At 64.5% G+C, this 113,893-nt stretch carries 104 protein-coding genes and 4 pseudogenes (2 of these 108 cut by a window edge); 63 read left to right on the top strand and 45 right to left on the bottom strand.

The window, feature by feature from the left end; translation table 11 throughout:
• The 6 genes from P73_RS14415 to P73_RS14390 all read left to right on the top strand — a co-directional run.
• On the top strand, nucleotides 1-514 hold the 3' portion of the coding sequence (locus P73_RS14415; RefSeq protein ID WP_043870107.1) for an aspartate/glutamate racemase family protein. It extends 128 nt beyond the left edge of the window; the window shows 514 of its 642 coding nt (coding positions 129-642); its start codon lies beyond the left edge, outside the window; its stop codon occupies nucleotides 512-514.
• A 284-nt stretch (nucleotides 515-798) separates the two neighbouring features.
• On the top strand, nucleotides 799-2,592 hold the full coding sequence (locus P73_RS14410) for a sigma-54-dependent Fis family transcriptional regulator (RefSeq protein ID WP_043871756.1): 1,794 nt from the start codon (nucleotides 799-801) through the stop codon (nucleotides 2,590-2,592).
• 231 nt (nucleotides 2,593-2,823) lie between these two features.
• Entirely contained in the window at nucleotides 2,824-4,977 is a 2,154-nt protein-coding gene (locus P73_RS14405) for a hydantoinase/oxoprolinase family protein (RefSeq protein ID WP_043870106.1), read from the top strand.
• 22 nt (nucleotides 4,978-4,999) lie between these two features.
• Entirely contained in the window at nucleotides 5,000-7,309 is a 2,310-nt protein-coding gene (locus tag P73_RS14400; protein ID WP_043870105.1) for a hydantoinase B/oxoprolinase family protein, read from the top strand.
• Nucleotides 7,310-7,371: 62 nt separating this feature from the next.
• Entirely contained in the window at nucleotides 7,372-7,875 is a 504-nt protein-coding gene (locus P73_RS14395; protein WP_043870104.1) for an acetone carboxylase subunit gamma, read from the top strand.
• Between the two features lie 174 nt (nucleotides 7,876-8,049).
• Nucleotides 8,050-9,087 carry a zinc-dependent alcohol dehydrogenase family protein gene (locus P73_RS14390; RefSeq protein ID WP_043870103.1) on the top strand — a complete coding sequence of 346 codons (1,038 nt, stop codon included), beginning with the start codon at nucleotides 8,050-8,052 and terminating at the stop codon, nucleotides 9,085-9,087.
• A gap of 66 nt (nucleotides 9,088-9,153) precedes the next feature.
• Here P73_RS14390 and P73_RS14385 read toward each other — a convergent pair whose 3' ends face one another.
• Nucleotides 9,154-9,930, bottom strand: a complete 777-nt coding sequence (locus tag P73_RS14385; RefSeq protein WP_043870102.1) for a DeoR/GlpR family DNA-binding transcription regulator — start codon at nucleotides 9,928-9,930, stop codon at nucleotides 9,154-9,156.
• A gap of 266 nt (nucleotides 9,931-10,196) precedes the next feature.
• On the opposite strand from P73_RS14385, the gene hisN reads away from it, so the two are divergent.
• The 13 genes from hisN (at nucleotide 10,197) to P73_RS14320 (ending at nucleotide 24,525) form a co-directional block, all read left to right on the top strand.
• On the top strand, nucleotides 10,197-10,991 hold the full coding sequence (gene hisN, locus P73_RS14380; RefSeq protein ID WP_043870101.1) for a histidinol-phosphatase: 795 nt from the start codon (nucleotides 10,197-10,199) through the stop codon (nucleotides 10,989-10,991).
• Between the two features lie 63 nt (nucleotides 10,992-11,054).
• Nucleotides 11,055-12,629 carry an ABC transporter substrate-binding protein gene (locus P73_RS14375; protein ID WP_043870100.1) on the top strand — a complete coding sequence of 525 codons (1,575 nt, stop codon included), beginning with the start codon at nucleotides 11,055-11,057 and terminating at the stop codon, nucleotides 12,627-12,629.
• 69 nt (nucleotides 12,630-12,698) lie between these two features.
• Nucleotides 12,699-13,679 carry an ABC transporter permease gene (locus P73_RS14370; RefSeq protein WP_043870099.1) on the top strand — a complete coding sequence of 327 codons (981 nt, stop codon included), beginning with the start codon at nucleotides 12,699-12,701 and terminating at the stop codon, nucleotides 13,677-13,679.
• Nucleotides 13,679-14,590, top strand: coding sequence for an ABC transporter permease (locus P73_RS14365; RefSeq protein WP_043870098.1), 912 nt, complete (start codon nucleotides 13,679-13,681; stop codon nucleotides 14,588-14,590). Before P73_RS14370 ends, P73_RS14365 begins: the two co-directional genes overlap by 1 nt.
• Nucleotide 14,591: 1 nt before the next feature.
• The gene (locus P73_RS14360; RefSeq protein WP_043870097.1) at nucleotides 14,592-16,433 is read left to right on the top strand and encodes an ABC transporter ATP-binding protein; all 1,842 of its coding nucleotides are present in this window, start codon (nucleotides 14,592-14,594) and stop codon (nucleotides 16,431-16,433) included.
• Complete coding sequence (locus P73_RS14355) at nucleotides 16,426-17,709, top strand: Zn-dependent hydrolase (RefSeq protein WP_043870096.1); 1,284 nt, start codon at nucleotides 16,426-16,428, stop codon at nucleotides 17,707-17,709. Before P73_RS14360 ends, P73_RS14355 begins: the two co-directional genes overlap by 8 nt.
• Nucleotides 17,706-18,635, top strand: a complete 930-nt coding sequence (locus P73_RS14350; RefSeq protein WP_043870095.1) for a phosphotransferase family protein — start codon at nucleotides 17,706-17,708, stop codon at nucleotides 18,633-18,635. Before P73_RS14355 ends, P73_RS14350 begins: the two co-directional genes overlap by 4 nt.
• Complete coding sequence (locus tag P73_RS14345) at nucleotides 18,632-19,576, top strand: phosphotransferase (RefSeq protein WP_082033253.1); 945 nt, start codon at nucleotides 18,632-18,634, stop codon at nucleotides 19,574-19,576. Before P73_RS14350 ends, P73_RS14345 begins: the two co-directional genes overlap by 4 nt.
• A complete protein-coding gene (locus P73_RS14340; protein WP_043870094.1) occupies nucleotides 19,576-20,955 on the top strand; it encodes an ethanolamine ammonia-lyase subunit EutB in 1,380 nt (459 codons plus the stop codon). The genes P73_RS14345 and P73_RS14340 overlap by 1 nt, the downstream gene beginning before the upstream one ends.
• The gene (gene eutC / locus P73_RS14335; RefSeq protein WP_043870093.1) at nucleotides 20,952-21,698 is read left to right on the top strand and encodes an ethanolamine ammonia-lyase subunit EutC; all 747 of its coding nucleotides are present in this window, start codon (nucleotides 20,952-20,954) and stop codon (nucleotides 21,696-21,698) included. The genes P73_RS14340 and eutC overlap by 4 nt, the downstream gene beginning before the upstream one ends.
• A 294-nt stretch (nucleotides 21,699-21,992) precedes the next feature.
• Nucleotides 21,993-23,054 carry a methionine ABC transporter ATP-binding protein gene (locus tag P73_RS14330; protein ID WP_043870092.1) on the top strand — a complete coding sequence of 354 codons (1,062 nt, stop codon included), beginning with the start codon at nucleotides 21,993-21,995 and terminating at the stop codon, nucleotides 23,052-23,054.
• Nucleotides 23,044-23,718 (top strand): methionine ABC transporter permease, encoded by a 675-nt coding sequence (locus P73_RS14325; RefSeq protein WP_043870091.1) that lies wholly within the window; start codon nucleotides 23,044-23,046, stop codon nucleotides 23,716-23,718. The genes P73_RS14330 and P73_RS14325 overlap by 11 nt, the downstream gene beginning before the upstream one ends.
• 30 nt (nucleotides 23,719-23,748) lie before the next feature.
• Nucleotides 23,749-24,525, top strand: coding sequence for a MetQ/NlpA family ABC transporter substrate-binding protein (locus P73_RS14320; RefSeq protein ID WP_043870090.1), 777 nt, complete (start codon nucleotides 23,749-23,751; stop codon nucleotides 24,523-24,525).
• 85 nt (nucleotides 24,526-24,610) lie between these two features.
• On the opposite strand, the gene P73_RS14315 is transcribed toward P73_RS14320, so the two are convergent.
• Nucleotides 24,611-25,495, bottom strand: coding sequence for a LysR family transcriptional regulator (locus P73_RS14315; RefSeq protein WP_043870089.1), 885 nt, complete (start codon nucleotides 25,493-25,495; stop codon nucleotides 24,611-24,613).
• A gap of 328 nt (nucleotides 25,496-25,823) precedes the next feature.
• On the opposite strand from P73_RS14315, the gene P73_RS14310 reads away from it, so the two are divergent.
• Nucleotides 25,824-27,938: a hydantoinase/oxoprolinase family protein gene (locus P73_RS14310; protein ID WP_052453292.1), complete on the top strand. Its 2,115-nt coding sequence runs from the start codon at nucleotides 25,824-25,826 to the stop codon at nucleotides 27,936-27,938.
• Nucleotides 27,939-27,962: 24 nt separating this feature from the next.
• A complete protein-coding gene (locus tag P73_RS14305) occupies nucleotides 27,963-29,594 on the top strand; it encodes a hydantoinase B/oxoprolinase family protein (RefSeq protein ID WP_052453291.1) in 1,632 nt (543 codons plus the stop codon).
• A 102-nt stretch (nucleotides 29,595-29,696) separates the two neighbouring features.
• Here P73_RS14305 and P73_RS14300 read toward each other — a convergent pair whose 3' ends face one another.
• The 9 genes from P73_RS14300 to P73_RS14260 form a co-directional block, all read right to left on the bottom strand.
• Nucleotides 29,697-30,455 (bottom strand): maleate cis-trans isomerase family protein, encoded by a 759-nt coding sequence (locus P73_RS14300; RefSeq protein WP_158401945.1) that lies wholly within the window; start codon nucleotides 30,453-30,455, stop codon nucleotides 29,697-29,699.
• 11 nt (nucleotides 30,456-30,466) lie between these two features.
• Entirely contained in the window at nucleotides 30,467-31,750 is a 1,284-nt protein-coding gene (locus P73_RS14295) for a TRAP transporter large permease (RefSeq protein ID WP_043870088.1), read from the bottom strand.
• A 2-nt stretch (nucleotides 31,751-31,752) separates the two neighbouring features.
• Entirely contained in the window at nucleotides 31,753-32,274 is a 522-nt protein-coding gene (locus tag P73_RS24465) for a TRAP transporter small permease (RefSeq protein ID WP_052453289.1), read from the bottom strand.
• Nucleotides 32,275-32,373: 99 nt separating this feature from the next.
• Entirely contained in the window at nucleotides 32,374-33,354 is a 981-nt protein-coding gene (locus P73_RS14285) for a TRAP transporter substrate-binding protein (RefSeq protein ID WP_158401944.1), read from the bottom strand.
• A gap of 573 nt (nucleotides 33,355-33,927) precedes the next feature.
• Nucleotides 33,928-35,073, bottom strand: coding sequence for a glutamate cyclase domain-containing protein (locus P73_RS14280; protein WP_043870087.1), 1,146 nt, complete (start codon nucleotides 35,071-35,073; stop codon nucleotides 33,928-33,930).
• A complete protein-coding gene (locus P73_RS14275) occupies nucleotides 35,070-35,810 on the bottom strand; it encodes a maleate cis-trans isomerase family protein (RefSeq protein ID WP_043870086.1) in 741 nt (246 codons plus the stop codon). Before P73_RS14275 ends, P73_RS14280 begins: the two co-directional genes overlap by 4 nt.
• A 36-nt stretch (nucleotides 35,811-35,846) precedes the next feature.
• Nucleotides 35,847-37,118 (bottom strand): TRAP transporter large permease, encoded by a 1,272-nt coding sequence (locus P73_RS14270; protein ID WP_043870085.1) that lies wholly within the window; start codon nucleotides 37,116-37,118, stop codon nucleotides 35,847-35,849.
• Nucleotides 37,115-37,729, bottom strand: coding sequence for a TRAP transporter small permease subunit (locus P73_RS24460; protein WP_052453287.1), 615 nt, complete (start codon nucleotides 37,727-37,729; stop codon nucleotides 37,115-37,117). The genes P73_RS14270 and P73_RS24460 overlap by 4 nt, the downstream gene beginning before the upstream one ends.
• A gap of 4 nt (nucleotides 37,730-37,733) precedes the next feature.
• Nucleotides 37,734-38,786, bottom strand: a complete 1,053-nt coding sequence (locus P73_RS14260; RefSeq protein WP_043870084.1) for a TRAP transporter substrate-binding protein — start codon at nucleotides 38,784-38,786, stop codon at nucleotides 37,734-37,736.
• 93 nt (nucleotides 38,787-38,879) lie between these two features.
• Here P73_RS14260 and P73_RS24455 point away from each other — a divergent pair, with 93 nt between their 5' ends.
• Both P73_RS24455 and P73_RS14250 read left to right on the top strand, forming a co-directional pair.
• A complete protein-coding gene (locus tag P73_RS24455) occupies nucleotides 38,880-39,707 on the top strand; it encodes an IclR family transcriptional regulator (protein WP_052453286.1) in 828 nt (275 codons plus the stop codon).
• Between the two features lie 13 nt (nucleotides 39,708-39,720).
• A complete protein-coding gene (locus tag P73_RS14250) occupies nucleotides 39,721-40,335 on the top strand; it encodes an isochorismatase family protein (RefSeq protein WP_043870083.1) in 615 nt (204 codons plus the stop codon).
• A 273-nt stretch (nucleotides 40,336-40,608) separates the two neighbouring features.
• On the opposite strand, the gene pdxY is transcribed toward P73_RS14250, so the two are convergent.
• From pdxY to P73_RS14225, 5 genes are all read right to left on the bottom strand, one after another.
• A complete protein-coding gene (pdxY, locus tag P73_RS14245) occupies nucleotides 40,609-41,457 on the bottom strand; it encodes a pyridoxal kinase (protein ID WP_043870082.1) in 849 nt (282 codons plus the stop codon).
• Nucleotides 41,454-42,149, bottom strand: coding sequence for an MOSC domain-containing protein (locus P73_RS14240; RefSeq protein ID WP_043870081.1), 696 nt, complete (start codon nucleotides 42,147-42,149; stop codon nucleotides 41,454-41,456). The genes pdxY and P73_RS14240 overlap by 4 nt, the downstream gene beginning before the upstream one ends.
• 103 nt (nucleotides 42,150-42,252) lie before the next feature.
• Nucleotides 42,253-43,251, bottom strand: a complete 999-nt coding sequence (gene bioB / locus P73_RS14235; protein ID WP_043870080.1) for a biotin synthase BioB — start codon at nucleotides 43,249-43,251, stop codon at nucleotides 42,253-42,255.
• Nucleotides 43,248-43,805, bottom strand: a complete 558-nt coding sequence (locus P73_RS14230; protein ID WP_043870079.1) for a biotin transporter BioY — start codon at nucleotides 43,803-43,805, stop codon at nucleotides 43,248-43,250. Before P73_RS14230 ends, bioB begins: the two co-directional genes overlap by 4 nt.
• 84 nt (nucleotides 43,806-43,889) lie before the next feature.
• Nucleotides 43,890-44,558 carry a GntR family transcriptional regulator gene (locus P73_RS14225; protein WP_043870078.1) on the bottom strand — a complete coding sequence of 223 codons (669 nt, stop codon included), beginning with the start codon at nucleotides 44,556-44,558 and terminating at the stop codon, nucleotides 43,890-43,892.
• Between the two features lie 168 nt (nucleotides 44,559-44,726).
• On the opposite strand from P73_RS14225, the gene ftsH reads away from it, so the two are divergent.
• The 6 genes from ftsH to P73_RS14195 all read left to right on the top strand — a co-directional run bounded on the left by ftsH (nucleotide 44,727) and on the right by P73_RS14195 (nucleotide 52,239).
• Nucleotides 44,727-46,559, top strand: a complete 1,833-nt coding sequence (gene ftsH, locus P73_RS14220; protein ID WP_043870077.1) for an ATP-dependent zinc metalloprotease FtsH — start codon at nucleotides 44,727-44,729, stop codon at nucleotides 46,557-46,559.
• Between the two features lie 530 nt (nucleotides 46,560-47,089).
• Complete coding sequence (locus P73_RS14215; protein ID WP_338032835.1) at nucleotides 47,090-47,440, top strand: (2Fe-2S)-binding protein; 351 nt, start codon at nucleotides 47,090-47,092, stop codon at nucleotides 47,438-47,440.
• Entirely contained in the window at nucleotides 47,440-48,834 is a 1,395-nt protein-coding gene (locus P73_RS14210) for an FAD-dependent oxidoreductase (RefSeq protein WP_043870076.1), read from the top strand. Before P73_RS14215 ends, P73_RS14210 begins: the two co-directional genes overlap by 1 nt.
• Nucleotides 48,831-49,961, top strand: coding sequence for an NAD(P)/FAD-dependent oxidoreductase (locus P73_RS14205; protein WP_043870075.1), 1,131 nt, complete (start codon nucleotides 48,831-48,833; stop codon nucleotides 49,959-49,961). Before P73_RS14210 ends, P73_RS14205 begins: the two co-directional genes overlap by 4 nt.
• 133 nt (nucleotides 49,962-50,094) lie before the next feature.
• The gene (locus P73_RS14200) at nucleotides 50,095-51,234 is read left to right on the top strand and encodes a mandelate racemase/muconate lactonizing enzyme family protein (RefSeq protein ID WP_202966909.1); all 1,140 of its coding nucleotides are present in this window, start codon (nucleotides 50,095-50,097) and stop codon (nucleotides 51,232-51,234) included.
• 3 nt (nucleotides 51,235-51,237) lie between these two features.
• The gene (locus tag P73_RS14195) at nucleotides 51,238-52,239 is read left to right on the top strand and encodes an NAD(P)-dependent oxidoreductase (protein WP_043870073.1); all 1,002 of its coding nucleotides are present in this window, start codon (nucleotides 51,238-51,240) and stop codon (nucleotides 52,237-52,239) included.
• An 11-nt stretch (nucleotides 52,240-52,250) separates the two neighbouring features.
• Here P73_RS14195 and P73_RS14190 read toward each other — a convergent pair whose 3' ends face one another.
• The gene (locus P73_RS14190) at nucleotides 52,251-53,243 is read right to left on the bottom strand and encodes a LysR substrate-binding domain-containing protein (RefSeq protein WP_052453284.1); all 993 of its coding nucleotides are present in this window, start codon (nucleotides 53,241-53,243) and stop codon (nucleotides 52,251-52,253) included.
• 211 nt (nucleotides 53,244-53,454) lie between these two features.
• On the opposite strand from P73_RS14190, the gene P73_RS14185 reads away from it, so the two are divergent.
• The 4 genes from P73_RS14185 (at nucleotide 53,455) to P73_RS14170 (ending at nucleotide 58,918) form a co-directional block, all read left to right on the top strand.
• The gene (locus P73_RS14185; protein ID WP_043870072.1) at nucleotides 53,455-54,993 is read left to right on the top strand and encodes an ABC transporter substrate-binding protein; all 1,539 of its coding nucleotides are present in this window, start codon (nucleotides 53,455-53,457) and stop codon (nucleotides 54,991-54,993) included.
• A gap of 68 nt (nucleotides 54,994-55,061) precedes the next feature.
• Nucleotides 55,062-56,012: an ABC transporter permease gene (locus P73_RS14180; RefSeq protein ID WP_043870071.1), complete on the top strand. Its 951-nt coding sequence runs from the start codon at nucleotides 55,062-55,064 to the stop codon at nucleotides 56,010-56,012.
• 12 nt (nucleotides 56,013-56,024) lie between these two features.
• Entirely contained in the window at nucleotides 56,025-57,920 is a 1,896-nt protein-coding gene (locus P73_RS14175; RefSeq protein ID WP_043870070.1) for a dipeptide/oligopeptide/nickel ABC transporter permease/ATP-binding protein, read from the top strand.
• Complete coding sequence (locus P73_RS14170; protein WP_043870069.1) at nucleotides 57,917-58,918, top strand: ABC transporter ATP-binding protein; 1,002 nt, start codon at nucleotides 57,917-57,919, stop codon at nucleotides 58,916-58,918. Before P73_RS14175 ends, P73_RS14170 begins: the two co-directional genes overlap by 4 nt.
• 49 nt (nucleotides 58,919-58,967) lie before the next feature.
• On the opposite strand, the gene P73_RS14165 is transcribed toward P73_RS14170, so the two are convergent.
• Nucleotides 58,968-59,564: a substrate-binding domain-containing protein gene (locus tag P73_RS14165; RefSeq protein WP_245629174.1), complete on the bottom strand. Its 597-nt coding sequence runs from the start codon at nucleotides 59,562-59,564 to the stop codon at nucleotides 58,968-58,970.
• 165 nt (nucleotides 59,565-59,729) lie between these two features.
• Nucleotides 59,730-59,855 (bottom strand): annotated as a pseudogene (locus tag P73_RS26770) (LysR family transcriptional regulator); the annotation flags it as partial.
• Here P73_RS26770 and P73_RS14160 point away from each other — a divergent pair.
• Genes P73_RS14160 through P73_RS14150 form a run of 3 tightly spaced genes read left to right on the top strand, consistent with a single transcriptional unit; the run spans nucleotide 59,814 to nucleotide 65,235 of the window.
• Entirely contained in the window at nucleotides 59,814-62,042 is a 2,229-nt protein-coding gene (locus P73_RS14160; protein WP_367888758.1) for a hydantoinase/oxoprolinase family protein, read from the top strand. The pseudogene P73_RS26770 and the gene P73_RS14160 sit on opposite strands and share 42 nt — an antisense overlap.
• The gene (locus tag P73_RS14155; protein ID WP_043870066.1) at nucleotides 62,039-63,760 is read left to right on the top strand and encodes a hydantoinase B/oxoprolinase family protein; all 1,722 of its coding nucleotides are present in this window, start codon (nucleotides 62,039-62,041) and stop codon (nucleotides 63,758-63,760) included. Before P73_RS14160 ends, P73_RS14155 begins: the two co-directional genes overlap by 4 nt.
• Nucleotides 63,757-65,235 (top strand): NAD(P)/FAD-dependent oxidoreductase, encoded by a 1,479-nt coding sequence (locus tag P73_RS14150; protein ID WP_052453283.1) that lies wholly within the window; start codon nucleotides 63,757-63,759, stop codon nucleotides 65,233-65,235. The genes P73_RS14155 and P73_RS14150 overlap by 4 nt, the downstream gene beginning before the upstream one ends.
• 639 nt (nucleotides 65,236-65,874) lie before the next feature.
• Here P73_RS14150 and P73_RS14145 read toward each other — a convergent pair.
• Nucleotides 65,875-66,288: a hypothetical protein gene (locus tag P73_RS14145; protein ID WP_244906132.1), complete on the bottom strand. Its 414-nt coding sequence runs from the start codon at nucleotides 66,286-66,288 to the stop codon at nucleotides 65,875-65,877.
• The gene (locus tag P73_RS14140) at nucleotides 66,285-66,704 is read right to left on the bottom strand and encodes a hypothetical protein (protein WP_043870065.1); all 420 of its coding nucleotides are present in this window, start codon (nucleotides 66,702-66,704) and stop codon (nucleotides 66,285-66,287) included. The genes P73_RS14145 and P73_RS14140 overlap by 4 nt, the downstream gene beginning before the upstream one ends.
• A 355-nt stretch (nucleotides 66,705-67,059) precedes the next feature.
• Between P73_RS14140 and P73_RS14135 the strand changes: the two genes are divergently transcribed.
• From P73_RS14135 to P73_RS25680, 7 genes and pseudogenes are all read left to right on the top strand, one after another.
• On the top strand, nucleotides 67,060-67,368 hold the full coding sequence (locus P73_RS14135) for a hypothetical protein (protein ID WP_043870064.1): 309 nt from the start codon (nucleotides 67,060-67,062) through the stop codon (nucleotides 67,366-67,368).
• Entirely contained in the window at nucleotides 67,365-67,709 is a 345-nt protein-coding gene (locus P73_RS14130; protein WP_043870063.1) for a hypothetical protein, read from the top strand. The genes P73_RS14135 and P73_RS14130 overlap by 4 nt, the downstream gene beginning before the upstream one ends.
• Nucleotides 67,710-67,718: 9 nt before the next feature.
• Nucleotides 67,719-68,225 (top strand): hypothetical protein, encoded by a 507-nt coding sequence (locus P73_RS14125; protein ID WP_245629172.1) that lies wholly within the window; start codon nucleotides 67,719-67,721, stop codon nucleotides 68,223-68,225.
• Between the two features lie 196 nt (nucleotides 68,226-68,421).
• A complete protein-coding gene (locus P73_RS25685; protein ID WP_139267037.1) occupies nucleotides 68,422-69,225 on the top strand; it encodes a hypothetical protein in 804 nt (267 codons plus the stop codon).
• 34 nt (nucleotides 69,226-69,259) lie between these two features.
• The gene (locus P73_RS14120) at nucleotides 69,260-70,066 is read left to right on the top strand and encodes a transglutaminase-like domain-containing protein (protein WP_043870062.1); all 807 of its coding nucleotides are present in this window, start codon (nucleotides 69,260-69,262) and stop codon (nucleotides 70,064-70,066) included.
• Nucleotides 70,067-70,389: 323 nt separating this feature from the next.
• Nucleotides 70,390-70,881 (top strand): hypothetical protein, encoded by a 492-nt coding sequence (locus tag P73_RS14115; RefSeq protein ID WP_043870061.1) that lies wholly within the window; start codon nucleotides 70,390-70,392, stop codon nucleotides 70,879-70,881.
• 82 nt (nucleotides 70,882-70,963) lie between these two features.
• Nucleotides 70,964-71,398: pseudogene (locus tag P73_RS25680) on the top strand (protease modulator HflK N-terminal domain-containing protein); the annotation flags it as partial.
• Here P73_RS25680 and P73_RS26525 read toward each other — a convergent pair.
• Nucleotides 71,316-72,626, bottom strand: a complete 1,311-nt coding sequence (locus tag P73_RS26525; protein ID WP_082033245.1) for a fatty acid desaturase — start codon at nucleotides 72,624-72,626, stop codon at nucleotides 71,316-71,318. The pseudogene P73_RS25680 and the gene P73_RS26525 sit on opposite strands and share 83 nt — an antisense overlap.
• A 31-nt stretch (nucleotides 72,627-72,657) precedes the next feature.
• Nucleotides 72,658-72,900 carry a hypothetical protein gene (locus tag P73_RS14105; protein ID WP_043870060.1) on the bottom strand — a complete coding sequence of 81 codons (243 nt, stop codon included), beginning with the start codon at nucleotides 72,898-72,900 and terminating at the stop codon, nucleotides 72,658-72,660.
• A gap of 150 nt (nucleotides 72,901-73,050) precedes the next feature.
• Between P73_RS14105 and P73_RS14100 the strand changes: the two genes are divergently transcribed.
• Nucleotides 73,051-73,785, top strand: coding sequence for a Crp/Fnr family transcriptional regulator (locus tag P73_RS14100; protein ID WP_043870059.1), 735 nt, complete (start codon nucleotides 73,051-73,053; stop codon nucleotides 73,783-73,785).
• A gap of 156 nt (nucleotides 73,786-73,941) precedes the next feature.
• On the opposite strand, the gene P73_RS14095 is transcribed toward P73_RS14100, so the two are convergent.
• From P73_RS14095 to P73_RS14070, 7 genes are all read right to left on the bottom strand, one after another.
• Nucleotides 73,942-75,723, bottom strand: coding sequence for an SLC13 family permease (locus P73_RS14095; RefSeq protein ID WP_043870058.1), 1,782 nt, complete (start codon nucleotides 75,721-75,723; stop codon nucleotides 73,942-73,944).
• A gap of 133 nt (nucleotides 75,724-75,856) precedes the next feature.
• Nucleotides 75,857-76,729, bottom strand: coding sequence for a transglutaminase family protein (locus P73_RS14090; RefSeq protein ID WP_043870057.1), 873 nt, complete (start codon nucleotides 76,727-76,729; stop codon nucleotides 75,857-75,859).
• A 72-nt stretch (nucleotides 76,730-76,801) separates the two neighbouring features.
• Nucleotides 76,802-85,426: a glycoside hydrolase family 94 protein gene (locus tag P73_RS14085; RefSeq protein ID WP_052453281.1), complete on the bottom strand. Its 8,625-nt coding sequence runs from the start codon at nucleotides 85,424-85,426 to the stop codon at nucleotides 76,802-76,804.
• 96 nt (nucleotides 85,427-85,522) lie between these two features.
• Nucleotides 85,523-85,654 carry a hypothetical protein gene (locus P73_RS26670; protein ID WP_096804700.1) on the bottom strand — a complete coding sequence of 44 codons (132 nt, stop codon included), beginning with the start codon at nucleotides 85,652-85,654 and terminating at the stop codon, nucleotides 85,523-85,525.
• A 260-nt stretch (nucleotides 85,655-85,914) separates the two neighbouring features.
• Entirely contained in the window at nucleotides 85,915-86,499 is a 585-nt protein-coding gene (locus P73_RS14080) for a hypothetical protein (protein WP_043870055.1), read from the bottom strand.
• Nucleotides 86,474-87,559: a fatty acid desaturase gene (locus P73_RS14075; protein ID WP_082033244.1), complete on the bottom strand. Its 1,086-nt coding sequence runs from the start codon at nucleotides 87,557-87,559 to the stop codon at nucleotides 86,474-86,476. The genes P73_RS14080 and P73_RS14075 overlap by 26 nt, the downstream gene beginning before the upstream one ends.
• Nucleotides 87,560-87,743: 184 nt before the next feature.
• On the bottom strand, nucleotides 87,744-87,950 hold the full coding sequence (locus P73_RS14070; RefSeq protein WP_043870054.1) for a cold-shock protein: 207 nt from the start codon (nucleotides 87,948-87,950) through the stop codon (nucleotides 87,744-87,746).
• Between the two features lie 344 nt (nucleotides 87,951-88,294).
• Between P73_RS14070 and P73_RS14065 the strand changes: the two genes are divergently transcribed.
• The 5 genes from P73_RS14065 (at nucleotide 88,295) to P73_RS14045 (ending at nucleotide 92,504) form a co-directional block, all read left to right on the top strand.
• Nucleotides 88,295-89,614, top strand: coding sequence for a DEAD/DEAH box helicase (locus P73_RS14065; protein WP_420836117.1), 1,320 nt, complete (start codon nucleotides 88,295-88,297; stop codon nucleotides 89,612-89,614).
• 122 nt (nucleotides 89,615-89,736) lie between these two features.
• Entirely contained in the window at nucleotides 89,737-90,123 is a 387-nt protein-coding gene (locus tag P73_RS14060) for a hypothetical protein (RefSeq protein WP_043870052.1), read from the top strand.
• Nucleotides 90,124-90,170: 47 nt separating this feature from the next.
• On the top strand, nucleotides 90,171-90,929 hold the full coding sequence (locus P73_RS14055; protein WP_052453280.1) for a hypothetical protein: 759 nt from the start codon (nucleotides 90,171-90,173) through the stop codon (nucleotides 90,927-90,929).
• Between the two features lie 34 nt (nucleotides 90,930-90,963).
• Entirely contained in the window at nucleotides 90,964-91,806 is an 843-nt protein-coding gene (locus P73_RS14050; protein WP_052453576.1) for a transglutaminase-like domain-containing protein, read from the top strand.
• A gap of 191 nt (nucleotides 91,807-91,997) precedes the next feature.
• Nucleotides 91,998-92,504, top strand: coding sequence for a hypothetical protein (locus tag P73_RS14045; protein ID WP_074743013.1), 507 nt, complete (start codon nucleotides 91,998-92,000; stop codon nucleotides 92,502-92,504).
• Nucleotides 92,505-92,626: 122 nt separating this feature from the next.
• Here the strand turns inward: P73_RS14045 and P73_RS26665 are convergent.
• The 4 genes and pseudogenes from P73_RS26665 to P73_RS14035 all read right to left on the bottom strand — a co-directional run.
• Nucleotides 92,627-92,782: pseudogene (locus P73_RS26665) on the bottom strand (nucleotidyl transferase AbiEii/AbiGii toxin family protein); the annotation flags it as partial.
• 8 nt (nucleotides 92,783-92,790) lie between these two features.
• Nucleotides 92,791-93,237 (bottom strand): nucleotidyl transferase AbiEii/AbiGii toxin family protein, encoded by a 447-nt coding sequence (locus P73_RS26520; protein ID WP_254792173.1) that lies wholly within the window; start codon nucleotides 93,235-93,237, stop codon nucleotides 92,791-92,793.
• Nucleotides 93,238-93,342: 105 nt separating this feature from the next.
• Entirely contained in the window at nucleotides 93,343-93,936 is a 594-nt protein-coding gene (locus tag P73_RS14040; RefSeq protein ID WP_043870051.1) for a DUF6088 family protein, read from the bottom strand.
• Between the two features lie 135 nt (nucleotides 93,937-94,071).
• Complete coding sequence (locus P73_RS14035; protein ID WP_020043354.1) at nucleotides 94,072-94,335, bottom strand: pyocin activator PrtN family protein; 264 nt, start codon at nucleotides 94,333-94,335, stop codon at nucleotides 94,072-94,074.
• Between the two features lie 309 nt (nucleotides 94,336-94,644).
• Here P73_RS14035 and P73_RS14030 point away from each other — a divergent pair, with 309 nt between their 5' ends.
• From P73_RS14030 to P73_RS13995, 8 genes are all read left to right on the top strand, one after another.
• Nucleotides 94,645-95,607 carry an ArdC family protein gene (locus P73_RS14030; protein ID WP_043870050.1) on the top strand — a complete coding sequence of 321 codons (963 nt, stop codon included), beginning with the start codon at nucleotides 94,645-94,647 and terminating at the stop codon, nucleotides 95,605-95,607.
• Complete coding sequence (locus P73_RS14025; RefSeq protein WP_043870049.1) at nucleotides 95,604-95,999, top strand: DUF2958 domain-containing protein; 396 nt, start codon at nucleotides 95,604-95,606, stop codon at nucleotides 95,997-95,999. The genes P73_RS14030 and P73_RS14025 overlap by 4 nt, the downstream gene beginning before the upstream one ends.
• 110 nt (nucleotides 96,000-96,109) lie before the next feature.
• On the top strand, nucleotides 96,110-96,598 hold the full coding sequence (gene radC / locus P73_RS14020; protein WP_052453279.1) for a RadC family protein: 489 nt from the start codon (nucleotides 96,110-96,112) through the stop codon (nucleotides 96,596-96,598).
• 116 nt (nucleotides 96,599-96,714) lie between these two features.
• Complete coding sequence (locus tag P73_RS14015) at nucleotides 96,715-98,841, top strand: ParB/RepB/Spo0J family partition protein (protein WP_043870048.1); 2,127 nt, start codon at nucleotides 96,715-96,717, stop codon at nucleotides 98,839-98,841.
• A gap of 97 nt (nucleotides 98,842-98,938) precedes the next feature.
• Nucleotides 98,939-99,244, top strand: coding sequence for a hypothetical protein (locus P73_RS14010; RefSeq protein WP_043871736.1), 306 nt, complete (start codon nucleotides 98,939-98,941; stop codon nucleotides 99,242-99,244).
• Between the two features lie 197 nt (nucleotides 99,245-99,441).
• Entirely contained in the window at nucleotides 99,442-99,765 is a 324-nt protein-coding gene (locus P73_RS14005; RefSeq protein ID WP_043870047.1) for a YnfA family protein, read from the top strand.
• Nucleotides 99,766-99,907: 142 nt separating this feature from the next.
• On the top strand, nucleotides 99,908-100,882 hold the full coding sequence (locus tag P73_RS14000; protein ID WP_043871735.1) for a calcium/sodium antiporter: 975 nt from the start codon (nucleotides 99,908-99,910) through the stop codon (nucleotides 100,880-100,882).
• Nucleotides 100,883-101,370: 488 nt separating this feature from the next.
• Nucleotides 101,371-101,628, top strand: a complete 258-nt coding sequence (locus P73_RS13995) for a hypothetical protein (protein ID WP_043870046.1) — start codon at nucleotides 101,371-101,373, stop codon at nucleotides 101,626-101,628.
• Nucleotides 101,629-101,725: 97 nt separating this feature from the next.
• Here the strand turns inward: P73_RS13995 and P73_RS25055 are convergent.
• The 6 genes and pseudogenes from P73_RS25055 to P73_RS13975 form a co-directional block, all read right to left on the bottom strand.
• Nucleotides 101,726-101,872 (bottom strand): annotated as a pseudogene (locus tag P73_RS25055) (IS481 family transposase); the annotation flags it as partial.
• A 173-nt stretch (nucleotides 101,873-102,045) separates the two neighbouring features.
• Nucleotides 102,046-102,207, bottom strand: coding sequence for a hypothetical protein (locus tag P73_RS26000; RefSeq protein WP_158401943.1), 162 nt, complete (start codon nucleotides 102,205-102,207; stop codon nucleotides 102,046-102,048).
• Nucleotides 102,208-102,270: 63 nt separating this feature from the next.
• Nucleotides 102,271-102,489: a hypothetical protein gene (locus P73_RS13990; RefSeq protein WP_043870045.1), complete on the bottom strand. Its 219-nt coding sequence runs from the start codon at nucleotides 102,487-102,489 to the stop codon at nucleotides 102,271-102,273.
• Nucleotides 102,490-102,545: 56 nt separating this feature from the next.
• Entirely contained in the window at nucleotides 102,546-102,752 is a 207-nt protein-coding gene (locus tag P73_RS13985) for a cold-shock protein (RefSeq protein WP_043870044.1), read from the bottom strand.
• A 222-nt stretch (nucleotides 102,753-102,974) separates the two neighbouring features.
• Nucleotides 102,975-103,796, bottom strand: a complete 822-nt coding sequence (locus P73_RS13980; RefSeq protein WP_043870043.1) for a transglutaminase-like domain-containing protein — start codon at nucleotides 103,794-103,796, stop codon at nucleotides 102,975-102,977.
• Between the two features lie 57 nt (nucleotides 103,797-103,853).
• Nucleotides 103,854-104,048, bottom strand: coding sequence for a hypothetical protein (locus P73_RS13975; RefSeq protein ID WP_043870042.1), 195 nt, complete (start codon nucleotides 104,046-104,048; stop codon nucleotides 103,854-103,856).
• A 747-nt stretch (nucleotides 104,049-104,795) separates the two neighbouring features.
• Here P73_RS13975 and P73_RS13970 point away from each other — a divergent pair.
• A complete protein-coding gene (locus tag P73_RS13970) occupies nucleotides 104,796-105,059 on the top strand; it encodes a DUF982 domain-containing protein (RefSeq protein ID WP_043870041.1) in 264 nt (87 codons plus the stop codon).
• A gap of 617 nt (nucleotides 105,060-105,676) precedes the next feature.
• Here P73_RS13970 and P73_RS13965 read toward each other — a convergent pair.
• On the bottom strand, nucleotides 105,677-108,178 hold the full coding sequence (locus P73_RS13965) for a S8 family peptidase (protein ID WP_043870040.1): 2,502 nt from the start codon (nucleotides 108,176-108,178) through the stop codon (nucleotides 105,677-105,679).
• Nucleotides 108,171-109,268: an AAA family ATPase gene (locus P73_RS13960; protein WP_082033241.1), complete on the bottom strand. Its 1,098-nt coding sequence runs from the start codon at nucleotides 109,266-109,268 to the stop codon at nucleotides 108,171-108,173. Before P73_RS13960 ends, P73_RS13965 begins: the two co-directional genes overlap by 8 nt.
• Nucleotides 109,269-109,821: 553 nt before the next feature.
• Here P73_RS13960 and P73_RS26190 point away from each other — a divergent pair.
• Both P73_RS26190 and P73_RS25670 read left to right on the top strand, forming a co-directional pair.
• Complete coding sequence (locus tag P73_RS26190) at nucleotides 109,822-109,986, top strand: hypothetical protein (protein WP_139267035.1); 165 nt, start codon at nucleotides 109,822-109,824, stop codon at nucleotides 109,984-109,986.
• A gap of 349 nt (nucleotides 109,987-110,335) precedes the next feature.
• Nucleotides 110,336-110,674 carry a hypothetical protein gene (locus P73_RS25670; RefSeq protein ID WP_139267034.1) on the top strand — a complete coding sequence of 113 codons (339 nt, stop codon included), beginning with the start codon at nucleotides 110,336-110,338 and terminating at the stop codon, nucleotides 110,672-110,674.
• Here P73_RS25670 and P73_RS13955 read toward each other — a convergent pair.
• The 3 genes from P73_RS13955 to P73_RS25050 are packed head-to-tail and all read right to left on the bottom strand — an operon-like array spanning nucleotide 110,656 to nucleotide 112,496.
• On the bottom strand, nucleotides 110,656-111,696 hold the full coding sequence (locus P73_RS13955) for a hypothetical protein (protein WP_139267033.1): 1,041 nt from the start codon (nucleotides 111,694-111,696) through the stop codon (nucleotides 110,656-110,658). The two genes, P73_RS25670 and P73_RS13955, sit on opposite strands and share 19 nt — an antisense overlap.
• 18 nt (nucleotides 111,697-111,714) lie before the next feature.
• The gene (locus tag P73_RS13950) at nucleotides 111,715-112,167 is read right to left on the bottom strand and encodes a hypothetical protein (RefSeq protein ID WP_043870037.1); all 453 of its coding nucleotides are present in this window, start codon (nucleotides 112,165-112,167) and stop codon (nucleotides 111,715-111,717) included.
• Nucleotides 112,168-112,175: 8 nt separating this feature from the next.
• Nucleotides 112,176-112,496: a hypothetical protein gene (locus P73_RS25050; protein ID WP_174446927.1), complete on the bottom strand. Its 321-nt coding sequence runs from the start codon at nucleotides 112,494-112,496 to the stop codon at nucleotides 112,176-112,178.
• 224 nt (nucleotides 112,497-112,720) lie between these two features.
• On the opposite strand from P73_RS25050, the gene P73_RS13945 reads away from it, so the two are divergent.
• From P73_RS13945 to P73_RS13935, 3 genes are all read left to right on the top strand, one after another.
• On the top strand, nucleotides 112,721-113,242 hold the full coding sequence (locus P73_RS13945) for a hypothetical protein (protein WP_043870036.1): 522 nt from the start codon (nucleotides 112,721-112,723) through the stop codon (nucleotides 113,240-113,242).
• Nucleotides 113,243-113,310: 68 nt separating this feature from the next.
• Nucleotides 113,311-113,727 carry a hypothetical protein gene (locus tag P73_RS13940; protein WP_043870035.1) on the top strand — a complete coding sequence of 139 codons (417 nt, stop codon included), beginning with the start codon at nucleotides 113,311-113,313 and terminating at the stop codon, nucleotides 113,725-113,727.
• On the top strand, nucleotides 113,720-113,893 hold the beginning of the coding sequence (locus P73_RS13935) for a hypothetical protein (protein WP_043870034.1). 471 nt of this gene lie beyond the right edge of the window; the window shows 174 of its 645 coding nt (coding positions 1-174); it begins with the start codon at nucleotides 113,720-113,722; the stop codon falls past the right edge of the window. Before P73_RS13940 ends, P73_RS13935 begins: the two co-directional genes overlap by 8 nt.

The following is a 113,893-nucleotide window of genomic DNA, read 5'->3' as shown; positions in this document are numbered from 1 at the left end:
CTCGGCGGCGGATGTGGCGCGGGCCGGGCTGGCCTTCGCGCATGGCGTGGCGGCGCATCCGGAGGCCGACGCCTATGTCAGCGCCTGCTTTTCCGATCCGGGCGTGGAGATCGCCCGCCCCCTCACCGGCAAACCCGTCATCGGTCTTCAGGAAGCCGCGGTGATGACCGCGCTCGCGCGGGCCGACCGTTTCGGCATCCTCGCGCTCTCGGAGGCCGCGATCCCGCGCCACAGGCTGCGCCTGCGGGCGATGGGGGTGCTGTCGCGCCTCGCCGGGGAGGTGGCGCTGCCGGGCCTGTCGGCGGCGGAAAGCGGCGAGGGCCGGGTCCTCGACCTCGCGGAGGCGAAGGCCGGGGCGCTCCGTCAGGCGGGGGCGGAGATCCTCGTGCTCGGCTGCGCGGGCATGTCGCCGATCGGCGCGGCTCTGGAACGGCGGACGGGGATGCCGGTGGTCGATCCCGTCCTGGCGGCGGGGGCGCTGGCGCTCGGATCCTGCCTCGGGCGGTCCGCCTGAGGCGGGGCGGCCCTCATGCGATCCTCTCGGTTCGCCTGTCCGGGCGGCGGAGGACCGCACCCTTGGGACGGCCGCCGCGCCCGATGTTTCCCGCGCCTCGGTGGCGGGGATGCGCGCATTTGTCCGAATTTCGGACGCCTCGACGCCGTGGTCTTTGTTATGAAGAGGCTCAGCAGCCACATGGAAACGATTCGCGAGGCCATGATCGCGTGAAGGCGCCATCAAGGGACGGCGAAGGCACCGTGAAGCTTGCCCGGATAACCTGTCTTTTCGGGGAGGAGAAGATGGAGCACATGGTCCGCAAGGCGGATTGGGAGGATTTCATGGCCGTCGGCCGGGTGTCTCCCAACATCCGCCACGAAATACTCGAGAGCTGGAAGCGCTCCGGCCGGCGCCCGGTGTCCCAGATGACATGCGCCCCGATCCTCGGGGACGAGGATCTGGCGCGGCAACGGGCGATGGCGCGCCGTTTGCGCCGCGGCGCGCAGGCGGCGCTGAACCGGGCCGGGCGGCTTCTGAACAAGAGCGGTGACATCTTCCTGCTGTGCGACGGCAGCGGCGTGGTGCTCGACGCGGTCGGGGACAGCTGCACGCTGGAGCGGGCAGGGGAGAACCACCTCCATCTCGGCGGCCAATGGTCCGAGGAGGCGATCGGCACCAATGCGATCGGTACGGCGATCCATCTGGGCGTCCCGGTCATGATCCGGGAGGCGGAACATTACTGCGAGGCGATCCAGCGGTGGAACTGCGCCGCGACGCCGGTCCGGGAACCGGGCACGGGGCGGCTCCTCGGGGTGGTCGATATTTCATGGCCCGGCGACATGGCGCAGACGAATGCCGCCGCGCTGTCCTCGGCCCTGGCGCTCCAGGTCGAGACCGAATTGACCCGGATGGTGTCGCGCGAACGCGAGGCGCTGATGGAACACCTGCACCTGCGCCGTTTGCGCCGGGGCAACGAGCCGATGCTGATCATGGACCGCAGCGGGGCCGATGTCTTCTCCACCCAGGATTTCGCGCGCTTCTGCGAGGATGACGCGGCACTCAGCTGGCTGCGCGGCCAGATCCCGGACCTCATCGACCAGAGCCCCGAGCGGATCGCGGAGGCGCTGTCGGACTGCGTCCACGGAACCGATCTCGAGGTGATCGAGAAGGAGGGCGAGGCGATCGGCGTCATGATCGCGCTGCGGCGGCGAAAGGCGCAGGCCACCGACGTGGGGGCCGAACTGGCGCGGATCGGGCAGGTGGGCGAGGTGACGGCGCGTCTCTGCGCGCAGGCGCAGAAGCTCGCCGGCACGATGATCCCGATCCTGATCGAGGGCGAGACCGGAACCGGCAAGACCTATCTGGCGGAGGCCATCCACCGCGCGAGCGGCCAGGCGGAGGGTCCCTTCGAACTGATCGACTGCGCCGAGCTCACCGAGGCGGGGCTGCGCGAGCATATCGCCGCCGACCGCTTCGGGACGGGCGGCGGAGTCCTGTGCCTCAACAGCCCCGGCGCTGCCCTGCCCGTGGTCCAGAAGCTCCTGCTGACGGTCCTCGAACGAGCCGAGGCGCGGGGCACGCGGATCATCTCCATGTCGATGCGGACGCTCTATGACGAGATGCAGAAGGATGCCTTTCGCAGCGATCTCTATTACCGGATCGCCGGGGTGCGGTTGCAGATCCCGCCCCTGCGCGAGCGCCCCGAGGAAATCGCGCCGCTCCTGCGGCAGCTCGTGCAGCGCCACGGGGCACGTCAGGACGGGCGGGAGATTCGCTTCACCTCGGGGGCCATGGCGGCGCTGGAAAGCTACACCTGGCCGGGCAACCTGCGGGAAATGGACAACCTGATCGCCGCGCTCGACGCCCTGTCCCCGACGGGCCTCATCGACGATCGGACGCTGCCGCCGGAATTCCGCCAGCGCAGCCGCGGCGACCGGGCCGACACGCTGCGCGAGGTGGAGCGGGCGGAGATCCTCGGCGCGGTCGCGGCGGAGGACGGCAACCTGTCGCGGGCCGCGCGTCGCCTCGGCATCGCGCGGTCGACCCTCTATCTCAAGCTCGACAGCTACGGCATCGCCCGTCCGCAGAAGGCCTGAGGCCGGGACGGAACGCGCGACGCGACGGAGCGCACGCCGGCGGCCGTGCGCGTGAACCCCGCGGAGGGCCGCGGGATCGTCTTTCGGTTGTGTGGCCGCCTTCGATTTCGCGTCCGCAGCATGTCCGTCGGCGCGGACGGAAATCGGACAACCGACCGGGACACGGCGCCTCCATCCTGAAACCCGGCCGCACCCGTTTCGGGGCGACCTTGGCAAAGGGAGGAGTTTTTCGTGCCACTGGACAAGAAAAACAGCCGTTCCGTGCAGGTGCTTGGCATCGACGCGGGCGGAACCATGACCGACACTTTCTTCGTCGATGCCGACGGGGAATTCGTCGTCGGCAAGGCGCAGTCGACGCCGGACAACGAAGCGCGCGGGTTGATCGAATCGAGCCGTGAAGGATTGGAGCGCTGGGGCCTGTCGCTCGAGGAGGCGCTCGGCTCGATCCAGACCGGGGTCTATTCCGGCACGGCGATGCTCAACCGCGTGGTGCAGCGCAAGGGCCTCAGGACCGGGCTGATCGTCAATGCGGGGATGGAGGATTTCCACCGCATGGGCCGTGCCTGTCAGGCCTATCTGGGCATGGCCTATGAGGACCGCATCCACCTCAACACCCATTATTACGACGATCCGCTGGTGCCCCGTCACCTGACGCGCGGGGTGATGGAGCGGGTGGACATGTTCGGCGACGTGGTCATCCCGCTGCGCGAGGACACCGCGCGGCAGGCGGCGCGGGAGCTGATCGCGCAGGATGTCGAGGGGATCGTGATCTCGCTCCTGCACAGCTACAAGAACCCCGCGCATGAGCGCCGGGTGCGCGACATCGTGGCCGAGGAGATCGAGGCCGCGGGCAGGACGATCCCGGTTTTCGCCTCGACCGACTATTATCCGGTGCGCAAGGAAACCCACCGCACCAACACCACCGTGCTCGAGGCCTTCGCGGCCGAGCCGTCGCGCCAGACGCTGAAGAAGATCTCGACCGCCTTCAAGGAGAACGGTTCGAAATTCGATTTCCGCGTGATGGCCACCCATGGCGGCACGATCTCGTGGAAGGCCAAGGAACTCGCGCGGACCATCGTGTCGGGCCCCATCGGCGGCGTGATCGGGGCGAAGTACCTCGGCGAGGTGCTGGGCTACAGGAATATCGCCTGTTCCGACATCGGCGGCACCTCCTTTGACGTGGCGCTGATCACGCAGGGGGAGCTCACGATCCACAACGACCCGGACATGGCGCGGCTCGTGCTGTCGCTGCCGCTCGTCGGGCTCGACTCGGTCGGGGCGGGCGCGGGCTCGTTCATCCGCCTCGATCCCTATACCAAGGCGATCAAGCTCGGGCCGGATTCCGCGGGCTATCGCGTCGGCGTGTGCTGGGCCGAGAGCGGCATCGACACGGTGACAATCTCCGACTGCCACGTCATCCTCGGTTACCTGAACCCGGACAATTTCCTCGGCGGGCAGGTGAAGCTCGACCGGCAGCGCGCCTATGACGCGATGAAGGAGCAGATCGCCGATCCGCTCGGCCTTACGGTCGAGGAAGCGGCGGCCGGGGTGATCGAGCTGCTCGACAGCGAGCTGCGCGACTACCTGCGCTCGATGATCTCGGGCAAGGGCTATTCGCCCTCCTCGTTCACCTGCTTCAGCTACGGCGGCGCGGGGCCGGTCCATACCTATGGCTATACCGAGGGGCTCGGCTTCGAGGACGTGATCGTGCCGGCCTGGGCCGCAGGCTTCTCGGCCTTCGGCTGCGCGGCGGCGGATTTCGAATACCGCTACGACAAGTCGCTCGACGTGAACATCGCGGAGGACGCCTCGGAGGACGCCAAGGAGATCGAGGCGAAGACCCTCAATGAGGCCTGGCACGAGCTGGCCGAGCGCGTGCTCGAGGAGTTCGAGCTGAACGGCTATTCGCGCGAACAGGTGCGGCTGCAACCCGGCTACCGGATGCAGTATCGCGGCCAGCTCAACGATCTGGAGATCGAGAGCCCGATCGAAACGGCAAAGACCGCGGCGGACTGGGATCGGCTCGTCGACGCGTTCAACGACACCTATGGCCGGGTCTATGCCGCCTCAGCACGCTCGCCGGAGCTGGGCTATTCGATCACGGGTGCGATCATGCGCGGCACGGTGCCGATCCCCAAGCCCAACATTCCCAAGGAAGAAGAGGGCAGCCCGACACCGGCCGAGGAGGCGCGGCTGGGCACCCGCAAGTTCTACCGCAAGGGCAAATGGGTCGATGCGCAGCTCTACCAGATGGAGAGCCTGACGCCCGGCAACCGCATCACCGGTCCGGCCATCATCGAATCCGACGCCACCACCTTCGTCGTGCCGGGCGGGTTCGAAACCTGGCTCGACGGTCACCGGCTGTTCCACCTGAAAGAAGTGTAACGGCCAAGGGAGGAAAAACATCATGAACATGCAAACCGGAATCAAGGGCATCGTCCGTGGCGGCCAGACGCTGAAACAGCACCGCGACGAGATCATGGCCAGGACCAAAAGCACCGGGCATTACGCCGGGTTGACGGAAAGGGCGCTCCACAAGGAAAGCCCGATCCTCTACAACAAGCTGTTCTCGCGCCTGCGGGCCGGCGTCGTGGATGCGCGGGAGACCGCCAAGAAGATCGCCGCCTCGCCCATCGTCGAACAGGAGGGCGAACTGTGCTTCACCCTCTACAACGCGGCGGGCGACAGCATCCTGACCTCGACGGGGATCATCATCCATGTCGGCACCATGGGTGCGGCGATCAAATATATGATCGAAAATGACTGGGAGCGGAACCCCGGCATCAAGGACAAGGACATCTTCTGCAACAACGACTCCCTCATCGGGAACGTGCACCCCTGCGACATCCACACGATCGTGCCGATCTTCCACGCGGGCGAGCTGATCGGCTGGGTCGGCGGCGTCACCCATGTGATCGACACCGGCGCGGTCGGGCCGGGCTCGATGACCACGGGGCAGGTCCAGCGTTTCGGCGACGGCTATTCGGTGACCTGCCGCAAGATCGGCGAGAACGACGAACTGAAACGCGACTGGCTGCATGAAAGCCAGCGCGCGGTGCGCACCACGCGCTACTGGATGCTCGACGAACGCACCCGCGTTGCCGGCTGCCACATGATCCGCAAACTCGTGGAGGAGGTGATCGCCGAGGAGGGGATCGAGGCCTATTGGAAATTCGCCTATGAATCGGTGGAGCATGGCCGGATCGGCCTGCAAAACCGCATCAAGGCGATGACCATCCCCGGCACCTATCGCCAGGTCGGTTTCGTCGACGTCCCCTACAGCCACGAGGACGTGCGCGTGCCGTCGGACTTCGCCAAGGTCGACACGATCATGCACACGCCCTCGGAGATGACGATCCGGCCGAACGGCACCTGGCGGCTCGATTTCGAAGGCTCGAGCCGATGGGGCTGGCACACCTATAACGCCCATTCGGTGAGCTTCACCTCAGGCATCTGGGTGATGATGACCCAGACGCTGATCCCGACGGAGATGATCAACGACGGCGCCGCCTACGGGACCGAATTCCGCCTGCCGAAAGGCACCTGGATGAACCCCGACGACCGGCGCGTGGCCTTCGCCTATAGCTGGCACTTCCTCGTCAGCTCGTGGACGGCGCTGTGGCGCGGGCTGTCGCGCAGCTATTTCGGGCGCGGCTATCTCGAAGAGGTCAACGCCGGGAATGCCAACACCTCCAACTGGCTGCAAGGCGGCGGGTTCAACCAGTATGACGAGATCCATGCGGTGAACTCCTTCGAATGCGCGGCCAACGGTGTCGGGGCCTCGGCCATCGCCGACGGCATCAGCCATGCTGCCGCGATCTGGAACCCCGAAGGCGACATGGGCGACATGGAGATCTGGGAACTGGCCGAACCGCTCGTCTATCTGGGCCGCCAGATCAAGGCCAGCTCGGGCGGCGCGGGCAAGTATCGCGGCGGCTGCGGGTTTGAATCGCTGCGCATGGTCTGGAACGCGAAGGACTGGACGATGTTCTTCATGGGCAACGGCCATATCAGCTCCGACTGGGGCCTGATGGGCGGCTATCCGGCGGCATCCGGCTATCGCTTCGCGGCGCATGACACGGGCCTCAAGGAAAGGATCGCCAGCGGCGAACCGATCCCCTTCGGCGGCGATACAGATCCCCAGAACCCGACCTTCGACGCCCTGGTCAACCCGGCGGGGATCAAGCGCGACAAGCAGGCGATCACCACGGAGGAAATGTTCAAGGACTACGATCTCTACCTCAACTACATGCGGGGCGGTCCGGGCTTTGGCGATCCGCTCGACCGCGAGCCGGCATCCGTGGCTGCGGACGTGAATGGCGGCTATCTGCTCGAACGCTTTGCGGAGACGGTCTATGGCGTCGTGCTGACGAAGGGCGCGGACGGGCTGTTTGCGGCCGATGCCGCAGGTACGGAGGCGCTGCGCGCGAAGATCCGCAAGGATCGTCTCGCAAAGGCCCAGCCGACCCGCGACTGGATGGCGCGTGAACGCGAGCGCATCCTCGCCAAGGACGCGGGCACCCATGTGCAGCAGATGTTCGCGGCGAGCTTCAAGCTCGGCCCGAAGTGGGAGGAGGGCTTCCGCGCCTTCTGGGATCTGCCCGAGGACTGGCAGCTCAGGGAGGAGGATCTGCCGATCCCGTCCTATGGCCGCGAATACTCGATGGATCTTTCCGATCTGCCGGACGTGAAGACCGTGCAATTCGTCGAGGAATGACATCCGCGGCGCCGCGCCGGACGTCCCGGAGGCGGCGCCCATAACATTTCAGGAGAAGACCAATGGCTTACACCAAGGCGAAGATCAAGGACCTGGTCGACGGCAAGATCGACCGCGACACGCTCCAGACGATGCTGTCCACCCCGAAGGATGCGGACCGCTTCGTCAAATACATCGAGATCCTTCAGGAACAGGTGCCGTGGGAAGACCGGATCATCCTGCCGCTGGGGCCGAAGCTCTATATCGTCCAGCGGCCCTCGGACAAGAAATGGGTGGTGAAATCCCAGGCTGGGCACGAATTCTGCGACTGGCGCGAGAACTGGAAGCTGCACGCGGTGATGCGGGTGCGCGAGACGCCGGAGGAGATGGAGGAACTCTATCCCCGGCTGATGGCGCCCAGCTCCGACTGGCAGGTGATCCGGGAATATTACTGCCCGAAATCCGGCGACCTGCTGGATGTGGAGGCACCGACGCCCTGGTATCCGGTGATCCATGATTTCGAACCGGATATCGACGCCTTCTATACCGAATGGCTCGGGCTCGAGATCCCCGAGCGGGCGGCCTGACCCCCCGTCTGCGCAACGGGCGCCGCGCATCTTCGGTTGCGCGGCGTCTTTTCCCGCCTCTGTCCGTGGGACCGCCCTGTCCGAAAACCGGACAGGCGATGCCGGAACAGCCGTGATAGGCTCGCCCTCGGGGCCGGAGACCGGCCCAGGACACTGATAGCGAGAGGCATTTCGATGAAAGCGCTTGTTTACAAAGGACCGGGCCAGAAGGACTGGATTGAAAAGGAAAAACCGGGCATCGAAAAACCCACCGACGTGATCGTGCGGATCACGAAGACGACGATCTGCGGCACCGACCTGCACATCCTCAAGGGCGATGTGCCCGCCGTCACGCCGGGCCGGACGCTCGGACACGAAGGTGTCGGCGTGGTGGAGGAAGTCGGCGCGGCCGTGGCCAATTTCAAGCCCGGCGATCCGGTGCTGATCTCCTGCGTCACCTCCTGCGGGAAATGCGCGAACTGCAAGCGCCAGCTCTATGCCCATTGCTCGGACGGCGGCTGGATCCTTGGCCACATGATCGACGGAACCCAGGCCGAATACGTCCGCATCCCGCATGGCGACAATTCGCTTTATCCGCTGCCCGCCGGGGTCGACGAGGACGCGCTGGTCATGCTGTCCGACATCCTGCCGACGGGGCTCGAGATCGGCGTGCAATACGGCAACGTGAAACCGGGCGACACCATCGCCATCATCGGGGCCGGTCCGGTCGGGATGTCGGTTCTGCTGACCTCGCAGTTCTACTCTCCCGGACGGATCGTGATGATCGACATGGACCCGGCGCGGCTCGAGCTGGCCAAGCAGTTCGGCGCGACCGACACGCTCCAGGTCGGGGTGGACGATGTGGTGGAGAGGATCATGGAGATGACCGACGGCCTCGGCGTCGATGTCGCCATCGAGGCGGTCGGCGTGCCCGCGACCTTCGACACCTGCCAGAAGATCGTCTCCGCCGGCGGCGCGATCGCCAACGTGGGCGTGCATGGCAAGCCGGTCGAACTGCATATCGAGGAGCTGTGGATCAAGAACATCAACATCTCCATGGGGCTGGTGAGCACCAACACGACGCCGATGCTGCTGAAGACGCTGAACGCGGGCAAGGTCGACCCCGCGCGGCTCGTGACGCACCGTTTCAAGCTCGACGACATTCTGGACGCCTATGAGGTCTTCGGCAATGCGGCGCGCGAGAAGGCGATGAAGGTCATTCTCAACGCCTAGCGCGCCGCATCGGCGCCCGGCCCCGGTTCGGCGGGTGCCGGGCGACACCGATCCGGGGGCGGCCCTCTACCGCGGGGCCGCCTCATCCTCCGCCGCGAAATGGACCTGTCCGCGGGGCAGGGCGAACCGCGGATCGGCCTTCACATCCGTCACCAGATGATCGACCTCCTCCGGGCGGCAGATGGCGACGCGGCTCTCCGTCGACAGCTTGTCGGCGTGGCAGAGCATGATGCAGCTCCTCGAACAGCGGATCATCTTCCGCGCGACTTCCGCCTCGTGCAGCTCGTAATCGGTCGCGCCGCGTGTCGCGTCGAAGGCGACGGGAGAGATGACGGCGAAATCCGCGAGGAACCGGTCGATTTCCGACAGGGTCAGCTCGCCATAGGTTGCGGGCACCTCGACATGGGGCTTGCCGCCCAAAAGCAGCACCTCGAGCGTGTCGTGCGGCGCGACGAGCTGGGCGATCTCGATCGAATTGGTGATGATCCGGATGTCGCGCAGCAGCAGGAGCTCATGCGCGAAGGCCAGTGTCGTCGTGCCGGCGTCGATGAAGAGCGTCGAGCCGGGCGGGACCAATCCGGCGGCGTGGCGTCCGATCGCGCGCTTCGCCTCGGCATTGGCCGTCATCCGGTCGGAAAAGGCGGGTTCCGGCGGGATCTCCCGGTCGGAAAGGACCGCGCCGCCATGGACGCGCCTCAGGTTGCCGCATTCCTCGAGCTCCAGGAAATCCCGGCGTATCGTCTCGCGCGAGACCTCCAGCAGATCGGCAAGACGGTTGGTGTAGACCTTTCCGTCCCGTGACAGTTCCTCCAGGATGCGCGACTGGCGCTCGTGCGACCACATGAAACGTCCTCCATTCGTCGCACCATCCATAGCAGGTGGTGCAGGAAAAACCACAAGATTGTGCGTTTGCGTGTGGATTTGGCGAAATCCGAGCGAATTTCGGTCATATAACCGCCATTTTGCCCCAAAATTCGCTCAAAAAATAGATTATGTGTGCTTTTGAGTGGATATTTGTTGCTTTTGTGTGGATTTATCCGCCCCCTCTCCGCAACCTGAGACCCAAGGCCGCGCCCCGGCCGTAACTCTGTGCCACAGAAGAGGTCTCAATGCTCGATCTGCGAGAAGCCCTGGACTTTGCAAACCGCGCCGCCGACGGTGCCGGCGACATCGCGCGGTCCCATTTCCGCAAAGCCCTGCACGTCGAGCACAAGGCCGACGACAGCCCGGTCACGATCGCGGATCGCAGCATAGAAGCCTTCCTGAGGGAGCGGATCGCCGAGAGCTATCCTGATCACGGGATCTATGGCGAAGAGCACGGGGTGCAAAACCTCGACCGGGAACATGTCTGGGTCGTCGATCCGATCGACGGCACGAAAAGCTTCGTGACGGGGCATCCGCTCTTCGGCGGGCTGATGGCGCTGCTCGAGAACGGGGAGCCGAGGCTGGGACAGGTGGACATGCCGGCGACCGGCGAGCGCTGGTGCGGGATCGCGGGCGCGACGACGACCCTCAACGGCGTCCCCGTCAGCACGAGCGCCTGTCGCACGCTCTCCGCCGCGAGGGCCTACACGACCGATCCGATGCTGTTCTCCGGCAAGAAACAGCCCGTGTTCGACATGCTGCGCGCGCGGGTGCGGCTGCTGCGGTTCGGCGGGGATTGCTACAATTACATGCTCCTCGCCTCCGGCTTTTGCGACCTCGTGCTGGAGACGGGCCTCGAACCCTATGACTACCTGCCCGTCGTCCAGATCATCCGCGGCGCGGGCGGTGTCATCAGCGACTGGAACGGAGATCCGCTGGGCGTTGGCTCCGGCGGCGACGTCCTGGCCGCGGCAACCCCGGAATTGCATGCGCAGATGCTCGGCGAACTTGCGGCGCTGCGGGCAAACGAAGCGGCGTGAAGACCGCGCGACCCTACCGACAATCAACGGATCCGCATGGATCGACAACAGGAGAGTGACATAATGGACAGACGGAATTTCCTCCGTTACGGCATGATGGCAGGCGCCGCGATGGCCGCGCCGCGCCTCAATCCCGATTTCTTCTTCAGCTCCGCCTATGCGCAGGACATGCGTCCGCTGACCTTCCTGTCGGCGGAGAACATCACCGGCAACTGGGACCCCACGGCCCATACCACCCTGTCGCAGACGAATATCGAAGGCTTCGTCATGGGCTTTCTCACGCGCGCCCCGATGCGGCCAGACAATCCCGACGAGGTGGTCTACGAACTCGCGACCGAAATCAACGAGATCGACGCCCATACGCTCGAGATCAAGCTGCGCGACGATGTGACCTTCCACGACGGCAAGCCTTTCACCGCCGCGGACGTGAAGGCGACCTTTGAATACGGCGCCCAGCCCGACCGCCCGAAACAGGTCTATCCGGGGCCGACGGAGACCTTCGAGGTCACGACGCCCGACAATTACACGGTGATCGTGGACACGTCCAAGGGCGGCTATGGCGCCTCGCTCTTCATCTTCCTCGCCTCCTACCTGCCGATGCTCTCGGCCACGGATATCGCCGACGGTCCGGGCGGGATGCTCAGCCAGCGGCTGAACGGCACCGGCCCGTTCAAGTTCGTCGCGCAGCGCGGCAACGACACGGTGATGGAGGCCTTCCCCGAGTATTTCCGCGGCGCGCCGAAGATCCCCGGCGTGACCTTCTCCTTCGTGGGCGACGCCACGACGCGGATGCTGTCGCTCATGAACGGGCAGGCGGATGTGATCGAGCGCCTCGAACCCGAGCAGGTCGAAACGCTCGAGGGCGAGGAGAACATCAAGCTCTCGCGCCTCGTCTCGGTCGAGAACAAGTATCTGTGGTTCCGCTGCTCGAAACCGCCCTTCGACAACCCGCTCCTGCGCAAGGCGGCGGCCCATGCCATCGACCGCTCCGTCATCATGGAGATCATGGGGTCGGCGGGAGAGGCCTCCTCCAACTTCATCTCGCCGATCAAGTTCGGCTATACCGATCTCGACAATTACCCGGAATACGATCCCGAGGAATGCCAGCGCCTGCTGGCCGAGGCGGGCTATCCGGGCGGCGAGGGGCTGCCGGAGCTCGAATACATCACCTCCACCGGCTTCTATCCCAAGACCAAGGAATATGGCGAGGTCATCACCGCGCTCTTGCAGGAACAGGGCTTCCCGGTGACGCTGAACGTGATGGAGGTCGCGGCCTGGAACGAACGGCTCTACGACCGTCCGGGCGGCGGGCCGGGCCATATGGTCGATTGCGGCTGGTCCACCGGCTCGCCCGAACCCGATCTGGTGCTGCGCACCCATTTCCATTCGACCTCGAAACGCATCTGCGGCATCGAGGACCCGGAGATCGACGCGGCGCTCGACGAGGAACGCAATGCCTCCTCGCTCGAGGCCCGCAAGGAGAGCCTCCAGACCAACCTCATGCCGATGCTCGCGGAGAAGGTGCCGGCGCTCAGCCTGTTCACCTCCGTCCTGATCCACGGGATGCGCGCCGATGTGGAGAACCTCTTCATCTATCCCGACGGCATGTCGGACGCCTCCCAGACCGTTATGGGCTGAGGCCCTGCCGCCGGAGCCCCCGTCCCCTGGGGCTCCGGTTCACCTGCCACCCATCACAAAGGAAGCCCGATGTTCATTGTGAGATTCCTCGTCCGACGGCTGTTGCAGGGTGCGTTGATCGTCCTTCTGGTCTCGGCCCTCATCTTCACCCTGCTCAGGGTGGTTCCCGGCGATCCCGTGCGGCTGATGGCCGGTGGCATGGCACCCGAGGCGCTGATCGAACAGATCGCCACGGACATGGGGCTGCGCGATCCGATCTATGTGCAGTTCGGCCGCTACCTCGGCGGGATCGTGCAGGGCGACCTGGGACAGAGTTTCGTGCGTCCGGCGAACGGTGCGGCGGTCGGGGGCGCGAGTTTCAACGACAGCACGCGCGGCGAGCGGGCGGAAGTGTGGGACCTCATCGCGGAGACCGCGCCGATGACCCTGCAACTCGCGCTTCTTGCCATGGTCTTCGCGCTGATCATCGCCGTGCCGATCGGGGTCTGGGGCGGGCTCAGGCCCGGACGCTGGCCGGACCGGTTCGCGCTCTACCTCTCCTCCGTCTTCGTGAGCCTTCCGAACTTCTGGCTCGGCATCGTGCTCGCGCTGCTGCTGTCGGTGAAGCTGAAGCTGCTGCCGGCCATCGGCTACAACGGCTTCGCCTACACGATCCTGCCCGCGCTCGTGCTCGCGGTCGAGATCGCCCCCTTCATCATCCGTACCCTCACCGTGTCGGTCGCGGGCGTCATGAACCAGTCCTTCATCGACATGGCCTCGGTGCGGGGGCTGACGCGCAACCAGATCGTCTTTCGCCACGCGATGAAAAATTCATCCGTGCCGCTCCTGAACCTGCTCGGCGTGCAGTTTTCGATGCTCCTCGGCGGCGTCCTCGTGATCGAGTTCATTTTCGACTACCCCGGCCTGGGCCTGCTGACCATCAATGCGGTCATGCAGAGGGATTTCCCGCTGATCCAGGGCATCGCCATCGTGACCGCCGCCGCCTTCGTCCTGATCAACATCGTCGTCGATCTCTGCGCGACGGCCATCGACCCGAGATTGGAATACTGATGAGTGCCATAGATCTCACCCCCGTCGTCTCCGCCCCGGCCAGGGAGCGCAGGATCTCCGCGCGGATCTGGTCGGAGGCCTTTGCCTCGATCGAATTCAGGATCGGCCTCGTCGTCTTCGTGCTCCTGCTGCTCGCGGCGGTCTTCTACCCGATGTTCTCGGGCATCGACCCGACGAAGATGAACATCTCCGCCAAGCTCACCCCGCCGCTCCTGATGGGCGAGGGGTGGAGCTGGGCGCACCCGCTGGGGACGGACCAGCTCGGCCGGGACATGCTGTCGCGCTCGCTGGTCGGCCTGCGGTATTCCCTGCTGATCGGGATCTCGACCACCGTCCTCATGCTCGCGGTGGGCGCGCTGGTCGGGCTGGTCTCGGGCTATTTCGGCGGGCGCGTGGACACCGTGCTGATGCGGCTGACCGATGCCCAGCTGTCGATCCCGATGATCATCCTCGCCATCACCATCCTGGGCGTGTCGCGCCCGACCATCCCCTCGATCATCCTCGTGCTCGGTCTTGCGGGCTGGCCGGTCTATGCCCGCGTCATGCGCTCCACCGTGATGTCCGAGCGCAAGAAGGAATTCGTGCGCGGCGCCATGGTGCTCGGGGCGACGGACTGGCGGATCATGTTCACGCTCCTTTTGCCGCTGGTCCTGCCGCCCGTCGCCTTCGTCGCGGTGCTCGACATCGCGCGCATGATGATCTTCGAATCCGTGCTCGGGTTCCTCGGCCTCGGCGTCCAGCCGCCGACCCCGACCTTCGGCAACATCATCGCGGACGGGCGCAAATACCTCATGAACGCGTGGTGGATCGCCACCATGCCGGGCGTCTTCCTCGTGCTGACGCTGAGTTCGGTCAACCTGATGGGCGCCGCCCTCGAACGGGCCCGCAACAAGATCTACGGAGGTGCCTGACATGTCGCTCGATATGGCAACGACCGCGCAAACGCTCCTGTCCGTGCGCGAGCTGACCGTCACGGCGGAGGCGGAGGGAGGGCGGAAGACCATCCTCGACGGGATCAGCTTCGATCTCGCGCCGCGCCAGATCCTCTCCGTCATCGGCGAGAGCGGATCGGGCAAGACCGTCCTGGCCCGCGCCCTGGCAAGCTGGCTGTCCGCGCCGCTCCGGATCAGCGGCGGCGAGATCCTCTTCCAGGGGCGCGATCTCATCACCGACAAGGCCCATGCCCGGAGCCTCTCGGGACGCGAGATCGCCTATGTCGGGGGCAATCCGGCGGGCGCGCTCGATCCGACCATGACCGTCGGTGCGCAGCTCGTGGAGAAACTGCGCGCGGTGCGGCCCGACATCTCCGGCGAGGCGGCGAAGAAGAAGGCGATCCGCCTGCTCGAGGCGGTGAAGATCCCCTCCGCCGAGCGGCGCTTTCACGAATATCCCTTCCAGTATTCCGGCGGGATGATGCAGCGCGCGATGATCGTCGATGCGCTCATCTCCGATCCGGCGCTTCTGATCGCGGACAATATCACCCAGCCGCTCGACGTGACGGTGGCCGCCCAGATCCTCAAGCTCATGCGGGAGCTGAACGAGGACTTCTCGACCGCGATCCTCTTCATCTGCTCCTCGCTGCCGGTGGCCTGCGATGCCGCCGACGAGGTGATGGTGCTCCACGCCGGGCGAGTGGTCGAGCGTCAGGTGCCGAAGGATCTTGTGGCGCAGCCGGAACATGGCTACACGCGCGGCCTCATCGCCGAACTGCCGACGCTCTGGGCCGGCGGGGAGCAGGGGCGCGACCTGCGCCAGAACCGCGACCGGCAGGCCATCATGTCGGTGCGCGCCGTCGCGAAGCATTACGAGACGAAGGGCAAGAGCGGCAGGGCGCTGGTGAAGGCGGTGCGCAATGTCGAATTCGACGTCTTTCCGGGCGACAATTTCGGCATCGTGGGCGAATCCGGCTGCGGGAAATCCTCGCTCATGCGGCTTCTGACCGGCCTCGAGCGGCCCGACGCCGGATCGATCTTCTTCGAGGGGGAAAATGTCGGGGAGGCCAGTCCGAAACGCCTGCGCGCGTTGCGCCGCCGGTTCCAGCTCGTGTTGCAGGATCCCTACGGCTCGCTGCCGCCGCAATCCGCGATCGGCTCCATCCTCGAGGAACCGCTCAGGATCCACGGCATCGGGTCGCGCCGGGAACGGCGCGAGCGTGCGCGCACGGCGATGAGCGAGGTCGGGCTGCACGACAGCCTCTATGACAGCCTGCCCACCGGCCTCTCCGCCGGCCAGCGCCAGCGCCTGAACGTGGCGCGGGCGATGGTGCTCGAGCCGCGGCTGCTGATCATGGACGAGACCCTCTCCGCGCTCGACCAGACCGAGCAGGGCAAGCTGCTCGACCTCTTCGAGCGGCTTCAGGCGCAGCACGGCTTCACCTATATCTTCATCTCCCACGATCTCACGATGGTGCGCCGCGTCTGTTCGCGCATCGCCGTGATGTATCTGGGCGAGACGGTGGAGGTCGCGCCGAACGAGCGCCTGTTCTTCGATCCGGGCCACCCCTATACCCGCGCCCTGCTGTCCGCCGCACCGACGCTCGAGGAGCGCCGCTACCGGCCCGAGGACTGCCTGCTCGAGGGCGAGCCGCCGTCGCCCATCGACCTGCCGCCCGGCTGCGCCTTTGCCGGGCGCTGCCCGCATGCCTTCGAACGCTGCCGGCGCGAAAACCCGGCGCTGACGAGCCGGGGCGAGCAGGCGCTCGCCGCCTGTTTCCTCAATGCCAATACCGCTTCCAAGGAGAGCTCCCATGAGTGACACCCTCGATCTCGCCCGCATCGACGCAACCCTGTTGCAGGAGCTGATGGACAAGGTGTCGGATTTCGGCAGCACGGGGGACGGCGGTGTCGACCGTCCGGCGCTCACCGACGATCACAGGGCGGCGCGCGACTGGTTCGCCGGGGAGATGAGCGCGCGCGGCTACGAGGTTCTCGTCGACGATATCGGCAATCTCTACGGCAGGATCGCGCTCGCCGGTCCCGACGCGCCGCTCGTCATGATCGGATCCCATCTCGACAGCCAGCCCAGGGGCGGGCGGTTCGACGGCGCCTATGGCGTCGTCGCCGCACTCGCCGCCGTGGAGACCTGGCGGAGGGAACTCGCGGCGCGGGGGCAGGCGCCCGGCTGCAATTTCGTGATCGTCGACTGGATGAACGAGGAGGGGGCCCGGTTCCAGCCCTCGCTGCTCGGCTCCTCGGTCTTCGCCGGCGGTGTGAGCCGGGACTTCGCCCTCGCGCGCACCGATCGCGAGGGCCGGAGCGTCGCGGACGAGCTCCGGCGCACCGGTTACATGGGCGCCGACCCGGCGCCCCAGCCAGACTGCTATCTGGAAATCCATATCGAGGGCGACAGCAAGATGGAGCAGGCCGGTGCCCGCATCGCGCCTTTCGTGCGGCACTGGGGGGCGCTCAAGCTGCGGATCGAGGTGACGGGGGAGCAGAACCACACCGGACCGACCCCGATGGAGGACCGTCACGACGCCGTTCTCGGCGCCGCCCATATCATCGCGAAGGTGAGGGAGCTCGCGGACACCGCGCCGGACACGCTCTATACCTCCGTGGCCCGCGTCGACATCTCTCCGAACTCGCCCAATATCGTGCCCGGCAAGGCGGTGCTCTTCTGCGAATTGCGTGCGCCGGAGCCGGAGATGCTCGAATGGTCGGAGGCCGAACTGCGCGCGGCCCTGCCGGGGCTTGCGCAAAAGGCGGCCGTGACTGCCGGCATCGTGTCGGTGGACCGCCGCCCGGCGGGAAAATTCGACAGCCGTCTCGTCACCCTCGCGGAGGCGGCCGCGGATGCCTTCGGCTATCCCCGGATGCGCCTCGACACGATCGGCGGCCATGATGCGGTGGCGGTCAACGCGATCCTGCCCGCGATCGTCGTCGCCGTGCCCTCCGTCAACGGGGTCATCCACCGCAACGATGAATATACCTCGCCCGAGGATCTTGCGGCGGGGGGCGATGTCCTCGTCGAGATGATCCGGCGGATCGACACGGCGAAAGGTTCGCTCGACCTGGCGGCGGAGGGGGCATGAGCGTGCTGGTCGACGATGCGATGATGGCCGAGGCCGTGCGCGCGGCCGGCCTGTCGATGGAGGGCGCGACGGACGGGCCCGCCGCGCTGGCCTCCCCGAGCTACCGAGCGCTCGAGAGCCGGTCCGTCCTGACCGGCGGCGCCTTCGTGAAGCGGATGCACCCGGAGATGCGCGACGGTTTCGACCTTGGCGCGGCGATGGCCTGCGCGACGATGGCGGGCGAGGCCGGGGCGGGGCCGCGCGTGATCTGGAGCGACGCCGGGATGGGGGCGATCGCGATGGAGGCGCTGGGACCGGGCTGGATCACCCTGCGCCAGGACGGCTTGCAGCGGCCGGAGGTGGTCGAGGGCGCGATGGCGGCGATGCGCAGGCTCCATGCGGGGCCGGAGATCCCGTCGCGCTTCGACCCTTTCGCGCAGATCGACCGGCTGATCGCGGCGTTCGGGGCGGAGGGCGTGGCGCGGCCCGACGACATCCTCTGGCTGCGGCGCGTCATCGGCATGGCCGAAGGGCTCGCCGAAGGTGTCGTGCCGGCGCCCTGCCGCAACGACGGTTCCGCCTCCAATCTCATGGCGGGGCCCGAGGGGCAGGTGATGCTGGTCGATTTCGACCGCGCCGGGATGAACGATCCGCTCTACGATGTCGGCTGCCTGCTGGCCGAGGTGACCGATCACGAGCGCGACATGCGGGCGGGATACATCGCCTATGCCGGGGCGTTCGACGAGGCCGGTTTCGCCCGCGCGCGGCTCTGGTCCCATGTCGACGACATGCTGCACGCGCTCTGGGCGCGGCTGATGGCGCATCGCTCCGAACGCAGGTCGGTGGAATGGATCAAATACGGCGAATGGCGGCTTCTGCGCCTGCGCATCGCCCTGTCCCATCCGCTTTACGAAGAGAAGATCCGGCTCACGGGAGAGGCTGCATGATGATGAAACCGCTGGGCAGCGCCGCTCATCCCATGGAAGACACCATCGAGAGCGTGATCCGCGACGCGCCCCTGTTCCGGGGCGGCGCGGGCATGGTCTATGGTCCGGTGTCGGGCGGCATCTCGAACGAGAACTGGCGCGTGCAGGCGCGCGACGGATCGGGAGACTGGTTCGTGAAGGTTCCCGGAAACGGTACGGAGATGTTCATCGACCGCGCGACCGCGCTCGAGGCGTCGCAAAGGGCGGCGGCCGCGGGGCTGGGGCCGCGCGTCTATGACGACCTCGCGGATCGCGGGGTGGAGATCAACGATTTCCTCCCGGACCGGCGGCCCTCGACGCATAGCGATTTCGCCGGGCTCGACAATTGCCGCGCCGCCATCGCCGCCTATCGGACGATGCACGGGCTGCCCGCGCTCGGGCTGACGAAGACCGTCTTCGACATGATCGACGAACATCTGCGGCAGGTGCGGGAGCTCGGCGCGCCGATGTATCGCGACGGCGCCTGGCTGCTGACCAACACCGCCCTCGCGAAGGAGGCGATGGAGGCCTCGGGCTACGATCTCGTCACCTCCTTCAACGATCCGATGCCGGGAAATTTCATGATCGGGGAGGACGGCACGATCATGCTGATCGACTATGAATATGCCTCGATGAACGACCGCTGCTACGATCTGGGCATCTGGTTCGGGGAGATGTTCTTCACGCCCGGCCGCGAGCGCGAGCTGATCGAGGCGTATTTCGGAGAGGTCCGCGACGACATCGTCTCCCGTGTCACCGTGCACAAGGCGCTGGCCGACGTGAAATGGTGCCTGTGGTCGATGGTGCAGCTGAGCGTGTCCCGCCTCGATTTCGATTTCCACAAATACGGCATGTGGAAGAAGATGCGCGCCCGCTCGATCATGGAGCATCCGGACTGGGCGATGCATCTGCGGAGGCTGTGATGGCGGGCTATCGCGCAACGGCCCGCGGGGAGCGGTTCACCTTCCGCTCGCTCGCGCATGTGCTGGCCGCGGCGACCCCGGCGAGGTCGGGCGACGAACTCGCGGGCATCGCGGCCGGAAGCGCGCTCGAGCGCGTGGCGGCACGGCGGGTGCTGATGGACCTGCCGCTGACGGCCTTTCTCAGCGAGGCCGTGGTGCCCTATGAGCGTGACGAGGTGACGCGGCTCATCATCGACAGCCACGACAGGACGGCCTTCGCGCCCTTCGCGGCGATGACGCTGGGGGATCTGCGGGACTGGCTTCTGTCGCCCGCAGCGACGGCGGTTTCCCTCGGCGCGGCCGCGCCCGGCTTCACGCCGGAGATGGTCGCCGCCGTGTCCAAGCTCATGCGCAACCAGGATCTCGTCCGGGTGGCGCGCAAGGCGGAGGTGATCACCGCCTTCCGCAACACGCTCGGGCGCAAGGGGACGCTCGCCACACGGCTCCAGCCCAATCATCCGGCCGACGATCCGAAGGGGATCGCGGTCGCGGTGCTCGACGGGCTTGCCTTCGGGGCGGGGGATGCGGTGATCGGGATCAACCCGGCCTCCGACAACATCGCGAATTGCCACGGCCTGCTCTGCGCCCTCGACGACATCCGCGCCCGCTTCGACATTCCCGGCCAGACCTGCGTGCTCACCCATGTGACGAATGCGCTCGACCTGCTGGAGGCGGGTGCGCCGGTCGATCTGATCTTTCAGTCGGTCGCGGGGACGGAGGCGGCGAACGCGGGTTTCGGCGTCTCGCTTTCGGTCCTGCGCGAGGCGCATGAGGCCGGGCTTGCCGCCGGGCGCGGCACGGTCGGACGGAACGTGATGTATTTCGAGACCGGGCAGGGCGCGGCGCTCTCCGCCGACGCGCATCACGGGGTCGACCAGCAGACGCTTGAGGCGCGCGCCTACGGCGTCGCGCGGGCCTTCGACCCGATGATCGTGAACACCGTCGTGGGCTTCATCGGGCCGGAATATCTCTATGACGGCAAGCAGATCATCCGCGCCGGGCTCGAGGACCATTTCTGCGGCAAGCTGCTCGGTCTGCCGATGGGGGTGGATGTCTGCTACACGAACCATGTCCAGGCCGATCAGGACGACATGGACACGCTCGCGACGCTGCTCGTGGCGGCGGGGGTGAATTTCCTCATCACCGTGCCGGGGGCCGACGACGCGATGCTCGGCTACCAGAGCCTCGCCTTCGAGGACATCGCCTATCTGCGCGAGATCTCGGGGCTCGCCCCCGCGCCCGAATTCGCGGCATGGCTGGCGGAGACCGGCATCGGCGGCCGGGCGCAGGCGCTTCCCGATCCGGCGCGCCTGCTCGAGAAGATGGGGCTCGGCACATGAACGGCACTCTGAAATCCCGTCTCGAGGCGCTGGCCGCGCTGACGCCCTCCCGCGTGCGGCTCGATTTCGCGGGCGGTCCGGTGCCGCTCGACCGCCTGCTGTCCTTTCAGGAGGATCACGCGGCGGCACGGGACGCCATCACGGAACGGCCGGACTGGCCGGGACTTGCGGCGGCGCTCGACCGGCCGGTCCAGCTCGTGCAGAGCCGTGCCCCCGATCGCGCCAGCTATCTCAGGCGGCCGGATCTCGGCCGGCGCCTCGCCCGCGGCACGGAGGTCGCGGAAAGCCGTCCATCCCTCGCCATCGTCATCGCCGACGGCCTTTCGCCGCCTGCGGTGATGGCGCATGCGGCGCCGCTCGTCGCGGCCCTGGACGGCGTCTGCGCGGCGTCCCGCGGCGCGCCGGTGTTCCTCGCGGAGCAGGCGCGGGTGGCCATCGGCGACGAGATCGGGGCGCTTTGCGGGGCGCGCCTGGTGCTCGTCCTCATCGGGGAGCGGCCGGGCCTTACCGTCTCCGACAGCCTCGGCGCCTATCTCACATGGGCGCCTGCACCCGGCACCCGCGACAGCGCGCGCAACTGCGTCTCCAACATCCACGCCCGCGGCGGGCTCTCCTATACGGCGGCGGCGGCGCGGCTGGCCTGGCTCATTGCACAGGCGGGCGAACGGCGGGTGACGGGGATCGGTCTGAAGGATGAAAGCCCGAACCTGATCTCCGCTAAGGACCGGATACCGGAACGGTAACCGGCATGGGCCCGTCGTGTGCGGCGCGCCACCTCCGGAAACGCACCCCGCGGCGCCGGCGGGACGATTCGTCGCGTCAAGGATGAAAGAAAAATAAAATCCTCCGCCCGCCTCTTGCCGCACATATGTTTTTTTGTCCGCCGCGGCTCCCGCGAGGGCGGCGTTTCAGCAAATGGCGGCAAAGGCGGGAATTGTGGCCTGCGCGGGGGGCGGGGCGGGCGGAAGACGGGTTGAACCTTCGGTCAAACTCCGCTCTACGACGGGGAAGATACAGAAAAGCCGGTCGGACGGAGCATGACAGAGAAACAGACGGATGCCGCCTCGATCGTGTTCGAGGCCGTGGGCAAGGCCTTTGACAAGCCCGGCGGGGGAACCGTCGCGGCGCTCGAGGACGTGATCCTCACCGTGCCGCCGGGAACGATCACGGGCATCATCGGGCGGTCCGGCGCCGGGAAATCGACGCTCCTGCGCATGGTGAACGGGCTCGAGCGCCCGACCTCCGGCCGCGTGCTGGTCGGCGGGCAGGATGTCGGCACGGCGAAAGGTCCCGCCCTGCGCGCGATCCGGCGCGATGTCGGCATGATCTTTCAGCATTTCAACCTTCTGTCCTCGCGCAGCGTCGCCGGCAACATCGCCCTCCCGCTCGAGATCGCGGGCGTGCCGAAGGCGCAGATCGCGCCGCGCGTCGCCGATCTGATCGCGCGCGTGGGCCTCTCGGCGCAGGCGGACCGCTACCCCGCCGAGCTTTCCGGCGGGCAGAAGCAGCGCGTCGGCATCGCCCGTGCGCTGGCTACGGGGCCGAAGGTGCTCCTGTCCGACGAGGCGACCTCCGCCCTCGACCCCGAGACGACGCAGACGGTTCTCGCGCTGCTGCGGGACATCAATCGCGACCTCGGCCTCACGATCCTGCTGATCACGCACGAGATGGCGGTGGTGCGGGACATCGCGAGCCATGTGGCGGTGATCGACGGCGGCAGGATCGTCGAACATGGCACGACCTACGATGTCTTCGTCGCGCCGAAACACGCCACCACGCGCTCCTTCCTCTCCGGTGTCACCGGCGTCACGCTGCCCGAATTCATCAGGCACCGGCTGACGGACAGCCTGCCCGCGGGCGGCGGCGACGAGGTGATCCGCGTGACCTTCGCCGGGCAGCACGCGACCGATCCGATGCTCGCGCTGCTCGCGCGGGATCTGGGGATCGAGGTCAACATCCTCGCCGGCGCGGTCGAGGAGATCGGCACGCATCCCTTCGGCAATCTGCTCGTCTCGCTTCCCGCCGGACGGGGGGCGGAGGCGCGGTCCTATCTCGAACGTCACGGGCTCATGACGGAGGTGCTCGGCTATGTCGGCTAATCTCATCAACCTGCTGATCGAGGCGACGGGACAGACGCTCTACATGGTGGCGATCTCGGCGCTGATCGGCACGGTCTTCGGCCTGCCGCTCGGCACCTTCCTCGCCACGTCGCAGCGCGGGGAACTGCTGTCGGCTCCGCTCGTGAACAAGGTGCTCGGCCTTGTCGTCAACGCGACGCGCTCCGTGCCCTTCATCATCCTCGTCGTCGCGATCATCCCCTTCACCCGGATGGTGGCGGGCACCTCCATCGGTACCACGGCAGCCATCGTGCCGCTGACCATCGCCGCCATACCCTTCATCGCCCGGCTGGTGGAGAACGCGATCCGCGAAGTCGACAGCGGGCTGATCGAGGCGGCCCGCGCCATGGGCGCCACGCCGGTGCAGATCATCGTCAAGGTGCTGGTCCCCGAGGCCCTGCCCGCGATCACCCTCGGCCTCACCCTCGCCGTGGTGAGCCTGATCGGCTATTCGGCCATGGTGGGCGCGGTCGGCGGCGAGGGGCTCGGCGATCTCGGCATCCGCTACGGCTACCAGCGGTTCATGCCCGAAGTCATGGCCGTGGTCGTGCTCATCCTCATCGTCCTCGTGCAGCTCGTGCAATCCGTCGGGGAATGGATTGCCGCGCGCGTGGACAAGCGCGCCCCGAAAGGGCGCGGACAGTAACCGGACCTCAGAACCTCAAGGAGAGAAAACATGAAGCGTCTCGCGACCCTGACCTCCGTCCTCGCCCTGATCTCCTCGACCGCCCTGGCCGAGGAGATCAAGGTCGGCGTCTCCCCCGGCGAACATGCCGAGATCATGGAAGAAGTGGCCAAGGTGGCCAAGCCGATGGGACTCGACATCGACGTCGTCGAGTTCTCCGACTACGTCATCCCCAACCAGGCGCTCGCCGATGGCGACATCGAGGCGAATTCCTTCCAGCATGTGCCCTATCTGGAGAACCAGATGGCGGATCGCGGGTTCGACCTGACGGTGGTGGCCAACACGATCACGACCCCGATGGGCGTCTATTCGGACAAGATTTCCGAGCTCTCCGAGCTCGAGGACGGGGCGAATTTCGGCATTCCGAACGATCCGACGAACGGCGGCCGCGCGCTGCTGGTGCTGCAACAACTGGGCGTGATCTCCCTCGACCCGGAGGCCGGTCTCAAGCCGACCGTGCTCGACATCACCGACAACCCGAAGAACCTGAGGTTCACCGAACTCGACGCCGCGCAGCTTCCGCGCTCGCTGGCCGATCTCGATGCGGCGCTGATCAACACCAACTACGCGATCGCGTCCGGCCTCGATCCGAAGGAGGATTCCATCGCGATGGAAAGCGCGGAAAACCCCTATGTGAACGTGATCGTGGTGCGCACGGGCGACGAGGAGCAACCCTGGGTCCAGACGCTGATCGACGCCTACCATTCCGACGAGGTGAAAACCTTCATCGAGGACAGCTATCACGGCACGGTGCTGACCTCCTGGTAAGCGACCCGGTACGGGACGGGACGAAACGCGCGGGGGAGCCTCCCGCGCGTTTTCCATATGCGGTTCCCGCCCGAAGGCGCAGGGCTCACCCGGAATAGACGTCGGTGATCAGCCGGGCCACGAGATCGGTGGCCGGAAGCGGCTGGCGGCCCGTGCTGCGGATCAGCGAGACCTCGCGCACCAGATCCGGCTCGACGATCTTCTGCACGAGGAAGGCCTCCGGCCGCGGATGCGCGCTGAGCGCGCTGCGGGAGACGATACATCCGGCGATCCCCTGTTCCGCCAGTTCCAGCATCACGTCGACCGTTTCGATCTCGAACCGGATATTCAGGCCGATGCCGGCGCCTTGCGCCGCGGCATCCACCATGGCCCGCAGCGAATGCGGCGCGGGCGGCAGGACGACCGGATGCCGGGCGAGGGCGCCGAAGGGGATCGTGACTGCGGCATCCCGGTCGGGACGGGCGGAGACGAGCACGATATCCTCCTGCATCACCGGCTCGGCGCCGATGCCGGAGGGCAGGGCACCCGTCAGATGCACGAGGGCGAGATCCAGACGCCCGGCGGCGATCCAGTCGACCAGCGTCGCGCTCGGCGCGGTGACGAGGTTCAGGCGGATCTCGGGAAAGCGCGCGGAGGCGCGCTCGATCAGCCCGGCACTCTTCTTCGGGTCGATCGCGGGACCGACGCCGACCGTCACCTTGCCGGCGGGCGTCTTGCGGGGGCGCAGAAGCTCGACGGTCTCCTCCACGTCGCGCACGATGCGCCGCGCGTGGGGAAGCAGTTGCCGCCCCGCCTGCGTGATCTCGACCCCGCGGCTGTGCCGGACGAAGAGCTGCCTGTCGAGCTCCTCCTCGAGCGTGCGGATGTGCAGGCCCAGGGCAGGCTGGCTGATGTGGAGCGCGTCGGCGGCCCGGCTGAGGCTGCCGAGTTCGGCGACAGCGATAAAGAAGCGCAGGCGCTTGATGTCCATCATCCTGTCCGGGGCAATCTTCGGGAAAGCCCATCAGATCATGCAAATTCCGGATTGACCAGACATGCCGGACAGATCGCGGCGCGGCAGGAGGCTTTGCCTTCAGCAGATGCAAGGAAACGGTTCTACCCCGGCGCGCGGGCCTGCCGTAGGCTCGTCTCGAATTCAACAGGATCTGCTCTGCCGGACTTCCGGCGGACCCGGCCGCGGGACCGACGTGCCGGCGGGGAGGGGGCGTGCTGCCCGTTCCGGCCGCCGGCGGCCTGCCCGAATTCTTCGCTCTACCGGGGCGGCATCCTGCCGTCCGTCTCTGTCCAAGGAGGTTTTCGTGACATCAGACAAGACGCTCACCCGATCCGCGCCGCCGCAAGGCCAATGGGCGCTCGGGATCGACATCGGCGGGACGTTCACCGATATCGTTTTGCACAACGAACGCGACGGCACCGTCCATTCCCACAAGGAGCTGACGACGCCGGGCGATCCGGCGACCGGCGTGCTGACCGGGATGGAGACGCTGTTCGCCCGCGAGAAGGTGGCCCCCGGCGATGTGGGGCGCATCGTGCATGCGACGACGCTGTTCACCAATGCGCTGATCGAGCGGAAGGGGGCGGAGACCGGGATGATCACCACCCAGGGCTTCCGCGACGTGCTCGAGATCGGGACCGAGCGCAAGTACGAGCTTTACGACAATTTCATCCGCATGCCCGAGCCGCTGGTGCGCCGCAGCCTGCGCATCGACGTGCCGGAGCGGGTCGCCGCGGACGGGTCGGTGGTGCAGCCGCTGGACGAGGCGGCGGTGATCGAGGCGGGCCGGCGGCTGGTGGAGCATGGCGTCGACTCCGTCGCCATCGTCTTTCTGCATTCCTATGCCTATCCCGAGCATGAATGCCGGGCGCGCGATCTTCTGGAGGCCGAATTCCCCGGTCTTTTCGTCTCCATATCTTCCGAAGTCGTTCCCGAGATCCGGGAGTTCGAGCGCAGTTCGACTACCGTCGCCAATGCCTATGTCAAACCTCTGGCTTCGCGCTATCTCAACGAGCTCGAGGACCGTATCCGCGCCTTCGGCATCGACGCGGGCATCTTCATGATGCTGTCGAGCGGCGGGTTCACCCATGTGGAGGAGGCGCGCCGCGTGCCGGTGCAACTCCTTGAATCCGGTCCCGCGGCCGGGGCGCTGTCGGCGGCCTTCTTCGGGGAGCGCAGCGACCACGCCTCGCTGCTGGCCTTCGACATGGGCGGGACCACGGCCAAGCTCGCGATGATCGACGAAGGCGAGCCCAGCATCGCCTATCGGTTCGAGGCGGCCCGCGAACGCCGCTTCCGTCCCGAATCCGGCCTGCCGCTCAGCATCACCACCATCGAGCTGATCGAGATCGGCGCCGGCGGCGGTTCCATCGCCTCGGTAGACGGGGTCGGCCTGCTGAAGGTCGGTCCGCGGAGCGCCGGATCGACGCCGGGCCCGGCCTGCTACGGCCGTGGCGGGACCGATCCGACCGTGACCGATGCCACGCTGCTGCTGGGCTATCTCGATCCCGAGACCTTCGCCAACGGGACCATCGCGATCAGCCCGGAAATCGCGCGCGACGCCTTCGCGCCGCTGTGCGAGGCGACCGGCCTCGGGGTCGAGGAACTGGCCTGGGGCATCTATGACGTGGTGAACGAGAACATGGTGAGCGCCGCGCGGATGCATATCGCGGAAAACGGCAAGGATCCGCGCCGCTACGCGCTGCTCGCCACCGGCGGCGGCGGGCCGCTGCACGGCTGTGCGGTCGCCGGCAAGCTGGGCATCCGGGAGGTGATCTGCCCGCCCTCGGCCGGTGTCGCCTCGGCCAGTGGCCTGCTCGTGGCGCCGGTGCGCGTCGACCGCTCCCTCTCGGTGGCGACACCGCTGAACGAGCTCGACTGGGACGCCTTCGAGGCGGAGTATCGCGCCCTCGAGGAGGATGCGACCGCCGTCAGCCGCGCGACGGGCGCCGCGCCGCAGCCGGCGATCCGGCGCGCCGCCGATATCCGCTATGTCGGGCAGGGCTTCGAACTCGTCGTCGATCTGCCCTCGGGCCCCTTCGATGCCGCATCCCTGCCGGTGATCCGGGAGCGGTTCGAGGCGGAATATCGCCGCGTCTTCCAGCGGCTGCCGGACTCGGAGATCGAGATCATGAACATCCGCGTCTCGGTGCAATCCCCGGCCTCGGACGCGGCGGGGCTGCTTGCCCCGCCGTCCGGCGGCACGCTGCCGGAGGCGCGGAAGGGCCTGCGGCAGGTCCGGTTCGGCAGCGAGAGCGTCGCGGCCGCCGTCTATACCCGCGCTCTCATGGGGCCCGGATCCGAGGTGGAGGGGCCCGCGATCATCGAGGAGCCGGTCTCCACGCTGGTCGTGCCGCCCGGCGCGCGCGCCCGCGTGCATCGAAGCGGCAACCTCGTCGTCACCCTCGACCAATCCTGAAACGACAGTACGGAGTCATACGCGATGAGTTCAGTTCAATTCGACGCTGTCAGCCTGCAAATCCTCTGGAACCGCCTGATCTCGGCGGTGGACGAAGCCTCGGCCATCCTCGTGCGCACCGCCTTTTCCACCATCGTGCGGGAATCGCATGATTTCGCGGTGGTCGTGACCGATGTCGAGGGGCAGTTGCTCGCCCAGGCGACACAGTCGATCCCTTCCTTCATCGGCACCCTGCCGCGCACGGTGCGCCATTTCATCGAGGGCTTCGGCCTCGAGAACATCCATCCCGGCGATGTGATGATCTGCAACGACCCCTGGCAGGGCACAGGCCACCTCCCGGACATCAACCTGTGCCGGCCGATCTTCGTGGGCGAGCGGCTCGTGGGCTTCGCGGCCTCGACGGCGCATGCGATGGACGTGGGCGGCCGCTCCGGCAGCCTGGTCATGCGCGACATCTTCGAGGAGGGGTTCCAGATCCCGCGCTGCAAGCTGATCAGCGCCGGCCAGGTGGACGAGACGCTGGTGCGGCTGTTGCGGACCAACGTCCGGGCGCCGGATCAGGTCATGGGCGACCTCTGGGCGCAGATGACCAGCCTCGACGTCGCCGCGCAGCGGGTGACCGAGCTGATGGCGGAATACGGGCTGGAGGATCTGACCGATCTCGGCCGCGAGATCCTCGACCGCTCCGAAAGCGCGATGCGCACCGCCATCTCCGCCATGCCGGAGGGAACATACCGCTATACCGTGACCCCCGACGGGCTGACCGAGCCCTTCGAGGTCAACATGGTCATCACCCTGAAGGACGGGGACTGCCTCGTCGATTTCGAGGACGTGCCGCCCCAGATGGACGGAACTTCCCTCAACGTGGTCTATGCCTATACCTTCGCCTATACCGTCTATGGCCTGAAATCGGTCATCGCGCCGGACCTGCCCAACAACGAGGGCGTGCTGCGGCCGATCACGATGACGGTGCCCGAGGGCAGCATCCTCAACCACAGGTATCCCTGCGCGGGCTTCTCGCGCAACATGATCGGCCACCACCTGCCGGTCGCCTCGATCACCGCGCTTGCGGAGGCGGTGCCGGAGCGGGTGATGGCCCCCTGCGGCGTGGCCACCTGGGCGATGCACCAGACCGGGACGAACGAGAAGGGGCCCTATGCCAACCTTTTCTTCTTCAACGGCGGCTATGGCGCGACCTGCCGGCATGACGGGCCGAGCGTGCTGAGCTGGCCGTCCAACATCTCCGGCGTTCCGGTCGAGATCATGGAGCGGCTGGCGCCGATGCGGGTGGATTACAAGAGGCTGCGGGCGGATTCCGGCGGGCGCGGCCGGTTCCGCGGCGGGCTCGGTCTCGAGGTCGCGATGCGGGTGCTCGAGACCTCCCCGATCGAGATCTACCTTCAGGCCGACCGTACCCGGTCCGTTCCCGAGGGCATTCTCGGCGGCGAGGCCGGGGCCGTGGGGGAGATCATCGTGAACGACGGGGAGCCGATCCTCGGCGAGCGGTCGCTGTCGCTCTCCTCGGGCGATGTCCTGACCCTGCGCACGCCGGGGGCGGGCGGCTACGGCCCGGCCGGGGAACGCGACCGGCGGATGATCGAACGGGATCTCGCCGAAGGCTACGTCACCGTCCGCGGTGCGGGCGACTGGGTGTAACCCGGCGCGAGGTGCCGTCGTGAAGGGCGCACCCCGGCCACGCGGAATGGCGTGGCCGGGGTGTCCGATTTTCGACGGGTGGACGGGCGCCGTGTCGGTGCCTCAGGCCCCGAACAGGCGTCCGGCGGCGCGCAGGCGCGGGTCGCGCCGGGTCTCCTCCGGGTCCGGGACATGGCCGAGACAGCGCCACAGCGTCGCGGTGTTCGAGGTGAGGACCGGAATGCCCAGCTCCCGCTCGAGCGGCGCGATGAGCGGCAGGGTCGGAAAATCGGTGCAGCTGATCACCAGCGCCGCGACATCCGCGGCCCCCACTTGCCGGGCAAGGCGCTCCACGGTCGCAAGCGGCGTCTGCGCGATCTTGGGATATTCCCACGCCCCCCGCGCGCCGAGCCCCAGCCCGGCGACGGCCAGGGTTTCGATCCCGTGCGCCGCGAGGAAGGCCACCTCATGCGCGTTCATCGCCTCCGAATAGGGGGTGGCGAGGCCGATCCGTCCGGCACCGAGATGGCGCAGCGCCTGCACGAGGCTGTCCGCCGTCGTGATCACGCTCACGCCGCTGCGTGCGGAGATCTCCGCCCCGAGCGCGTCGGAGGGCGTGACCAGCGACCCGGCGGTGCAGGCATAGGCCACCACATCCGGCCGCATCGGCGCCAGCATCGCGACCGCCGCCTCGAGATCGGTCTTCAGAGCGGCGATGCCCTCGGTGCTCTGCGTGTCGGTGTGCAGTGCCATGCGGTGGCTGTGGGCCGTGGCGCCCTCGGGCAGGAGGCGGGACCATTCGGCCTCGTTCACCGTGTTGGTCGGCGGAACGATCAGGCCGATCCGGGCGCGCATCGAATAGCTCGAGGCGGGGCGGGTCATCTTCGCCTCCGTCACTTGAGCGCCTGCGGGAGCCATGTCGCGATCTGCGGGAAGAGCGTCAGGACGAAGACGTGCAGGATCATCACCAGGCAGAAGGGCGCGGCCGCGCGGGCGAGCCGGCCGATGGGGTCGCCGGTGAGGTGTTTCATCACGAACAGGTTGATCCCGACCGGCGGGGTGATCTGCGCCATCTCGATCGTCACGATGAGGAAGATCCCGTACCAGACCGGATCGAAGCCCGCCGAGACCGCGAGGGGCAGCGTGACCGGCAGGGTCATGACGATGGTGGACAGCCCGTCGATGACGCAGCCCAGCACGAGGTAGAACACCACCAGAAGCGCGATCAGCGCGAAGGGCGACAGGTGCAGCGCCTCGATCGCCTGGGCGATGTCGGAGGGAATGGACAGCCGCGCCATGGCCTTCGTCAGAAAGAGCGCGCCGGCGAGGATGAGGCTGATCATGCTGCATGTCCGCACCGCGCTCATCAGCGCGCCGGTGAGCTTGCGCAGCCGGAAACCGGGATCGAGCAGCAGCAGGACAAGCGCGCCCGCCGAGCCGACGGCGGCCGCCTCGGTCACGGAGGCGAGGCCCGTCAGCATCGAGCCCATCACGCAGAGGATGAGCAGCAGGGTCGGCAGCAGCCGGCCGATGGACTGCGCCGCCTGGCGGAAGGTCAGCGGTCTGGCATCCGGGTCGTCGGGGGCGCGCGAGCGCAGGCCGATCCAGGCCATGAACATCGCGCAGAGCAGGAGGCCCGGAAGCAGCCCGGCGATGAAGAGGTCGAGGATGGAGACCTGTGCGATGACGCCGTAGACGATCATCGGGATGGAGGGCGGAATGAGCAGCCCGATCGAACCCGCGCCCGCCAGCGAGCCGCGGTTCAGCATCGGGTCGAAGCCGCGTTTGTCGAGTTCCTCGACGGTGATGCGCCCGACGGTCGCGGTGGTCGCGGCCGAGGAGCCGCTGATCGCGGCGAACAGCGCCGAGGCCAGCACGTTCACCTGGATCAGCCCGCCCGGCAGCCGGCGCGCGAAGGGCGCCAGCCCGTCGAACAGGTTGCGCGACAGGTTGGTGACGTAGAGGAGTTCGCCCATCAGCACGAAGAGGGGCAGGGTGACGAGTTCCTGCGAGGTCGCCGTGCCCCAGATGTCGGAGGCGAGGAAGGTGCCGACCCTCATGTTGCGAAAGAGTTCCAGCGACAGGATGCCCGTGCCCATGAGGGACAGGCCGATCCAGGTGCCGCTCAGCAGCAGGACGGCCAGGGCGGTCAGGATGAATGTTGCCGGGACGGCCATGATCAGATTTCCCTTGCGAGGTCGGGGGCGGCGGCACGCGGCCGCACGAAGCCGAGCGTTTCCATCATGCAGGCGACGATCCCGGTGCAGATCAGCCAGAGGGAGACCGCCAGCATCATCTGCGGGATCCAGAGCGGCGTGGCGCTGGGATAGAGGCTCGTCGAACCGCGCTCGAGGCTCGCGAGCGCATAGAGCGTCATGTGCCAGGCGGCGAAGCTGGCCACCGCGAGGCCGATGGCCTCCGTGACCACCGCCATGCCGCGGGCGAGCGGGGCGGAGAGCCGGTCGCTGAGCAGGGTGACGCGGATATGCCCGGCCTCGGTAAAGACCCAGCCGCTTCCGGCAAAGAGGCTCGCGCCGAGAAGGTAGACGGAATATTCCGTCGCCCAGGGCTGGGAGATGCGGAAGGCCGAGTTCAGCACCACCTCGAGCACCAGCATGAGCGCCAGGACGGCGAGGGCGGCGGCGGCGAAAACGGCTCCGGCGCGGGTCGCGAGACGGCAGGCCCGATGGAGTGTCTGCATGGTCTGATCTTTCCTGAATCGGGGAACGGGCGGCGGTCCGGCCGTCTGGCCGCGCCGGTCGGATCCGGTCGCAGCCGGAGCATGCGACCGGACCGGATCTTAGTCCTCGGCGTGATAGGCGTTCAGCACGCGTTCCGCGTCGGCACCGGTACTTGCGACCAGATTCTGCTCGAGCGAGGCCGTGGCGTCACGCATCGCGGCCAGCATGTCGGGCGAGGGCACGGAGACTTCGAGGCCGTTCTCCTCGAGTTGTTTCATCCGCATGTCGTGTTCCTGGCGGGCGACCTCCCAGAACTCCGGCTCCATCGTCGCGGCGAGGTCGAGGACCGTCTGCTGCGTCTCGGGCGCGAGCTCGTTCCAGTAATCCATGTTCACCGACATGAGGTTGAAGGAGACCATGTGGTTGGTGACATAGCCGTAATCGAGGAATTCCCAGAGCTGCTGGGCGACGGCGGTCGTCCCGGAGGTCATCACCGCGTCGAGCTTGCCCGTCGCGAGCGCCGGGATCACGTCGGCGGAGCCCATGATCAGCGGCAGCATCCCGAGGCTTTCCGCGAGGTTGGAGGTATTGGTGTCCATGGTGCGGACGGCGAGGCCCTCGAAATCGTCGAGGCTCTCGATCTTCCGGTTGGTGAAGATGAGCTGCGTCGGCCAGGGCACGGAATAGAGCAGCTTCTGGTTCCGCGTCTCGAGCGCCTCTTCCCAGACCGGGCGGATGAGCTGGTAGTAGCGTTCCACATCGCTCTCGTCGTCGAACAGGAAGGGAATGCCGTCGAGCCCCAGAAGGGGCAGGTCGCCCACGTTCATCATCGCGGCGGTTTCCCCCATCGGCACGATGCCGTCTTCCAGCGCGCGCACCGTTTCAGTGGGCCGCACGCCGAGCGCGCCGCCGGCGTGGATCTTCAGCGACAGCTCGCCACCGGTCGCCTCCTCGACCGCTTCGGCAAAGCGCTCGGCATTGCCGACGTGATATTCCGACGGGCCCCAGGGAAGGGAGACGTCCCAGGTTTCTGCGGTCGCGAAAGTGGCTGTCACCGTCATCGCGCAGGTGAGCGTCGCGGAAAGGAAGAGGTTGGTCATCATTGGTCTCATCTGTTGGAAAGGTTGCGTGTCGACGCGCCTTCGGTCGAGGAGCGTTCTTTTTTATGGGTCTTGGTCTGGGTTCCGGGGCGGCATCGCGCCCCGGCTCACCGTGTCGCGGGGACGGGGCCGGGACGGCCGGCGCGTCGGGGATCGGGGGCGACTGGCGGGAGAGGAGTCGGTTGCGTCATCGTTGTGCGTATCCGTTGTTCTACATTATGGAACATTTATCCTAAATAGTAGGATATGGATCGTGCCGGTTCCGGTCAAGTTCTGTGCCGGGATGGCGGAAGGAGCGGCGTGCAGAAGATTAAACTCTAGGCAATGCCGGGCCGCGTGAGGGCGAGAAAAAAACGGCGAAGGCGGGAGCCGTGCGGGGCCTCTGTTCCGCATGGCGTCGGCTATGGGACAGCGGGAGGAAAAGGCCCCCGGCGGGTCGGACGTCAGGCCGGCCAGGGCGGCGGCTGCGGGCGTCCGGGTGGGCGGGGGTCAGGGGAAAACTCCTGCCGCGCCGCCGGGGGAGGACGGGGCCCGCACCGCCGGTGCGCGGTGCGGGCCCCGGTGCGGGAAGGATCAGGCGGAGAGGCGGCCGAAGTAATCGGCTTCCTTGCGCGCGAGATGATCCGCCCAGATCGCGACGGTGGTGTTCGGATCGTGCCGTTCCGCCCATTTCTTGGGGATCTGGAGCGGGTTTTGCGGATTCTTCCGCCCGAGCCGCAGCAGGACCATCTGCCGGAGCAGTTCCAGGACCGCCTCCGCGCAGACCGGCGGGGTGCCGTCGGTCCAGCCGTTCGCGAGCCCCGTCGCCGGGTCGATGAAGCCGAGCGCGGCGGCGGTCCCGGTCAGGCGGCGTTCCTCTTCGAGGCTGTGGATCGCCTCGGGCATGTGCAGCGCCGCGGCGATGGTCGCGCCGATCGCATAGGCGCCCCAGTTGGCGATGGCCGCGACCACGAGCAGGTCGGTCTCCACGGGGGTGCCGATCACGTCGCCGGTGGGGACGACGCGCAGGATGTCCTCAAGGATGCTGCCCATGCCGACCTCGTTGCCGCCATCGCCGATGCCGATGGTCAGGATGCCGCGGCGGCGGGCTTCGGCGAAGACGTGGTCGACTTTGCCGACGGTGTCGGTGACGTCGAGCCCCTTGCCGGTGTGGTAGCGGCCGCGCGGGCAGGGCGCGGGCTTCTCGATCGCGATCATCGCGGCGGGCGCGAGGTCGCAGAGGCGTTCGGCCTCGGCCTTCGCGCGGTCGTGGTCGATGGGCAGCGGCATGACCGCCGCCTTGAACGGCGTGGTGCGGGCGAGCTCGTAGTCCAGCACCTCGAGCCCGAGGGAGGCGGCGAGCCCGGCCATGCGCTCCATGTTGGCCACCTCGGTCAGGAAGACCGGCGTGATGTCGAGGGTCACGCAGAGCATCCGTGCCAGCGCCACCGCGCCGAGCGGGCCGTCCATCTCGTCGATCATCGAGGGCGGGTCGAAGAAGCCGGTGCAGAACACCACCGTGTCGCGCGGCTTGACCCGGTCGAGCAGTTCCTTCGCCGCGGTGTAGATCAGCGGCTCGGCCCGGTTGGCGCGGGCGGCGTCGTAGAGTTCGCGGGTGATGTTGGCGCCGGTCAGCTCGGCGCTGCCGCCGGACATGAAGACCTGGACGGAAATCAGCCGGTCGGCGGAATCCGCGACGGCATGGGCGAGATCGAGATCGGGGGTGAATGTGTCGGTCATTTCAGGAACAGGCTCCCGTAGTCTTCCAGGGTGTCGTTGATGCCGCTGCTGCGCAGGGCGTGCCAGTAGAGGGCGGTGTTGATGGCGATCACCGGCTTGCCCAGCCGGTCTTCCGCGCGGGGCGCATGGCGGGCCATGCACAGGTTGGTGCCGCATTGCAGGATCGCGTCGACGTCCAGCGCGCCGAGTTCGTCGAGCGCCGCGTCCATCTCCGCGAGGGTCGTGGCCGCGATGTCGGTGGGGCTCGAGCGTTTCAGGCCGATGATCTGCGCCACGTCATAGCCGAGATCGGTGAAGAAGCGGTGGACGTTCGCATCCCCGATGGGGAGGTAGGGGGTCAGGATGCCGATCCGCCGCGCGCCGTAGCTTTTCAGCGCCGCATCGGCGGCGTCCGATCCCATGGTGACGGGAAGGTCGGTCCATTCCGCGAGCTGGGCGGCGAGCTTGCGGCTGCCCTCGAGCCCGCCCCAGAAGGTCTCGGACGACATGCCGATGACGACATGGTCGGGCTCGCAGGACAGGGCGGACTCCAGCGCGGCCCTGGTGCCTTCCTCGATCAGGCCCATGAAGCGCTCCATGTCCGCGTCGGACTTCAGGGCGGCATTGGGAACCGCGACGCGGGAGATGTGGTTGGTGACGCCCTCGACGCGCATGTCGTCGAATTCCGGCTGGACGATGGTGTTCGTCGAGGGGATCAGAACGGCAATCTTGCGCCGCCATCCCATGAGGTCAGTCATGTTGATGCCTTTCTTGCTGAAGGATGTTTGGAAGAGCTATCGGGAGAGGAGTGCGATTTGCGGGAAGGCGAGCAGGAGCGCGATCATCAGGGTCATCGCCACCACGAAGGGCGCGCTGCCCGCCATGATGTCGCCGATCGAGCCGGTCTTTCGCACGCCTTGCACGACATAGAGGTTCATGCCGACGGGCGGGGTGATCAGCGCCATCTCGATCACGATCATCAGCACGATGCCGAACCAGATCGGATCGTAGCCGAGGCCGAAGACGATGGGCGCGAAGATCGGCGTGGTGGCGATCATCAGCGACAGGGATTCCATCACGCATCCGAGCGCCACATAGAAGAGGATGATCAGCACCATGGTCCAGAACGGCGTCAGGTTCACCGCATCCACCATCCGCGTCACGGCGGCGACGAGGCCGATGCCGGAGAGGACGAAGTTCAGGAAGGCGGCGGCGATGACGATGAGCATGATCATCGCCGTGGTCTCCATCGTGCTGAGCAGCACGCGGCGGCAGATCTCGAGGCTGAGCTTGCCGCGCCAGAGGCAGATGACGGCCGCGGCGGCGACGCCCATGGCGGCTGCCTCGTTCGGTGTCGCAAGCCCGGTGTAGATCGAGCCGAGGATGGCGAAGAACACCAGCAGCGGCGGCAGCAGCATCGGCAACCCGCGCAGCGCGTTTCGCAGATCGAAGGTCTCGCGCCGCCCGCCGAACTCCGGTTTCATCAGGCAGAGGGCGATGAGCACGGCGGAGAAGAGCCCGGCCAGAAGCAGCCCCGGCACCACGGCGGAGACATAGAGGCGGGTGACGGAGGTCTCGGTGATCACCGCATAGAGGATCAGGTTGATCGAGGGCGGGATCAGGATGCCGAGCGTGCCGCCCGCCGCGAGCGTGCCGCAGAAGAGCTTTTCGTTGTAGCCGTTGGCGCGCGCCTCGGGCAGGGCGATGGAGGTGATGGTCGCCGCGGTCGCGACGCTCGACCCGGAGGTCGCCGCGAACAGCGAGGAGGAGCCGATATTGGCGTGCATCAGCCCGCCGGGAAGCCAGCCGAGCCAGGCGCGCATCGAGCGGTACATGTCGCCCGCCATGTCGGAATGGAGCATGAGCTGGCCGAGCAGGATGAAGAGCGGGATCGCGACCATCGAGGGCGCGGTGCTGGTGGACCAGGCGATTTCCCCGATGGCGTTGGTCAGCGGGAAGACCGCATAGCTCTTGTCGAGCACGATCGCGAGGATGCCGAGGACGGCGGCGACGGGAATGCTGAGCGCCATGAGGCCCAGCAGCAGGAGAACGGTTGTGGCGATCATCGGTCTGAGACCTCGTGCAGGGGCAGGTCGCGGGTTTCCTCGGCCACGAGTTCGTCCACGTTGGGCGGGGACAGGTGGCGCGCGATCCAGTCGGGCCGGCGGCGCAGCAGCGCCAGCAGGGCGGCGACACATTGACAGAGCAGCGCGGCCAGGAAGATGGCGATCCCCGCGAGCCAGACGCCCTGCGGCAGGACCAGCGGCAGGCCCAGCGTCGAGGCGGAGCGCGACCCGGAGGCCCAGGAGATCGCGAAGACCTGCCAGCCGCGCGCGAGCAGGACGGCGGCGAACGCCGTCAGGGACAGGAGCGCGAGGATGTCGGACGCGGTGCGCATCCCGCGCGGCAGGCGCGCATAGAGGATGTCGATCCGGATATGGGCGCGGTTGTCCAGCGCCCAGGCCAGCGACAGCGCGATGCCGGCGGCGAAGAGATAGCTCGACAGCTCGTCGACCGGGCCGAGCGAGCGTCCCGTCAGCCGGCGGGAGACGACTTCCGCCACGGTCAGGACCACGATGGCCAGGATGCAGAGCCCGCCGACGAGCGCCAGGGCCTGTGAGGTGGCGGACACGATCCTTCGGATCGCGTCCGGCTGTTCGGTCGGGGAACGGGTCACGGGATCACTCGGCCCGGACGCCGACGATATCGGCCATCGCCTCGTTCCAGTTCTCCGCGCAGCCCTCGCCACAGCGCGCGACCCAGGCCGGCACCACGGTGTCGCTCAGCTTCTCACGCAGCAGCTCGCGGTCCGCATCGGTGGCCTCGACCAGCGTCATGTTCGCAGGCTCACCCAGCGGGCATTCCGCCCGTCCGGTGAGGCAGTCGAAGCCGACCTCGGTCTGCACATCGACCTCGTCCCAGACCTGTTCGGCGAATTCGGCATATTGCGTTTCGATGAAGGCCTGGTTGGCTTCCGACATCCGGTCCCAGGACTGCTGGCCGACGATCGTGGCAAGCTGGCTCCAGCCGAGCCCGAGGTCGGAGGCATAGCTCACGACTTCGTACCAGCCCTGATTGTAGGCGGTGAGGGTGCCGGTGATCGCGCAGTCGACCACGCCGCGTTCCAGCGAGGGCACGACATCGCCGATGGGCATGGTCACGCTGCTGGCGCCGAGCGATTCGACGAGTTCCGCGAGGGAGCGGTTGCCGGTCCGCACCTTGCGGCCCTGGAGATCCGAGAGGCTTTCGAAGCTGTTCTTGCAGAGCAGGACCTGCGAGGGATAGGCGAGGATGCCCAGCACCCGCGCGCCGTTCGTCTCGCGGAAATGCGCGTCGAGCACCGGCGCCCAGGCGGCGGAGACGGCCCGCGCCGTTGCCGCGTCGGGCGCGATGCCGGCGAGGTCGACGGCCTCGGCCACGGCGTCATCCGCGGCGAGATAGCCGAGGATCGGGGTCGCCGCATCGGCCACGCCCTGCTGGAGCAGGCGCAGGAGTTCCGTGCCGGTCAGCCCGGCCTCGTTGAAGGGGCGGACCTCGGCGGCGATCTTGCCGTCCGAGGCGGCGGGGAGCGTTTCGGTCCAGAACGGATATTCCTGTTCCGAGTAGAGGGGCATGAAGCTGGCCGATCCGATGACGTTCAGCCGGGTTTCGGTCAGATCTTGTGCGTGCGTGGGGGCGGCGGCGGTCGCCAGGATCGCGGTCGCAAAAAGCGCCGGGAGAGAGTGACGGTTCATGTTGACACCTTCCTGTTCTATATTATAGAATTCTCATGTCGTATTATGGAACTAATTTGATAAACCGCCGTAGTCAAGAAAAGTGAGATGTCTATGACCCCGAAAGCCGACGTCGTGATCAAAAAACAGGCGCCCACCGACAAGGCCTTTGCAAAAGGTCTCACTTTGCTGCAACGCATGACCGAATGCGACGGCTCGGTCGGGGTGAGCGACCTCGCGGCCTCGCTCGATCTGACGAAAAGCAACGTGCACCGCCTGCTCCAGACCCTGATGGCCTTCGGCTTTGTCGAGAAGGACGCGAAATCGCGCTACCGGCCGTCTCTGCGCTACTGGGAGCTGGGCTACGAGGTCTGGCTGAAGTCGCGCGCGGGCCAGGCCGCGCTCGACGATGCCGACGGGCTCGCGGCCAAGACGGGATGCCTCGTCCATGTGACGCTGGCCGACGCGGCGGGGGAGGAACTTGTGCTCTACGAGCGGATCGGCGTGCCGATCGCCCATCCGATGCGGCGGCTCTGGCCGACCGGCGCGCGCGTGCCGGTCTGGCGGCTGATCCGCGGCTGGTCGGATTTCGTGGCCTTCCAGGTCGCCTATATCGCGGCCCTGCCCGAAGCCGAACTCGCCGCGCGCGAGGCGGAGATCCGCGACCATCTGGCCGAAACCGACGTCAGCTACGATTCGCTGCTGGAGAGGGTCGGGTTCGCGCGGGAGAGCGGCTATGCCGAAAATCTCGGCGGCGGACTCGATCACATCCAGGGCACGGCGAGCGCCTTCCTCGACGAGAGCGGCCGTCCCGTCGGCGTGCTGAGCACGATCTTCGACCGCCCCGGCGATCCCGACGAACGCCTCGCGGGCACCGGAAAGCTCAACCGCCTTTACGCACATTCGATCTCTCATTCTCTGGGATATCGGGACACGAACTGATCGGAGGATCGACATGAACGACGCAGAATTTTTCGCACAACGCGGCTTTGGCCTGCGGATGGGATTTGGGCGCAGGGCGGCCCTTGTGGTGATCGACCTGATCCGGGGATTCACCGATCCGGATCGTCCCCTCGGCGCCGAGCTCGCGCCGCAGATCGAGGCGACGAACCGGCTGATCGGGGATGTCGCGCGGCGCGGGGAGCCCGTTTTCTTCACCACGGTCCGCTACGACGCCCCGGATCTTTCCGACGCGGGAATCTGGCCGCTGAAACAGTCCGGTCTCGTGACGCTGGCCGGCGACACCGACGGGGCGGAACTCGATCCGCGGCTGGTGCGCGTTCCGGGCGACCAGCTCATCGTGAAGAAATACGCCTCCTCCTTCTTCGGCACCGACCTGTCGAGCCGGCTGGTGGCCGCGCAGGTGGACACACTGATCATCACCGGCTGCACGACCTCGGGATGCGTGCGCGCCACGGCGGTGGATGCGTTGCAGAACGGCTTTCGCCCGATCGTGGTCCGGGAGGCGGTCGGCGACCGGTCGCAGGCCGCGCATGAGCAGAGCCTGTTCGACATGCAGGCGAAATATGCCGATGTGGTCTCCGTCGAGGAGGCGCTCGGCCGGAACTGACCCGGCGGGAGCGGCGGGCCGGAAGGCGGCCGGGCGTCAGCGGTCCCGGCACCCGCCGATGGCCCTGGCGCGGCGCATCCCGCAGGCATCGGCCCGCCCGTCCTCAGATCCTTCAACCTCATGATGCCCGCCTCGCCATCCTGCGCCCTTTCGGACAGGCTAGCGGGCAGGCGCCGTATGGCCGACTGAGAGAGCTCGGCAGGGGAGGAGATTTCGTCATCTCTCCTGCGGGAAGGGCCCGCGCGCGGGCCGCGACACCGCGCGGGGCTCCGCTCAGCAGCGGTCGAGCGTCAGCAGCGCACGGCGGAATTCCGGCGCGCTCAGCACCACCTCGCCGGCGCCGAGCGCGCGAGCATGGCGGAGCGCGTGGGAGGTGAGGGTCTGGGCCGTCTCCACCGCACGGGGCAGCGACAGCCCGCGCCCCAGCCCCGCCACGATCAGCCCGGCAAAGAGATCGCCCGTGCCGGGCAGGGCGATGGGAAGGTGCTCCGTTGGGTGGCGGGTTATGCCTTCGGGGCCGAGGAGGACGCTTTCGATATGGCCGGGCGGCGTGTCGGCGAGCGCACAGCCGGTGGCGATCAGCCGGGAGCCCGGCGCGATGTGCAGAAGCGCCTTCGCCGCCTCGAGATCGGCAAGGGTGGCGATCTCCTGCCCGGTGAGCCAGGCCAGCTCGAACGGGTTCGGCGTCGCGAGATCGGCCATCGGCAGGAGCCGGTCGCGCATCACGTCCGCGATCGCCTCGGGCACATAGAGGCCGGGCCCGGTGTCGCCCATCACCGGATCGCAGAGATAGGTGAGCGCCGGATTGACCGCCTTCGCCTCGGCCACGAAATCCGCCACCATCCCGGCGACGTCGAGAGAGCCGATATAGCCCGTCAGGATGTAATCCGCCCGCTCCGGCAGCCCGCGTTCCCGTGCCCCCTGCAACAGGTCGGAGAAGAATTCCGGCGGCAGGGCGCGGCCGCGCAGGGTGGGGTAATCGGGGGTGTTGGAGAAGACCACGGTGGGAATCGCCGCCACCTCGAGCCCCGCCGCCTGCATCGGGAAGAGCGCCGCCGAATTGCCGACGTGGCCGAAGACGACCTGGCTCTGGATCGAGATCACGAAAGGGGGGCGGGTCATGATGTGCCGTCCAGTCTCTTGCTCCAGTCCTCGACCCGGCGGCTCTCCAGCCGCCGGACCGCGTATTTGCGCCATCCCTCCGCGAGCACATCGAGTGCCGCGATGCCCTCGAGTTCGGCGAGGTTCAGCCGGTCCACATAAAGCGCGTGCCACAATCGGCGCAAGGTCCAGTCGGGGGCGAGGCGGTCGATCCGCTCCAGACGGTCGCCGGGGGCCACGGTGCCGGGCTGCAACACGCGGTAATACCAGCCGGTGCGCCCGCTTTCCTGCACCCGGCGTGCCATGTCGGGCAGGTCGAACCGCCGGTTGAGCTTCCAGCAGGGCTGCCGCCCCTGCGAGACCTGGAGCAGCGCGCCGCCCAGCCGGAAGACATCGCCCACCGCGACCGTGGCCTCGGTGAGGCCGGCGGCGGAGATGTTCTCCCCGAACCCGCCCGGTGCGTCGAGCGGCGGCAGGTCGCCGAGCTCGTCCCGCCACGTCGCATAGTGATCGAAGGGATAGTGATGCACCGCCTTCTCGACGCCGCCATGCACCCGCCGGTCGGCCTGCTCGTCGCCCTCCACCCCCTCGGGGCCCAGCGCCAGCGGCCGGTCCACGGGGCTCTTGGCAATGCCGCTTTGCGCGCCGCTGCCGGGCAGGGGCGCGGCGCGGCCGGTCAGGAGGATGATCGGGGGGCTGGGCGTGTCGGTCATGGCGTCTCGCGTGTTGTGCAGGTCCGGGACAGGGGGCGCCGGCCCCCGCGCCCGGACAGCAGATACGCCGGTTTGCCGCGACAGGCGACCCCTTTTGCGCGGGTTATTCCGCCGCGACCTGCGGGCGGGACCGCGCGGGCGCGACATGCATCCCCAGCCGCCCCAGAAGATCCTGATCCTTCCAGGCCGCCGGGTTGCCGGTGGTCAGGAGCGTGTCGCCCACGAAGATCGAGTTCGCCCCGGCAAGAAAGCACAGCGCCTGCACCTCGTCGCTCATCCCCGTGCGCCCGGCCGACAGGCGCACCACCGAGGCCGGCATCAGGATCCGCGCCAGCGCCACGATGCGCACCAGCGCGAAGGGATCGAGCGCCTGCGCGCGGTCCTGCACCGGCACGCCTTCGACCTCGTTCCACAGGTTCACCGGCACACTGTCTGGGTGCGCAGGCAGGGTGGCCAGCGTCACCAGCAGGGCGATCCGGTCCTCCTCCGCCTCGCCCATGCCGAGGATCCCGCCGCAGCAGACCTTGATGCCGCCCCTGCGCACCTGCGCGACGGTGTCGAGCCGATCCTCCATCGTCCGGGTGCTGGCGATCTGCGCGTAATACTCCGGCGAGGTGTCGATATTGTGGTTGTAGAAATCGAGCCCCGCCGCCTTCAGCCGCGCGACCTGATCGGGGGAAAGCATCCCCAGCGTCATGCAGGTCTCGAGCCCCAGATCGGCCACGCCGCGCACCATGTCGCAGAGCCTGTCCATGTCGCGGTCCTTGGGGCTGCGCCAGGCGGCCCCCATGCAGAAGCGCCGCGCGCCCGCGGCCCTGGCGCGGCGGGCGGCGGCCAGAACCTCCTCCGTGCCCATCAGCTTCGTCGCCTTCACGCCGGTGTCGTGATGGGCGGATTGCGCGCAATAGCCGCAATCCTCGGGGCAGCCGCCGGTCTTGATGCTGAGCAGGCTCGCAGTCTCGATCGTGGTCGGGTCGAAATGTGCGCGATGCGTGGTCTGCGCGCGGTGCAGCAGGTCGGGAAAGGGCAGGGCGTGGAGCGCCCGTGCCTCCTCCATGGTCCAGTCGGTGCGGATCTCCGGGCGGATCTCTGGGCGGATCATTGCGCGCGCTCCCCCAGCCGGTGCAGGCCCGCGGCCAGTCCCGAGGCGATCGCGAGCTTGATCAGATCGCCGAGGAGGAAAGGCGTGAAGCCCGCCGCGATCAGCCCGGAGGGCGGCACGAAGCGCGTGAGCCAGAGCAGCCCGAGCGCATAGACCACCGCGAGCCCCGCGAGCATCGCCAGCGCCTGTCCCGCCCAGTCGCGCCCACGCGCGAGCCGGCCGGTCACCGGGGCGGACAGCAGGTAGCCCAGCAGGTAACCGCCGGTCGGCCCGACCATATAGGCGAGCCCGATGCCGCGCTCGGGCGTGCCGGAGAACACCGGCAGCCCCACCGCCCCCGCCGCGAGATAGGTGGCCACGGCGGCGGTGCCGAGCCGCGGACCGAGGGTGGCGGCGAGGACGAACACGGCGAGCGTGTGCAGGGTCATCGGCACCGGCCAGAACGGGACCTGCACCTTGGCGCCCAGCGTGATGAGCGCGGCGCCGCAAAGGGCAAGACCGAGCCCGCGCCAGAGCGCGGCGGAACGGGTCGGTGAGAGGGTGAGAGATGACATTGTACGGGCCTCCGAGGATAGATGTCGAATCTATCTACAATTACGGCGCGTCCGCACAGTTCGGGCAATCATGATTATAGATAATTATCCGGGAATTTCGTAAGTCTCTCTCAAATCGGAATTTTTCACCGAAGTCTTGCGCTTGCCGATCCAGCCGACATGTCGCGCCAGCGTGGCGCAGGCGAGGTCGGTCTGCCCCCTGCGCAGCGCCTCGAGGATGGCGCGGTGGTCGTGGTCCGTGCGCGCCTCCCAGTCGCGGCGCCAGGCGGCGAAGAGGAACCGCGCACTGGCGGACTGGAGGTCATCAATGCTGCGCAAGAGGCGCGGCATCCGGCAGGGGGCGAGGATCATCCGATGGAACCGACGGTTCGAGGCTTCCCAGTCGCGCACCGTGCTGGCACTGTCGCCATGGCGCGTAACCTCCTCCGCTTCCTCGATAATCGTGCGGGTGATGTGCGGGGCGGCATGGCGCAGCGCGAGGGATTCGAGGCTCGCCCGCATCTCCGCCACCTCGCGCAGTTCGGCCACGTCGAACTCGGTCACGCGGAAGCCGCGCCGCGGTTCGCTCTCGGCCAGTCCCTGCGTCTGCAACTCGCGAAAGGCCTCGCGCACGGGGACGTGGCTCGCCCCGAATTCCGCGGCGATGTGATCCTGCCGCAGCCGTGCGCCCGGCGGGATCTCACCCGAGACGATGCGGTCGGCCAGGATGCGCGCGATGCGCTTGGATCGGGTTTCTTCGGCAGCGTGTGTCATGAATTATAGATAATTCGGGAAGCAGCCGCTGTCGATCCCTGCCGTGAGGTTAACGGTCCGTGACCTGCGCGCCCGGTTTTTTAATGTGTCTGCAAGGGTTTTTCGCTACTGTTTCCACAGGCAGTGGCATCGGGACCCGCGCATGCGGCGAGGGCGGAAAGGGCTGAGATGGAGAAGAAGACGGAATTCAACATTTGGTATTGGGTGCTGGCGTTCATCGCGGTCATCTTCCTTCAGGACGTCATCGCCGGCGCGCGTGAAGTGGCGCCGATCAGCTACAGCCAGTTCGAAACCTATCTCGACGAGGGGCGCATCGCCTCGGTCATGGTCGGCAGCGACACGATCACCGGCAGTTTCGAGAGCCCGGTCGACGGTCGCAGCCAGTTCGTGACCACGATCGTGGACCCGGCGATCCTCGCGCGGCTCGACGCGGCGGATGTGGAGATTTCGGGCGTCCGGCAGAACACCTGGCTGGGCACGATCCTGTCCTGGCTCCTCCCGGCCTTCGTCTTCTTCGCCCTCTGGATGCTGCTGTTCCGCAAGCTCGCGGACAAGCAGGGGTTCGGCGGCTTCATGCAGGTCGGCAAGAGCCGCGCCAAGGTCTATATGGAGAAGGAGACGGGCGTCACATTCGAGGATGTCGCGGGCGTGGACGAGGCCAAGCGGGAGCTTGAGGAGATCGTCGATTTCCTGCGCAACCCGGAGGAATACGGCAGGCTCGGCGCCCGCATTCCCAGGGGCGTGCTGCTGGTCGGCCCGCCGGGCACCGGCAAGACGCTGCTCGCCCGTGCGGTGGCGGGGCAGGCGGGGGTGACCTTCCTGTCGATCTCCGGCTCGGAATTCGTCGAGATGTTCGTGGGGGTCGGCGCGGCGCGGGTGCGCGACCTGTTCGAACAGGCGCGCAAGAACGCGCCCGCGATCATCTTCATCGACGAGCTCGACGCCCTGGGCCGCGCCCGCAATTCCGGTCCCTATGGCGGCGGCAACGACGAGCGCGAGCAGACGCTGAACCAGCTCCTCTCCGAACTCGACGGCTTCGATCCGAGTGCGGGCATCGTGCTCCTGGCGGCGACCAACCGGCCCGAGATCCTGGATCCCGCGCTCCTGCGCGCGGGGCGGTTCGACCGGCAGGTGCTGGTGGACAAGCCCGACAAGACGGGGCGCATCGCGATCCTGAACGTGCATATGAAGAAGGTGACCCTTGCCCCCGATGTCGACGCCGAAAAGGTGGCGGCGCTGACGCCGGGCTTTTCCGGCGCCGATCTCGCCAATCTCGTCAACGAGGCGGCCCTGCTCGCCACGCGGCGCCGGGCCGCAGCGGTCAGCATGGCCGATTTCAACGACGCGGTGGAGCGGATCATCGCAGGGCTCGAGAAGAAGAACCGCGTCCTCAACCCGCGCGAGCGCGAGATCGTGGCACATCACGAGATGGGGCATGCGCTGGTGGCGATGGCGCTGCCGGGGGTGGACCCGGTGCACAAGGTCTCGATCATCCCGCGCGGCATCGGCGCGCTCGGCTACACGATCCAGCGACCGACGGAGGATCGTTTCCTGATGACACGGGAGGAGCTGGACAACAAGATCGCCGTGCTGCTGGGCGGGCGCGCGGCGGAAAAGATCGTGTTCGGCCATCTTTCCACCGGGGCGGCGGACGACCTGGTCAAGGCCACCGACATCGCCCGCGCCATGGTCGCGCGATACGGGATGGACGCGGAGCTCGGCCATGTCAGCTATGACGCCGACCGGCCCGGCTATCTCGGCACCGGCGATCAGTCCTCCTGGCTCAATCGCCGCTACAGCGAGGCCACGGCGGAGCGGATGGATGCGGCGGTGAAGGAGATCCTCGACGAGATCTTCGCGCGCGCCGTGGCGCTGCTCGATGCCAACCGGGCGTTGCTCGAGGACACGGCCCGCGATCTTCTGGAACGCGAGACGCTGGACGAGGCGGATCTGCGGGCCGTCGCCGACAAGGTCCGCACCCGGCAGATCGCGGTCGCCTGAGCGCGCGCGGAGGCGGACCCGCGGGAAGAACGTGGCGGAGGCGCTCCGGTCCGGCGGTCATCCCGTCCCGCCGGGGGCCGCGCGTCCGCGGCGGACGCAGGGATGCCGGCGAGGGGCGTGTCGCGGGAGCGCCCGCAGGCGGGGAAGGCGCAGCTTTTGCTCAAGGCCGAACGGGACGAGGTTGCGCGGCGAACGCCGGACGGTCGCGACGCGATCCTTCGCCCGTTCGCTTCGTCCGGCTTCCGGGAAAATGTCCCTGTGACAGCCGGAAAGCCGGGCAGAGCCTTCGCCGTGGGGGCGTATCGCTGCGTCCCGGCCGATCCCCGGAGCGCCTTGATGAGCCGGCAACCGAGCAGCCTGCGACAGCCACGGCCTCCCGCGCCAGTGGACGTGAAACCTGGACGCCACGGAGGATCTCCGCTGCCCGGAGAAACCAGGACAGCCGCCAATAACAATCCTGAATAGGATGTTGCCGCTTCGGTCTTTGATCGGCGCGGTCTCGAAGCCTAACCTTTGAGGCACTCCTCCCGATGGCGGTGATGAGCAGAGGTCAGGCTCTTTTCCTGTGGCAGAGTGACGCTAAGACGACAATGTTCCGAAGACTCGAACCCATTCTTGATCCGATCGAAGTCATGGTCGACGGCGTCCCCTGCGAGGCGGAAGCTGGCGAAAGCGTTGCGGCGATCCTGCTGCGCTCGTCGTCGCTCCCGACGCGGAGGAGCCCTGTCGGACACCAGCCTCGGGCACCTTATTGCATGATGGGGGCCTGTTTCGACTGCCTGGTCACGATCGACGGACGCAGTTCGCAGCAAAGTTGCCTTGTCCGGGCGCGGCATGGAATGCGGATTGATCGACAGAACGGCATGCGGAGCGTGGTCTGATGGCTTGCGTCGACCTGACGATCATAGGGGCTGGCCCCGCCGGGATGAGCGCCGCGATCGCGGCCAGAGCGCGGGGCCTGTCCGTCTGCGTCGTCGATGAGCAGCCTGCGCCGGGGGGGCAAATCTGGCGCGATGCAGAAAGGAATGCGGGGAACCGTATCGAAGGAATTCTCGGCACGGAGTATCAGAAGGGGCTGCGGGTTATCGCAGAGTTTCGCGCCTGTGGATGCGACTATCGGCCGGAAACGCAGATCTGGCATGTCGAACGACGCGAGGCGGCATTCCGGCTGTTTGCAACGTCGGATCGCGGGCTGGACAGCTTCGAAAGCCGCCGCGTGCTTTTCGCAACCGGTGCGCAGGAACGGCCGCTGCCGTTCCCCGGCTGGACCTTGCCGGGGGTGATGACTGTCGGAGCGGCTCAGATCCTGCTGAAGTCTTCCCGCCAGGTTCCGGCGGAACCGGTCTGGATCGTCGGCACCGGTCCGCTGGTGCTGCTCTACATGGTTCAGCTTCTTGCCGCGGGGGGGCGGATCGCCGGCCATGTGGAGACCTCGCCGGCTTTTGCGGCGGCGCGGGCGTGGCGAGAGCTGGCCGCCGGGCTGTTCAGCACCGAGGGGAGCCGGCAGGTCCGGACGGGACTCGGATGGCAAGGACGCCTGCGCCGCGCCGGCTTTCCCATCTTTCGCGGACGCCCGCTGCGGGCCGAGGGGCAGGACAGGCTCGAGGCGTTCCGCTTCACCACGGGACGGGGTGAGGTTCGGACGGTTCCGGCCTCTCTTCTTCTCCTTCACGACGGTTTGATGCCTTCGATCCACGGGCCGCTTTCGGCAGATTGCGATATTCGGTGGGATCGTGGGGGGCGGTACTTTTCCCCCCCCGTGGAGATCGGGAGCGGTGCCACCAGCGTGCCGGGTCTCCATGTCGCCGGAGATGGCGCGCGGATTCAGGGTGCGGATGCCGCCGCGCTTCACGGGGCGGACGTGGCCGGGCGGATCGCGGACAGCCTCGGGGCGGTGCCTGCGGAGGGCACGCAGTCCTTGCGTCGCGCCCTGGCGCGGGCCACCAGGTTGCGACCGTTCCTCGAGGCCTGCTACCGTCCGTTTCCCGGAACCGCGAGTCCCGCGGATGATGCTCTGGTGTGTCGGTGCGAGGAGATTTCCGCCCTGGACATCCGCAAGACGGTCGGCGCCACACGGATGGACGCGAACCAGCTCAAGGCGCTCACCCGCTGCGGCATGGGGCCGTGCCAAGGTCGCCAATGCGGGCATGTGGTAAGCCGGATGCTGGCGGAGATGCGGGGCGAAACACCGGATCAGAGCGATTTATTTCGCATTCGCCCGCCGCTCAAACCTGTGACGCTGGGAGAGCTTGCATCCCTGAAGGTGATGGAGTGAGCCGCTGTTCGGACGTCATCGTGGTTGGCGGCGGGCTACATGGCCTGTCGGCGGCGCTGCATATCGCGCGCGCCGGATTGAAGGTAACGCTGTTGGAGGCCGCGTGGATAGGCCGGCACGCCTCGGGGGCCACCGCGGCGGGGGTGAGAACTCTTGGCCGTGCATGGCAGGAAATGCCGATCGCGCTCGAAGCCATGGACATGTGGCACCGGATCGAGGAGATCGTGGGCGACGATTGCGGGTTTTCCGCGTCGGGGCAGGTCCGCGTTGCCGAAGACGACGCTCAAATGCATGCGCTTCGCATGCGTGCTGAAGAGGGGCGTCGCCGTGGTTTCGGCAATGAGCAGTTGATTGGTGCCGAGCTGTTGCGGGAGCTGCTGCCGGCCGCCTCGCCGCATCTTGTGGGGGCGCTTCACGCCCCGGCCGATGGAGCGGCCGATCCACATCGCACGATCCGTGCCTTTCGCGCCGCCGCGGAAGCGGACGGAGTGTGCATTCTGGAGTACACCGCGGTTCATGAGGTCCGGCGCGAGGGGGCGGCATGGCGCTTGTCCACCAGCCGCGGCGATCATGTCGCCGGACAGATCGTCAATTGCGCGGGCGCCTGGGGGGCGAAACTCGCGGCCCTCTGGGGCGAAGAAATCCCTCTCGGGCTCAAGGCGTCGATGATGATCGTCACCGAACGCCTGTACCCGTTCCTCCGGCCGGTTGTCAGTGCGCAGGGCAGGGCGCTTTCTTTCAAGCAGACGGCACAAGGGACGCTGGTGATCGGCGGAGGTTTGCAGGGAAAGGCGGATATCGACGTGCAAAAGAGCTTTGTCGATTTTGCCGAATTGTCGAAGGGCGCGCGCGCGGCTGTCGCGGTCTTTCCCGGTGTCGCAGATGTGCGCATAACCCGAAGCTGGGCGGGAATCGAAGCGAGAACGGAGGATCTTCTGCCCGTTATCGGCCCGTCCGCGACGGTCCCGGACGTCTGGCATGCCTTCGGGTTCTCGGGACACGGCTTCGAGTTGATTCCGGTCGTCGGCGCGATCATGGCCGACCTGGTGACACAGGCCGGCACCGCCCGCGAGATCGCACCCTTCGCTGTCGAACGTCTTCGGGAAGCGAGGGTCCAGGCCGGGTGAGCAGGGCGAGGCAGGCTATGCCAACTTCGCATAGATAGCCCTGGAAAGGTCATTGGACGGGCGGAATTTCCGGCGGATATGGTTGGGGTCAAAGGAGAGCCACACCATGAAAATTACTTGCATCAACATCTACTTGGCGAAAATCAACGGGCGATCTCCGGTCATTGTCGAAGCGCATACCGATGAAGGTATAACCGGGCTGGGAGAAGCGGCTCTCGCCTATGGGAGCGCGGCGCCTGCCGCCTGTGTGATGATCGAGGAACTGGCGCAACGCTTCGTGATCGGACGAAATCCGTTCGAGATCGAAGCCATCTATGCCGACCTCTACGATCATACCTTCTGGGCGCGGGGCGGCGGGCCCGTCATCTACGCGGCGATCAGCGCGCTTGAGCAGACGCTGTGGGATATCAAGGCCAGGGCACTGGGCGTGCCGGTCTACGAACTCCTGGGCGGGAAGGTCCGCGACGACGTGCGTGTCTATGCCAACGGCTGGTCGTTCAGCGCCGACACGCCCAGGGATATCGCTCTGGCGGCCGAGCGGGCGGTGGCGGCGGGTTATGACGCGTTGAAGATGTACCCGCTCAGCGAAGTCGATCCATCTCACCCGAATGGCATCTTCCGCCACGTTTCTCAACGTCGCTACGACCGCGAGATGCGGGATCATGCGGTCGAGATGGTGAGGGCGGTGCGCGATGCTGTCGGCCCGGACGTGGAGCTGATGGTCGACATGAGCGCGGAACTTTCGGCCGACGCCATCATCCAGGTCGGACAGGCGTTGGAGGAATTCGACCTGATGTTCCTTGAGGAGCCGGTGGAACCGAGCAACGTCGCCGCCCTGCGGGCGGTTGCCGACAAGCTGAACGTGTCCATCGCCGTGGGCGAACGGCTGTATTCGCGATATGGCTTCCGCGATGTGATCGAGTCCCAGGCGGCGGGAATCCTTCAACCCGACATCGGCAATACCGGCGGTCTCTGGGAGGCCAAGAAAATCGCGGCCATGGCCGAAGCCTACAGTTTGCGGGTGGCGCCTCATGTCTGCGCCGGTCCGGTGGCTTCGGCAGTGGCCTTGCATCTCGACGCGTCGCTCACGAATTTCGTCATTCAGGAGCTGTATCCGTTCCGTGTTCCCGAACATTTCGCTCTGGTCGACGATCCCGTCGAGCCGCGCGTCAAAAACGGCAGGGTTACGCTCCCGAGCGGGCCGGGCTATGGTGTGAACCTGAGCTCTGAGGCGATGGCGGAGCATCTCTATTCGCAGGTCGAAAAGGCGTGAGGCATGGAGTGGTGTACGACCCCGAGGATTTACGTGGAGAACCGGCGTGACCGGGACCCGGCCTATGGCATGACCGAGACCCTGTTGCGCACAGCCTTGAGCCGTGCGTCCGCCGGGCGGGTGACACCGCTCTGGGTCAAGGTCGCCTGCGACGATGCGCGCGATGCGGCGGCGTGGGCGCAGGCCGATATTCTCGTGGCGGGGCGGCTCGACACGGCCGCTGTCGCACAGATGAAGAACCTGAAGATGATCCAGTGCACGAGCGCCGGTGTCGAAGGATATCTGCCGCTCGACTGGATGCCGCCGGGGGTGGAGCTTTTCAACGCAAGTGGCGCGCATGCGGCAAAGGTCTCAGCCTTTGGCGCCATGGCGGTGATGATGCTGCACGAACGGGTTCCGGCCAGGATCGCCGCCCAGAACCGGCGCCGGTGGGACCGCACGCTGCGCCCGGCGCCGCGCGGCCAGCATGTCCTCATCTACGGCGCGGGCGCTCTGGGCGGTGCGGTGGCCGAAGCTCTCGCGTCCCTGGGTTTTCATGTAACGGGGGTGGCCCGGCGTCCGACCGGACCGCGCCCCGGCTTTGCAGAGATCGCCGGGCCCGACGATCTGATGAGGCTTTTGCCGACAGCGGACATTCTCGTCGTGTCCGCCCCTCTGACCGACGAGACGCGGGGACGGTTCGGCCTTGCGGAACTGCGGTCGCTTCCGCCGGGCGCCGGCGTTCTGAACATCGCGCGGGCCGGGTTGATGGATTACACCGCATTGGCCGACCTGCTCGAGGAGGGCCATCTGAGCGGTGCCATTCTCGACGTGTTCGAGACCGAGCCGCTGCCGCCGGACGCGCGCTGGTGGACCGTGCCGAACCTGATGGTATTCCCGCATGTCTCGGCCGACGATCCGACGAGCTATGCGTCCGCCTGTGCCTCGATCCTGGCCGATAACCTCGCCGCAATGCTTCGCGGGGCGCCCTTGCGCAACCACGTCGATCCCCGGTTGGGATATTAGCGGATAGCGTCTCAGACGCGGGGATTTCTGATCCAGGGGCCCGGCGGCGCTATGCGTCCGATTGCCTTGCGGCTTTCGGCGTCGGGGGTCACGTCATAGGTTGCGAAAATCTGTTCGAGCGACTGCACGATTTCGCGGTGGGCGATGTTGCGGAACGCCTGCACTGCCGAAGACATCCTGCGGTCCGGCGGATAGATCATCAGGGTCTGGAAGGACAATCTCGGAACGAATGGCCTGGCAACGAGCTGGCCGGGAGCAATGCCGCCCAGGCTGTAGGGATTGATCAGCCCGACCCCGAGGCCCGATGCGACCAGCTGGCAAATCGACAGGGCGAAATGCGTCTCCACCACGACATTCGGCAGGATGCCCGCCTTTTCGAACAGGGCGTCAATGCGCTGCCGGGTTCGATCCACATGGGAGAGGGACACGAAGGGCTCACCTTCCAGATCCTCTGGCCTGATGACGGATTTCCGGGAGAGCGGGTGGCCCAGCGGCATGATGCACACGACCGGCGGGGCGGCGAACCGTTCGGAGAGAACACCGGAAATATCGACCTCGTCGGCGACGAATCCCAGGTCGAACTGCCCGCCTGCGACCACGTCCCGGATGATGGCCGAGCTGGTGGTCTCGATCTTGATCAGGACCTTGGGATTCTCCTGGCTGTATTTGTGGACGACCTGCGGGATAAAGGAAAATCCGAGAGCGGGCAGAGCGCCGATCCTGATCTGCCCCTGGTCGTAGGTTCGGATCTCATGAGCAACGAATTCGAGCCGCCGCAGGGACAGGAAGGCGCGGTCGACCTCGCGGTGAAAGGCGAGACCTTCGCGGGTCGGACGCATGCGGCCGCTTTCCCGATCGAAAAGCTTGAGCTGCGTCTCGATCTCCAGTTGCTTTATGAGCCGGCTGACGGCGGGTTGCGAGATGCCCAGCAGTTCGCCAGCCTTGACCGTGCTCCCCATCACCATCAGGGCATTGAACGCTTCGATTTGGCGGTGGTTGATCATGCCATAACATTATTGAATAGAATGGGCGCAAATGGGCATTTGAGCGCTTTCATCTCCGAACCTTACGCTGAAATCAACCTATAACGGCAACAAAAGATTGCCACAACGGTCCAAGAATAGGTTCGGTTGCTTCGGAACCGGCCGGATTCAAAGGTCAATCAACGGGGAAAATACAATGCGTGACAAGAAGTTGAATCAGGATTCCGGGCACATGGCAGGCGGGGTTTCCCGGCGCAGGTTCCTGGAGACGGCCGCTGCCGGCGCAGCTTTTACGCTGGGCGGCCTTCCTGTCGGGATCGGGCGTGCGCAAACCGCGTCGACCGTGCGTTTCGGGCTGTCGTCCTTCCCGCCCAACCTGCATCCCTACGAATACACCGGCACCGCGGCCCTGTCCGTGAAGTTGACGCTGCATCGCGGATTGCTGAGTTACGACGCGAACGGGAACCTGCGTCCCGAGCTTGCCGAGGAGTGGAGCCAGCCCGATGCGTCGACCTACCGCTTCAGCCTCCGTCCGGGCGCGGTGTTTCACGATGGCTCGCCCGTGGAGGCGGAGGATGTGCGCTGGAGCTTCGAGTGGATTGCCGCCGAGGAGTCGACCGCGCATTTGCGCGCCGATTTCCAGGCGATCGAGGCAATCGAGATAGAGGACGCCCAGACGCTGACCGTCCGGCTGAGCGAGCCGAGCGTGACGTTCGCCCAGACTCTGGCAAGCGGTTACGCGCCGGTCGTCTCGCGCAATTCGGTCGCCCCGGATTTCATCGGCGCCGGCCCTTTCACCCTCGGCCAGGTCGAGCGGGGCCAGTCCATCACGGTCGAGAAGGCGCCGGAATTCGTGCGTGAGGGCGTCCCTGTCGTCGACCGCATCTTCTTCAATGCGATGCCCGATGAAAACCTGCGCACCGCGGCCCTGGCTTCCGGGGATGTCGATATCATCGAATACGTGTCCACGCATAACATGCAGCCCATCGAAGATGCGGACGGCACCCATGTCGCCAGCGTCAACGGTCCGTTCATGTATCTCGTCTTCAACACCACCGAAGGGCCGACCGCAGATCCGCGTGTGCGCCGCGCCATCGGCTATGCGATCGACCGCGACGCCCTGAACGCATTCGGCTTTACCGGTATGGGCAACACGATCGACGGTCTGCCGGTCCACCCGAACGACGCCTACGATCCCTCGCTGGTCTCCGAGCGTCTCGTCTACGATCCCGAACGGGCAAGGGCTCTGCTTGCGGAGGCGGGAGCGGAGAACATCACCCTCGAACTGCTTTCCACGGCGCAATATCCGCAACACAACGATACCGCGCTCGTGGTGCAGCAGTCGCTTGCGCAGATCGGGATCTCGGTGAACATGAACCTGCCCGACTGGGCGACGCGGATTTCCGAAGGCAATGAGGGGCGATACCATATCGGCGTGAATGGCACCTCGGGGGCCTACAACGATCCGGATTCGATTTCCACCTGGCTCGGCGGCGGGCAAAGCCCCAGCTACAACCGGCCCTGGGGCTATGGCAATCCTCGGGTGGACGAGTTGCTCCAGCAGGCCCGGCAGGAGGTCGATACAGGCGCCCGCGCAGAGTTGTATGCGGAGATCGAACGGATCTTCATCGAGGAGGATCTGCCGCTTCTGCCGCTTTTGTGGCGCCCGCAGGCCTATGGCGTTCAGGACAGCGTCCATGATTTCCAGCCGCTTCCGGGCTTCCTCGTCTTCCAGACGGCCCTGGCGCTCGACGGCGTCTCGCTGGGTTAATTCGAACAATGCCGGCAGGTGGGGGAGTCCGCCTGCCGGGTCTCTGACGTGCATCCTCTGGATACCCTATGAACTACTTGATCGGCCGCTTCCTGAGCGGAATGCTGACGATCTATATCGTCGCAACCCTCATTTTCCTCCTGCTCTATCTGGTGCCCGGTGATCCGGCCGAGATTCTGCTCAGCAGCGGCGGCATGGCGCCGGGCCCTGAAGCGGTTGCGGCCCTTCGACGGAACCTGGGTCTCGATCAGCCCGCGCTGGTACGATACGGCCAGTATCTTGCGGGGCTTTTCCGCCTCGACCTCGGGGTGTCATTTCAGGACGGGGCGGCGATCGGCCCCGAGATCATGCGGCGTATCCCCCGGACGTTGGAACTGATCGGAGCGGCGGGCCTGATCGCCATGATCGTGGGGGTGCCGGCCGGTCTGATCGCCGCGCTGCGAAGGGGCGGTGTCGTCGACAACTTCTTTTCGGCGATCGCCAGTTTCGGCCTTTCGGTGCCCATTTTCGTGACTGGAACGATCATGATCCTGTTCTTTTCACAGATTTTACGGCTGGTGCCGGCCGGGGGATACGTGTCTTTTGCACAGAACCCTGGCCAGCATCTCGTTTACTTGCTGATGCCATCCTGCGCGATCGCGATCAGCCTGATCCCGGTCGTGTTCCGCATGATGCGCACGGCGGTGCTGGAAGTGATGGAGCGCGAATGGGTGCGCACGGCTCGGGCCAAGGGGCTCGAAGAACGCAAGGTGCTGCGCCGCCATGTGGTGAGAAATGCGATCACCCCGGTCATTTCAGTTCTGGCGTTGCAGATGGGTACGCTGCTGGGCGGCACGGTGCTGGTCGAATACGTCTTCAACTGGCCCGGACTCAGCGGGATGCTGGTTCAGTCGGTGGAACAGCGCGACTATCCGGCGGTGCAGGCGATCGTGCTGGTGGTCTGTGTGCTGTTCGTTCTCATCAATTTCTGCATCGAGACGCTTTACGGCCTGCTCGATCCCCGCATTCGCGAACGCTAGGAAGATCGACCCATGAGAATTTCCCTCTCCAGCTATTTCGCGGCGGTCTTTCTGCTGGCCATCGTTTCTCTTGCCGTCCTGGCCCCCGTGTTGCCGATGAAGGATCCGGTCGTCATGGATGTGCTGAAGCGGTTCGCCGGCCCCAGTTCCGCGAACTGGCTCGGCAACGACGCGTTTGGCCGCGATGTCTTTGCGCGGATCGTTCACGGTGCGAGGGCCTCGCTTTCGGTTGCCGTCCTGGCGGCGCTGGCCTCGGCGGCCGTCGGGGTCGTTGTCGGCCTGATCGCCGGGTACTTCCGGGGCTGGATCGAGCTCGCGGCCCTGCGGCCGATGGACATCATCCTTTCCTTCCCGCCGATGCTGCTGGCGCTTCTGACGGTGGCCCTGGTTGGGCCGGGGACGGTGACCCTGACCCTGCTTCTGTCGATCCTCTTCGTGCCGACATATGCGCGGATCACCTATGGGGAGACCCTGAGCGTGCGCAATCTCGAATATGTGGATGCGGCGCGTGCGCTTGGGCACGGACATGCCCGCATCATGTTCCGCACGGTTCTGCCGAATGTCGCGGGGCCGGTTTTCGTCCAGTTCTCGCTGGTGGTCGCGGCCTGCATCGTGCTCGAGTCCGGGCTCAGTTTCCTTGGCCTCGGGGTGACCCCTCCGAATTCCTCCTGGGGGCTGATGATCCGCGACGCCCGGCCCCATATGGGGCAAAATCCGATGGGCCTGATCTGGCCATGCCTGGCCCTGGTCCTGACGGTCTGGTCGGTGAACCGCCTCTGCGACCAGTTGCGCGACGTTCTCGATCCGCGTGGGGCGGTCAAGCTCCTGCCTGCACCGGGCCTCTTGAGACGATGGGCGCGCGCGCTGCCGCAGCCCGAACGCCGCGACAATCCCGAAGGCCGGTTGCTCGACGTCGACAACATCTCCACCGAAATCCGCACCGCCCGCGGCACGATCAACGCGGTCGACGGCGTGTCGCTGGTGGTCAATCCCGGCGAGGTCATCGCGCTGGTGGGCGAATCCGGTTCGGGCAAGTCGGTGACCGGATTTTCCATCATGCAACTGCTGCCCTACCGGATCAGCCGGGTGACGGGAGGAAGCATCCATTACAGCCGCGATCCCGAGGGACATGGACCGCTCGAACGGCTCGACCGGCTTCCGCCGGAAAGCTATCGCCAGTATCGCGGAAACGAGATCGCAATGGTGTTCCAGGAGCCGATGGCCTGTCTTAACCCCGTCTATACCGTCGGTCGGCAACTGGCCGAGGCGATCCGGGCGCATGATGCATGCCCCACGGCGGAGCTGCGGAAACGCTCGATCGCCGCGCTTGCCGATGTCGGCATCCCCGATCCCGCGCGCCGGATCGAAGAATACCCGCACCAGTTGTCCGGCGGAATGCGGCAGCGTGTGGCGCTGGCGATTGCACTTTGCGGCAATCCCAGGCTGCTGATCGCCGACGAGCCGACCACGGCGCTGGACGTGACGGTTCAGGCCCAGATCCTCGAATTGCTCGATCGCATCCGGCGCGAGCGGAATATCGGGCTGATCTTCATCACCCATGATCTGGGTGTCGTGGCGCAACTGGCGGACCGGGTCGTCGTCATGTATTGCGGTCAGGTGGTCGAGGACGGTTCGGTGGAGGAGATATTCTATCATCCACGCCATCCCTACACGCGCGGCCTTCTCGATTCCGTTCCGAAACATGGCGAGTTGGGCGACAAGACGGAAAAGCGCCTGCTCTCGATCCGGGGAACCGTTCCGAGCCCCTTCGATCTTCCTTCGGGGTGCCGCTATGCGCCGCGCTGCGACTTCGCAAGGCCCGCCTGCGACAAGGGTGTGCCGGTGCTCGAAACCGTTGAAGGACGCCATACCACCCGTTGCCGTCGCTGGAAGGACATTGCGCTATGACAACACAACCACTCCTTTCGGTCCGCAACCTCGCCAAGCACTATGACAGCGGGCGCAAGCTGTTCGGCGGAAACGCGCATCCGGTGCGTGCCGTGGACGGGGTGAGCTTCGATATCGCGCCGGGAGAGGTGGTGGGCCTCGTGGGTGAATCGGGATCGGGAAAAACGACCGTCGGCCGCACGGTTCTCAACCTGCATCGCCCGACATCCGGGGAAATCCTGTTCGAGGGCAGGGACATCTGCCACGCAACGCATGCGCAGATGCGCCGCCTGCGGGCCCGGATGCAGATGATCTTCCAGGATCCGTTCTCCAGCCTGAACCCGCGTGCGCGCGTCGAAACCATCATCGGCGAAGGGCTCGAGCTCGTGGGAATGTTCTCCGCGGCGGAGCGCCGGCGCCGGGTGCTCGAATTGCTGGAGCAGGTCTCGCTTTCTCCCGAGCATCTCAGGCGTTTCCCGCATGAGTTTTCGGGAGGGCAGCGTCAGCGCCTGTCCATCGCCCGTGCGCTTGCAGTGTCCCCCAAGCTGATCGTGGCGGACGAGCCGGTGGCCGCGCTGGATGTTTCGATCCAGGCGCAGATCATGAATCTGATCGCCGACCTCCAGCGCGAAACCGGCGTGTCCCTGTTGTTCATCTCGCACGACCTCGGCCTTGTGGAATTCATCGCCGACCGGGTGATGGTGATGTATCTCGGCCGGATCGTGGAGATCGGATCGACGGGCGAGATCTTCGGAAATCCCCGCCATCCCTATACGAGAGCGCTTCTTTCGGCGTCTCCCGAGCCCGATCCGCGCCGCGCCCGCGCCCGCAAGCGCCAGATCCTGCAAGGGGATCCTCCGTCGCCGGCCAATCCGCCGAGCGGATGCACGTTCCGCACGCGGTGCCCGTTTGCCATCGCTGACTGCGCGGCTGCCAGACCGGAACTGAGGCGCCTGGACAGTGGACAGCTCGTTGCCTGTAGCCGGGATGTGGCGGTCGATGCGGTGAACGGCGTCTGAGGCGGTGGTCCGATCGGGCGGCCGGAGTTTCCGGAATGCCTCTTGCCGCTTAATCGGCCCCCGCTTCGACGTCGAACACGTCAAGAACGCAGTCCCGCAGCGTCCGCATATCCTGATCGGCCTCCTGCGGCGAAATGAAGAAGAGCGGCACATGCGCGCGATAGGCATCCAGAATCTCGATCCGCCCCTCGCTTGCGCTGCGCCGGGCAAGCGGTTCGCGAAGGATCGCAACCCCAATTCCGCTGGCAACGAGATCTGCGATCGTCGCTTCCCTGTCGGCTTCGATGACCTGACGCGGTGTGACGCCGTAGCGGCTGAACAGGTCCCTTACGATGAGCGGGTAAGAGGCACCTTCGGGCGCCCATATCCAGGGGAGTTGGGCCAGATCTTCGGGGATCGCATTCGCGACGCGCCTTTTCCAGTCCACCGGAATGCACAGCAGATAGGTCAATCGCGTCAGTTCGATTGAGTGCACGCCTTTCGGCGGTGTGGGGCCGAGAAAGAATCCCCCCTGAAAACGCCCCGCCTCGACCCCGGCGGCCACCCAGCCCGACAGCCCCTGCGCAACGTCGATGCGAACATGGGGCATGATCTCGCCGGCCCGGTTCAGCAGGGGCGCCATATGAACGACATCGGCGCCGACCACGAAACCGATCCGCATCGCCCGCAACGGCCTGTGCGCAACCTCCCGTGCTGCCTCGGTCAGTCTGTCGAGCTCTTTCAGGACAGTTTCAGCATGTCCGAGCAAGGCCCGTCCGTGTTCGGAGAGAAGGGTGCTCCGGTACCGTCGCAGGAACAGTTGCACCCCCAGTTCGCTTTCGAGGCTGCGGATATGACCGGAGATCGCCGGCTGGCTCAGGTTGAGCCGTTCGGCAGCACGGGTGAAGTTTCCGAGATGGGCGACGGTCACGAAGGATTTAAGAGAGTTGAGGTTCATTTCACGACAATGCTGAGGCGTGTGGAAGATAGTATAACGAATCCTTATGGAAGACCATCCGGAAACTCCGTTCTACGTCGCCCGGCAGCTCGTATTAATCTCGCCGCGACTCAATTCAACGGAGGCAGCATGTATCGGATCGGCGTCGATGTCGGGGGAACCTTCACCGACTTTACCCTTCTCAACGAGGCGGACGGAGGGGTTCTGTTCCACAAGGTTTCGTCCACCCCATCGGATCCTTCCCGCGCCATTGTCAGCGGGATGCGGGAATTTCTGGAGCTGCACGGCTTTGCCGCGTCGGATGTCTCCTTTGTCGGACACGGCACGACGGTTGCCACCAACCTGACGATTGAACGCAAGGGCGCGCGGACGGCGCTGATCACGACGAAAGGCTTTCGGGACGTGCTGGAAATCGGCCGGCAGACCCGTCCGAATCTTTACGACTACCAGATCCAGAACCCGAAACCTCTGGTGCGGCGCAAGCTCCGCTTCGAGGTCGAGGAACGCATCCTCGCGGACGGAACGGTTCAGACACCGATCCGGCTGGAAGACCTTGACCGGATCGTCGAGGCCCTGAAGGCGGAAAAGGTGGAGGCGGCCGCGATCTGCTTTCTGCATTCCTACCGCAACCCCGAGCACGAATGCGCGGCCGAGGCCCGGCTGCGGGAGGCCATGCCCGGCCTCTATATCACGAGATCCTCCGGTCTTCTCCCCGAGTTCCGCGAATTCGAGAGGATGTCCACCACCGTTCTGAACGCCTATGCCGGGCCGCGGATGCAATCCTATCTCGACAGCATGGCCGCCGAGGTGAAGGAGATGGGCGTGACCGTTACGCCCTATACGATCCATTCCAACGGCGGGTTGATGTCGATTCCGACGGTTCGGCAATATCCCGTCCGAACCTGCCTTTCGGGACCGGCCGCAGGTGTGGTGGGATCGGCCGGAGTGGCGCGTGAAGCGGGTTTCGAAAATGTCGTGACCTTCGATGTCGGGGGGACCAGCACCGACGTTTCGATCATCGTCGACGGTCAGCCGCAATTCACCTCCAACCGGACCGTTGCCGATTACCCGGTGAAAACGCCGATGATCGATATTCATGTCATCGGTGCCGGCGGCGGTTCGATCGCATGGATGGACGACGCCCATGCGTTGAAGGTCGGGCCGCAGTCTGCCGGCGCGGTGCCGGGACCCGTCGCGTATGGGCGAGGCGGGGAGCAGCCCACCGTCACCGATGCGAATGTCATCCTGCACCGCCTCAGCCCGGTCTCGCTGCTTGACGGCAAGCTCGACGTGCAGGCCGAAGCCGCGCACGAGACGATCAGAACGCGGATCGCCGAGCCGCTTGGCATCGGTGTCGACGATGCCGCAACCGGGATCTTGCGCATCGCCAACGCCAACATGGGACGCGCGATCCGGTCTGTTTCCACCGAGCGCGGTCATGATCTGTCGCAATTCGCGCTGATGGCCTTCGGAGGGGCGGGGCCGATCCACGCCTGCGACGTGGCGGCGGAATGCGGAATTCCCACGGTGATCATTCCACGCGAACCCGGCACCATGTGCGCCAGGGGCATCCTGCTTTCCGAGATCAGTCTCGATTTCGTGAAAACCTATATAGATCTCGTCGATGCGCAAACCTGGCCCGACCTTATCGGCCTGTTTTCGGAATTGCGCAAGGAAGGGCGCGCCTGGTTGGCCTCCGAACAGGTGGAGGCGCGGATGTCGCGTTTCCAGCAGGTGATCGAGGCACGGTATGTCGGTCAGAATTTCGAGGTGTCCGTTCCCGTCGAGCAGGACGAGGCGCTGGATTACGAGACGTTCGTCAGCCGGTTTTCGGCCGTGCATCACTCCGAATACGGGTATTCCATTCCCGGCCGTGCGATTGAAGTCGTCAATTGCCGCCTCAAGGCCATCGGGCTGGTTCCCCGTCCGTACAATCTCTTCGAGGCGCCCGAGGACGCATCCGTCGAAGCCGCTCTGATCGAAAGACGCATGATCTGTTACGACCCTCGCGAGGCCAGAGCCGATACGCCGGTCTACAGCCGGGCGAAACTGCCCATCGGGGACTCCCTTCTCGGGCCCGCCGTCATCGAGGAGATGAGTTCGACCACGCTGATCCCGCCGGGAACCCGTTTCCATGTGGATCGCGCGGGAAACATCATCATCACCAATATCAGGATGTCACAATGACTTCGCAGCATCAGACAAGACCCGGAGCGCCCGATCTCGCGATGGCGGATCCGATCGCGATGGAAGTCTTTTCCAACCGCATGCTCACGATCACCGAAGAGATGGGCAACACGCTGATCCGGTCGTCCTTTTCGACCAACATCAAGGAACGCAAGGACTGTTCGGTCGGCCTGTTCGACAGGCACGGGCGCCTCGTTGCCCAGGCATCGCATATTCCGCTGCATCTCGGTTCGCTGCGGGGATCCGTGCGGGAGGTCCTCAACCGGTTCCCGGTCGACAGCATCGAGCCGGGAATGGCCTTCATCTCGAATGATCCCTATCTCGCGGGTGGAACGCATACGCCCGATATCTCGATCGTCACCCCGATGTTTTCCGGCGGCAGGCTCGTGTTCTTCACCGCCAATATCGCGCACCATTCGGATGTCGGCGGGGCTGTGCCAGGCTCGATTTCCGCCGGCGCACGAACCGTCTTCGAAGAAGGCATCCGGATTCCGCCGCTGCTGATTGTCGAAGGCGGTGAGATCCGCGAGGACATTCTCGATTTCATCGCACAGAACACCCGCGAGCCGGAAGAGCGCATTCTGGATCTGCGGGTACAGATCGCGACCAACAATCAGGGCAACAGGGCGCTGGAAGGGCTGATCGGCCAGATGGGGCTGGAGCAGGTTCTGCAAGCGGTCGAGGATGTCCTGTCCTATACGGCCCTCCGGCTTCAGAAGCGCATCGACGCGATTTCGGGCATGAAGGGCAGCTTCACCGCCTGTCTCGACGATGATGGTTCCGGCGGCGCGCCGGTGCCGATCACCACGCATGTCAGCGTCGAGGACAGCCGGCTGGTGGTTGATTTCCAGGGGACGGGGCCGCAGGCGAAGGGCGGGCTCAATGTGTCCAGGACGGGGCTGGAAGCGACGGTTTTCTATGCCGTGAAGGCGCTGCTCGATCCGCAACTCATGCCCAACGAGGGGATGATGTCCTCCATCGAGATCCGGGCCGATGACGGCCTGATCGTCAATGCCAGAAGCCCCGCCGCGACCGGCGCGCGGTCGATCACCTGTCAGAAGATCGCGCGCGCGATCTTCGGGGCGTTCCGCGATGTTCTTCCGCCGGAGCGCCTGATGTCGTCGGGGGCGGATGATCTGCCGACCGTCGTCTTCTCGGGGAACCACCTGCGCCGCGACGGAACCTATGTGTATCTGGAAACGCTTGGCGGAGGCGGGCCCGCCACCGGGCGGACAGACGGAATGAACGCCGTGCATGTCCACGTTACCAACACCTCAAACCTGCCGATCGAGGCCCTTGAGAATGAATATCCGCTGATGGTGGACGAATATGCGCTGGTCGAGCGTTCGGGCGGTGCCGGGCGCTATCGCGGAGGACTGGGCTTCGTGCGCCAGTATACGTCGTTGCAGGATGGAACGATCTTCTCGGTCCGCTCCGACGGCCAACTGCACGCCGCCACCGGCGTTGACGGCGGAGGCGAGGGGCGGACGGCCCGCCTCTATTGGGATTACGGCAAGCCCGATGAGAAGCGGCTCGGATCGAAGGAAACCCACCTGATCATGGATTACGGCAGGAACATCCGCTTCGAGACCGGGGGCGGCGGCGGACTCGGCGATCCGCACCGGCGGCCGCGTGACCAGGTTCTCGCGGATCTCGAGGACGGCATCATCGGCGTCGAGGACCTGGAACTCTACGGGCAGGAGGCGCTCGCGAAATGACGGCTGTCGTCGACCGGCCCGCGTCGGGGCCGGTGCTCCACGCGCCTTCGGGCACCTCCTGGTGGTTCGACGAGGCTCTGGCCGCCGAAGACCGCAGCTTCGGGGCGGGTGGATATGCACCCGCCGCATTCGATCCTGCGGCCTTCGACGGAGAGACCGTGGCCGATGTGGTTGTCGTCGGCGGCGGCTTCACGGGTCTCTGGACCGCGCTTTTGCTGAAAAGGCGCAATCCAAGGCTTTCGATCGTGCTGATCGAGGCGGGGAAATGTGGCGGCGGGGCAAGTGGCAAGAATGGCGGAAAGGCCCATGGCTATTGGGCGCAACTGCCCGCGCTTTCGGACACCATCGGCAGCGAAAATGCCCTGGCGATGGCACGGGCCGGCGATCGGGCGCAGGATGCGCTCAGGGCCTTCAGCAAGGAGGCGCGGCTGGATGTCCAGTGGCGTGAGGCCGGAAATATCCGCGTGTCGGTCAGTCCCGAACAGGACAAGAAGCTGCATGCCTATTTGCGCCATGCGGCGAAATGCGGCGCCGGGGACAGTGTCCGACCGCTCGCGCGCGACGAGTTGCGTGCCTATCTGGCCTCCAGCGCCTTTCGTGGCGGCGTCATGTTCGGCGAGGGAGCAACGGTCCAGCCCGCGCGATTGGCGCGCGCCTTGCGGATCGCGGCCATCGACGCCGGCATCCGCGTGTTCGAGGACAGCCCGATGGTGTCCTACCATGCCGATACGCCCTGTCGGGTGACGCTGCGCCAGGGATCCATTCGAGCCAGGCAGATCGTCCTGGCCACCAATGCGGCATTGGCGCGGGAACCTCTCATCCGTCCCTGGCTGAGTGTGTTTTCGAGCTATGCGGCGATCACCGAGCCCACGGAGCGGCTCGAAAAACTCAACTGGACCAGCCACGTGGGCTTTGCCGATGCACGGATGTTCCTGCATTACTTCCGCCGGACGGATGAGGGCCGTCTCCTGATGGGCGCCGGCGCGGGCCCGGTCGCTTTTGCGAACCATTGGGAATCCGCGCCGATGACGCGGGACAGGGTCGCCGCCGGCCGCGCCGTGCGGGCCATCTCCGCCCTGATCCCGGAGCTGGAGGGGATCGCGGTGGAGAAAAGCTGGGGCGGACCGATCGATATGTCGTCGGATCGCCTGCCTCGGGTCGGCAGCCTCGTGCCGGGCAAGGTCCATTACGCCTGTGGGTTTTGCGGCCATGGCGTTAATCCCACCTATATTGCCGGCGCCTGTCTGGCCGAACTGGTCGACGGCAGGGCAGAAGATTGGCGCCGCCTGCCGATCTTCGAAAGAAAAATGCCAGAATTGCCGCCCGAACCGTTCCGCACCTTCGGCGCCCGTCTCATCCGGCGGGCGATCCTGTCGTGCGAAGACGCGGAGGCTGCCGGCCAGTCACCCAAACCGTTACCGCGCATCGTCGCGGCGCTGCCCGGCGTTCTCGGCATGAGGATCGGGGTCCGATAGGCGCTGACAGCACGTCGCTGTCCGAGTGGTTCGCGCCAGGTCTCCGGTCATGGCGGAACTTGTGACCGCTCGTGGTTCCCTCCTTTGGGCGCCGGGGCGAGGACCATGAGCGTTTCGCGGCTCGACACGGCGGGCCTCGAAGTCCCGAGGCGCCACGCCAGAAAATCGGGACTTGCGACTGTCGACTTCCACTAAATCCTCGCTGTCGATGTTCCGCGAATGTCTTTGCCGTGGCGGCGCCTGCGTGTATAGGTTCGCCCCGACCGAAGACGGACGCTTTGATAGGGTCGCCATGTCATGTGCTCGATGTGTGCGATGCGCGGTAGAAACCGGGCGAGAAGGGGCGTGTCGGGTCGTGAGCTGGAGTACGCACGCCGCCGCGCAATGAGTTGATGGTGCTGAGAACAAATGAATAAATATCAATCAACCAGGCTGTCCATCGCCCCGATGATGGATTGGACGGGTTGATTTGAAAAATCCGTTTATTTACAATGTGAAAGAGTATTTTGCATGTACCAAGTACCAAATTTTTTGCGGCGCGATGCTCCCCTGAAGGCAAATTGGGCTCTGTTGCCTTCAGAAAACCTAGACCTGATGATCGCGGAGTGAGCTGGCTGGCTCTCTTATCTCTCCCGCGGCTCAGACAACTAGAGTTTGCTGGTGTGACGTACGGAGCCAGCCACCCGCATCGTTCAGATATGTGGAGGCGCAAAGTGCTTCATAGATGGGCAGATCGGGCTTCTCAGCGGAGGCATGGTAGCTGAGAATGACAATGTCACCACATTGCGTTGCTCTGCGCCCAGTCATCGCCACGGACCGCCAGCCGGTTCTGCGCTTCAGGCCGTGCCAGATCTGCTCACCCTGTAGGATACCCGGAGGGTATGGAAAGATCATGATAGCGTTTTCCGCGGTTGTCGCGCGCGCGTTGTCGGAGTCACTGGTCCAGAAGCGCTCTTCCATATCCCAGAGAATTTCCTGATCCGTTGGAGAGGGCTTGCCGATCTTATTTGCGGCATGCTCGAGAGTAGTCTTTCGCGGCACGGAGAGGGTCATTCGGCTGTCTCCCATGTACCGGAAAGGATTACCTGGATCAGGATCAGTATCACGACCGCCACTGACAGGATTGTTCCCGGCGAGAAGGCGATGCCCTTATGCAACGCATCGCTAAAACTCGTAGCGGCCGGTGCGGCACCCGGAAGGAGAGGGGCAAGGGTGCGGGCCACCTCTCCATTCTCCGTCGCGAGTGCAGGCACGTCTTTGCAGCGTGACAGCAGCGTTCCCAATCGCGAAACCGCAGCTTGACGACCCGAAGACGCAAGCTCGGCGGCCACTTCCCATGGATCGAGCTCTAGCCTGGCAAGCGCTGAGAGCACGGTCACGATGGAGCCATCTCGGTCTTCGCCGACGGAGGCGAAGAGAAACCGTTCCAGTGCGGGGTCATGGGGGTTGAGAATATCGGCTGCGGACATCGTTGTTTCCTCGATATATGTGATATATGGCTCCGGATCGCGGCAGGTTTAGACGCAGAACGATTTGGTTCGCCAAGACCGACCGAGGATATTTCGGATTGCTTTGATCCTGCCCGAATCCGGCCTTATGCGGGCTGACGCAGATCAGTCTGCCGCCAAGCCGTCGTTCCTGACCGCCATACCGGCCCCGGCCTTGTCTGCAAGCTCACCATTGCGAGCGAGGCTAACATGGGTCAGCGCGTGAATTCCTATCACCAGGTAGAAGCATTGATACCAGCAAGCTGAGCCTCCTTCCCGAAGCCAGGGAGGGCTCGGACTTGGTGCTGGACCCCTGCAGGTTGCACGGAGATCAGGTATGGCCATGCGCTCGACCAATTCGACTGTGACGTTCAAACACCCGTTTTTCTTGTCCGGTTACACGGATGAATTGCCCGCTGGCGATTATGACGTGGTCGTTCAGGAAGAGCTTTTGGAAGGTCTCAGCTTCGCGGCTTACCGAAGGACGGCGACGTATCTGACCGTACGAGGAAAGGGGCAAAGGGCTGGACGGGTCGAACTGCGATCGACCAGCGAGCGAGATCTGGAAACGGCACTTGGCTTGGACCGGAGATTTCCGACCCGAGATAGCGAGACGGCGCTTTCCCCGTCGGAGGACTTGAAATGAACACTCCCGAATGGCTCAAACCCGGCATCTACGGCGCCGTAATCGGCGCGGTCATTGTCGGTGTCGTCGGATTTACATGGGGCGGCTGGGTGACCGGCGGAACTTCGAGCGACAGAGCCTTGACCATGGCCCATGAGGATGTTGTCGCGGCCATGGTGCCCGTTTGTCTGGAAATGGCCCGGACCGATCCGGAGCGGGCCGCAAAGATGGAAACAATCAAGGCTGCGTCAACTTACCAGAGGCGCGACGCGCTTATGAAGGCGGGATGGGCGACCGTACCCGGCACCGACGCTCCGGACCGCGACATCGCGCAAGCTTGTCTCGCAAAGCTCCAACTTTAGAGCCTCCGAATGCAACAGTCCCCGGATATCGGCAACGAAAAGACCCTGCCCGCGATGGAACAGTCTTCCGCTTCCCGAGTTAAGAGAACCGAGCTCGAACGTCGCGTGCTCGCTCATGAAAGGGTCCTTCAGGCGCTGATCGCATACATGTCCCGAACTGAGCCGCGGTTTGTCGATCATCTGAGAGAACGGTTCGTGGAACCGATGCGCATGGCTCAGCACGAGCACGACTATCGGGGGGCCGACGACTATGCGGAAGAATTCATCCGCGCCGTGATGCTTCTCGGTGAACCGCGCCAGCCGCCGGTCCATCCGTCGGAGGCTGCGAAACGCGCTAGCGCCTCTGAAAACGATAGATTGGAGGGCTCCGATCCGCATGCGCAACGCGACCAGGTTCTGGTCAAGCAGAGAAACGGCATATGGCAAGTGACGGTCAATGGCGTCTTTCGCGGCGACTACCACCAAGAGGAGCACGCCAACGCAGCTGCGGCATTGTTGAAGCTGTCCCTGCCATGACCCTCGGCGTTCAACCTACTGGACCGAGCGAGTTTGCGATCCAGGCAGCCGAGAACGAAGGCATGCCGACAAGACCGGATGCTGCGCCTGTGTTGCCGACTGTCTCGGCGGCGGAGCAGCAAACGGAACACTTCAGCCGATGCGCTCGAAATCCCACAAGCAAACGAACCGCCCCAGAACTTGAAGGATGGAGCAAATGGAACGCGATGAACATCCACATAGCAGGCCCCCTAGGCGCCTTATTTCGAAGCTGGCGGCGGCGGCCGGCATGATCGCCTCTCTCGCGTTTCCGATCTTTGCGCAGGACGGGACCGGACCGCTCCCGGAGAACGCGCGGGCACGCAGTTATGGCGGAGGGTGGAACTGTGACGTGGGCTACCGGGTGGATGGCGCTGAATGCGTTGCCATCGACATGCCGGAGAATGCTTATGCGACGGGTCGATCCTACGGAACGGGGTGGGAATGTCGCCGCGGATACGAAGAGAGGGGTGAGGCATCGTGCGCCCCCATCCTTGTGCCCGCCCACGCCTTCCTGCAATCTTCAGGTTTCGACTGGCAGTGCGAACGCGGATATCGGCAAGACCGCGAAACCTGCGTGCCAATCATCCTGCCGGAACACGCATTTCTCACCGAAGATCCCGGGGGCACCGGCTGGACCTGCGATCGCGCCTTTGCAGCGGGCGATGGCGCGTGCGTTCCAATTGCCGTGCCGGACAACGGCTACCTGACCAACACCGATTACGGCGATACATGGCGTTGCGAAAGAGGCTTTTCCGAGGTTGACGGTCGCTGCGATGCCATCGTGTTACCGGCCAATGCCTTTCTGGACACGGATTCGTATGGGCCGGGATGGCGCTGTGAGCGAGGATACGAGCGCAAGGATCGCAACTGCGTCGTGATCGTTATGCCGGAGAACGCCCATCTCGATCGATCAGGCAATCGCTGGAGTTGTGACCGAGGCTTTCAATTGTCCGATGGGGTCTGTGCTCGTGGACGATGATCTACACGCCTTTGGCCCTTCTCGAGCGTCCAGCATGCGTGTGAGCATAGGATGCCGTCTGCGCTACGCGTTGAGCCAGCCGACGCCATTGATCGCGATGTTGAATGTGCACTACTCGCGCTTCGGTGATCTGGAGCGCGCCGACTATCTCGTGACCTCTCCCAGCGTCCCGCTCGAAAGCTACCGTGACGGATTCGGAAACTGGTGCACGCGCATGGTGGCACCAGCGGGCGATTTCACCTTGTCTTCGGATGGCGTTTTCCGGGATGGCGGGTTGCCCGACCCAGTTGCGCCGGGGGCGGTCCAACACGCGGTTCAGGAGCTGCCTTTCGAGACGCTCGTCTATCTGCTCGGCAGCCGATATTGCGACACGGATCTTCTTTCCGACGAAGCCTGGCGGCTGTTTGAGAACACAAAGCCCGGATGGGCCAGGGTCCAGACGATCTGCGATTTCGTCCACGAGGCTGTGGCTTTCGACTATATGCAGGCGAATGCGACCCGCACAGCCTCTCAGACGCTTGCCGGCCGGGCCGGTGTTTGCCGTGATTTTGCGCATCTCGCCATCGCCTTCTGCCGCTGCATGAACATTCCGTCCCGCTATTGCACGGGCTATCTGAGCGATATTGGCGAGCCGGAGCCCTATCCGCCCGGAGATTTCGCTGCCTGGATGGAAGTCTTTCTCGATGGTCGCTGGTGGGTCTTCGATCCGCGCAACAACACACGGCGCACCGCGAGGATCCTGATAGCGCGCGGCCGGGATGCAGCCGATGTACCTTTGACGCAGACCTTCGGACCGAACACGCTGCTGGAGTTCCGGGTCTGGCCCGATCAAGTGACCTGATCGGGCCTCAATCCAAGTGGCCGGCCATCGTAAATTAGGGTGCCAATCCCCATATCTGTGCTAGGCCCCCGAGTTTCCGTTCAGGAGCGCCCAAGATCGGGGGGAATCGATTTTGCGCCGTTCGAAGCTCTGCCATTCGGTTCGGCGCACCTTCTGCGAAACGCTCTTCTGCTATCTCGACGAAGCCTCGGAGGATCGGCCATCCGACGAGTACGGCTCTGATCCTTTCTGATGCAAGGCTCTGGATCTGCAGTTCTTCCAATGAAAGGAAGGCCGCTGGCAGAAAATGAGATCACCATATTGACCGAAAAAGGAGGACGCAGATGGAATACCCCAAACTAAAGAGCGTTGCGGTCTTTTCGAGACCGTTCACGGTCCCGGGTTTTGACGAAATGCTGCCGGCCGGAACCTATGACATCGAAACCGAGCTGAGTGCGCCGCCCGATGACCGCAACCCCGATGCCTGGAAGGCCTCGGTCCTGATAAATCTGCATCCGCGAACTTCACAACCTGGGCTATCACGAACCTTGACGGTTTCTCTGGCCGATCTCGATGCGGCCCGCGCAAAAGACGAACTCACCGGGAAAGAACTCACAGAATTCTTCCTCGAAGAGATGTTGGCCGACCCGATGGTGCAGCTGGTTATGCGGGCTGACGGCGTCTCTGCAATGCAGCTTCGGCAAATCTACTCAGGTAAACGTTCGTCTGAGGCCGCGCGTGAAGTCACGACACCCATCCGTGAAGCTAGAACTCCGCAGGACAAGTCTTCGATCCAGGCTGCGGAGAACGAAGGAATGCCGCCGCGGTCAAATTGAGCCGCGCGCCGTAGTGCGTACGCCGACACTTCGGCTCCCGGTCTCCCCTGAGTTGGCCGTGCTAGAAAAAGAGGAACACAACATGCCTGATCATGGTGACGGCCCGGAAGATCGAGGGCCTTGGAACACCAAACAGAACCGCGGTCCACCAGAGATCGATGCCATTCTTCGCCATGGTCGCGAGCGCTTGGGTGGGCTGTTGCCAGGTGGGCTGCCGCCCGCCAAGAGTATCGCGGTGGTGGGGGCCGTTGCTTTCTTCGCAGTTGTAGCTTGGTCGTCCTACTATACTGTGCCAAGTGACTCAGTCGCAGTGGTCCAGCGATTTGGAAAATACACCGCTGAGGTTCCGCCGGGGCTTCACTTCAAATTTCCGCTTGGAATCGATGTGGCGACGCTGGTTCCCGTGAAACGTCAGCTGAAACAGGAATTCGGCTTTACAACACCGGGTGCAGGGGATCCGTTTCAAAGCCCGGTCGATGGCCGCCGCGAAACCGAGATGGTAACCGGGGACCTGAACGCCGCTCTCGTGGAATGGGTGGTGCAATACCGGATATCAGAGCCCCTGAAATTCCTCTTCGAGCCTCCGCGAACGACAAAAGTCTATGGCTTTGCTCGTCCCAGAGGTGGAGGCGCGCGCAGCGGAAGCTCTCCCAAAGTGTCATGCGCTTGGTCTGCGCCAGGACATCGTGATCCCGGATAACCTCGTCCAGACGGTAGAAGGGAATGCGGCTGGCCAGATGATGCACATGGTGAACGCCGATGTTTGCGCTGATCCAGCGCAGGATACCGGGCAACGCATAGTGTGAACTTCCGTGCAGGGCCGCGTCCTGAATGTTCCAGTCCCCGTCGTGCTGCCAGCTTGTATCTTCGAACTGATGCTGCACGTAAAAGAACCACATGCCGGTGACCGCTGCCAGAAACATCGTCGGGAGGAACACGAACAGCAGAACATCCCAGCCGCCCAGCCAGATGATCGTCATCAGTGAAAGGCCAATGGCGAGGTTTGTGCCCATCGCGCTCAGCCAGTACCGCCAGCCGGATCGCATCAGGTGCACGGGCAGGCGGTTTTGCAGGAAGAATGTATAGAACGGCACCACGCCGAACAGGAACAACGGATTGCGGATCAGCCGATAGCCTGCCCGGCCAACTCGGCTCATGTCCTGATATTCGCTGACCGTCAGGATCGGCATGTCTCCGACGCCCCAATGGTCCAGATTTCCGGTCGTGGCGTGGTGGAGCGCGTGCGTCTTGCGCCAGACATCGTAGGGAGTCAGAGTGAGAACGCCGATCACCCGCCCGATCCAGTCGCAGAGGCGCCGGCTGCGGAACAGCGACCCGTGGCCGCAATCATGCTGGAACATGAACAGACGGACGAGAAAGGCCGCATTCGCTAGCGCCAGAATGATTGCCAACGCGGTGCTGATCGACAGCGCCCACCAGTCGACAGCCCAGAGCGCCACGAATGGCGCGAGTGTAATGGTGAGTTCGAAAACGCTACGCGACGGGATAGGTTGTCGATACGCCGCCAGCGTTCGTGTCCAGTCCGATGGGGTGAACTGCGACTGCTTCGATGCGCGGTCGGTCTCGGCGGAAGAATGGCCAGCACTTTTCACCGCGTCCGCGTGTGATCCGGCATCCTGTAGGTCGGGTCCGGAGTTGCCATGTTCGCCTCTTTTATTCGCCGTAGCGTCCTGTCGGCCACGCCGTTGAGGCTGCTTGTTGTCTGAGTAGGACGAAAGCGTCATGGGTGATGCAGATCCTCTACGATTGAATGTATCATGCTGGTGGTCGGTACACTGAATTGCCCTGAGTGATGATCTGATTGATCAGGGCCGCCGCGGCCCGGTGGATTTCCGCGTCAGGCTCAGTGTCGATGGTGTTCTCATGGATGGCCGCGGCGTCGCGGAGAACTCCGACGATCTCGTTCTCCGGCAGCAATCCGCGATCGTTCATGGCCAGTAGAAGTGACTCGCAGATCGACAGGGCGGCCAGTCCTGCAGCGTCGTTCGACGTAGGCATCCGGTGTGTTCCTTTCATCGCGTCACAATCTGACGGGGAAGCGTGCCTGATGTGTTCCCCTTTCTTGCATGAAATGCTCTATGCTGGACTGATCAAGAGCAGTCCCTGAGCTCATCTCGAAATGTCCCCCGCAACCGAAAGGAAAGGATCATGACACCGGCCGCGGCAAGCCCGCTCACCCGAAAACTCTCGGCATTTGTCGCTTTGTCAGAGGCCGAACTTGCGGTGCTAGCGCGTCTGCACGGGCGTCGGCGGTCTTTTGTCGCCGGGCGAGACATGGCCCATCAGGGACAATCAGATCAGGCCGCCTACATCCTGTCCGCGGGCTGGGTCTGCTCCTACAAGATCCAGCCGGACGGAACGCGGCAGATCGTTGATTTTCAGGTGCCGGGCGATTTTCTGGGATTGCGAAGCGTGCTTTTGCGTACCTCGGACCACAGTTTCGAGCCAATCGTGGACGTAGAGGCTGTAGAAGTCTTGACGGGCGATCTGCTCGAGGCGTTCGCGCAGACACCGCGGCTCGCAACCGCCATCCTTTGGGCGGCGTCCAGGGATGAGGCGATGGTGGTTGAACATCTCGTCGGGATTGGGCGGCGGGACGCGGGAGCACGGATGGCGCATTTCCTGCTGGAGTTGGGATCGCGGCTGGCTCTTGTAGGCATGGGGAGCAAGGAGGGGTACGACTGCCCGCTCACACAATATCACCTTGCCGACGCGCTTGGATTGAGCGCAGTCCATGTGAACCGTGTGTTGCGGCAATTGCGTGAACGCGGTCTGGTGACTTTCCGCGACGGTCACGTGGCATTTCACGACTACAGCGGGCTGGCGGAGCTTGCCGGGTTCGATCCGGCGTATCTGGATCAGACCGGGCCGCTTTTGAAATGACAGAGTCGCCCTCAGTCTTCAGCAAGCGTCTCAGGAGGTCGCGACAGACGCCGGAATGCCACTCAAGCGCGTGTTTGGCGTCACCGAGTTCCAGGATCATCTCGGCTTCCTGCCCTGCTGTCTAGGAATCCAGGAGCAGGCCATGCAGCGGCTGTCTTAGAAGGGAAAGAACACCGGAATTGTCAGAACTGCGGCGGCCCCCACGATGATGTTCATTGGAAGACCGATCTTGATGAAGTCCGTGAACTTGTAGTTGCCCGCACCATAGACCAGTGTGTTGGTCTGATAGCCGATCGGGGTCGCGAAGCTTGCGCTCGCTCCAAACATGACTGCGACAACGAAGGGGCGTGGATCAACCCCGATCTGGTCCGCCAGTCCGATCGCCAGAGGGGTCACGACGACCGCGACCGCACTGTTGGTGACCGCCTCCGTCAAGGTCGAAGCGAGCAGATAGACCGCGGCCAGGGCGATGATCGGGGGCATGTCCGCAAGCGGGGGGGCAATGGCACCGACGATCAAGGCAATCGCGCCCGAGTGCTGCAGCCCCGCACCAACCACCAGCATCGAGAAGATCAGAACGAGCACGCCCGCGTCGATGGAATTCCAGGCCTCATCGTTGTCGATGCAGCGCAGGACGAGGATGAAGGCCACGGCGACGAGGGAAACAAGGCTGATGTCCGCCACACCAATGGCGGCCAGGGCCACCACCGCAAACAGCGCCGCAAGCGCGAGCGGGGCCTTGCCGCGTCGAAAGGGGCGCCCTCCGGCCATCGTGACGCCAGCCAGGTCCCCGGCCTCGATCAGGCGGTCGTAGCTTTCGTCGGTTCCCTCCAGTAGCAGTTTGTCCGCAGGTCTGAGGAGCGTGGTCGAGAGGTCGGGGCCGAGGCTTTCCCCATGACGATGTGCCCCCAGGACACGCATGCCATACCTGAACCCGATGGTCAGCTGCGCGATCCGTACACCGCGGCTGCGATGCGAGAGCGTGACGATCGCCTCCGCGACTGTTGTTTCGGCACTATCCCCGGCTGTCGGCCCCTGACGCAGTCCGACATCCCATCCTTTCTTGTTTCTCAACGTCAGCAGTTCGGAGGTGCGGATAACCGCGATCAGCCGGTCACCAGCGGCAAGGATGTGATCGAGCACGTCGTCACGCCTAACCTCTGCACCGGAACGTATTCCGACCACCGTCACACCCGGGCGGGTCAGATCATCGATATCCCCCAAGGCGTGACCCAGCCCCCAGAAATCATCCTTTGGGCGCAACTCGGTCAGGAAATCCGCCTCACCTGCCGCACCCAGATCCGTCTGATCCTTGCGGTTGGGAAGCAGGAGCGGTCCGAGTAGCAGCAGGGTCAATCCGCCGGTGGCCGCGGCCACCAGACCGACCGGTGTGATTTCCAGAATTGAGAAGGGCGCCAGCCCGATCTCTCTGGCAACGCCATCGACCAGCAGATTGGTCGAGGTTCCGATCAGCGTGCAGGTCCCGCCGAGCACCGCCATGTAAGAGAGCGGGATCAACAGACGCGTCGCTGCGAGGCCGAGGCTTTGGGCCAGTCGTATGGCGACCGGGATCAGTACCAGCACGACGGGTGTGTTGTTCATGAGCGCCGAGGCCACGAGGGTCGAAGCCAGAAACACGCCGGTAGCCGCAATGGGACGCTGGCCGGCGGCGGCGACGACACGATTTGCCAGTGCATCGAGCAACCCGGTGCGCACGAGGGCGCCGCTGAGGATAAACATCGCGGCGATCGTGATCGGTGCGGGATTTGAAAAAACCGATAGAACAGTGTCTTGAGGCACCAGTCCAAAAACGACAAACAACGCCGCGACCGCTGCGGCCGTCACCTCGGGGGCGAACCGCTCGTAAAGGAAGCCCGCGAAGAGAACCAGAAGAAGCGCGAGCGCAAGATAAGGCTCAAAGGGGTACAGGTGTGTCATTCCGGGGTCTCCAGTGCATCGACGGCGGAGCGGTCCTGACGTCGCGATATATGTGGTCTTTCGTTCTCGCTCTGCCTCGAAGACTGGCGCAGGGCCCTCCTCGATCGGCCGCCGCGGACCGGGGTTGCGGTGATCAGTATTCGATGACCACGTGGCGCACCTCAACGGTCATGCTTCGCTGGGTGTTTCCCGACCCCGTGAAGCTCCCAGTGACCGGGACGACCTGATGAATGCCACGGGCGACCGCCACGGGAATGAGGTTCTTTGATCCGACGCTCCGGTTTGTAGGGTCAAACGCGACCCAGCCGGCACCGGGAATGAAGACTTCGGCCCAGGCATGGGTAGAACCCGCCCCTTCAGATCCGACAAGGCGCGTTTCGGGATCAAAGAGATAGCCGGAAACGATGCGGGCACCGAAACTGAGCGTGCGCGCGGCTTCGGCAAACAACACCGCAAAGTCACGGCATGAGCCCCAACCGCGGGAAAGTGTTTCCAGCGGCGACTGTGTCCCTTCCATCTCTCGCCCCTGATATGCGATCTGCGTCGACACCCCGTTGGCGATATCCTTGAGCAGAGACAGCGTATCCGTGGGGCGTTGAAGGACGAAGCCCTCGACCCAGCTGGAAAACTTTCCGTCAGGGTCGGGATATTGTGGCGCCGTCAGGGAGCCGAGGTCGGCCCAATCGTCGCCTGAATAAAGGAAGGGAAAGCTGATTGCCTCCGCCGCTATGGCGAATACCGGCCAGACCGCGGCGGTCAGATCGACGGTTGCACGGCTTTCGATGATCAGATGGTCGCTCGGCTGATTGAACTGCGCCGTGGCGACCGCATTGCCGGCAACGTCATGGGCCCAGGTGATATCGGCATGGGGCGTGAGGGTGATCTCATGCGACACCAGCCGCAGGTCCCGGGCTTCGCGCGGGCGCAGCATCATCCGATGAGGTCCAAGCAGAACGGGTTCGCCGTAGCGGTATTCGGTCTTGTGATAGGTCGTCAGCGTGGTCACGTTAGGTGCCTTTCGGCTGCAATGCGGCCACCCGGAGTCGGGTCGCTTGAGTGGCGTCGGTTGGACAGGCGGTCAATCCGGGGGGATCGGGAGCACAGAACTGTCGATTTCGGCTGCCGTCTCGGTAGACACAAGGCGGCCGAGAGTCAGGTTCAGGTCGTGAGACCCGCCGTCGAGGGGCAGGAACACCACCGGCCCGGCCGTGATGGGGTGGCCATCCAGCGTGGCTCTCGGATGATCCGCTCTCTCGATCCGGATCCTGCACGACGTGCCCGCCACCCTCAGCGTCATGGAAAATCCCGGCCAGTCGGGTGGCATGGTGGGGGCGATCCGCAGACGGTCTCCGTCCCGGGTCACGCCGAGGATGCCTTCGATGGCCGCGCGGTGCATCCACGCGGCCGAGCCCGTGTACCAGCTCCAGCCGCCGCGTCCGATATGCGGTGCAACGGAATAGACATCGGCGGCCACGGCGTAGGGTTCCGTCCTGTAGCGCTGTACGTCCTCGGGCGTCCGGGCGTGATTGATCGGATTGAGCATCGCGAAGAGCTCCGCAGCGCGCGCTCCATCCGCCAGTCGCGCCCAGGCCAGAATGGCCCACATCGCGGCATGGCTGTATTGCCCGCCATTCTCGCGCAGCCCCGGCGGATAGCCGGCGATGTAGCCCGGATCTTGCGAGCCCGAGTCGGGACCGATCCCGAAGGGCGGCGTGAACAGCCGCGCCAGATCGTTTTCGCGATCGACCAGAAGGCTGTCGACGGACTCCATCGCGCGCCGCGCGCGGTCGGGATCTGCCTGTCCGGACAACACCGCCCAGCTTTGCGGGATCGAGTCGATGCAACAGGCCGGGGAGCCGGCCGCCCCCAGCCATGTTCCGTCATCGAAGGTCGCGCGGCGGTACCAGTCCCCATCCCAGGCATGGGTCTCCATGGAGAGGCGCAGCGTTTCGGCCTGCTCGCGCCAGCGCCGCGCCCGGGCCGGATCGCGCTTTTCCGCAAGCGGCACGAAGGCGCCGAGCGTCTGCAGCAGCAGCCAGCCCAGCCAGACGCTTTCGCCGCGGCCGGCGGCGCCGACGCGGTTCATCCCGTCGTTCCAGTCGCCGCTGACGATCAGCGGCAGACCGTGCTCCCCGGTCAGGCTGAGTGCGCGGTCCAGTCCCAGGGCGCAGTGATCGAACAGCGACGCGCCGTGGCCCGCATCGTCGGGCAGGAAGAACGCGTCGTGCTCGCTCGCTCCGAGGCGATGCCCTTCGAGGAAGGGCACCTGTTCGTCCAGTATCGCCCTGTCGCCCGTACTCGTCACATAGGCGGCGACAGCATGGCCGAGCCAAACGCAATCGTCGGAAATGCGCGTCCGCACCCCCTGGCCGGTGTGCGGCAGCCACCAGTGCTGCACGTCGCCTTCCGGAAACTGGCGGGCGGCGACCCGCAGCAGATGCGCGCGGGTGCGGTCAGGGCGCGTCAGCATGAAGGCCATGTTGTCCTGCAGCTGGTCGCGGAACCCGTAGGCGCCGCTTGCCTGGTAGAAGGCCGCACGCGCCTCGATCCGGCAGGCGAGCGCCTGATAGGGCAGCCAGCCGTTGACCATAATATCCATCGCCCGGTCCGGCGTCTCGATCCGGAGATCGCCCAGCGTGTCGTCCCAATAGGTCTGAACCGCGGCTAGCTCGGCCTGCCTGTCGGCGGACCGCATCCTTTTCAAAAGCGGGACGACCGCCGCCGCGTCTGCGCATTGGCCGAGAAGATGGACGAGCTCAATGCTCTCGCCAGGGGCCAGGGTCAGGGTCTTCATCATTGCGAGGCAGGGATCGAGCCCCGCTCCGACCCGCCCCGACATGACGGCGCCCCGGCGTAGTGCGGCGGGATCGGCATGGCTGCCGCACGAGCCCAGAAACTCGGTGCGATCTCCCGTCCAGGCCTCGGCCGGACCGGAAGGCGCGTTGAGCACCGCGAACATCACCCGGCCGGGAAAGGCGGTGTTCCACGGATTCTGGACCAGAAGCGCGCCAGTTTCCGGCTCGTGCGAGGTCACGAGGAACGGGGCCGAGGCGGCGCGCGATTGACCCATGACGGGTTCGCTATAAGTGACGACGCTCAACCTCCGGGGGTGCGTCCCGGTATTGCGCAGAAACAGCCGCGAGACCCTGACCGGATCGGCGCGCGGCACGAACTGTACCAATTCGCAGTCGATGCCATTCGCCCGATGCTCGAACCGGCTGTAGCCGAAGCCGTGGCGCACGATGTGCGGACCGGCCCCTGCAGAAGGCGGCAGAGGGTGCGCAGTCGGTGAAAACAACAGGCCGCTGTCGTCGTCTCGGATGTAGATTGCCTCGCCCGGAGGGTCTGCCACAGCATCATTGGACCAAGGCGTTAGCTGGTTGTCGCGGCTGTTCTCGGCCCAGGTAAAACCGCTGCCGCTGGCCGACACCTGGAATCCGAAGTCCGGATTGGCGATCACGTTGATCCATGGGGCAGGCGTACTGTCCGGTGGGCCAAGGCGGATGACATATTCTCGTCCCTCCCGGTCGAACCCGCCTGTGCCATTGTAGAACTCGAGGTCCGGGCGGTCGGATAACGGCCTGGCCTCGTCCCGCTGCGGGGCGGTTCTGTCACGTCTGTTCGCGCGCAGTCGGAGCGCATTGGCGGGTTGCGGGGCGGGGCCAATCTGTCGCGTGTCTGCGATCATGGTGTCAGCCGTAACAGGATCGGCAAGAAGGGCGTCGAGCTGTTCGCCGATCATGCCGCGCCGGGCCAGCATCACAACCCGCGCTGCAGCCAGGAGAAGCGCCCGCGTATCTGGTGCGATCAGGTCGGAGCGCAGCGCAAACACGGCGCCCCGGGCCGGTCGCGTGTCGTCGCCGGGACGGGAATGGCTGCTGCGCAAGGCGATGTCGATGGCGGTCTGCAGATCCTTGACATAGGAGGCCGGGTGCTCGTTGAGGATCACCAGATCGACCGCAAGCTGCCTTCCCAGCCAGTATTCATGGGCCTGCAGCAGGGCGCGAACCTGTCCGATATCGGCGGGATCGTCGATGCGCAGCACCACGATCGGCAAATCGCCGGAAATCGCGAGCGGCCAAAGGCCGGATTGACGTCCGGCGCCCCGTATCAAGGTGGCAGACGGCAGGCGGAAACGGCGATCATGATAGAGGACAGGGGCGGCGAGGCGTTGGAAGTCGGCGGCTTCGGTCGGCGAGATGCCTAGATGGCGCAGTTGCACCTGAGCCTGGGTCCAGGCCAGGGTCCGTGCGCGGTCATAGGCGCTGCGGTCGTGATGCCGGTCGATCAGATCCATCAGCGCTTCGCGGCTGTCGGCAGCTACCATCCAGACCAGGATCCGTGCGGTGCGCCCAGGCGCGATCAGGAGCCGGTTGCGCAATGCGAAAACCGGATCCAACACCGTGCCCGTGGTTCCGGCGAGAGGCGCCGGATCGGTTATGACGTGCGGCTGGGTCTGGTCATGATCGCGGCCGAAAGCGCTGTCGCGATCACTGTCATATTGCAGCGGCGCGACGGTCGTCCCCTCGACCACGGAGAACTGCGCCACCCAGATTTCCGGTTCCTCCGGGCTGCGCCGCCTGCGCCATGCAATCAACGCGCCGTATTCGGGCAGGAACTCGGTCTGAACGAACATCCGCGAGAAGGCAGGGTGCGCCAGTTCTGAGGCCGGATCCGCCAGCGTCAATTCGACGTAGGAGGTTACATCCAGTTCCCGGGGTTTGCGCCCGCCATTGGTCACCGACAGGCGTCGCACCTCCGCATCGGCCTCGCCCGAGACGAGAACATCCAGCACCGTTTCGAGCTGGCCTGTCCGGGCGGTGAAGGTCGCGTGATCCTCGAAAAACTGCACGTCCTCCGCGTCGGCGGTATCCGGCGCGCCAGGTCCGAACCTCTGGTCAGAGCCGTCCGAGAGATTCCGGATGTGGAGGATGGCGCCATGCGGATCCCGGGTCGCGTCCTCGCGCCAGCGGGTGAGCGCGATATCGCCCCAGCGGCTGTAACTCCCGCCCGTGGCGGTCAGCATAACCGCGTAGCGTCCATTCGACATGAGATGGGTGACCGGGGGGCCGCCCGGGCGGCCGGTAATCCGGCGGCCCCGGTCCGCTTCGGACGGCGTCGGACCGCCGGGCCTGGCGTCCTCAAGCGGCGGCAAGGCGCGGTCGATATCGCGCGGCAGCCGTTCCTGGAGCAGCAGTTCGCTGGCATGGATCATCGGTTCATGGTGGAACCTCTGGCGCATCAGGCCGCCGGTCAGGGCGTTGGCGATGGCCACGATGGTCATCCCCTGATGATGCGCCATGTAGCTTTGCACCACGGCAACGCGACGACCCGGCAGCACACGGTCGGGGGTAAAGTCGAGGGCTTCATAGAAGCCACAGAGCCCAAGGCCACCCATGGCCTCCAGGTCGTCGTAGTTCCGCCGTGCAGCACCGGGATCCAGCATCGCGGCCAGCCCGGTTGCATAGGGCGCGATCACCAGATCCCCGGCAAGTCCGCGCTTGAGCCCAAGCCCCGGCACACCGAAGGTGGAATACTGATAGTTGAGATCCACATCCCGCGCGTTGAAACCGGATTCCGAAATGCCCCAAGGGACGCCTTGCGCCCGTCCGTAGGCGATCTGTCTCTCGACGACCAATCGACAGGTGTGACCCAGCTGACCGCCTTCGGGTTCTCGCATCACCAGTCCAGGCATCAGGTATTCGAACATCGAGCCGGCCCAGGAGACGAGAATGGCGCCGCCACGGGTTGCGGTGACCGTCCGCCCCAGACGGAACCAGTGGCGCAGCGGCAGATCCTGTTTGGCGACGGCGAAGAGACTGGCCAGACGCGCCTCGGAGGCCAGGAGGTCATAGCAGGACGGGTCGAGATTGTTCTCGTGGGCCGAGTAGCCAATGGACAGCAGCTTGCGCTCGGGGTCGAGCAGGAAGCCGAAATCCATGTCCACTGCGAGCCGGCGGGCCTGCACTCCCAGCCGATGCAATTCTGCGGCCAAAGCGGCAAGGTCGGCCTCGCTCGATGCGGCATCTGTCGCGGCTTCGGCCAAGCCGTCGCGAAGCAAGGACAGCCATCGGGGCGCATGCGGGGACATAGCCGCCGGCGTCGGAGTGGCGTGTTCGGCCTTGGCCGCCAGGCGTTGCAGGAAGGGCCAGTTCACTTCAGCCTGTTTCAGGCCATCGCGCAGCGATCCGATCGCCTCGGAGCAGGAGTCACTGAGCGGGGACTTTAACCGCTCTGCGTCACGCTCCACCAGGTCAAGAATATCGGTCAGCCCCTGAGATCTCTGACGTGGCGTCTCGCCGGAATGCGCGGCCCAGTCCTCGCAGGCGTTGGCCAGTGCGATCAGGTGGCCGGCCAGATTGCCGCTGTCCACCGACGAGACATAGGGCGGGTCGAGAACCCTGCCGTCTCGCGTGTCGTACCAGTTGTAGAAATGCCCCTTTACCCGCGGCAGCGCTTGCATCGTGCCAAGGGTCGCGGCGATCCGGCTGGCCGCCTGACGCAGGCCGATCCAGCCGAGATCGCCGGCTGTGACAGTGGACAGAAGGTAAAGCCCCATATTTGTGGGCGACGTGCGGTGCGCAAGCATCGCGTGTGGCTGCTCCTGAAAGTTGTCGGGGGGCAGATGGCTGTCTTCTGGCGTGACGAAGGTCTCGAAATAGTGCCATGTCCTGCGTGCGATCAGGCGCAATCCCTGGGCGTCCTGCGGGGTAAGGGCGGCGTCGGGTTGTGCGCGGGAAGGCTGACTGACCCGAAAGGCGATGAGCGGCGCGGCAAGCCAGAGGGCTGCAATGGGAAGGATCAGGGGGAGCGCACCGGGGGCGGCCAAGCCGGCCAGGCCTGTGGCCGACAGCCCCAGCAGGATCCCCGGCGCCATGGCACGGGAAAATCCCCGCAGATCGGGGCGCGGAGCGGCCGAGACCGAGGCCGCCGTGGTCCATTCCAGGAGATGCCGCCGTGAGACCGTCAATCGCCAGAGTGTGCGGGCGATGGCATCGAGCGCGCGCCAGGCGGCGTCGGCGAGAAAGCTGACCGCCAGCCCGGTTTGCAGCACGGCAAGCGACAGGTCTTCCTGCATCAGGCGCAGGTGGTTGCCCATGTGAAGGCGGCGCTGATGCGGAACGGCGGAAAGGGCTGCGTGCAGGAAAGCGGGCAGGCTCATGGCGACCAGCGCCAGAGCCGTCGCCAGCAAGGCCGCCGGGCCAGTCAGAAGCCACCCCAGTGTCAACAGGACAAGCGTGGCCGGGGCCAACAACGAGCGGCGCAGCGTGTCCAGCACCTTGACCCGTCCCAGCGCGCCCAGCCCGCCTTCCCGGCCAAGCCAGGGCAGCAGTTGCCAGTCGCCTCGACACCAGCGATGGATGCGCCGCGCGGCGAGGTCCTGTCGGTCGGGGAAGGACTCGATCAGTTCCACGTCCGAGACGAGCCCGGCCCGGGCGAAGATGCCTTCAAGCAGGTCATGGCTGAGAAGGGCGTTTTCGGGCACGCGCCCGGCCATCGCCGCCTGGAAGACATCGACGTCGTAGATACCCTTGCCGGTAAAGGAGCCCTCGCCGAAGAGATCCTGATAGACGTCCGACGCAGCAGCAGCATAGGGATCCATCCCGCCCGGACCCGAGGTCGCGCGCTGAAATGCCGTGCCGTGCCGTTCCGGTGTCAGGGCGGGGGTGATCCTCGGCTGTAGAATGGCGTGACCGGCACTGACCCGGCTGAGGGCCGTATCGAAGATCGGCTGGTTCAGCGGATGCGCGATCTTGCCGATCAGCCGCAAGGCCGCGTCACGCGGCATCCGGGTGTCGGAATCGAGCGTCAGGACGTAGCGCACACCGGGAGGCACGGCTGGCACATGACCCTCTGCCGTGCGGTAGTCGGTGTCATCGGCACCGCGCAACAGACGGTTGAGCTCGTGCAGCTTGCCGCGTTTGCGCTCCCATCCCATCCAAATCTGTTCGGCGGCGTTGTAACGGCGGTCACGATGCAGGTGCAGAAAGCGGGCACCGGCGGGACCCGCGCCGTAGACCTGGTTCAGTCGGGCAACCTCGACGTCAATCAACGCGACAAGTGGCGCATCCTCCGGCATGTGCTGTCCGGGGGCGTCCAGCCCGTCGGTCAGGATTGCAAAAGTCACGTCTCCTTGGGCGCCGGACAGATAATGGACTTCCAGCCCTTCGAGTTGTTCGGTCAGCTCTGCGCCATTTGTCAGCATTGTCGGCACAACCACGAGCGTGCGCAGCGAAGACGGCACGCCGCTCTCAAGCGCCAGTCCCGGCAGTGCCGTGGCAGGTACGGCCCAGGTCACCATGCGATCAACGATAAGTTGAGCGACGGCGCTGGCCGGGATGACCGCTGCGAGAAACCAGAGCGCAAGCACAGTCCACGACACGGATGGGCCGGAAAGGACCACCAGACTCCATGCGCTCAGCGCAAGCAGCCCAAGAGTGACACAAAGAATGCTGCCAAGGTATCCTGCGAGACCGGGTCGGAACTGCGGGCGATGCCATCCTCTGTATCGATAGCCGATCTGGCGTTCGAACGCCTCCCGGCCCTCGGCGAGGAGATGCCAGCCCGGATCGCTTCTCCGCAGGATTTCCGGCTCGGAAATCCGGTCGCCATCCGCTTCCGGCGCAGCCACCGCCGTCGCCAGCACCTGCTCGGCCAGATCCAATTCGCTGTAGTCACTGTGGCGGGCGAGATCCTCGAGGGCATCGCGGTACAGGTTGCGGCTGGCGAAATCCATCGCCGAAAATCCCGGATGCTCCCGCAGCTTCGCATCGACCAGGCTGACACTTTCAAAGAGCTCTGGCCAGTCCGTCTCAGCGATCGTGCGCAGGCTTGTGATGACGTTTCGAACCGTGACGTTCGAGGCGCCCTGACGCTCCTGTGCATGCCGGACCGCCAGGTCGACATTCGACCCCTGCTTGGCCAGCCGATCCTCCAACCAGCCGATGGCCGGAGTCGTGACAGGGTCGCAATCACGTAGCCTCTTCGCCACCTGCGCGGCAAAGATCTCGGAAAGGGGCTCGGACGCGCCAATATCTGCAGGCATCCCGATCCCGGTCTGGCCGTCCCCCAGGAGCCGATCCGCAAGGGCATCCGCCGAGAGGCGCATCCTGTGACCGAAGGTGATCTGGTCGGCCAGCCGCCGCAGGTTTTCCAGAAGGACGAGGCGGAGCGTTATCGGAACCGCCCAGAGCTCTCCTATGGTCAGGGGCTGTACCTGCTGATAGGCGCGCAGAAAGCGGGACAGTGCGGGAGCATCGAGATGGCTGTCCGTATGGGCGACATAGGCCCAGATCAGTTCGAACACTCGCGGATAACCGTGAAACGGCCCTTGGGCAAGTTTCGGCAGAAGCTTGTAGTAGCTGGGCGGCAAATCCGTACGGCAGTCGCGCACCTGCGCCTCGACCCTGTGAAAATTGTCCACCAGCCATTGGGCCGCGGGGACAATAGGTTTTCCCGCTGCCGACTCTGAGAGACAGGCCTTGCGGGTGGCCCGCAGAGCCGTCGCATTATCGTTCAGTCGCTGGCGCAGTGATGCGATACGCGGTGTAGAGGCGCAGATACGTTGTACCTCGGCCAGGCTGGCGGCATGTTGCTCCAGCCTTTCGATACCGAAAAGCTCCGCGCGCACCGGCGCGACGCTCTTCCAGGGTGAGGTGCGTGTGCCGCGGAGGTTGAGTTGAGGTAGCGCCCAGGCATTCATGCTAGAACCCTGTCGGCAAGCGGGCAATTTTGCCGACTTGCCGCATGGATGCACGTTCTGTTCCCAGGCCCAGGCGATCGCGCAAGACGAGCCGGGTCAGGCCTTTTTCCCCTTCGGCTTTGTGTCGATCGTCAGGCCCTTGCTGAAGGAGGGCGCCGGAGCCGGTTCAGCCTTCTTCTGCTTCGGTTTCTTGTCCTCACGGCCGCGACGGCTTTTGCCCTTCGCCATGGTATTCTCCTAAGTGATTGTGCTTATATGAAAGTTATCTCGCCTCGGTGAGGCGGAGACAGCATGCGCTGCAGGTTGGGATTCCGAAGGCTGCGCTGTTGTGCATTAGTGCGATTTTGGAGTATCGCAGAGATCCGCCGCTTCCGCGCTGATCCAAATCAGCGTTCGGCGGAAAGATTAATTGTGCTTGATAGGTAAACCGGCTTGCTCAAGCCAGTCGGAAAGGGCCCGTCCTTCTAGGCATCGGCAAGTTGTCTCGGTCACAGCGCAAATCGGACAGCATCTCGCAGTTCTGGGTGGAGGATCCAGTTTCCCGGGTCCTCTTCGTTGCGCGGTTCTCCGCGGAACCCCAGAAACAAGGCGCCTTCCGGATCGCTTGACGACCCGTCCGCGGTCGTCTCGACGGAAAGGTAGTTGGCGATCAGCAGACCCGCGCCCGCGAAAGATCGATGGGCCGATGTTTGAGACTTGTACCCGGCGGCGTTCGCCATCCGGTGCTCTGTTAATCCGTCGCCGTCTGCCAGAGACAACGCGATCAGCATCGCGCGCTGGGGGTGGGAGAGGGTAACCTGGCCGATCGCTTCGATGTATTCGTCGATGCTCGGAATTGCGGATCCGGTTCGCGGATCAATCCTGCGTTCTTCGGTTCTTCGGGTTTCCCTGGCGTCGATGGCCTTGTGCAAGGCCGTGATTGCTGCCTTTTCCGTTGCCCCTCTCGCCTCGGCGATCAGGCCGCGTGCGTTCGTCGGCGGTTTCGGAAACGCGCGGGCGACATATTCCCCGGCAAGGCGGCCCGACTTGATCTGATATCTGCCGTGCTCACCGACGAGGATCGCCGCGGGCATGTCCTGCGCGCGATCCTTGGTTTTCTTCTTTGCCTTGTCCTTGAAAAGGTCGTGGCCCGTATTCGATCGACCTGAAGTATTGAAACGAGTCATGGGGATCATCTCCTGGGTTATGGGGGAGGCACGGCGTTGCGTGTTGAGACGGCGGCGTCAGCTTCCGTGCCTCGGAGAACGAGACGAGCCGTCGTCCGGTTTCGTCCCAGAGCGTGAGCCGTGCGGAGCCGAGACTGTCGCGCAGGGTGAGGCGCCCGATATCGGCGAGTTCGGCATGGTCCCGAAGGACTTCGGGCAGGCGGTAGAAGGGAACGCGGCTCGCCAGGTGATGCACATGGTGGACGCCGATATTGGCCGTGATCCATCTCAGGATCGGCGGCAGGACATAGTGGGAAGAGCCGTGGATGGCCGCAGCCTGAACCGACCACTCGGTGTCGGGGTCCCAGGATGTCTCCTCGAACTGATGCTGGACGTAGAAGAGCCACATGCCGGTTGAGGCGGCGAGCAGCATCATCGGCAGATAGACAAAAAGCAGCACCGGCACGCCCCCGAGAACGTAGAGTATGGCAAGCGTGGTCAGGATCGCGGCATCTGTCCCAAGCGCGCTCGCCCAGTAGCGCCAGCCGGAGCGCATGAGGCCGGTCGGGAGGCGGTTCTGAAGGAAGAAACTGTAGAACGGGACGATCCCGAAGAGGAACGCAGGGTGCCGCACCAGCCTGTACAGGGCGCGATGGACCAGCGGCTTCGCGCGATACTCGGCAACCGTCAGCGTTGGAATGTCTCCGGCACCGCGACGGTCCAGATTGCCGGTCGTGGCATGGTGGATGGCATGGGTCCTGCGCCAGACGGCGTAGGGTGTCAGCGTCAGCACGCCGATGATGCGGCCGCCCCAGTCATTCCAGCGCCGATGGCGGAATAATGCGCCGTGGCCACAATCGTGCTGGATCATGAAGAGCCGCACGACGAAGGCCGCGTTCACCACAGAAAGCAGGACGGAGAGCCAAGGGCTGACCGAGAGCGCCGCCCATGAGAGCGCGAAGAGCGCTGAAAAGGGAATGGCCGTCACGGCCAGTTCGAAGCGGCTACGTGCCGGAATCGGGGTTCGATAGGGAGCGAGACGGCGTGTCCAGCGAGCCGCTGCGACGCGTGATGTGGCTGTCGGAGCCGGCGGCGGCTTGGAAACAGGAGCTTTGCGGATTTGCAGAGCATCTGGTGCCGGACACCCTTCAGGGTGCCCGGCGACATTCGGCTCAGACGAGCGCGAGATTGGTCGCGCTTTCGCGGCCGTCACGGCCGGTTTCGACGTCGAAGCTCACCTTCTGGGCGTCCGCGAGGCCGGTGAGGCCCGCGCGTTCGACGGCAGAGATGTGGACAAAGACGTCCTTGCCGCCCGTTTCGGTTTCGATGAAGCCGAAGCCTTTGGAAGGATTAAAAAATTTCACGGTGCCATTGGCCATGTCCGTGGTCTCCTGTTTAAGCGCTGCCCACAGGATGCGGCAGCCCGGCAAAGTCAGATTGGATCGATCAACTGAGAGCCGGATGAACGGAGGCAGCGGTTCGAATAGAACAACGTAAGCGATTTCCACATAGACTTTCGGTTCACGACATACAAGGCCGGCAAAGCTCCGGCGTGGTTTTAGTTGGTGAAGGGGCGCCGTTCCCGTTCGTCATTGACAACGAGCCTGCGAACCCCCACATCAGAAGTGCGCCGTTGCTTTGCCGCGTGAGCAGGCGGGTTCGTTCTCGCCCCCCGGCCATGGCGCGCTGTTTTCCCACATCACGAGAGGGGGGACGCCGCCCGGTGCGGCTCTCGGCGCAATGCGGTGCCGGAGTGTTCGCTTGGGCGCATCCCGGCCGAACGAGCGCGAGGGCGCTTGTCGGCGATACCGGACCCAGGGTCCGGACAAGGATTGACATGACTTTCAATGAACTCGGGCTGAATGCCCGCATGGTCTCACGGCTGGCCAGCCTGGGGCTGAATACACCGACACCGATCCAGCAAAAGGCGATCCCGCATGCATTGCAGGGGCGCGACGTGCTGGGCATCGCCCAGACCGGGACCGGCAAGACCGCCGCTTTCGGCATCCCCCTGGTGGTTGCGCTGTCCAAGAGCCCGGAGCGGCCAGCGCCGCGATCGGTCCGCGGGCTGGTTCTGGCCCCGACGCGCGAACTCGCGGGTCAGATCGTCCAGAGCCTTGGCGGCCTGACCTCGGATCTCCGCATAACGCTCGTCGTTGGTGGCAAGTCGATCAACGCGCAGGCCGCGAGGCTTTCGCGCGGGACCGACATCCTCGTGGCCACCCCGGGCCGCTTGATCGACCTTCTGGACCGCCGCGCGGTGGACCTGGGCCAGACACGGTTTCTCGTGTTGGACGAGGCCGACCAGATGCTCGATATCGGTTTCATTCATGCCCTGCGCCGTATCGCGCCGATGCTCGGCAAGGAGCGCCAGACCATGATGTTTTCGGCCACCATGCCGAAAACGATGGCCGATCTGTCCCGCGAATACCTGAGCGAGCCCGTGCGCGTCGAGGCCTCGCCGCCGGGCAAGGTCGCCGACAAGGTGACCCATTCGGTGCATTTCGTCACCAAGGAAGGAAAGCAGGACCTGCTGATCGGTCTTCTGCATGGGCATCGGGAGGACCGCGCACTGGTCTTTTCGCGCACCAAGCATGGCGCGGAACGGTTGATGAAGCAGCTCGATCGTGCCGGTTTCGCGACCGCCTCGATCCACGGCAACAAAAGCCAGGGCCAACGCGACAGGGCGCTCGGTGCGTTTCGGGACGGATCGGTGCATGTGCTGGTGGCGACGGATGTCGCGGCCCGCGGGATCGACATTCCGGGCGTGGGACATGTCTACAATTTCGACCTTCCGAACGTGCCCGAGAACTACGTGCACCGGATTGGCCGGACGGCCCGTGCCGGTCGTGACGGTCGCGCGATTGCGTTCTGTGCCGCCGATGAGGTGACGGAGCTCAAGGCCATCGAAAAGGTGCTTGGCATGCGCGTCGCGGTTGCTGGCGGCCGCCCCTGGGAGGCCACGGACGAGACGCCGAAGCCGCAGAAGAGGCGGCGGTCGCGCCGGCGCGCTGGCGGGCGTCCGGAGCGGATGGTTGCATGATGAAGGGAGGCCGGCGGCCTCCCCGCAAGCCAGGCGAAGGAGAAGGCGCTGTACCGGCAGTTGACTGCGACCTGGAAGACCTTTCACAGCGAGGCGGCGCTTTCTCCGCAGGAGGATATGAAATGAAAACTCCCGAATGGCTCAAGCCGGGCATCTACGGTGTCCTGATCGGCGTTGTTTTCGTCGGCGTCGCCGGTTTTACCTGGGGTGGCTGGGTGACCGGCGGAACCGCACATGACAGGGCGGTGGCGATGTCTCATGACGATGTGGTCGCGGCGATGGTGCCGATTTGCCTCGACATGGCCCGAACCGATCCGGAACGCGCGGAAAAGTTCGCGACGATCCGGGCGGCTTCGAGCTATCAGCGCCGGGATGCGTTGATGAAGGCCGGCTGGGCGACTGTGCCGGGCACCGAGGCGCCGAACCGCGACATCGCGCAGGCCTGCCTGGCATCTCTCGACGTTGATGGGGCGCCGGAGCGCGCGGAATCCGTGGTGGACGGAGAATGAGCCGCGCACCATCAATCGGTTCTCCAGCGTCTTCGCGGGCGAGCCGGTTGGCAGAGGTCGCTTCTTTCGCGGGCGTGATTGCCTTGCTGGCCTATCCGGTCCTCGCGCAGGACGGGATGGGGCCGGTGCCGGAAAATGCAGAAGCGCGGAGTTATGGCGGCGGATGGGATTGTGTCCTGGGGTTCCGGGCGAACGGTGCAGAATGCATCGCAATCGACATTCCTGAAAACGCTTACGCGACGGGACGGTCCTACGGGTCGGGCTGGTCGTGCCGGCGCGGATACGAAGAGGTTGGCGGCACGTCCTGCAAGGCGATCCCGGTTCCGCTCAATGCTTTCCTGCAATCGTCCGGACATGACTGGCAGTGCGAGCGCGGTTATCGGCAGGATCGGGACGCATGCGTTCCGATCACCCTTCCGGACAATGCTTATCTGACCGACGATCCCTCGGACTCCGGGTGGGCCTGCGAGCGCGGTTTCACCGCGACCTCTGCCGCCTGCGTTCCAATTGCGGTGCCCGAGAACGGCTATCTCACCAATGCGGACTATGGGGCGGAATGGGCCTGTGAGAGGGGCTTCTTCGAGATCAATGACCGCTGCGACCCGGTAGTGCTTCCGGCGAATGCCTTCCTCGACCCTGATCCCTATGGAGCGGGATGGCGCTGCGAGCGGGGATATGAGCCCGAGAACAACGCCTGTGTAGCGATCGACCTGCCGGAAAACGCCCATCTCGATCGGTCCGGTAATCGCTGGCGCTGCGACCGGGGCTTTCAACTGTCGAATCGTGAGTGTGCCCTTGGCCGATAAAGCACCCGGATCAGCCCATGACGACGCCTCCGGCATACGGATGCACATTGGGTGCCGCCTGCGCTATCGGCTGACGCAGCCGACGCCCCTTATTGCGATGCTGAACGTGTACTACTCGCGCTTCGGTGATCTCGAGCGCGCCGACTATCTGGTGACCTCGCCAAGCGTGCCGCTCGAAAGCTATCGGGACGGGTTCGGAAACTGGTGCACGCGGATGGTGGCTCCGGCCGGAGAGTTCACGTTATCCTCTGACGGGATTTTCCGGGATTCCGGCTTGCCCGATCCGGTCGCGCCCCATGCGGCGCAGCATCCGGTTCAGAACCTGCCCCTGGAAACCCTGGTTTACCTCTTGGGCAGCCGCTATTGCGACACGGACCTTCTGTCGAGCGAGGCTTGGCATCTGTTCGAGCATACGCCGCCGGGCTGGGCGCGTGTCCAGGCGATATGCGACTTCGTGCATTCTGCGGTCTCGTTCGACTACATGCAGGCGAGTGCGACGCGCACCGCGTCGGAAACGCTGGCCGGGCGGCACGGCGTCTGCCGCGATTTCGCCCATCTCGCCATCGCCTTCTGCCGTTGCATGAATATTCCGGCGCGCTACTGCACCGGCTATTTGAGCGATATCGGCGAACCCGAGCCTCATCCGCCCGGTGATTTCGCGGCCTGGATGGAGGTCTTTCTCGACGGTCGCTGGTGGGTCTTCGATCCGCGAAACAACACCCGGCGCAAGGGGAGAATCCTGATCGCCCGCGGTCGGGATGCAGCGGACGTGCCGCTGACGCAAACTTTCGGGCCAAACACATTGACCCAATTCGAAGTCTGGACCTGGGATGCGCGCAACGACCCGGGGAAGGCGCCGCTTGGTGCTCGGAATTGAGCGCTGGCATCCCAACCTCGGACCGGTCTGTTCGCGTCATGTCGACTCCTGAGACCGACCGCCGTTGACGAAGGTTGAGGCCGTGCCGCTCGCCAGATCCGGTGACGCGGCCTTATGGCCGACAAGACAAGGCCCCACGATCATCTTTTCGTGCGGGTGCCCGCAATCGCAAACTATTCTGGAGCATCGAGATGACCTCTTCAATCAAGACGACCGCCATTTTTCTTCGACCGTTCGAACTTCCGAGTTTCAATGAAGCCCTTCCGCCGGGCGAATACGAAATCGAGACCCAGCTTCTGGAGCCTGTGAACTGGATCGAACCGGGCACATGGACATCGTCCGTTCTCGTGCGGCTCCATCCGCATGCCACGCATCCCGGGCCCAACCGAACGCTCACCGTACAGCTCGCCGAGTTGGAGAATGCGGTCGCCAAGGACAAGCTCACCGGCAAGGCACTGACCGATTTCTTCCTCGAAGAGATGCTTGCCGATCCGATGATCCGTCTCGTCATGCTGGCCGACGGCGTGGCCGAGGCCGATCTGCGTGCCCTCTACTCGAGCCGGCCCGTGTCGATCCAACCCGTGAGTGTGCCTGAACGTTCAGAAGACAGGACAGCCTTGGCTCTGCCGCATGGTGGTGACCCTTTCGAGCGATCCGGACCGCGCATCGGAAGCGCACGACCAGGGATCGGCGAATGACACCAAAATCGAGTAGGCGATGGAAGATCGAGATGCCTCAGTAGCTTCTCCGGAAAGAACATGCGCTTGTGCCGCGCTACTGCAGAGCCGAGGCCGCGGTCGGAAATAGCCACATCCGCGATGCCTGCATCGTCGAGGCGTACCAGGTCATGCCAATGGCGTGCGAAGCGCTCCCCGCGGAGCCGTCCCTGGACGCAGAAAACATGGATCGCCGTGGCCTTCTCCCAAAAGGTTCGTTCGGCATGCATCACGCGCGGTGTCGCGGTTGGAAAGGTCACGCCGTCGATCAGCCCGTTCGCGTCGCAGGAGACGTCACGCAGGCTCGCCGGTCGATCTCGCGCCGAATTCCAGCATTACGCTTGGGGGCGACATAGCCGGGGCCAGAAGAGGCGGCCTCGTAACCGATGAAAAGCGTGTCGCCATCTGCCCGTGTCGAGGCGGGGAGCCCCTGCGCTTCAATGGCGTCCTGGATCAAGGGCTGTGTCGTTTCGTCGACCCATTTCGGCAAGCGATCCCGGACAGCTTTCGACCAGCGCTTTTCCTCGCTGCGTGTGGTTGGCAGGGCTTCGGAGCGTTCGCCCACCAGATCAGGCGCGATTGCCCGAATGTCATAGGTCAGATCAACGTCTTCGGAGAAGCGTTTGATCGCCCCATAGGCTTTGGAAAGGGATGTTCCGCCCTTGAAGACGAGGTGCTCACCAAGCTCGGACCTGAAGAGGGTCTGAAGGGCCAGACAACCCAGACGTCCTTTTCGAGCAGGTGCGCGGGCCGCCCGGAGCGATCTGCAGCGACGGCCAGGGCCTCCTTGCGGTCTGCAGACGACAACGACAGGAAGGGTTCAGACATGCGCCGCCTTTCCGACACTGCGTGCAAGCCAGGTCGGGAACTGCGGTGCTGCGGTTACCAATTCGTCAAACGCCGCTGCGGGCAGTTTCTGCTTCAGCGATCTCAGAGCTGTCTCTGCCTGTTCCGGCCCGAGCCAGGCCAGGGCGCGAACAGCACTGCCAGCCGGCCTCTTCCCGAGGGCGAGTTGCCATCGGGGGGCGTGGCGCAGTTCCACGAGTTGTTTGCCCAATGAGAGCGTGCGGCTGCGACCCGAGGTCAGGTACACGGAGCGAACAGGCACTTGCGTGGTCAGGCCGAGTGCATTCGCTTCGGCGGCGCCGGTTGGAACGATGACTTCGCCACGTTGCGCCGCGAGGGCCTCGACAGCCTGTTCCACGGACGGCGCGCGCGTTCCAAACCGGCTTTTGATTGGTCGCAGGTAAACCCCGCGCCCGGCACGGATCAACTGACCGCGCTCGGCGAGGCGCGACAAGGCCTGATCCACACCGGCACGGCTGCCGAGGTGCAACAGGCCCTTTGCGGCAAGTGGCGCTCCTTCCGGAAGCCCTTCTGCATGGGTCAATATCTGTTCGGCAAGGCGCTGCATGATCGTTCTCCTGTCAGAAATATACGCAGTTTTCTGACAGAATTCAATCCGTGCTGTCGGGCGAGGTGAGGAGGGTGGTCGCTTCGTGCCATGGGCAGCAGGCTGGCCTTCGGCGATTTTCAGATGGGAACACGCTTACCGAAGGCCCTGCAGTTGCAGGCATTCCTTGACGGCTGCAGCCCGCCTCTTGTCCAGGTACTCGGCCAGATCATCGATATGGACGCCTTTGGCGCATTTCTGCGACGCTTCCATGCGGACGAGAGGAAGGGCGATGGAACCGGCCGAGACTTTGCGGATGAACTTGTCGGTACTCAGACCGAAAAAATCCCTGGCGACATCCTCAGCGGGAATGATCGGTCGCCCGGAATACATCGCTATCAAGAGAAACGCCGTGTTCATGATCCCGGAATGAAACACGATCGCATAGATGGGAGAAGGGCGCGCAGCCGGTTGTCGGGGAGACGGATAGCATAGAGCGCAAATCGGACGGGGGCGTTGGATCGGGGGGCACCTGAAGTGTGTGAAGGGATACTATGACCAACCGGGAGGGGAAAGCCTTCCCCTTGGTCGGCACTGGCGTTGCCGACGCACCCCCATCAGTGGGGAGGCCCCGCAACGCCCCCTGAGAGTGAGAGTGCGGGCGGGTTTTCCGTGACGGGTTGAGGACTGGAGGAGAGGCCTCCGGCGCCCGTCGCGGAGATCATTCCGATGGCCAGAGAGCATCGCGCAGCCCGCAAAAGCGGCCCGCGCACGAACCTTTATGACGACATTACCGACAAGATCATCGCCGAGCTGGAGGAGGGCCGGCTGCCCTGGGCCCAGCCCTGGGGAACGGCGGCGGCGCAGGCGCCGCTCGCCATGCCGCGCAACGCCAGCACGGGTTGGCAATATTCCGGGATCAACGTCCTGATCCTCTGGGGTGCCGTCATCCAGCAGGGCTATCCAACCCAGCAGTGGCTGACCTTCCGCCAGGCGCTGTCGCTCGGCGGCAATGTCCGCAAGGGCGAGCGGGGCACGACCGTCGTCTATGCCGACCGTTTCACGCCTGAAGACGAGAAGCGCCGCGCGCGGGAGACCGGAGAAGATGCAAACAGCATCCCGTTCCTGAAGCGCTTTACCGTGTTCAATGCGGCGCAATGCGAGGGGCTGCCCGACGACATCGCCGTTGAGGCGCCGCCGCCACCCCCCGGGCTGATCGAGCCGCGGGTCGAAGCGCTGATCGGGGCGACCGGCATCGACTTTCGGATCGGCGGCAACCGCGCCTTTTATGTCCCATCGCAGGATTATGTACAGGTGCCACCTCCGCAAGCGTATTTCGAGCCGATTAACTGGCACCGCACGGCGCTGCACGAAATCGGGCACGCAACGGGGCATAGCTCCCGATTGGCTCGGGATTTCTCGGGCGGCTTCGGCACGAAGAAATACGCCTTCGAGGAACTGATCGCCGAGATTTCGAGCGCGTTCTGTTGCGCCTCGCTCGGGATCGTCCCGACTGTGCGCCACGCCGATTACATCGGCTCCTGGCTGGAGGTGATGCGCGAGGATTCGCGGGCCATCGTCCGCGCCGCCTCGCAGGCCAGCAAGGCGGCCGACTGGCTGCTGGCCCATCTGCCCGACGACAGCACCGATGTTGAGCGGCAGACCCCGACGGAAGGGAGGGCTGCGGCATGATCCTCCTGACCGACACACAGCGTGACCGCTTGCTGGCGAATGGCCGCGATCGCGATCAGGATCACATTCCGGTCGTGAAGTTCTTCAATCCCTTTGGCGCCGGTGTCTGGCTTGCGACCGAGCTCGACGAGGACGGTGACATCATGTTTGGCCTGGCCGACATTGGCTACCCCGAACTTGGCTCCTGGAGCCTCAACGAACTGCGCTCGATCCGGCTGCCCTTCGGCATGGGTATCGAGCGGGATCTGCTGTTCACGGGGGACTTCCCGATCTCGGTCTGGGCCAAGGCCGCCCGCGAAACCGGCAGCATTCGCGATGCAGAACGCCTGCTTTATCGCTCGGGCCGTCTGCCAGGCGGGACACGCCCCGATGCGGAGCCCCGGCGTTCCTGAGGGGTTCTGCAGCTTCTGCGCCGCGCTCTTCGAAGGAAGAGGGCGGCGCTTCTCCTCGTGACGCGCTGAAAGCTCGGCGCCCGGCCGGCTGCCCGTTGGAGAACAGGACCATGACACGAAACACGAGAATATCCGCCATCGAACCGCAGCCGCTCCGGTTCTCCGCCCAGGAGCAGGCCGTGGTCTACGAGGCCCGGCAGATCCTGCTGCGCCACCTCAATCAGAACCCTGTCCTGTCGTCCTGGCAGGCGGTGCTCGACTATTGCGCCCTCACCATCAGAGGTGATGTGGAGCGCTTCCATGTCCTCTATCTCGACCGGAGGAACCGGCTGATCTCCGACGAATGCCTCGCCATCGGCACAGTCGATCATGTCCCGGTCTATCCCCGGGAGGTGCTGCGGCGATGCCTGTCGCTCAATGCCTCGGCGCTGATCATCGTCCACAATCATCCGGCCGGCGATCCCGAACCCTCGGCGGCCGACCTCGCGATGACGAAAGAAATCCGAAACGCCTCTGCGTCCCTGGGGGTGATACTGCACGACCACATCATCACCGGGGCTGGCCGGGAGACCATCCTGCGCGCCCGCGGCGACCTCTGATGGGTCTGCGCGATCATCCTCGGCTCGGCCATGAGAGGGAAAGGAGGGTGGGGGGTTCGTGACGGGCTGGTTGCCGGAGAGAGAGGCTCCCCGGCGTCCGTCACGGAGACCCTGACATGGCCACTGCCACGCAGAAAATCACCATGTCGTCCTCGCGCGACATCCCCTTCAACAAGCTGGTGCTCAGCCAGTCCAACGTCCGGCGGGTGACGGCCGGCATCTCGGTCGAGGAACTGGCCGAGTCCATCGCCCGCCGCGGGCTGATCCAGTCCCTGCATGTCCGGCCCGAGCTCGACGCCGAAGGGCAGGAAACCGGCCTCTTCGAGGTGCCGGCTGGCGGCCGCCGCTATCGTGCGCTGGAACTGTTGGTGAAACAGAAGCGCCTTAACAAGACCGCGCCGGTTCCCTGTACCGTCTCGGAGGCCGGAGACGATATCCTAATCGACGAGGTTTCGCTGGCCGAGAATATCGAGCGCGCGCCACTGCATCCGCTCGACCAGTTCCGCGCCTTCCAGGTCCTTCGTGAGAAGGGCATGAGCGAGGATGAAATCGCCGCGGCCTTCTTCGTCGACGCCAAGGTGGTGAAGCAGCGCCTGCGCCTGGTCTCGGTCTCGCCGGCGCTGCTCGAGACCTATGCCGAGGACGGCATGACGCTGGAACAGCTCATGGCCTTCACCGTTTCTGACGACCACGCCCGCCAAGAACAGGTCTGGGAGGCGATCAAGGATGGCTGGCAGAAGGAGCCCTACACCATCCGTCGCATGCTGACCGAGACCACGGTGCGCGCTTCCGACAAGCGGACGCTCTTCGTCGGCATCGAGGCCTATGAGGCGGCGGGCGGCTATGTTCTGCGCGATCTCTTCCAGCAGGACGATGGCGGCTGGCTTCAGGACCCGGTGCTGCTCGACCGGCTGGCGGGCGAGAAGCTGAAGACCGAGGCAGAAACCATCGCCGCCGAGGGCTGGAAGTGGATCGAGGTCGCGGCGGATTTCCCCTATGGCCATACAAGTGGCCTGCGTCGCCTGACCGGCACCACCATCGACCTGACCGACGAGGAACGCGCCGAGCGCGAGAAGCTGCGGGACGAGTTCTACGGGCTGGAGGCGGAATATGCCCAGGCCGACGAGTTCCCCGACGAGGTGGATGTCCGTCTCGGCGAGATCGAGGAGGCACTGGAGGCCTTCGAAAACCGGCCGATGCGCTATGACGCGGACCAGATGGCCCGTGCCGGTGTCTTCGTCAGCCTCCGCCACGACGGCCAGCTTGCCGTCGAGCGCGGCTATGTCCGTGCCGACGATGAGGTGGTGGAAGGTCAGGAAGGGCAGGGGGCCGATGGGTGTTCTCCCGAGGGCGGCGAGTCCGGTGGTGTGCAGCGCGCGGTCATCATGGTGGGTTGCACGGCGACCGAACCCGAGGAGGACGATGAGGTCGAAACCATCCGGCCTCTGCCCGATCGCCTCGTCAGCGAGTTGACTGCGCATCGCACGCTGGCGCTCCGCGACGCCGTGGCGATAAACCCGCATGTGGCTCTGACGGCGCTGCTGCATCGGCTGGTCACCGATTGCTTCCTGCCGCAGTCCACCAGGGGGTGCCTCGAGGCTCATGTCCGGGAGGTTCATTTCCCGGCGCAGGCCGATGACCTGGGGGAGAGCGTCTCGGCGCGCGCCATCGCCGAGCGGCACGAACGCTGGGGCGATCATATCCCGGCCGACGATGCGGCACTCTGGGACTGGCTGGTCGATCAGGACGACGACACCCGGATGGAGTTGCTCGCCCATTGCGTCAGCTTCGGCGTCAATGCGCTGCACGAGAAGCCCAACCCATATGGCGGCATGGGCGTCAGCCAGCACGGGCTCGATGTGCGCCTGTCCCAGGCCGACCGGCTGGCGCGGGCGACGGGCCTCGACATGGTGGCGGTGGGCTGGCGGCCGACCGTCGGCAACTATCTCGGTCGCGTGACCAAGCCGCGGATCATCGAGGCGGTGCGTGAGGGCGCCGGCGAGCGGGCCGCCCAGCTCATCGACCATTTGAAGAAGAGCGATATGGCCACGGAGGCCGAGCGCCTGCTGGCCGAAACCGGCTGGTTGCCGGAGCCGCTGCGCATGGTAGATCGCGATGCCGATATCGCGGTGGATGCCGGGGGCGACACGGAGGCGGATGATCTGCCTGAATTCCTTGCCGGCAATGGCGAGGATGAAGACGCCACGGAGGGCGAGGAGCAGCCAATGGTCGCCGCCGAATGATCTTCAGGTGGGGCGGCGTTGGCTGCCCCGCCACATCTCTTCCGTTTCAGAAACGCGCCCGGTCCTCGTGACCGGGCTTTTTCTTTGGAGAATCCTGATGCCTGCAACGATCGATATTGACCAGATCTTCCGCGAGGACAGCGCCAACCCGCCTTCGGAGCGCACGCTGCCCTGGGAGGAAACCCGCGACGGCATCACCGTGGTGGTGGAGCCGAAACCGCATTGGGCCGAAGATATGCGTGTCTTTCGCCTCGAAAAGCGAGAATACTGCCGCTACGCCGATTGGGCCGCGAATGGCGGTCATGCCCGATTTTACGGTCATATCGACACGAGCGGCGATGAGGTGATGATGAGAACTCGGGCCATGATTGCGCGCGAGATCGCTGATGGTCTTTGGGATTGAGCCTTACGTCGCGTTGAAAACATGCAAGGAGTTTCCCGGGGCTTATCGGCGCGGTGGGTTTTGCAATCTCGGCCCGATCGTCGGCATTTCTTTCCAGAGGTGCGGACGATCCGCGCTTAAAGGCAACTTGGACTGTTGTCCAAGCAGGGCCTTCATCCGCCCTCAATGAGACGTGCTTTCCATCGGAGACATGACGCATGACGACCTTTCTTATCTACCCGCTGGCTGCCCTGGCCGAGATCGCAGGCTGTTTCGCGCTCTGGTCGTGGTGGCGCGGCGCTTCGATCTGGTGGCTCGTGCCGGGCGTGACCAGCTTGGTCCTCTTCGGCGGGCTGCTCGCTTTGATCGATACCGAGGCCGCGGGTCGCGCCTTTGCCGCTTATGGTGGGGTTTACATCATCGCGTCGCTGCTCTGGATGTGGAGCATGGAGGGGCAGCGACCGACCCTGTGGGACCTGACCGGGGGCAGTCTGTGCCTCCTTGGCGCCTTCGTCATCCTGCTTGGTCCCCGCGCAGCCTGATGCCCTGAGCCTGTCCTGCCCTGCTGCGCCACACCGAGGTCGGCGGTCGGGAAAAATATATGTTTCGCAGCACCTTGCGGCGATGGGGGCGACCTTCCAGATAATCGGGATCGTGTCGACGTCAGCCCGTGGAGTGGCAATCATGATTGAAACCTGGGTGCCGCTGCTGGGCGGTCTGATTTTGCTGGTTGCCGGGGGAGAGCTACTGGTGCGCGGGGCCGTACAGGCGGCCGAGCGCATCGGGATCTCACCACTGGTGATCGGCCTGACGCTCGTGGGTTTTGGAACCTCAATGCCAGAGCTGGTGACATCGGTGCAGGCGGGGTTGAACGGATCGCCGGGCATTGCTTACGGCAATATTGTGGGCTCCAACATCGCGAACATCCTTCTAATCGCAGGCGTGTCTGCCCTCATCTGTCCGATCGTTGTTGCGCGGTCCGCGCTTCGCAGGGATGCCATCGTGATGCTGGCGGTCGCAGCAGGCTTTGCGGTGCTCGCCTGGGCCGTGCCCATGGGGCGGATGGCGGGCGCAGGGCTCGTGGTCGTGCTGATCGGTTACATCTGGTTCGTGATCCATCAGGAAAGGGGCGCGGCTGATGGAGGAGCCCTGCACGACAAGAGCCTGGCGCTGGCAGAGGTCGACCCGGGACTCGCCCCGCCTCATGCGGTGAAGCGTCTCGCCGTCCCCATTCTTATTGCCCTTGCCGGCTTGATACTTGTGGTCGCTGGCGGATCTTTCCTTGTGAGCGGAGCTGTGGCGCTGGCGCGCGGGTTCGGGGTCTCCGAGACGGTGATTGGATTGACCATCGTGGCGGTCGGCACCTCCATGCCGGAGCTGATCACGTCGGTCATCGCCGCCTTGAAACGCCATGGGGATGTGGCGTTCGGCAACGTGGTCGGGTCGAACATTTACAACATTCTCGGGATCGGGGGAACGACCGCCCTTATCGCCCCGTCACAGGTCCCATCCGAAATCGCAGGGTTCGACGCGCCCGTGATGGTGGCGGTGTCACTTCTGTTGGTGCTGTTTGCCGCTACCGGCCTGAGGATCGGTCGGCGTGAGGGCGCGGTTCTTGTAACCGGATATGTCGCCTACCTCTGGATGCTTTGGCCGTGACGCAGGTACCGCCCCGCCGTCAGATTTCGGCTGAGTTTCAGCAATGGCACGGCAGTCCTGTCAGCTCAAGCTGGGGTTGCCCTATCGCAAACCTGAAGTTCCGAAGAGGGGTCGGCGCCCTCATGCGCGTCTTCAAGCAGGAAGGGTGGCATCCCCTAATCGCACGCGGTCAGAAGCCGGAAACGGAGACAAAATTTGGTCTTCCCCAATGCCGGCCAAAACCCACTCCCGCACGAAGCGGGCAGTGTGTCATCCCAGTCGGGAGAGGACTGCGAGGGGTGAGGAAATTAAATAGTTTGAGCTGACGAGACAGAAAACCCAACCTTTTAATTTAATTGTGTTTTTTTGAGCCTCTGGCGAACCATTTCTGGGGGCTAAAAATCGAAAGGCCGCTGACAGAGCTGGCAGCCGCGTCAACGGCCAAATCGTAAAGTTTGCACGAACTGAATACCAGATCGCGAGCCTGATCGCAATTTCGGGAGGGGGCAATGTCTGAGCCTTTGCCCTTCTGCAAGGTCAAGCTGCAATACTTGCTTGAGATGGTCACTGACCACGAGTTGGACGACAACGCCCTGCGCGTGGCGCTCTACCTCGCACTGGCCCATGGAGCGTGGGGCCAACAAGGGGAAATTATCGCGCTACCGCCCGACAAAGGCGGCTATGCAGCGGGCCACGGATCGGCGCCGCGAAGGGGACAAGGTTGTCCCCCTTACCCTGTGTTTGCTATGGAAGAGATCATTTCTTGACGGCAGAGCCCGTCTGGGCAACATTATAAAGGTACCCGGTCAGCCGGATTCCAAACGACTTGCTGACCTAAGCGGCCAGAATTTTCCGACATAGGACGTTATCCATCCTGATCTCGCGGATGCGGAATGGGAACTTTTCAATGACGTTGTTCACGAAGTTGATTGCATTGGTCTGAGTGTGTTTCTCGTAGACTTTGAGTGCGCGAACCCTCGTAGCATTATCAATGGCGGTATATTGGAATTGGAAAGCTTGGAATCATGAAACGCGGTTTGTAAAAGCAAAGCGGCAGAGACGATGCTCTGCCGCTTCACCTTCCGGTGGTGCATCAACGAACGCTGATCGGCTCTATTGGAGCCTGACCGCGCTCAGTCGGTCCACCGAAAACGCCATCTTCCATACGTTATAGAGAGATGACGTCATTCCTGGACGTTTTGCGGCAAGGCTTGTCGTGTGTCCAAAGTCTTTTCTGTCGCAAGGCGCTCAAAGAAATGATGCCAACCGAGGTCGGATTTCTTCTTCTTTTGAGTAATGGTCATCATCGCAGGGGTCTCACCTGCGGGGGTCTTTTTGAGTGTCATGTTTGGCCCTCCATCGTATTCCGGAAACATCCCGGAATTTCATCTTGAGCCCATGAAATCGGCTCAAGTGTTTTTCTTGTCGGAGGCAGGCGGACCGTCAGGCGCGACCTTGCCTGCGTCGCGCGACAGTCGTGCGGCCTTGAGGCTGGCCGTCAGGTCTGCGCGTCGCGCCGCTTCTGTTTCGATGATCTCGCGGGCCGCCGCAGCCGTACGGTCATGCGGCGTGACCGGCTTGGTCGTCGTTTGGCGAAACAGGGAGGCGGCCTTGTCTTTATGGGGCATGAAGCCTCCTTGGTTGTGGGACCCGGCAATGACCGCCGGGTCCGAAACCGGTCAGATCAGGCGAGTGCCAGATTGGTCGCGGACTCGCGTCCGTCGCGTCCGGCTTCGACATCGAAGGTCACGTCTTGACCTTCATCCAGATGCGCGATGCCGCCGCGTTCCATAGCCGAAATGTGGACGAAAATGTCGCGCCCACCTGATTTCGGTTCGATGAAGCCGAAGCCTTTAGATTGGTTGAACCATTTCACAGTGCCATTGGCCATTGTGATGTCTCCTTGATTATTTTGCAGCCCACGGGAATGCGGATGCCCGGCACAGTCTGATCGAAATGGCAGACTGGAACCGATAAGGGAGACAGGATGCAGATGGAAAAAACGTTGCTCCTATTGGGTACAGGACGTGGCTCCGAATAGCAAAGGAAAAGAAATAAAAGATTTGACGGTCCGGGTGCGGCGCGGTTTTTGGGGCCGCCAATTGGTGGGTGGTCATGTGATCTGATCGCTCCAGACTTCGAAACTTGACAGGAGGCTTTCGCCAAAAGAATGGGTCAGCGGCACGTCCGCGGCATCCCGCCCTTGCGCGACCAGAACCCGTCCAATGCGCAGCATGTTGTTGCGCGGATCGAACACCCACCAGCGCCCATCGAGCCAGACCTCCATCCAGGCAGCGAAATCGCCCGGCGGATAGGGCGGCTCCATGCCGATGTCGCCCAGATAGCCGGTGCAATAGCGCGAGGGAATGTTCATGCAGCGGCAAAAGGTGATCGCCAGATGCGCGTAATCGCGACAGACGCCCTGCGCCTCGCGATAGGCCTGCGCGGCGCTGCGGGTGGCATCCGCAGCAAGGTAATCGAAACGGATATGTCCATGCACGAAATCGCAGATCGCCTGCACCCGAGCCAATCCGGGGGCCGTGTTTTGAAACAACAGCCAAGCCGTGTCGGATAGCGTGTCGGTGTCGCAATACCGGCTGCCCAAAAGATAGACGAGCACCTCGTCCGGTAGGGCCTCAACCGGGGCCTGTGCGCCGATTTCGGGGCGCGCGTCGGGCAGGCCTGTATCCCGGATGATCGTTTGTGTCTCGACGGTGAAGCGCCCTTGTGGCGCGATCAGCCGCGTGCACCAATTGCCGAACCCGTCACGATAGCCGCTCATCGGCACGCGGGGCGTGGTGGTGAGGTGATCCGGGTATTCCAGATCGCTGACCCGTGAGAAATGTACGTTCAAAAGCGCGATCATCGGGGTCGGTTGCGGCAGCTCGAACTGGAAACGGCAGCCGAGTTTGATGCGAAGATCAGGTGGGGTCATGGCGCGTTTCCTGTTTGTTTCGTCCAGCTTCCGGATGCCGGGGCACCTTCGGTGGTCTCATGATTTGCGATTATGGCGCGACCACGCCTTGCGCAATTCGGAGCCGATGGGGGCATACGACGCATCGAAAATCGAGCGACGCGGTTTCGGCGCCTCGCCAGTGGTCGGCTTGATGGTCTTGATCTGGGGCTTTTGTGTGATGGGTGTTTTCTCGGCGTCGGTTTCGGTGCTGTGACCAATGTGTTTTGTCATGTCGAGTGTCCTTTGCGGGAGCAACCTGCGGATGCGGGAAAGACGCCACAGACATGTGGCAGCCTCCTCGGGATCGGCAACTTGGGACCAGTTCGTTTGGTGTGTCGTCCGGATACGAGGAGAAACTGGGGGCAAATTGCGCACCGCAGCGATGGCGCGGGTCGTCGCCCGCCTGTGAGAATTTCCTTGTAACCTCAAAAGATATGGGGGATCGCGCACCGCATTACCAGTGAAATGACATGCGAGCGGTGCAACTTGTCCCCACCGTCACCGTCGGATGGCAAGACGCGGCCTCGCTTGCCCGAGTTTCAGAAAATAATAGTGATTGTTTTCCATAGCTAAGGCGGGTTTCGAGGCTTTCTCAGAAAAATGCCTCGTATTTCGGCGACAGAGTATCTATCTATGGATCATACGTCTGGCCCGTGGCGCATTCACAAAATGGTCCGCAGATGTGTCTCTGCCCCGCCGCAATCCGCGCGAGACAGACGACGCGGTTGTTTTTTCAGTCGCAAAATTCATCACCTGACCAGGACGAAGGGTCCGCAGTACGGTGCAATAAGCCTGTGCGACGAAGATGCATGGTGGAGACATTCACCTGCGCCGCGCCACGTCCGGTCATTTCTCTTGAGTTCATCTGAACCAAGTCACCCAAAAGGGCAGATGCCGTTGGCCGCATGCCACGCGCTGCCCGAAACCGCGATCCCGTCTCTACGGTCATGCGGTTTGTATCCGAGAAAGAAAAAGACCTTGATCGAAATTTACTGGGGCACTCCCCTGTCGCTCGTCACTTCACCCGAGGGCGACGTGCAGAAATTCGGCACCATCGAAAAAGCGCGCCACTGGCTTCACCGCAAATGGCCCGTGTCAGACGACGCGCGGCAACGCGCACTGGAGACAATTGAAGCTGCAATGGATTGCATGGCCCCTGTCGGCGAGGCGCGCAAAGCGTTTATGATGGCCGCGAAAACCGCAGGTTTCTTGCCTGTGGTGGCAACGCAGACAGTCGCATAGCCAAGGTTTTCTGCGTAGTTACCCTCCCATGTCTCCTTTTGGTTGCCTCTGGAGCTTCTCTGCTCTCCTCATGAATGTCGGTGAGTGGGAAGGCCGTTCATTCCATTAAAGCGTTTCGCATTAAATCTGAATCACAGATTTAGGGCGAAGCGCTCACAACGCTTATATGTTGCACTGCGTTTTGCTTTTTCCCTGTCTCAGATAAAAAGCAAAACGCTTTAGCTCACATCAAAGGAGGCCCCTTTGTAGCCACGCAGAAAGGCACCATCCGCTCCGCCGGTGGACTGGGCAATCTCATGCAACGCAGAACCGATGAGGCCAAGCTGCCCCAGTGTTTAGCCCACGGCTTAAGGAAGGCGTGCGCGCGTCGTTTGGGCGAGGTTGGAGCCACAGCGCAAGAGATAGGAACGGAACCGGCCACAAAACTCTGGCCCTCGTGAAACGTTACACAGAGGCCATTGGCTGCGAAAGCATGGCTGATTCTGCAATTGAGAAACTGATCGCGCGTCCGAATGGCAAACGCAAATAGGCGAACCCTTCCAAGAAGTTCGTCAAACCCAAAGCTCACCCAATGAAGGGGAAGGTAAAATTATGAGAGGTGGTGAGCCGTGCAGGAATCAAACTTCGATATCGATACCGGTCTGAAGCAAGGCCGCGACTTCGGTCTGGATGGGCGTCATCAGATCGACGTCGACCTCCGGGGTTTCGATGCCGATAACGAGCGCATAGCGGGCCTTGCTGTTCGCTCGCCCCAGGGCTCGCCTTTCGCGCCACCAGCCCGAGATCGGGTAGACATAGAGGAGATCACGTTCCACGAGCTCGACGGCGCTGCCCTCCCAGATATCCATGTGAATGGAGCCGGCAGAGATCAACTTCGGCCCGAAGAACCAGCCGTCGTTGTCCTCGTTGATCGGGCGAGGGTCGTTTTCGCCACGGTCATCCTTGTTCACCCGGCGCAGGAAATTCCCGTCGGTTTCGCGTGCCCGCTTGAGGTCGAAGCGCAACCCAAAAGACTGATATCGGGCAGGATCAATCGCGCTTGCAAAGCTTGGGTTCGGCTCTACAAAATATGAGAGCGTCACCTTGAGGCGCACAGGCTGGTCGCCCAAATCCTCAAGGACTTGTCGGGGCCAGGGCAGGCGGTAGACATGAGCATCCGAGAAGCGCACGCTGCCATTCTCGACCCGGAACGGTTGGATATATTGCTCGGCGACCAACGCAAGATCATCGCGGGCCGAAGCAAGGGCGCGCCGAACATCCGGTACCCCGTATCCGTATTTTCTTGCGAGCGCCTTTCTGTCCGACTTTGACGCGGTCGCGTTGAATTCCGCAAGCATATGCGGCGTCCACCGGGCGCTGTGCACGGTCAGGGCGCGGATGGTCTCTGGCCAATACTCCGGGTGCTCAGCCATGATCCGCGTCGTAAGCCGTGCCGCTTGCGCTGTCGCTGCGCTGGTTGCCCAGAACGGTGTCACCGGATGCGGAGCGATCGATTTCGCCGTGGTGAGCACCGAGAGGGAAGGGAGGCCCGACAGTGCTTCGAACCCCGATCTGCTCAGCGCGCGGTTTCCAGCTTCAAAGACGATCTCCGGCTTGATCGGCGACTGCCCCGCGCGCCATAGCGCGCTCGTCCGACTGTAGGGGCTGCGGTCCCCGGGAGGTGACCATCCGCGCCAGTCTCGGTAACCGGCCTCTGCGATTTCTGATTTCAGAGTTGTGCCGCCGACCGTCAGGACATTCCATGCCTGTGCAGGATCTTCTCCCGGAAACGCGTCGCCATCGGCAATGTCCTCGGCGCGCGAGCTGTCCGCGATGTTGCCGATCGCCTGGACGAAAAGGCGCCGAATATGGTCCGGGCCTTCCTCGATTGCGTCCACGCCCGCCGAGATCTGGTCGAGAGCAGAGCTCCAAGCCGTTGGCTCCGCTCCCGACCGGTTTTCATTCGTCACGGCCATGCAAAAGACCCTCGGCCGCTCGGCAGCCGATATCTCCGGAAGCGAGCTGGCGGAGGTTGTGATCGCACCATAGGAGCCGGGATCATTTTGCTCGAATCCGTCCGGCGGAAGGATTTTGACGGACTCGAGGCGATGCGCAAGCATTGGACGCGACGCATCTCCCAACGGCATTGTCAGGTCGCCGTGGAGCGCCAGCCCGGCCATTCCGGATCCATGCCCGCTGGGACTATCATCATCCACCCCCCAATCAGCATGCACAGCGTGCATGTCACCGGGAGCCAGGGCAGGTTCAATCAGCGGATGGCCGCGGTTCACACCCGTATCAAGGAGGCAAACCGCGGGCACGTCGCGGCCTGGCCAGGTGATCCTTTCGGCCAGATCATCCACGAACGCGTTCGCCATCTCCTCGAGTTCATCCGTGAATACTGTCGGCGTATCACTCGCTCGCCGGATCTCGGAAATGCCTCCCGTTGAAAACAGCAGCATCTCGATCGCTGCTCTGCGCCCATGCACTGGAAGAACCACGACTTCGGGGAAGTGCAGCCAGCTGTCTTCTCCCCCGACGGTCAGGCCGAGCCGCTGAGCGCTGGTCTCAACACGTTCGAGGCGGTCGGCAAAACACCACAAGGCCCACCACATTTCCGCCTGCGGATCATCGGGCAGAGCCAGGGGATCGTCGCGCCAGAACGTTCGCAAGCGCGCGGCGCGGATATGCTCGACAGGCTCGACGCGGGACTTCTTCGGGGCCTCGGCACCTTCGTCAACTTCCGTAAAGGCGTAATCCCTGAAAACCGCCTCAAAGACATCTCTGGTTTCGTCGGGGACGAAGAGGGCGATGCGACGGGCGCCTGTTTCGGAAAGTGTGACGGCGCCCTGGCGTGTCCCCTCGCGCGTCTTCTCCAGCGTGGTTGGTCCCACAGAGGGCGCGAGCTCCACCTCAAGGTAGACGCCGTCGGATGCTGGAGTTCCCTCGGGTGCCCCCAAATCCTCTCGTCCGAGATCAGACGCCTCGAAGGCGGATTCCAGTTCGCCGACAATGCGCTGGCCATGTTCCTCACGGATACGCTGAAGCGGCCGTTGGCGGGCGTTACTGCCTGGGGACTTGTAATTGCGGATAGTCGAAAGACCGCTCAGGTCGATATGTCGGTGCTCGTACTCAGCCAATGTGCCCCTGTTCTTCAGAGAACACCGTTCTCATGGCCTGGCGTTTGCGAAGCTCGCGCGTCAGATCGGCGGTGGAAATCTGATTTCGTTCTGAAAGGATTGCGGCTTTCACAGCCTCTTCTGCCGCATGGACAATCTCCGCCTGACTGAGGCAGGTGGCCGCGGCAACAATGGTTTTCCAATTGATCTTGGGATATTTCATCGGCGACAGATGGGCCTTGATAATGGCGCGCACTTCATCTGCTGATGGCATCTCGAACTGCAGAACTTCATCGAAGCGCCGTAGTAGCGCGCGGTCGAGAAGAGAGGGATGGTTCGTGGCAGCCACCAGAACACTGTCGGTCGCAGAAGGCTCTTCCATGAACTGCAGGAAGCTGTTCAGTACCCGCCGCATTTCTGCGACATCATTCGTCGCCAACCTGTTGCTGCCTACGGCATCGAATTCATCAAAGAGATAAACACCTCTGCGCTTCTGCGCTTCGTCGAAAACAAGACGCAGTTTGGCGGCCGTTTCCCCCATAAAGCGCGTGATCAGGGTTTCGAGACGGATCACGAACAGAGGAAGATGGAGTTCGCCCGCGAGCGCCTCGGCGGTCATCGTCTTCCCCGATCCGGGAGGTCCGGCAAAGAGGAGGCGGCGGCTCGGTGTCTTCCCATGTTCCCGGAGCCAATCCCGACGCTGTTGCTGAAGCACAACCGCTTCGAGATGACCTTTCACATCTGCATTCAGCACCACATCGGCAAGATGGATCTGCGGGTCCCGCAGATCGAGAAGGCTGTCGAGGTCTCCACGTGGCCGAGAAAAGGCGATCGGGACAGACGCCCGCGTCCCGCGCTGTGAACGTGCGGCATCTACTGCCGCACGGATATCCTCTGCGGTCGCACGGTGTCCCTGGCGGGCTTCACCAGCCGCAACCTGAAGCGCGATGGAGAAGAACTGTTCTTCATCGCCTTCCGCCTGGCTTCTGAGCATCGCCAGTATCTGTTTTGCATTTGACACCGCGTCGCCCCAGTCGTCTGTCTTTTCGTCGAATCCTAATTGAATCTCGCGGTTTTGGAAAGATCGGCGTGATCGAAACAAGTCGCACATGGGCATATTTGTTGTGCCCGCAGGTGCGCGTTGCGGGGCTTTGCCCGGCGGATCGCTCTGTATTCAGATCATTCGAGCGCTGTGACCTGGCCTCCAGAACCACTGTCGCACCACCGCCCATCAAGCGGTCAGGTCGCATGACCGTCATGCCGTGTACAGGGGGCGGAGAGTCACGCGGCGGCTCCAGTTCCAACTTCACCATGTCCCCGTCATCCCATCAAGGCACGTGCCATGGGTTCGGTCCCATCTCCGGCCTGTAACGCAATTCCTCTGTTGATGCTGCGGTAAGGGTTGGCCGGGCGAAGCATCTGCAAGGGGAGATCCGGCACCTGTCGGATGCAAGACACCACCCCCGCTTCCATTCGCTAACCTTGGTCTGATCCGTCTCTTTGACAATCAACCCATGAAGGGTCGGCTTACGCATGCGTGCCGCCCTCGGGGCTTCGGAGCCAGTCCGAACGCCCGAGGGTGAGTGCAGATCCGGTCAGACACGTCGGGCGCCTGGTCAGCGCGGGGGATGGTCCCCCGCCTCCAGTGACAGGAGCCAATCCCGATGTCCTATGCAGATGCCACCGCTTTCGCCGCCAGCCTCGCCACCACTCTGATGGTCGTGATCGTCGTGTTCCAAGCCGGGGACGGAACCCACGGCGCCATGCCGGCCGATGAGTTCGACGGCGACGAAGACATGGTGAAGCTGGAACTGGATCCTTTTGAATGAAGCGCACAAGCGCCTCATTCACCCCCTCTGGCGCATTGCCCCCGGACGTCGGCGCCGCGGCCTCTCAAGGCGCCTGGAGTTGCCTGCATCAGAACCGCTGAGCCACCTATGATCCAGGCTCGATTTTCAGAGCGCTCTCAGGCTGTTGCAAAGGTCCTGGGCAACAGCTCCGATGAGGGGGCGTTGACGGTCACGAGGCCTTTCGCGGCCTGGGTTGCTGCCAAGCAGATAGGGGATAGAGGAGGGACTCGGGCATTCCAATGCGTCCCCCGCGCCGTTTCCTGACAGTTGGAAATGCGGTCGTGTTGCTGCTATTGATGCCTCGTATTTTCAGTGAAAGGGCAGAGGCATGAGTCTGGGTGACCGGATTGAATTTGCAGGCGGTTCTTATGAGGTGCGAGGCATGGTGGACGGACGATACGTCGTCCGGATCCGAAATCGGGACCGCAACAAGGAAGTATACAAGGTTTGGACCGAAAGCGAGCGGAACGATTTTGATAAGGTGCAGAAAAATCGCGCCGACAACGCCGACAGGGACGCGCAAATATACGAACGCAACCTTGCCGGAGAAACGATGAAAAGCCTGGCGCGGGAATTCAGCTTGAGCCCCACCAGCATCGGGCGGATCTGCGCCAAACAGGCACAAAAAGAAAAATCTGGGAACATCCGTCAGTCAAGGACCCGATAACCTCCGTCACGTTCCCATTTCACGATATCAGAGTCTTTTGGAACATCCATATCGTAATAGCTGAACTCAGATGCCTGCTTGATCCACTTATATTGTGCGCGGGTGAACCTCAGCATCATGAGGTTTTCCCGAATTTCCAAATGGATCTGCTTGATATTGGCATTGCGTGCGAAGGCCGCAGATACGAATTCCACTGTGCGATAGCCCGCACCGATAGTCCGGGCGCTGCCGTCCGCTTCCCAAAGTTGCTGGCGCATCGCCGGGCCGTAAGCGTCTCGCATGATGGGCAGCAGCTCCATCTGTTTGCGGACAAGCAACTGCCGGAACTTCTGGCGCTTCTGCCGGGCTTCATCGTTCAGATCCAGCGCGTTGCCTTCCTCATACAGCAATGCCCATGCACCGATGAGCAACAGGCCGGTGTTGATGGTGGCAACGTCGCCGGTATACTTCGATGCCTGCACGCCGGGGATAGAGGCCATCTCCCGGTCCAATTGCTCGATATAGCTGGCAACCTTAGCTGCCTGTTCGGCTTGGCGTGTTGCCGCAACTTCCTCCGCCCGCGCCGCGGCTGCGGCTTCAGCCTCAGCTTTTCGGGCGGCGTCCGCAGCCTCAACCTCGGCCTTGCGCGCCGCTTCTGCCTCAGCGACCTTCGCCGCTTCTATGGCGTAGCGTTCGGGAGCCAGGTCTTCCAACTCCGAAAGCCACTTGGTTTGATCGCGATCTTCAAGTTCTGCCAGATAGGCGGCAGGGTCCGTTGCCCGCAGATCAGCCAGGCGCTGCGTATCCGACACGAGGCCATAGGACGCTGCAGTGGTCAGAAGTCCGACAAAGAACGCGACGGACGCGCTGAATGCGCGGTGCCCCAAGTGAAGTTGGGGGAGAGGTTTGAACACCGCCACCAAAGGTATTGCGAGGAAAACCAGCCCGACCCATACCCCAATTTTCGGCGCAACCGTTGCAAGGATCATGCCCGCGATTGTCAGGGCAACAACAATGCCGAATCCTTTCAGAAAAGCTTTCACTTCGACGCCCCTTTCAGATCACGGGTTATAGAGCGAGAACACCCCGCCTTCGAACAGGTACCAAGCCGACTTCCGCGCCTCGTTCGTGACGAATGGATACATCACATGCCGCTTGGCTGGGTTGCCGCCACCCTCACAAGTGATGCGGTGAACAAAAAGGGTTTCGCTGCTTAGCGTCATTTCCTCGCGAAGCGGCAAGAACAATTCAAATTCGGGATTGGTGAAAAAGGCGTCATTGTCATACGGGGTATAGGAGGAAGACTGACCAGCATAGTCGCAGTTATAGAAAACGCCTTCTGCGTATCCGCGATTGAAGGTCTGAGACTGACCGATGACACTTTGCGGGTCGATAAACCACGCTTCGCCGGTGAAACCGACAACCGACCAACGGATGTCTATGAAGTCAGCCTGCGCTGGGGTGAACAGGAGAGCACCGAATGCGGCGGCCAGGATTGTGGAAACTGGTTTCATAAATATTCTCAGTATTCAAAGGAACGAGGCGATCTCGCGGCATCGGTTTCCATTTCGATGCAGCCTTGAAGGATACTATAAGACCCACCGCTAACCCGCGCGACCTCATCGCAGTAATTGCGCGAAGTGCCGGACAGTTGTGACCAAACGGGTTTCAGGACGTCATAAGCCTGCTGTTCCATATCCATGCAGCCGTTACGGATCATCGCGGATCCACCGCTAACATCCGCGACTTGTTGGCAGTAGCTTGCAACATCGTAACGGGGAATGGTCTGGGCCTGTGCCGGAATGCCAAAGCACGCGAAGGACACCAGAGAAATAAAACCCACTCTGCTCAATATCCGCTCCAAGTAAAATCTACAATATGTGTCCACACCATAGCGCGAACGCAATCATACTATCCAGATGAAACAGGCCTCTTGCCTGCTTCGTCCTGAAGGAGGGGCGCCCCCATTGGTGCCGCCGGACAGAGAGAGGCAGAGAAGGGAGGGGGCTCCGTGACGGATTGAAAGCCGGGGGAGAGGCCTTCGGCGCCCGTCGCGGAGATGTCCCGATGAACGCACTTACTTCCTGTTTTCCGGCCAATGCACTGCCAGCAATGCTCGCAGACGCCGGCCCCTTCAGCCTGATCTGCGTCGGCGAAACCTTGGTTCATGATCCCGACCTCGGCTCCTGGCCAGTCCAGACCACCGTCCTCCTCGGTCGGTTCCGAGAGCTTGACGAGGCCATTGGGTGTGCCGCGCGTCGGGGCCGCCCCGGCGGGCTTCGCGCGGAAGACATGCCGGGTTTCACCCCGAACCTGCTGGTGCTTCAGGACCACCAGCAACGGTTGTGTTTGGCAGGACGGATCACATTGGCCGGCTTGATCTGGTGCGCGCCGGTCGCCTCCGAGGCGGAGGCGCGGCGTGTGGTGCAGAAGGCCTGTCGTCTCCGAGGGCAGGCGATGGCAGCCCAGGATCGGGGCGAATACGAGACAGCGTGTGATCTGCGGCGCGATGCCACCGCTCTCGATGCCCGTCTGGTCGACCCGGCCTGGCGGGGTGTCGTGCAGATCGGTCGGCTTCAGGCCGCCTGATTCCTCATCCGCCTTCCCATCCCCTTCGCCCGGCCCCGCGCCGGGCTTTCTCATTTCAGGAGCCTGATATGGCCGACTATTTCACCCATTTCTCCTGCCTGCTTGACGTGGGTACCCCCGAGAATGCTGCCCGCGCGCTTGATCTCTACAACGCGCTCTCGAATGAGAGCGCCGCTGAAGATCCGCCCTCGGACGGCTTCCTGCTCTCCATTCAGCCCGAGCATGGCGGAACCCAGCTCTGGATGCGTGATGACGTCACAGGCGATCCCGAGCATGTCATCCAGTTCGTCAAACGCTGCGCGAAGGAGTTCGGCCTGACCGGCCTCTGGGGGATGCAATACGCCAATAGCTGCTCGAAGCCGCGTGTGGACGGGTTCGGCGGCGGGGCGCATGTCCTTGATCTCGCCACCGGAGAGACGGTGGACTGGATCTACACGGACGGCTGGCTTGCCATCGTTCTCGACGGAGGCGATCCCTATGCCTGATATTATCGAAACCATCGTCTACCGGTTTGAGGAACTTTCCGAAACGGCACGGGACAAAGCCCGCGCCTGGTATCGCGAGGGGGGCTTCGACGATGACTGGTATGATGCCGTCTATGAGGATTTCCAGCGCATCGCGGAGATCCTCGGCCTCGACCTCAAGACCCAC

Source organism: Celeribacter indicus (assembly GCF_000819565.1).
GTDB classification, from domain to species: domain Bacteria; phylum Pseudomonadota; class Alphaproteobacteria; order Rhodobacterales; family Rhodobacteraceae; genus Celeribacter; species Celeribacter indicus.
Note: the sequence above shows the minus strand (reverse complement) of the source record. Positions and strands in the feature narration are given on the sequence as shown.

Excerpts from the sequence above, each read along its gene's own strand:
- P73_RS14410 (WP_043871756.1), top strand. The coding sequence starts at position 799 with ATGGAGCACATGGTCCGCAAGGCGGATTGGGAGGATTTCATGGCCGTC.
- P73_RS14400 (WP_043870105.1), top strand. The coding sequence starts at position 5,000 with ATGAACATGCAAACCGGAATCAAGGGCATCGTCCGTGGCGGCCAGACG.
- P73_RS14395 (WP_043870104.1), top strand. The coding sequence starts at position 7,372 with ATGGCTTACACCAAGGCGAAGATCAAGGACCTGGTCGACGGCAAGATC.
- P73_RS14390 (WP_043870103.1), top strand. The coding sequence starts at position 8,050 with ATGAAAGCGCTTGTTTACAAAGGACCGGGCCAGAAGGACTGGATTGAA.
- P73_RS14385 (WP_043870102.1), bottom strand. The coding sequence starts at position 9,930 with ATGTGGTCGCACGAGCGCCAGTCGCGCATCCTGGAGGAACTGTCACGG.
- hisN (WP_043870101.1), top strand. The coding sequence starts at position 10,197 with ATGCTCGATCTGCGAGAAGCCCTGGACTTTGCAAACCGCGCCGCCGAC.
- P73_RS14375 (WP_043870100.1), top strand. The coding sequence starts at position 11,055 with ATGGACAGACGGAATTTCCTCCGTTACGGCATGATGGCAGGCGCCGCG.
- P73_RS14370 (WP_043870099.1), top strand. The coding sequence starts at position 12,699 with ATGTTCATTGTGAGATTCCTCGTCCGACGGCTGTTGCAGGGTGCGTTG.
- P73_RS14365 (WP_043870098.1), top strand. The coding sequence starts at position 13,679 with ATGAGTGCCATAGATCTCACCCCCGTCGTCTCCGCCCCGGCCAGGGAG.
- P73_RS14360 (WP_043870097.1), top strand. The coding sequence starts at position 14,592 with ATGTCGCTCGATATGGCAACGACCGCGCAAACGCTCCTGTCCGTGCGC.
- P73_RS14355 (WP_043870096.1), top strand. The coding sequence starts at position 16,426 with ATGAGTGACACCCTCGATCTCGCCCGCATCGACGCAACCCTGTTGCAG.
- P73_RS14350 (WP_043870095.1), top strand. The coding sequence starts at position 17,706 with ATGAGCGTGCTGGTCGACGATGCGATGATGGCCGAGGCCGTGCGCGCG.
- P73_RS14345 (WP_082033253.1), top strand. The coding sequence starts at position 18,632 with ATGATGATGAAACCGCTGGGCAGCGCCGCTCATCCCATGGAAGACACC.
- P73_RS14340 (WP_043870094.1), top strand. The coding sequence starts at position 19,576 with ATGGCGGGCTATCGCGCAACGGCCCGCGGGGAGCGGTTCACCTTCCGC.
- eutC (WP_043870093.1), top strand. The coding sequence starts at position 20,952 with ATGAACGGCACTCTGAAATCCCGTCTCGAGGCGCTGGCCGCGCTGACG.
- P73_RS14330 (WP_043870092.1), top strand. The coding sequence starts at position 21,993 with ATGACAGAGAAACAGACGGATGCCGCCTCGATCGTGTTCGAGGCCGTG.
- P73_RS14325 (WP_043870091.1), top strand. The coding sequence starts at position 23,044 with ATGTCGGCTAATCTCATCAACCTGCTGATCGAGGCGACGGGACAGACG.
- P73_RS14320 (WP_043870090.1), top strand. The coding sequence starts at position 23,749 with ATGAAGCGTCTCGCGACCCTGACCTCCGTCCTCGCCCTGATCTCCTCG.
- P73_RS14315 (WP_043870089.1), bottom strand. The coding sequence starts at position 25,495 with ATGGACATCAAGCGCCTGCGCTTCTTTATCGCTGTCGCCGAACTCGGC.
- P73_RS14305 (WP_052453291.1), top strand. The coding sequence starts at position 27,963 with ATGAGTTCAGTTCAATTCGACGCTGTCAGCCTGCAAATCCTCTGGAAC.
- P73_RS14300 (WP_158401945.1), bottom strand. The coding sequence starts at position 30,455 with ATGACCCGCCCCGCCTCGAGCTATTCGATGCGCGCCCGGATCGGCCTG.
- P73_RS14295 (WP_043870088.1), bottom strand. The coding sequence starts at position 31,750 with ATGGCCGTCCCGGCAACATTCATCCTGACCGCCCTGGCCGTCCTGCTG.
- P73_RS24465 (WP_052453289.1), bottom strand. The coding sequence starts at position 32,274 with ATGCAGACACTCCATCGGGCCTGCCGTCTCGCGACCCGCGCCGGAGCC.
- P73_RS14285 (WP_158401944.1), bottom strand. The coding sequence starts at position 33,354 with ATGACCAACCTCTTCCTTTCCGCGACGCTCACCTGCGCGATGACGGTG.
- P73_RS14280 (WP_043870087.1), bottom strand. The coding sequence starts at position 35,073 with ATGACCGACACATTCACCCCCGATCTCGATCTCGCCCATGCCGTCGCG.
- P73_RS14275 (WP_043870086.1), bottom strand. The coding sequence starts at position 35,810 with ATGACTGACCTCATGGGATGGCGGCGCAAGATTGCCGTTCTGATCCCC.
- P73_RS14270 (WP_043870085.1), bottom strand. The coding sequence starts at position 37,118 with ATGATCGCCACAACCGTTCTCCTGCTGCTGGGCCTCATGGCGCTCAGC.
- P73_RS14260 (WP_043870084.1), bottom strand. The coding sequence starts at position 38,786 with ATGAACCGTCACTCTCTCCCGGCGCTTTTTGCGACCGCGATCCTGGCG.
- P73_RS24455 (WP_052453286.1), top strand. The coding sequence starts at position 38,880 with ATGACCCCGAAAGCCGACGTCGTGATCAAAAAACAGGCGCCCACCGAC.
- P73_RS14250 (WP_043870083.1), top strand. The coding sequence starts at position 39,721 with ATGAACGACGCAGAATTTTTCGCACAACGCGGCTTTGGCCTGCGGATG.
- pdxY (WP_043870082.1), bottom strand. The coding sequence starts at position 41,457 with ATGACCCGCCCCCCTTTCGTGATCTCGATCCAGAGCCAGGTCGTCTTC.
- P73_RS14240 (WP_043870081.1), bottom strand. The coding sequence starts at position 42,149 with ATGACCGACACGCCCAGCCCCCCGATCATCCTCCTGACCGGCCGCGCC.
- bioB (WP_043870080.1), bottom strand. The coding sequence starts at position 43,251 with ATGATCCGCCCAGAGATCCGCCCGGAGATCCGCACCGACTGGACCATG.
- P73_RS14230 (WP_043870079.1), bottom strand. The coding sequence starts at position 43,805 with ATGTCATCTCTCACCCTCTCACCGACCCGTTCCGCCGCGCTCTGGCGC.
- P73_RS14225 (WP_043870078.1), bottom strand. The coding sequence starts at position 44,558 with ATGACACACGCTGCCGAAGAAACCCGATCCAAGCGCATCGCGCGCATC.
- ftsH (WP_043870077.1), top strand. The coding sequence starts at position 44,727 with ATGGAGAAGAAGACGGAATTCAACATTTGGTATTGGGTGCTGGCGTTC.
- P73_RS14215 (WP_338032835.1), top strand. The coding sequence starts at position 47,090 with ATGGCGGTGATGAGCAGAGGTCAGGCTCTTTTCCTGTGGCAGAGTGAC.
- P73_RS14210 (WP_043870076.1), top strand. The coding sequence starts at position 47,440 with ATGGCTTGCGTCGACCTGACGATCATAGGGGCTGGCCCCGCCGGGATG.
- P73_RS14195 (WP_043870073.1), top strand. The coding sequence starts at position 51,238 with ATGGAGTGGTGTACGACCCCGAGGATTTACGTGGAGAACCGGCGTGAC.
- P73_RS14190 (WP_052453284.1), bottom strand. The coding sequence starts at position 53,243 with ATGATCAACCACCGCCAAATCGAAGCGTTCAATGCCCTGATGGTGATG.
- P73_RS14185 (WP_043870072.1), top strand. The coding sequence starts at position 53,455 with ATGGCAGGCGGGGTTTCCCGGCGCAGGTTCCTGGAGACGGCCGCTGCC.
- P73_RS14180 (WP_043870071.1), top strand. The coding sequence starts at position 55,062 with ATGAACTACTTGATCGGCCGCTTCCTGAGCGGAATGCTGACGATCTAT.
- P73_RS14175 (WP_043870070.1), top strand. The coding sequence starts at position 56,025 with ATGAGAATTTCCCTCTCCAGCTATTTCGCGGCGGTCTTTCTGCTGGCC.
- P73_RS14170 (WP_043870069.1), top strand. The coding sequence starts at position 57,917 with ATGACAACACAACCACTCCTTTCGGTCCGCAACCTCGCCAAGCACTAT.
- P73_RS14160 (WP_367888758.1), top strand. The coding sequence starts at position 59,814 with ATGGGCGACGGTCACGAAGGATTTAAGAGAGTTGAGGTTCATTTCACG.
- P73_RS14155 (WP_043870066.1), top strand. The coding sequence starts at position 62,039 with ATGACTTCGCAGCATCAGACAAGACCCGGAGCGCCCGATCTCGCGATG.
- P73_RS14150 (WP_052453283.1), top strand. The coding sequence starts at position 63,757 with ATGACGGCTGTCGTCGACCGGCCCGCGTCGGGGCCGGTGCTCCACGCG.
- P73_RS14145 (WP_244906132.1), bottom strand. The coding sequence starts at position 66,288 with ATGACCCTCTCCGTGCCGCGAAAGACTACTCTCGAGCATGCCGCAAAT.
- P73_RS14140 (WP_043870065.1), bottom strand. The coding sequence starts at position 66,704 with ATGTCCGCAGCCGATATTCTCAACCCCCATGACCCCGCACTGGAACGG.
- P73_RS14135 (WP_043870064.1), top strand. The coding sequence starts at position 67,060 with ATGGCCATGCGCTCGACCAATTCGACTGTGACGTTCAAACACCCGTTT.
- P73_RS14130 (WP_043870063.1), top strand. The coding sequence starts at position 67,365 with ATGAACACTCCCGAATGGCTCAAACCCGGCATCTACGGCGCCGTAATC.
- P73_RS14125 (WP_245629172.1), top strand. The coding sequence starts at position 67,719 with ATGCAACAGTCCCCGGATATCGGCAACGAAAAGACCCTGCCCGCGATG.
- P73_RS25685 (WP_139267037.1), top strand. The coding sequence starts at position 68,422 with ATGGAACGCGATGAACATCCACATAGCAGGCCCCCTAGGCGCCTTATT.
- P73_RS14120 (WP_043870062.1), top strand. The coding sequence starts at position 69,260 with ATGCGTGTGAGCATAGGATGCCGTCTGCGCTACGCGTTGAGCCAGCCG.
- P73_RS14115 (WP_043870061.1), top strand. The coding sequence starts at position 70,390 with ATGGAATACCCCAAACTAAAGAGCGTTGCGGTCTTTTCGAGACCGTTC.
- P73_RS26525 (WP_082033245.1), bottom strand. The coding sequence starts at position 72,626 with ATGACGCTTTCGTCCTACTCAGACAACAAGCAGCCTCAACGGCGTGGC.
- P73_RS14105 (WP_043870060.1), bottom strand. The coding sequence starts at position 72,900 with ATGCCTACGTCGAACGACGCTGCAGGACTGGCCGCCCTGTCGATCTGC.
- P73_RS14100 (WP_043870059.1), top strand. The coding sequence starts at position 73,051 with ATGACACCGGCCGCGGCAAGCCCGCTCACCCGAAAACTCTCGGCATTT.
- P73_RS14095 (WP_043870058.1), bottom strand. The coding sequence starts at position 75,723 with ATGACACACCTGTACCCCTTTGAGCCTTATCTTGCGCTCGCGCTTCTT.
- P73_RS14085 (WP_052453281.1), bottom strand. The coding sequence starts at position 85,426 with ATGAATGCCTGGGCGCTACCTCAACTCAACCTCCGCGGCACACGCACC.
- P73_RS26670 (WP_096804700.1), bottom strand. The coding sequence starts at position 85,654 with ATGGCGAAGGGCAAAAGCCGTCGCGGCCGTGAGGACAAGAAACCGAAG.
- P73_RS14080 (WP_043870055.1), bottom strand. The coding sequence starts at position 86,499 with ATGCCCGCGGCGATCCTCGTCGGTGAGCACGGCAGATATCAGATCAAG.
- P73_RS14070 (WP_043870054.1), bottom strand. The coding sequence starts at position 87,950 with ATGGCCAATGGCACCGTGAAATTTTTTAATCCTTCCAAAGGCTTCGGC.
- P73_RS14060 (WP_043870052.1), top strand. The coding sequence starts at position 89,737 with ATGAAAACTCCCGAATGGCTCAAGCCGGGCATCTACGGTGTCCTGATC.
- P73_RS14045 (WP_074743013.1), top strand. The coding sequence starts at position 91,998 with ATGACCTCTTCAATCAAGACGACCGCCATTTTTCTTCGACCGTTCGAA.
- P73_RS14040 (WP_043870051.1), bottom strand. The coding sequence starts at position 93,936 with ATGCAGCGCCTTGCCGAACAGATATTGACCCATGCAGAAGGGCTTCCG.
- P73_RS14035 (WP_020043354.1), bottom strand. The coding sequence starts at position 94,335 with ATGAACACGGCGTTTCTCTTGATAGCGATGTATTCCGGGCGACCGATC.
- P73_RS14030 (WP_043870050.1), top strand. The coding sequence starts at position 94,645 with ATGGCCAGAGAGCATCGCGCAGCCCGCAAAAGCGGCCCGCGCACGAAC.
- P73_RS14025 (WP_043870049.1), top strand. The coding sequence starts at position 95,604 with ATGATCCTCCTGACCGACACACAGCGTGACCGCTTGCTGGCGAATGGC.
- radC (WP_052453279.1), top strand. The coding sequence starts at position 96,110 with ATGACACGAAACACGAGAATATCCGCCATCGAACCGCAGCCGCTCCGG.
- P73_RS14015 (WP_043870048.1), top strand. The coding sequence starts at position 96,715 with ATGGCCACTGCCACGCAGAAAATCACCATGTCGTCCTCGCGCGACATC.
- P73_RS14010 (WP_043871736.1), top strand. The coding sequence starts at position 98,939 with ATGCCTGCAACGATCGATATTGACCAGATCTTCCGCGAGGACAGCGCC.
- P73_RS14005 (WP_043870047.1), top strand. The coding sequence starts at position 99,442 with ATGACGACCTTTCTTATCTACCCGCTGGCTGCCCTGGCCGAGATCGCA.
- P73_RS14000 (WP_043871735.1), top strand. The coding sequence starts at position 99,908 with ATGATTGAAACCTGGGTGCCGCTGCTGGGCGGTCTGATTTTGCTGGTT.
- P73_RS13995 (WP_043870046.1), top strand. The coding sequence starts at position 101,371 with ATGTCTGAGCCTTTGCCCTTCTGCAAGGTCAAGCTGCAATACTTGCTT.
- P73_RS26000 (WP_158401943.1), bottom strand. The coding sequence starts at position 102,207 with ATGACACTCAAAAAGACCCCCGCAGGTGAGACCCCTGCGATGATGACC.
- P73_RS13990 (WP_043870045.1), bottom strand. The coding sequence starts at position 102,489 with ATGCCCCATAAAGACAAGGCCGCCTCCCTGTTTCGCCAAACGACGACC.
- P73_RS13985 (WP_043870044.1), bottom strand. The coding sequence starts at position 102,752 with ATGGCCAATGGCACTGTGAAATGGTTCAACCAATCTAAAGGCTTCGGC.
- P73_RS13980 (WP_043870043.1), bottom strand. The coding sequence starts at position 103,796 with ATGACCCCACCTGATCTTCGCATCAAACTCGGCTGCCGTTTCCAGTTC.
- P73_RS13975 (WP_043870042.1), bottom strand. The coding sequence starts at position 104,048 with ATGACAAAACACATTGGTCACAGCACCGAAACCGACGCCGAGAAAACA.
- P73_RS13960 (WP_082033241.1), bottom strand. The coding sequence starts at position 109,268 with ATGTGCGACTTGTTTCGATCACGCCGATCTTTCCAAAACCGCGAGATT.
- P73_RS26190 (WP_139267035.1), top strand. The coding sequence starts at position 109,822 with ATGTCCTATGCAGATGCCACCGCTTTCGCCGCCAGCCTCGCCACCACT.
- P73_RS25670 (WP_139267034.1), top strand. The coding sequence starts at position 110,336 with ATGAGTCTGGGTGACCGGATTGAATTTGCAGGCGGTTCTTATGAGGTG.
- P73_RS13950 (WP_043870037.1), bottom strand. The coding sequence starts at position 112,167 with ATGAAACCAGTTTCCACAATCCTGGCCGCCGCATTCGGTGCTCTCCTG.
- P73_RS13945 (WP_043870036.1), top strand. The coding sequence starts at position 112,721 with ATGAACGCACTTACTTCCTGTTTTCCGGCCAATGCACTGCCAGCAATG.
- P73_RS13940 (WP_043870035.1), top strand. The coding sequence starts at position 113,311 with ATGGCCGACTATTTCACCCATTTCTCCTGCCTGCTTGACGTGGGTACC.